The 108,616-nt window shown below is 46.6% G+C and carries 93 protein-coding genes, 4 tRNA genes, 1 other RNA gene and 1 pseudogene (1 of these 99 running past the window's edge); 44 read left to right on the top strand and 55 right to left on the bottom strand.

The genetic code is table 11. The features are described from left to right. Nucleotides 1–355, top strand: partial view of a membrane-bound lytic murein transglycosylase MltC gene (mltC, locus tag GZ78_RS17215; RefSeq protein ID WP_051786299.1) — the end only. Its footprint begins 821 nt before the window's first position; 355 of the gene's 1,176 nt are visible here — the last part of the coding sequence; the start codon falls outside the window, past its left edge; it ends in the stop codon at nt 353–355. Nucleotides 356–486: 131 nt separating this feature from the next. On the opposite strand, the gene GZ78_RS17220 is transcribed toward mltC, so the two are convergent. Next, nucleotides 487–1,032, bottom strand: a complete 546-nt coding sequence (locus GZ78_RS17220) for a dihydrofolate reductase family protein (RefSeq protein ID WP_034838788.1) — start codon at nt 1,030–1,032, stop codon at nt 487–489. Nucleotides 1,033–1,162: 130 nt separating this feature from the next. Here GZ78_RS17220 and GZ78_RS17225 point away from each other — a divergent pair, with 130 nt between their 5' ends. Next, nucleotides 1,163–1,744, top strand: a complete 582-nt coding sequence (locus GZ78_RS17225) for a TetR/AcrR family transcriptional regulator (RefSeq protein ID WP_034838791.1) — start codon at nt 1,163–1,165, stop codon at nt 1,742–1,744. Nucleotides 1,745–2,066: 322 nt separating this feature from the next. Next, nucleotides 2,067–2,447 (top strand): group II truncated hemoglobin, encoded by a 381-nt coding sequence (locus tag GZ78_RS17230; RefSeq protein WP_034838794.1) that lies wholly within the window; start codon nt 2,067–2,069, stop codon nt 2,445–2,447. A 228-nt stretch (nt 2,448–2,675) separates the two neighbouring features. Here GZ78_RS17230 and GZ78_RS17235 read toward each other — a convergent pair whose 3' ends face one another. From GZ78_RS17235 to GZ78_RS17245, 3 genes are all read right to left on the bottom strand, one after another. Further along, entirely contained in the window at nt 2,676–5,264 is a 2,589-nt protein-coding gene (locus tag GZ78_RS17235) for a hypothetical protein (RefSeq protein ID WP_034838796.1), read from the bottom strand. A gap of 532 nt (nt 5,265–5,796) precedes the next feature. After that, on the bottom strand, nt 5,797–8,355 hold the full coding sequence (locus GZ78_RS17240; protein WP_034838800.1) for a hypothetical protein: 2,559 nt from the start codon (nt 8,353–8,355) through the stop codon (nt 5,797–5,799). A gap of 449 nt (nt 8,356–8,804) precedes the next feature. Continuing rightward, nucleotides 8,805–10,019, bottom strand: a complete 1,215-nt coding sequence (locus tag GZ78_RS17245; RefSeq protein WP_034838803.1) for an argininosuccinate synthase — start codon at nt 10,017–10,019, stop codon at nt 8,805–8,807. Nucleotides 10,020–10,609: 590 nt separating this feature from the next. On the opposite strand from GZ78_RS17245, the gene pyrC reads away from it, so the two are divergent. From pyrC to GZ78_RS17265, 4 genes are all read left to right on the top strand, one after another. After that, nucleotides 10,610–11,662, top strand: coding sequence for a dihydroorotase (gene pyrC, locus GZ78_RS17250; protein WP_034838805.1), 1,053 nt, complete (start codon nt 10,610–10,612; stop codon nt 11,660–11,662). Between the two features lie 94 nt (nt 11,663–11,756). Next, nucleotides 11,757–12,356: a ribonuclease T gene (rnt, locus tag GZ78_RS17255; RefSeq protein WP_081869938.1), complete on the top strand. Its 600-nt coding sequence runs from the start codon at nt 11,757–11,759 to the stop codon at nt 12,354–12,356. A gap of 169 nt (nt 12,357–12,525) precedes the next feature. Further along, nucleotides 12,526–13,431 (top strand): hypothetical protein, encoded by a 906-nt coding sequence (locus GZ78_RS17260; protein ID WP_034838808.1) that lies wholly within the window; start codon nt 12,526–12,528, stop codon nt 13,429–13,431. A gap of 100 nt (nt 13,432–13,531) precedes the next feature. Continuing rightward, on the top strand, nt 13,532–14,722 hold the full coding sequence (locus GZ78_RS17265) for a hypothetical protein (protein ID WP_034838810.1): 1,191 nt from the start codon (nt 13,532–13,534) through the stop codon (nt 14,720–14,722). Between the two features lie 79 nt (nt 14,723–14,801). Here GZ78_RS17265 and GZ78_RS17270 read toward each other — a convergent pair whose 3' ends face one another. The 4 genes from GZ78_RS17270 to rluD form a co-directional block, all read right to left on the bottom strand. Continuing rightward, complete coding sequence (locus GZ78_RS17270; RefSeq protein WP_034838813.1) at nt 14,802–15,605, bottom strand: Cof-type HAD-IIB family hydrolase; 804 nt, start codon at nt 15,603–15,605, stop codon at nt 14,802–14,804. A gap of 323 nt (nt 15,606–15,928) precedes the next feature. Then, nucleotides 15,929–18,499 (bottom strand): ATP-dependent chaperone ClpB, encoded by a 2,571-nt coding sequence (gene clpB / locus GZ78_RS17275; protein WP_034839529.1) that lies wholly within the window; start codon nt 18,497–18,499, stop codon nt 15,929–15,931. A gap of 363 nt (nt 18,500–18,862) precedes the next feature. Further along, nucleotides 18,863–19,603, bottom strand: a complete 741-nt coding sequence (pgeF, locus tag GZ78_RS17280; protein ID WP_034838816.1) for a peptidoglycan editing factor PgeF — start codon at nt 19,601–19,603, stop codon at nt 18,863–18,865. Nucleotides 19,604–19,686: 83 nt separating this feature from the next. After that, nucleotides 19,687–20,643, bottom strand: coding sequence for a 23S rRNA pseudouridine(1911/1915/1917) synthase RluD (gene rluD / locus GZ78_RS17285; RefSeq protein ID WP_034838818.1), 957 nt, complete (start codon nt 20,641–20,643; stop codon nt 19,687–19,689). Nucleotides 20,644–21,002: 359 nt separating this feature from the next. On the opposite strand from rluD, the gene GZ78_RS17290 reads away from it, so the two are divergent. Together GZ78_RS17290 and yacG are read left to right on the top strand one after the other, a co-directional pair. Further along, complete coding sequence (locus GZ78_RS17290) at nt 21,003–21,926, top strand: outer membrane protein assembly factor BamD (RefSeq protein ID WP_051786301.1); 924 nt, start codon at nt 21,003–21,005, stop codon at nt 21,924–21,926. 56 nt (nt 21,927–21,982) lie between these two features. Beyond that, complete coding sequence (yacG, locus tag GZ78_RS17295) at nt 21,983–22,177, top strand: DNA gyrase inhibitor YacG (RefSeq protein ID WP_034839534.1); 195 nt, start codon at nt 21,983–21,985, stop codon at nt 22,175–22,177. On the opposite strand, the gene GZ78_RS17300 is transcribed toward yacG, so the two are convergent. The 23 genes from GZ78_RS17300 to rnpB all read right to left on the bottom strand — a co-directional run bounded on the left by GZ78_RS17300 (nt 22,166) and on the right by rnpB (nt 51,146). Then, on the bottom strand, nt 22,166–23,404 hold the full coding sequence (locus GZ78_RS17300; RefSeq protein ID WP_034838820.1) for a hypothetical protein: 1,239 nt from the start codon (nt 23,402–23,404) through the stop codon (nt 22,166–22,168). The genes yacG and GZ78_RS17300 overlap by 12 nt on opposite strands. A gap of 68 nt (nt 23,405–23,472) precedes the next feature. Then, nucleotides 23,473–24,453: a Nudix family hydrolase gene (locus GZ78_RS17305; protein ID WP_034838822.1), complete on the bottom strand. Its 981-nt coding sequence runs from the start codon at nt 24,451–24,453 to the stop codon at nt 23,473–23,475. Between the two features lie 335 nt (nt 24,454–24,788). Then, nucleotides 24,789–26,006: a bifunctional glutamate N-acetyltransferase/amino-acid acetyltransferase ArgJ gene (argJ, locus tag GZ78_RS17310; RefSeq protein WP_034838825.1), complete on the bottom strand. Its 1,218-nt coding sequence runs from the start codon at nt 26,004–26,006 to the stop codon at nt 24,789–24,791. Between the two features lie 202 nt (nt 26,007–26,208). Continuing rightward, a complete protein-coding gene (aroA, locus tag GZ78_RS17315) occupies nt 26,209–27,486 on the bottom strand; it encodes a 3-phosphoshikimate 1-carboxyvinyltransferase (protein ID WP_034838827.1) in 1,278 nt (425 codons plus the stop codon). Nucleotides 27,487–27,625: 139 nt separating this feature from the next. Then, nucleotides 27,626–30,355 carry a preprotein translocase subunit SecA gene (gene secA, locus GZ78_RS17320; RefSeq protein ID WP_034838830.1) on the bottom strand — a complete coding sequence of 910 codons (2,730 nt, stop codon included), beginning with the start codon at nt 30,353–30,355 and terminating at the stop codon, nt 27,626–27,628. A gap of 441 nt (nt 30,356–30,796) precedes the next feature. Continuing rightward, a complete protein-coding gene (locus tag GZ78_RS17325) occupies nt 30,797–31,732 on the bottom strand; it encodes a M23 family metallopeptidase (RefSeq protein WP_034838832.1) in 936 nt (311 codons plus the stop codon). Between the two features lie 407 nt (nt 31,733–32,139). Beyond that, on the bottom strand, nt 32,140–33,054 hold the full coding sequence (lpxC, locus tag GZ78_RS17330) for a UDP-3-O-acyl-N-acetylglucosamine deacetylase (RefSeq protein WP_034838834.1): 915 nt from the start codon (nt 33,052–33,054) through the stop codon (nt 32,140–32,142). A 93-nt stretch (nt 33,055–33,147) separates the two neighbouring features. Next, nucleotides 33,148–34,341 (bottom strand): cell division protein FtsZ, encoded by a 1,194-nt coding sequence (gene ftsZ / locus GZ78_RS17335; protein WP_034838836.1) that lies wholly within the window; start codon nt 34,339–34,341, stop codon nt 33,148–33,150. 186 nt (nt 34,342–34,527) lie between these two features. Continuing rightward, nucleotides 34,528–35,766 (bottom strand): cell division protein FtsA, encoded by a 1,239-nt coding sequence (ftsA, locus tag GZ78_RS17340; protein ID WP_034838839.1) that lies wholly within the window; start codon nt 35,764–35,766, stop codon nt 34,528–34,530. Nucleotides 35,767–35,858: 92 nt separating this feature from the next. After that, on the bottom strand, nt 35,859–36,644 hold the full coding sequence (locus tag GZ78_RS17345) for a cell division protein FtsQ/DivIB (protein ID WP_051786302.1): 786 nt from the start codon (nt 36,642–36,644) through the stop codon (nt 35,859–35,861). Further along, complete coding sequence (locus GZ78_RS17350; RefSeq protein ID WP_081869918.1) at nt 36,610–37,620, bottom strand: D-alanine--D-alanine ligase; 1,011 nt, start codon at nt 37,618–37,620, stop codon at nt 36,610–36,612. The genes GZ78_RS17345 and GZ78_RS17350 overlap by 35 nt, the downstream gene beginning before the upstream one ends. Then, a complete protein-coding gene (murC, locus tag GZ78_RS17355) occupies nt 37,620–39,092 on the bottom strand; it encodes a UDP-N-acetylmuramate--L-alanine ligase (protein ID WP_051786303.1) in 1,473 nt (490 codons plus the stop codon). Before murC ends, GZ78_RS17350 begins: the two co-directional genes overlap by 1 nt. Next, nucleotides 39,082–40,182, bottom strand: a complete 1,101-nt coding sequence (gene murG, locus GZ78_RS17360; RefSeq protein WP_034838842.1) for an undecaprenyldiphospho-muramoylpentapeptide beta-N-acetylglucosaminyltransferase — start codon at nt 40,180–40,182, stop codon at nt 39,082–39,084. The genes murC and murG overlap by 11 nt, the downstream gene beginning before the upstream one ends. Next, nucleotides 40,179–41,363, bottom strand: a complete 1,185-nt coding sequence (gene ftsW / locus GZ78_RS17365) for a putative lipid II flippase FtsW (RefSeq protein WP_051786304.1) — start codon at nt 41,361–41,363, stop codon at nt 40,179–40,181. The genes murG and ftsW overlap by 4 nt, the downstream gene beginning before the upstream one ends. Then, nucleotides 41,360–42,715 (bottom strand): UDP-N-acetylmuramoyl-L-alanine--D-glutamate ligase, encoded by a 1,356-nt coding sequence (gene murD, locus GZ78_RS17370; RefSeq protein ID WP_034838844.1) that lies wholly within the window; start codon nt 42,713–42,715, stop codon nt 41,360–41,362. Before murD ends, ftsW begins: the two co-directional genes overlap by 4 nt. Before the next feature lie 88 nt (nt 42,716–42,803). After that, a complete protein-coding gene (mraY, locus tag GZ78_RS17375) occupies nt 42,804–43,886 on the bottom strand; it encodes a phospho-N-acetylmuramoyl-pentapeptide-transferase (protein ID WP_034838847.1) in 1,083 nt (360 codons plus the stop codon). A gap of 2 nt (nt 43,887–43,888) precedes the next feature. After that, entirely contained in the window at nt 43,889–45,307 is a 1,419-nt protein-coding gene (locus GZ78_RS17380; RefSeq protein ID WP_034838848.1) for a UDP-N-acetylmuramoyl-tripeptide--D-alanyl-D-alanine ligase, read from the bottom strand. Next, on the bottom strand, nt 45,304–46,830 hold the full coding sequence (locus tag GZ78_RS17385; RefSeq protein WP_201772745.1) for a UDP-N-acetylmuramoyl-L-alanyl-D-glutamate--2,6-diaminopimelate ligase: 1,527 nt from the start codon (nt 46,828–46,830) through the stop codon (nt 45,304–45,306). The genes GZ78_RS17380 and GZ78_RS17385 overlap by 4 nt, the downstream gene beginning before the upstream one ends. Continuing rightward, complete coding sequence (locus GZ78_RS17390) at nt 46,827–48,605, bottom strand: peptidoglycan D,D-transpeptidase FtsI family protein (protein ID WP_236631610.1); 1,779 nt, start codon at nt 48,603–48,605, stop codon at nt 46,827–46,829. Before GZ78_RS17390 ends, GZ78_RS17385 begins: the two co-directional genes overlap by 4 nt. Next, entirely contained in the window at nt 48,602–48,898 is a 297-nt protein-coding gene (ftsL, locus tag GZ78_RS17395) for a cell division protein FtsL (RefSeq protein WP_051786305.1), read from the bottom strand. The genes GZ78_RS17390 and ftsL overlap by 4 nt, the downstream gene beginning before the upstream one ends. A gap of 13 nt (nt 48,899–48,911) precedes the next feature. Beyond that, complete coding sequence (gene rsmH / locus GZ78_RS17400) at nt 48,912–49,844, bottom strand: 16S rRNA (cytosine(1402)-N(4))-methyltransferase RsmH (protein WP_034838851.1); 933 nt, start codon at nt 49,842–49,844, stop codon at nt 48,912–48,914. A 24-nt stretch (nt 49,845–49,868) separates the two neighbouring features. Continuing rightward, nucleotides 49,869–50,324, bottom strand: a complete 456-nt coding sequence (gene mraZ, locus GZ78_RS17405; protein ID WP_034838853.1) for a division/cell wall cluster transcriptional repressor MraZ — start codon at nt 50,322–50,324, stop codon at nt 49,869–49,871. Between the two features lie 442 nt (nt 50,325–50,766). After that, an RNA gene (gene rnpB, locus GZ78_RS27695) (RNase P RNA component class A) lies at nt 50,767–51,146 on the bottom strand. Between the two features lie 1,072 nt (nt 51,147–52,218). Between rnpB and GZ78_RS17410 the strand changes: the two genes are divergently transcribed. From GZ78_RS17410 to GZ78_RS17430, 5 genes are all read left to right on the top strand, one after another. After that, nucleotides 52,219–54,141: a PrkA family serine protein kinase gene (locus tag GZ78_RS17410; protein WP_034838856.1), complete on the top strand. Its 1,923-nt coding sequence runs from the start codon at nt 52,219–52,221 to the stop codon at nt 54,139–54,141. A gap of 407 nt (nt 54,142–54,548) precedes the next feature. After that, nucleotides 54,549–55,826: a YeaH/YhbH family protein gene (locus GZ78_RS17415; protein WP_034838858.1), complete on the top strand. Its 1,278-nt coding sequence runs from the start codon at nt 54,549–54,551 to the stop codon at nt 55,824–55,826. Continuing rightward, on the top strand, nt 55,823–57,358 hold the full coding sequence (locus GZ78_RS17420; RefSeq protein WP_034838864.1) for a SpoVR family protein: 1,536 nt from the start codon (nt 55,823–55,825) through the stop codon (nt 57,356–57,358). The genes GZ78_RS17415 and GZ78_RS17420 overlap by 4 nt, the downstream gene beginning before the upstream one ends. 329 nt (nt 57,359–57,687) lie before the next feature. Beyond that, nucleotides 57,688–58,872, top strand: coding sequence for a DesA family fatty acid desaturase (locus GZ78_RS17425; RefSeq protein WP_034838866.1), 1,185 nt, complete (start codon nt 57,688–57,690; stop codon nt 58,870–58,872). Nucleotides 58,873–59,164: 292 nt separating this feature from the next. Continuing rightward, nucleotides 59,165–59,584, top strand: a complete 420-nt coding sequence (locus tag GZ78_RS17430; RefSeq protein ID WP_034838869.1) for an H-NS histone family protein — start codon at nt 59,165–59,167, stop codon at nt 59,582–59,584. A gap of 196 nt (nt 59,585–59,780) precedes the next feature. Here the strand turns inward: GZ78_RS17430 and phoR are convergent, their stop codons facing one another. The 4 genes from phoR to GZ78_RS17450 all read right to left on the bottom strand — a co-directional run bounded on the left by phoR (nt 59,781) and on the right by GZ78_RS17450 (nt 64,325). Further along, nucleotides 59,781–61,100, bottom strand: a complete 1,320-nt coding sequence (gene phoR, locus GZ78_RS17435) for a phosphate regulon sensor histidine kinase PhoR (protein WP_034838872.1) — start codon at nt 61,098–61,100, stop codon at nt 59,781–59,783. 244 nt (nt 61,101–61,344) lie between these two features. Next, nucleotides 61,345–62,034 carry a phosphate regulon transcriptional regulator PhoB gene (gene phoB, locus GZ78_RS17440; protein ID WP_034838874.1) on the bottom strand — a complete coding sequence of 230 codons (690 nt, stop codon included), beginning with the start codon at nt 62,032–62,034 and terminating at the stop codon, nt 61,345–61,347. Nucleotides 62,035–62,535: 501 nt separating this feature from the next. Beyond that, nucleotides 62,536–63,423: a 4-hydroxybenzoate octaprenyltransferase gene (ubiA, locus tag GZ78_RS17445; protein WP_051786337.1), complete on the bottom strand. Its 888-nt coding sequence runs from the start codon at nt 63,421–63,423 to the stop codon at nt 62,536–62,538. Nucleotides 63,424–63,671: 248 nt separating this feature from the next. Next, on the bottom strand, nt 63,672–64,325 hold the full coding sequence (locus GZ78_RS17450) for a chorismate--pyruvate lyase family protein (RefSeq protein ID WP_051786306.1): 654 nt from the start codon (nt 64,323–64,325) through the stop codon (nt 63,672–63,674). 324 nt (nt 64,326–64,649) lie between these two features. Here GZ78_RS17450 and GZ78_RS17455 point away from each other — a divergent pair, with 324 nt between their 5' ends. Then, nucleotides 64,650–65,288, top strand: coding sequence for a TetR/AcrR family transcriptional regulator (locus GZ78_RS17455; RefSeq protein ID WP_034838876.1), 639 nt, complete (start codon nt 64,650–64,652; stop codon nt 65,286–65,288). Nucleotides 65,289–65,382: 94 nt separating this feature from the next. Here GZ78_RS17455 and GZ78_RS17460 read toward each other — a convergent pair whose 3' ends face one another. Beyond that, nucleotides 65,383–66,729 carry an NCS2 family permease gene (locus GZ78_RS17460; protein ID WP_152558799.1) on the bottom strand — a complete coding sequence of 449 codons (1,347 nt, stop codon included), beginning with the start codon at nt 66,727–66,729 and terminating at the stop codon, nt 65,383–65,385. 474 nt (nt 66,730–67,203) lie between these two features. Here GZ78_RS17460 and xdhA point away from each other — a divergent pair, with 474 nt between their 5' ends. The 4 genes from xdhA (at nt 67,204) to GZ78_RS17485 (ending at nt 72,590) form a co-directional block, all read left to right on the top strand. Then, nucleotides 67,204–68,634 (top strand): xanthine dehydrogenase small subunit, encoded by a 1,431-nt coding sequence (xdhA, locus tag GZ78_RS17470; RefSeq protein ID WP_034838880.1) that lies wholly within the window; start codon nt 67,204–67,206, stop codon nt 68,632–68,634. Beyond that, on the top strand, nt 68,627–70,987 hold the full coding sequence (gene xdhB / locus GZ78_RS17475; RefSeq protein ID WP_051786307.1) for a xanthine dehydrogenase molybdopterin binding subunit: 2,361 nt from the start codon (nt 68,627–68,629) through the stop codon (nt 70,985–70,987). Before xdhA ends, xdhB begins: the two co-directional genes overlap by 8 nt. Beyond that, nucleotides 70,974–71,813 (top strand): xanthine dehydrogenase accessory protein XdhC, encoded by an 840-nt coding sequence (gene xdhC, locus GZ78_RS17480; protein ID WP_034838883.1) that lies wholly within the window; start codon nt 70,974–70,976, stop codon nt 71,811–71,813. The genes xdhB and xdhC overlap by 14 nt, the downstream gene beginning before the upstream one ends. 336 nt (nt 71,814–72,149) lie before the next feature. Continuing rightward, the gene (locus GZ78_RS17485) at nt 72,150–72,590 is read left to right on the top strand and encodes a hypothetical protein (protein WP_034838886.1); all 441 of its coding nucleotides are present in this window, start codon (nt 72,150–72,152) and stop codon (nt 72,588–72,590) included. 1 nt (nt 72,591) lies between these two features. On the opposite strand, the gene GZ78_RS17490 is transcribed toward GZ78_RS17485, so the two are convergent. After that, nucleotides 72,592–72,969 (bottom strand): winged helix-turn-helix transcriptional regulator, encoded by a 378-nt coding sequence (locus GZ78_RS17490; RefSeq protein ID WP_081869919.1) that lies wholly within the window; start codon nt 72,967–72,969, stop codon nt 72,592–72,594. A 156-nt stretch (nt 72,970–73,125) separates the two neighbouring features. Between GZ78_RS17490 and GZ78_RS17495 the strand changes: the two genes are divergently transcribed. Beyond that, nucleotides 73,126–73,797 carry an NAD(P)H-dependent oxidoreductase gene (locus GZ78_RS17495; protein ID WP_152558800.1) on the top strand — a complete coding sequence of 224 codons (672 nt, stop codon included), beginning with the start codon at nt 73,126–73,128 and terminating at the stop codon, nt 73,795–73,797. Between the two features lie 86 nt (nt 73,798–73,883). On the opposite strand, the gene puuE is transcribed toward GZ78_RS17495, so the two are convergent. Further along, on the bottom strand, nt 73,884–74,840 hold the full coding sequence (puuE, locus tag GZ78_RS17500; protein WP_034838891.1) for an allantoinase PuuE: 957 nt from the start codon (nt 74,838–74,840) through the stop codon (nt 73,884–73,886). A gap of 469 nt (nt 74,841–75,309) precedes the next feature. Between puuE and alc the strand changes: the two genes are divergently transcribed. From alc to GZ78_RS17530, 6 genes are all read left to right on the top strand, one after another. After that, the gene (gene alc / locus GZ78_RS17505) at nt 75,310–76,320 is read left to right on the top strand and encodes an allantoicase (RefSeq protein ID WP_034838892.1); all 1,011 of its coding nucleotides are present in this window, start codon (nt 75,310–75,312) and stop codon (nt 76,318–76,320) included. Next, nucleotides 76,317–76,853, top strand: a complete 537-nt coding sequence (gene uraD, locus GZ78_RS17510) for a 2-oxo-4-hydroxy-4-carboxy-5-ureidoimidazoline decarboxylase (protein ID WP_034838895.1) — start codon at nt 76,317–76,319, stop codon at nt 76,851–76,853. Before alc ends, uraD begins: the two co-directional genes overlap by 4 nt. Beyond that, the gene (gene uraH, locus GZ78_RS17515) at nt 76,850–77,188 is read left to right on the top strand and encodes a hydroxyisourate hydrolase (RefSeq protein ID WP_034838897.1); all 339 of its coding nucleotides are present in this window, start codon (nt 76,850–76,852) and stop codon (nt 77,186–77,188) included. The genes uraD and uraH overlap by 4 nt, the downstream gene beginning before the upstream one ends. Nucleotides 77,189–77,252: 64 nt before the next feature. Further along, nucleotides 77,253–77,771, top strand: a complete 519-nt coding sequence (locus tag GZ78_RS17520) for an ureidoglycolate lyase (protein WP_034838899.1) — start codon at nt 77,253–77,255, stop codon at nt 77,769–77,771. Further along, a complete protein-coding gene (gene guaD / locus GZ78_RS17525) occupies nt 77,768–79,054 on the top strand; it encodes a guanine deaminase (protein ID WP_034838901.1) in 1,287 nt (428 codons plus the stop codon). Before GZ78_RS17520 ends, guaD begins: the two co-directional genes overlap by 4 nt. A gap of 14 nt (nt 79,055–79,068) precedes the next feature. Further along, the gene (locus tag GZ78_RS17530) at nt 79,069–80,295 is read left to right on the top strand and encodes a urate hydroxylase PuuD (protein WP_034838904.1); all 1,227 of its coding nucleotides are present in this window, start codon (nt 79,069–79,071) and stop codon (nt 80,293–80,295) included. 60 nt (nt 80,296–80,355) lie between these two features. Here the strand turns inward: GZ78_RS17530 and GZ78_RS17535 are convergent, their stop codons facing one another. Next, on the bottom strand, nt 80,356–81,336 hold the full coding sequence (locus tag GZ78_RS17535; protein ID WP_236631612.1) for a hypothetical protein: 981 nt from the start codon (nt 81,334–81,336) through the stop codon (nt 80,356–80,358). Nucleotides 81,337–81,462: 126 nt separating this feature from the next. Here GZ78_RS17535 and GZ78_RS17540 point away from each other — a divergent pair, with 126 nt between their 5' ends. The 3 genes from GZ78_RS17540 to GZ78_RS17550 all read left to right on the top strand — a co-directional run bounded on the left by GZ78_RS17540 (nt 81,463) and on the right by GZ78_RS17550 (nt 82,354). Beyond that, on the top strand, nt 81,463–81,630 hold the full coding sequence (locus GZ78_RS17540; RefSeq protein ID WP_034838909.1) for a rubredoxin: 168 nt from the start codon (nt 81,463–81,465) through the stop codon (nt 81,628–81,630). A gap of 148 nt (nt 81,631–81,778) precedes the next feature. After that, nucleotides 81,779–81,946 carry a rubredoxin gene (locus tag GZ78_RS17545; RefSeq protein WP_034838912.1) on the top strand — a complete coding sequence of 56 codons (168 nt, stop codon included), beginning with the start codon at nt 81,779–81,781 and terminating at the stop codon, nt 81,944–81,946. A gap of 132 nt (nt 81,947–82,078) precedes the next feature. After that, the gene (locus GZ78_RS17550) at nt 82,079–82,354 is read left to right on the top strand and encodes an HU family DNA-binding protein (protein WP_034838914.1); all 276 of its coding nucleotides are present in this window, start codon (nt 82,079–82,081) and stop codon (nt 82,352–82,354) included. Nucleotides 82,355–82,412: 58 nt separating this feature from the next. On the opposite strand, the gene GZ78_RS17555 is transcribed toward GZ78_RS17550, so the two are convergent. Genes GZ78_RS17555 through GZ78_RS17565 form a run of 3 tightly spaced genes read right to left on the bottom strand, consistent with a single transcriptional unit; the run spans nt 82,413 to nt 84,622 of the window. Further along, complete coding sequence (locus GZ78_RS17555; RefSeq protein ID WP_034838917.1) at nt 82,413–83,459, bottom strand: hypothetical protein; 1,047 nt, start codon at nt 83,457–83,459, stop codon at nt 82,413–82,415. A 27-nt stretch (nt 83,460–83,486) separates the two neighbouring features. Next, the gene (locus GZ78_RS17560; protein ID WP_152558801.1) at nt 83,487–83,921 is read right to left on the bottom strand and encodes a hypothetical protein; all 435 of its coding nucleotides are present in this window, start codon (nt 83,919–83,921) and stop codon (nt 83,487–83,489) included. Between the two features lie 29 nt (nt 83,922–83,950). Further along, on the bottom strand, nt 83,951–84,622 hold the full coding sequence (locus tag GZ78_RS17565; protein ID WP_152558802.1) for a DUF3757 domain-containing protein: 672 nt from the start codon (nt 84,620–84,622) through the stop codon (nt 83,951–83,953). Between the two features lie 60 nt (nt 84,623–84,682). Here GZ78_RS17565 and GZ78_RS17570 point away from each other — a divergent pair. The 5 genes from GZ78_RS17570 to GZ78_RS17590 all read left to right on the top strand — a co-directional run bounded on the left by GZ78_RS17570 (nt 84,683) and on the right by GZ78_RS17590 (nt 86,502). Next, nucleotides 84,683–84,769, top strand: a tRNA-Leu gene (locus GZ78_RS17570). A 53-nt stretch (nt 84,770–84,822) separates the two neighbouring features. After that, a tRNA-Leu gene (locus GZ78_RS17575) sits at nt 84,823–84,909 on the top strand. Between the two features lie 53 nt (nt 84,910–84,962). Next, a tRNA-Leu gene (locus tag GZ78_RS17580) sits at nt 84,963–85,049 on the top strand. 189 nt (nt 85,050–85,238) lie between these two features. After that, on the top strand, nt 85,239–85,850 hold the full coding sequence (gene rhtB, locus GZ78_RS17585) for a homoserine/homoserine lactone efflux protein (RefSeq protein ID WP_034838924.1): 612 nt from the start codon (nt 85,239–85,241) through the stop codon (nt 85,848–85,850). Between the two features lie 576 nt (nt 85,851–86,426). Beyond that, nucleotides 86,427–86,502 (top strand) — tRNA-Thr (locus GZ78_RS17590). A 233-nt stretch (nt 86,503–86,735) separates the two neighbouring features. On the opposite strand, the gene GZ78_RS17595 is transcribed toward GZ78_RS17590, so the two are convergent. The 3 genes from GZ78_RS17595 to GZ78_RS17605 all read right to left on the bottom strand — a co-directional run bounded on the left by GZ78_RS17595 (nt 86,736) and on the right by GZ78_RS17605 (nt 87,957). Then, nucleotides 86,736–87,077, bottom strand: a complete 342-nt coding sequence (locus GZ78_RS17595; protein ID WP_034838927.1) for a hypothetical protein — start codon at nt 87,075–87,077, stop codon at nt 86,736–86,738. 54 nt (nt 87,078–87,131) lie between these two features. Then, nucleotides 87,132–87,521, bottom strand: coding sequence for a hypothetical protein (locus GZ78_RS17600; RefSeq protein ID WP_152558803.1), 390 nt, complete (start codon nt 87,519–87,521; stop codon nt 87,132–87,134). 121 nt (nt 87,522–87,642) lie between these two features. After that, nucleotides 87,643–87,957 (bottom strand): hypothetical protein, encoded by a 315-nt coding sequence (locus tag GZ78_RS17605; RefSeq protein WP_034838932.1) that lies wholly within the window; start codon nt 87,955–87,957, stop codon nt 87,643–87,645. A 529-nt stretch (nt 87,958–88,486) separates the two neighbouring features. Between GZ78_RS17605 and GZ78_RS31020 the strand changes: the two genes are divergently transcribed. Next, a complete protein-coding gene (locus tag GZ78_RS31020; protein ID WP_152558804.1) occupies nt 88,487–88,630 on the top strand; it encodes a competence protein CoiA family protein in 144 nt (47 codons plus the stop codon). A 57-nt stretch (nt 88,631–88,687) separates the two neighbouring features. On the opposite strand, the gene GZ78_RS17615 is transcribed toward GZ78_RS31020, so the two are convergent. Next, nucleotides 88,688–91,408 (bottom strand): ankyrin repeat domain-containing protein, encoded by a 2,721-nt coding sequence (locus tag GZ78_RS17615; protein ID WP_034838937.1) that lies wholly within the window; start codon nt 91,406–91,408, stop codon nt 88,688–88,690. Nucleotides 91,409–91,586: 178 nt separating this feature from the next. On the opposite strand from GZ78_RS17615, the gene GZ78_RS17620 reads away from it, so the two are divergent. Beyond that, nucleotides 91,587–92,471, top strand: a complete 885-nt coding sequence (locus GZ78_RS17620) for a viperin family antiviral radical SAM protein (RefSeq protein WP_051786308.1) — start codon at nt 91,587–91,589, stop codon at nt 92,469–92,471. A gap of 163 nt (nt 92,472–92,634) precedes the next feature. Here the strand turns inward: GZ78_RS17620 and GZ78_RS29860 are convergent, their stop codons facing one another. Beyond that, nucleotides 92,635–93,555, bottom strand: coding sequence for a hypothetical protein (locus GZ78_RS29860; protein WP_051786309.1), 921 nt, complete (start codon nt 93,553–93,555; stop codon nt 92,635–92,637). A gap of 122 nt (nt 93,556–93,677) precedes the next feature. Here GZ78_RS29860 and GZ78_RS17630 point away from each other — a divergent pair, with 122 nt between their 5' ends. Genes GZ78_RS17630 through GZ78_RS17640 form a run of 3 tightly spaced genes read left to right on the top strand, consistent with a single transcriptional unit; the run spans nt 93,678 to nt 96,976 of the window. Next, the gene (locus tag GZ78_RS17630; protein WP_034838940.1) at nt 93,678–95,312 is read left to right on the top strand and encodes an IS1634 family transposase; all 1,635 of its coding nucleotides are present in this window, start codon (nt 93,678–93,680) and stop codon (nt 95,310–95,312) included. A 6-nt stretch (nt 95,313–95,318) separates the two neighbouring features. After that, nucleotides 95,319–96,176 (top strand): HipA family kinase, encoded by an 858-nt coding sequence (locus tag GZ78_RS17635; RefSeq protein ID WP_051786310.1) that lies wholly within the window; start codon nt 95,319–95,321, stop codon nt 96,174–96,176. After that, nucleotides 96,173–96,976, top strand: a complete 804-nt coding sequence (locus tag GZ78_RS17640; RefSeq protein WP_034838942.1) for a DUF3037 domain-containing protein — start codon at nt 96,173–96,175, stop codon at nt 96,974–96,976. Before GZ78_RS17635 ends, GZ78_RS17640 begins: the two co-directional genes overlap by 4 nt. Before the next feature lie 3 nt (nt 96,977–96,979). Here GZ78_RS17640 and GZ78_RS31025 read toward each other — a convergent pair whose 3' ends face one another. From GZ78_RS31025 to fic, 3 genes and pseudogenes are all read right to left on the bottom strand, one after another. Then, nucleotides 96,980–97,273, bottom strand: a complete 294-nt coding sequence (locus tag GZ78_RS31025; RefSeq protein WP_051786311.1) for a tyrosine-type recombinase/integrase — start codon at nt 97,271–97,273, stop codon at nt 96,980–96,982. An 87-nt stretch (nt 97,274–97,360) separates the two neighbouring features. Beyond that, nucleotides 97,361–97,687, bottom strand: a pseudogene (locus tag GZ78_RS30380) (phage integrase); the annotation flags it as partial. Nucleotides 97,688–97,952: 265 nt separating this feature from the next. Further along, complete coding sequence (fic, locus tag GZ78_RS17650; protein WP_034838943.1) at nt 97,953–99,071, bottom strand: protein adenylyltransferase Fic; 1,119 nt, start codon at nt 99,069–99,071, stop codon at nt 97,953–97,955. A 236-nt stretch (nt 99,072–99,307) separates the two neighbouring features. On the opposite strand from fic, the gene GZ78_RS17655 reads away from it, so the two are divergent. Both GZ78_RS17655 and GZ78_RS17660 read left to right on the top strand, forming a co-directional pair. Continuing rightward, nucleotides 99,308–99,904, top strand: coding sequence for a TetR/AcrR family transcriptional regulator (locus tag GZ78_RS17655; protein WP_034838945.1), 597 nt, complete (start codon nt 99,308–99,310; stop codon nt 99,902–99,904). Between the two features lie 52 nt (nt 99,905–99,956). Next, the gene (locus GZ78_RS17660) at nt 99,957–101,831 is read left to right on the top strand and encodes an MFS transporter (protein WP_034838947.1); all 1,875 of its coding nucleotides are present in this window, start codon (nt 99,957–99,959) and stop codon (nt 101,829–101,831) included. Here the strand turns inward: GZ78_RS17660 and GZ78_RS17665 are convergent. After that, a complete protein-coding gene (locus GZ78_RS17665) occupies nt 101,828–102,310 on the bottom strand; it encodes a hypothetical protein (RefSeq protein WP_034838950.1) in 483 nt (160 codons plus the stop codon). The genes GZ78_RS17660 and GZ78_RS17665 overlap by 4 nt on opposite strands. Before the next feature lie 260 nt (nt 102,311–102,570). Between GZ78_RS17665 and GZ78_RS17670 the strand changes: the two genes are divergently transcribed. The 3 genes from GZ78_RS17670 (at nt 102,571) to GZ78_RS17680 (ending at nt 105,079) form a co-directional block, all read left to right on the top strand. Continuing rightward, entirely contained in the window at nt 102,571–102,969 is a 399-nt protein-coding gene (locus GZ78_RS17670; RefSeq protein WP_034838952.1) for a nitrilase-related carbon-nitrogen hydrolase, read from the top strand. A gap of 113 nt (nt 102,970–103,082) precedes the next feature. Next, the gene (locus GZ78_RS17675) at nt 103,083–103,301 is read left to right on the top strand and encodes a hypothetical protein (RefSeq protein ID WP_034838955.1); all 219 of its coding nucleotides are present in this window, start codon (nt 103,083–103,085) and stop codon (nt 103,299–103,301) included. Nucleotides 103,302–103,489: 188 nt separating this feature from the next. Further along, nucleotides 103,490–105,079 carry a pyridoxal-dependent decarboxylase gene (locus GZ78_RS17680; protein WP_034838958.1) on the top strand — a complete coding sequence of 530 codons (1,590 nt, stop codon included), beginning with the start codon at nt 103,490–103,492 and terminating at the stop codon, nt 105,077–105,079. Between the two features lie 15 nt (nt 105,080–105,094). Here the strand turns inward: GZ78_RS17680 and GZ78_RS17685 are convergent, their stop codons facing one another. The 4 genes from GZ78_RS17685 to GZ78_RS28420 form a co-directional block, all read right to left on the bottom strand. Then, nucleotides 105,095–105,907, bottom strand: a complete 813-nt coding sequence (locus GZ78_RS17685) for a hypothetical protein (protein WP_034838960.1) — start codon at nt 105,905–105,907, stop codon at nt 105,095–105,097. Nucleotides 105,908–105,998: 91 nt separating this feature from the next. Further along, a complete protein-coding gene (locus GZ78_RS17690; protein WP_034838963.1) occupies nt 105,999–107,024 on the bottom strand; it encodes a S66 family peptidase in 1,026 nt (341 codons plus the stop codon). A 265-nt stretch (nt 107,025–107,289) separates the two neighbouring features. Continuing rightward, nucleotides 107,290–108,021: a carbonic anhydrase gene (locus tag GZ78_RS17695; RefSeq protein WP_034838964.1), complete on the bottom strand. Its 732-nt coding sequence runs from the start codon at nt 108,019–108,021 to the stop codon at nt 107,290–107,292. A gap of 292 nt (nt 108,022–108,313) precedes the next feature. Continuing rightward, nucleotides 108,314–108,616 (bottom strand): RNA-guided endonuclease InsQ/TnpB family protein (locus GZ78_RS28420; RefSeq protein ID WP_236631449.1); only part of this gene is annotated, 303 nt, incomplete at its 5' end.

Raw genomic sequence — 108,616 nt, forward strand, 5'->3', positions numbered from 1 at the left:
TTTTAAATTGGTTAAGCGAAAAAGTGGGCAACCCAGCAGAAATTATCTTTTTAATCCCTCAAATAATATTGATGCCGGTACCGCTTATTTGCATATTCTTGAGACTCGCTACCTCAAACAGGTCAGAGACCCACTGGTCAGACATTACGCCATCATTTCTGCTTACAATGGCGGTGCGGGGAACGTCCTGAAAACTTTTCACTCCAACCGCACCCGGGCTATGGAAATCCTTAATCAGATGGAGCCCGAAGAAGCCTACTGGGCACTCACCCGCAAACACCCCCGACAAGAATCAAGAAACTACCTGAAAAAGGTCACCAAAGCGCAGAAAGACTTCTATAAGGGTGATGTCTGAAGACTCGTATTACAGGCTGAAAGCCGGGGTACGTGTCAAAGATGGGTTGATGTTAACTCTCAGTCCTGAAATTACCCTCTTGTTCAGAAACCGCATGTTGACATTGATCAGCTGACCGGTCGCTTGCCTATTTAACCGGTAGTTAAATTTTTCCGCTGATAGTGACTCTGCACCATGGCATCCAGCAGAACTTTTGTGCTCACATGCTCAAAGGTCATATGCTCAGGCAGGGAACCGAACAGAGGGATGCCATCGCCGAGCAGAATCGGAACCCGGGTAATAATCATCTCATCGATCATATCGGCCTGCAGAAAGCTCTGAACGGTTTTACCGCCATCAATATAGAGATTGTTAAAACCTTTTCGATGCAGGGTTTCCACAACTTCCTCCAGAGAACCTGATACCAACTCGGCCTTATCCTGGTATTCGACAGGGATACCCTTCAGTGTTGAACTGAGTACAAAAACCGGTTTTGAATATGGCCAGTCAACATCAAAACCGCATACGGCTTCAAACGTATTTCGTCCCATCACCAAGGCATCAATCCCGGCCATAAATTCGTCCATGCCAAGATCTTCGTTATGAGGGTTAGGCACCATCTGCAACCAGTCCAGGCCGCCATTGCTATCCGCAATATAACCATCCAGACTGGTGCCAATGTAAACGAAATTAGACATACTTTCTCCAGAATCAGACACTGCAAGCACAGCGAACCAAGGGCTTCAGGCTGACATAATTTGTTTCATCAGGGCTTTAACTACAATATTCTACACTGTAGAATTTGTCGGAATATTAGTCAGGCAATGTATGATGGTCAAGGAAAAAAAACGGGGGCGTCCGACACAGGTGCAGAGCAATCTGACCGGAGAAAAGATTGTGCAATGCGCCAGACGCCTGATGCTGGAAGAAGAGAAGGTGCCCAGTATACGTCGTGTGTCCGGCGAGCTGGGCGTCGATGCCATGGCCATTTATTACTACTTCAATAACAAGGCAGCATTGCTGGAAGCGGTGACGGTTTCATTGATTGAGGGTATTTATGAACCCACGGGAACAAATGACTGGCAGAAAGAATTAACGTTGCTGTGCCATAGCTATCTTGAGCTGCTAAAAAACCATGCTGGCCTGCTGGAAACAATGCTCTCAATGTCATCGCCGGGTCCGGCACAGGTTTTTACCGAGCGGTTTTACACCGCTCTGTCTCCTCTGCACCTTGACAAGAAAACGGAGAAAGACGCCCTGGATCTGCTGGCAGACTATCTGCACGGGTTTGCCCTGGCTATGCATTGCAACAATAGCAGTTCATCGCTATCCAGCGATCAACTGGAAGGACCACTGCAGTTTTGTATTCGAGCACTGTCGCGGGAAGCTACCCTTCCAATCAGTCAGTGAGCGGCTAAGTATATCCATTGTCCTGCTTACACCTACTAATACACCGATAAAAACAGAACTTACAAACAAGGTGAGTACGAACTTCGCTGGAAATAAATTCAGGCTTAAAGAGCTAGAGAGACACATACTATTTCAACTGGGCGGTGGCTTGATAATGCCTAAAGATCAAAAAACCTGCTGGACGACGACAAAAAGACTTCTATAAGGGGGATGTCTGAACATTTCTTTTGACTTATAAGAACGGGTTGATAGAGATCAATACCACTATTTAAATGAGTGGCATTATTTCAATAATAAAAAAGAACCGCAGGATTATGATTCAATGAGCAATAGCAGTCCTTACGAACTTCTTGGTGGGGAAGAAAAAATACGCGCTCTGGCCAAAGCATTTTATCAAGCTATGGATAAAACAACTGAAGCCGAAGAAATTCGCCAGATGCATGCCAAAAGTCTGGATCAGGTTGAGCAGCGATTGTTTGAGTACCTGTCAGGCTGGCTGGGTGGTCCCGGACTTTACCATGAGAAACACGGCACAGTCTGTTTAACATCACCACACAAACCCTACCAAATTAATGCTGACCATCGCGATCAATGGCTACTGTGTATGGATAAAGCATTGGAAGAGATTGGAGCATCAACACAAGTTAAAAGCATGCTGAAAGAGCCGATGTTCAGACTGGCTGATTTTATCAAAAATGTCTGACCTGCCCACTGGAGGGCATAAGCCCTCTTATAAACGAGTTATTGAAGGTTTGAGCACTTCCAACGCTGGTAACGCCTGCAGTAAACCAAAGAGGTAGAAATGCCACCTCTCAATCTGTCCGCTTCGTAGCCATTTTTCGGACTGCGAGAAAGTCGTCTTGAAACTAAAAAACCACCATCATATCTGACAGTGGTCTTTCAAAAGAAAAGCGGAGAAGTGAGAGTAGAATTATCTCAACTTATATTCCGGCTGTGTTGGAAATTCCGACTCAGGAAGCAACAAACTATCCCCATTCGTTGTCCCATAGTTTTTTATAGTAATCTCCGTTCCGTTGCTTTCAGCCATGGTCATTATTCCGTTCACAATGCTGTTATGAACAGAGGTATCATTGGGCAACAAATCCTTATCAATAATAGCCAGTGGCAATGGCACCCAGCTGGACATATGAGTACCATAACCGTAGCGAGCCGCACCCCGGATTGGGTTGTCTGCATCACCCGTTGTGGCACCACCCTGCAGAATATCCAGCTCTAACGCCCTGATCAGAGGGTCCGTCCCTCCCAGAGGCATTTCATCAGCTTGATTAATAATGACAAAATCCCCTGGATTCCACTCATTCCCGTCAGTCATAAGGGCCAGCCCCATATCCAACAGGCTCAGATCATTGGAACCATCACCCACAGCTTCATTAAGGAAAATCGGTTCATCTCTATACTTCGCCAGCACCTTGGCAAAATTAATAGGATCAGATGGATCGATAGTGGACTGATAAACTATTTCAGACGGCCTTTGATACTCGCTCCATACCTGCTCTTCAAACTCAGCGAATTCCGACGGTGCTTCATCAGCAGTAAAACCCATTGCTTTTGAAGTGGACAAAATTTTATTCGCCCTGGCTCGTACCATTTCATTCTCAATTAACTCTGGCTGACTGATATTCTCACCATCAAGAGATTCACGATACTCGTCTACTTCATCCAGTGCAGTCACCTTGTCGTCTTTAGAAAGGTTTACTCGAGGGTTATAGAACCCTAGTTTTTCTGCCATGAACAGACGGAACGAAGCTGCATCAAGAATGTCCTGTTTCATCTCTTCCAGCAATAATGGAGACTGCATCAGAATAGAAGCAACGCCACCACCGGGTACACTGACAGAAGTGGTTTTAAGATTCAGTTGATCTGAATAATCAGGGTTTTCTTCCTGACTGTCACGCATCAAAGAAGAGATAGATGTTCCGGTTATGCCACCCAGAGAACCACCCATCATATGAACGTTATCAGTACTCAATGTATCGCTACCGCCAGGGATAGAAACCCCTTTGGACAACGCCATTCGAATACCAACATAGTCTATTAATGTCTGCCACATGAAACCTCGGGTTGTCATCAGGTTTTCGGGACTCACATAATCCGTTCTACGCTCTTCTGCAGTCAGATCAACCGTTCCATCAAGATCAACATCCACCGCACGCTCTCCATGCATAGGATGATCCAGAGAAACCACCGCATAGCCCTTGGCTGTCAATGTCTTTGCAGACAATGTTGCATCTTCCTTGGTACCTCCATAACCATGACTGTTCATAAATACCGGATAGCTATTGCCATTTTCCGGAGGATCCATCGGTAAATAGATGACCAGGTTTAGCAGGTTATTTTCTGGCTCCTTGAATACATAGATGTCGCTGGCGTTCTCAGCTGTCACAGGAATACCAGACGGCTCACCCGCTGCAGCCCCTGTCTGCCAAAAACTGTATGCACCAGGACAGAATTCCTGAGGAGCTACTCTGTACTCATTAAAGTTAGCGGGTTCACTACCCGCCAACGAATCAACGTAGGGATTGTACGAGCAGTTGCTGTTTGGCCCTACCGAGCGTGGTGTATCCATGTAATTCGGCAAATTAATTTTTGCCGTAAATGTACGGAAAATAACCTCGTCAGCCGCTAGCTCAGGCATGACTACATCATTCTTAGCAAGCGCTGTCTCAACCTCTTGAAGAATAAAATTCTTTTTTTCATCTTTCATAGGTGAAGGTACTGGCACCTCCACTAAATCAGTAATCTTTGTATCTGATGAATACTCATCCAGATATTCAGTGACCACAGGTCTGATAATGCTGAGATTACCCCCCGTGGTAAAATCAGCCCCGTAAACAATACTGTCAGAAGAAAGACCGGCACTGTCCAGCTTATCAATCACTTCCTGAAGATGCAGGCCCATCTCATCATTACTGCTCAGCAGTTGACGATAAGCACTGGACGCCTGAAGTGTTTGACCATGAGAGTCTTTTAAACCATTGGTTAAAGCCAGAAAATAACGGGTATTTTCTTCGAATGGTTTTAGCGGCTCAATATTGATAGTGCCCGCTTTGGCAAGGATGGCCCGGTAATCTTTATTCCATTCCAGGCTTTCGAGTACCCCATCCACTTCCTTGAACATTTTTATGCTGTTTTGAAAGGAAGCTGGGTCAATTGTGGGAGAACCACCGGCTTCTTCTGGCGCTTTGGTAAACTCGAGAATCATGGGAACCGAAGTTCCCCAACCTTTCTGGGCACCATAGAAATTCCAATACACATTCGGGCTATCACCTTCAGTGTTCGCCCAATCGGTTTCCCCGGGCACTTTCAAAGTTCCGTCTTCATCAAACCCCACAATATCGTTCGGATAGGGAATAACTCCATTGGAAGGATCAAATTTAAGTGTTTGGGATTGCAGGGTGACTTCATCAACGTTGTCATCAAAAACCTCGTCACATCCTGCCAGCAGAATAAGGGGGAGAGTCAATGAAACCGCTTTAGCCAAGCGTGTGTACTGCATCATTTTATTTCCTTCTAATGACTTTGCATCATTTTCGGCGAGGGACTTTTTTAATAAGCCTTATCAGCAAAAATTGAACTTCGCTCGCGTACAGGTATTTACACCATTGGAAACACAAGGTGAAAACCGAGGAGTGCGGCAAAAGCTCAATTAATGACAGGGCATACTATTATTTAGATCCCATAATGAGACAAATGACTTAAACAACAAAAACATCAAAAAAACCAATTTATTGATTCAGGTCATCTTATTAAGGCTACATAGTTACTTTCTGTTACTCATTATTTCATCTCATTCACAGAGTACATTTATTAAGTAATAAGTTAAATATATTTCACTTATTGAGTCGCCTTTAGCGCATCAATTTGATGAATTATGAAAGAATAAAGATAAGTATTAATGGGGGTTGTACAAAGAAATATTTGATGACAAAAAAGAAGGGCAATATCTATTTAACAAGAAAAGTTGGGAAGCCCCCCCAAAAAAACAATGGGAGGAGCTTCATCATGAGAGACGTCTGTATTTCAAATTTATTTTATCTGAATTTGTACTCAGGCTGTTCAGGAAAATCTTCTGCAGGTACCAACAACTTATCACTGCCTTCACCAGGCCTGCCATTATTAACAGTCACGCTGCTGCCATTAGAGTTAAGGAATGAGAGCGTGGCATTGACAATGCTGTTATGCACCTGGTGATCATTAGGCAACAGATCTGGATCAAGCACAGCCAGAGGTAATTCCACAAAACTGGACAGATGGGTTCCATAGGCATATCGAGAAGCGCCACGAATGGTACCACTTCCTTCCTCTCCATTAACACCACCTGTTAGAAGGTCCAGCTCCATTGCTCTGATGACGGCATCTCCTCCACCTAAAGGCATTTCATCCGCCTGGTTCACGATGACAAAATCCCCCGGGTTCCACTCATGTCCCTCTGTTTTCAATGCCAATCCAGCGTCCAGAAGGCTCAGATCATTCGAACCATCCCCTACAGCTTCACTCATCAGTACCGGCTCATCTTTATAAGCAGACAGCACTTTGGCGTAACTCACCGGATCGGAAGGATCAATGATAGTCTGATAAGCGATTTCAGCAGGAATTTTATAGGCCTGCCAGACCTGTTCTTCAAACTCTGCAAAATCAGTGGCTGCTTTATTACCCAAAGCTTGACTGACTGATACCATTTTATTTGCCATCTGACGTATTACATTGTCGTCAATTAGCTCAGGTTGGCTGAGGTCGATACCCTCAGGGATATTGCGATATTCGTCCGCTTTATCCAGTGCTGCCACTTTCTCATTTCTTGACAGTTGTACTTCGGGGTTATAGATACCTAACTTCTCAGCCATATAGAGTCTGAAGGGACCTGACTCCAGAATATCTGCCTTCATTTCTGGCAACAGTACCGGAGATTGCATCAGAACCGCAGCTACATTACCGCCAGGAACGTTAGTCACCGTAGTTTTAATATCCAGATCATCAGCATAAGATGAAAAATGCTCCTGAGCATCCCGAATCATTCCTGAAATGATCGTGCTGTGAATCCCCCCCAGAGAACTCCCCATCATATGAACATTTTTATTGTCCAGCAGAACCTGGCCTTGATCATCTTCTACCCCATTAGCAATGGCCATTCTGATACCAATGTAATCCATAGATACCTGCCACATGAAACCACGAGTTGTTAAAAGATTTTCGGGGCTGGCATAATCAGTTCGACGTACCGAGGCGTCCAGATCGGCTACATCATCCCCATCTATATCCACGGTTCTTTCACCGTGCATAGGATGATCAATCGCTACCAGTGCATAACCAGCCCCAACCAATTGCTTGGCAAACAGTTCGGCTTCGTCTTTTGAGCTGCCAAAGCCATGGCTACTCATCACTACTTTAAATCCATTCTCAGGAACGGGACCGGCAGGCAAATAAATCTTCGCTTTGACAAGATTTTGATAAGGCTCTTTGAATACATGAATATCAGCAGCATTACTGGCATTAATTGGCGTGCCGTCGTCTGTCTGGAAGTAGCTGAAAGCGCCAGGACAAAATGCTTGGGGAGCTACTCTGTATTCATTAAAGTTTTCAGGGTGACTGTCATTGGCCCCACCTTCCTGCATACTGGAGACATATTCATTGTATTCACAGTTCACACCTATCTCGGGGGTGTCCAAATAAGCGGGCAAATTAATAGCGGCCGAAAAGACTCTGTATTCTGGCACCGCATCCGGCTCTGTCTCTGGAACCTCCAGGCCTTTTTTCTCAAACTGATCAGAAAGCTGTGTTAGCAGAGTATTCTCTTCACCAATGTTTGATGTTGAGCTAACCACCTCTTCCTCTAAATTAACCAAATGGGTATTAGAGGAGTACTCATCAAGGTACTTTCCTATAACCGGACGTATAACACTAATATTGCTTCCTGTTGTAAAATCCGCAGCATAAACAATATCATCAGGCGAGATACCCGCTCCACCAAGAGTATCAATCACCCCCTGAAGATGTAGACCCATATCACTCTTACTACTCAAAAGCTGTTGGTACGCAGATGACACTTTCAGTGTCTGGCCATGAGCATCTTTAACGCCAGACGTCATGACCACAAAGTATCTGGTTGCTTCATCCAAAGGCTTCAGCGGCTCAATATTAATAGTGCCTGATTTGGCTAGAATGGCCCGGTAGTCTTTATTCCACTCAAGACTTTTTAAAATACCTCCGTCTTCTTTATACATTTTAATACCGGCCTGCAATGTTTCTCCATCAATGGTAGGCGAACCACCGGCTTCTTCTGCAGCTTTTTTAAATTCAAGAACCATGGGCACAGAAGTTCCCCACCCTTTCTGTGCTCCATAATAATTCCAGTAAACATTAGGGCTGTCGCCCGCAGTGTTTGCCCAATCGGTTTCACCAGGTATATGGAGAGTTCCATCTTCATCAAACCCAACAATATCATTAGGGTATGGAATCACACCTTTAGCAGGATCAAACTGGAGTGTTTGAGAAGATAATGTCACTTCATCAACATTATTTTCATCGCAACCTGCCAAAAAGATAAAAGGAAGAGTCAGAGAAACGGCTCTGGCCAAGCGAGAATACTGCATTATTTTAATTCCTTGCAATGCCTGATCATCATTTCATAGATGATAATGAAAGCCTTTACAGCAATCAGTGATCTTCACTGCCATGAACGCTTTCACTCCGATTACAAAACAGGAGCCAAGCTTTAAGGGTATGACAATGGATCAATAAGGGACGAAGGACACTATTAAGAAGGACAACTTATTTGACAATATCTAAAGATTCGGAGGCTTTTCAAAAATAACTTTTTTTGATTCAGGTCATAGAATAACTCAAACTTTGTTTATTTTTGTTAAATAAAATTACGTTTAATTTACAGTACACACTTAATCATTTAATAGGTTAATCTCAATGCATTAGCATTAATAACAAATAATGATTACCCCACTTAATATAAAGTTTTATTAAAGCTAATATAAAATAGCCTGAGCAGTTAATGGCTCAGGCTATCAATATTAATCTGCTTTACTCATTAGCCAAGGTTACGACCCTTGTTAGCGGCAATTCTCAACCTTAACGCATTCAACTTAATAAAGCCTTCAGCATCAGCCTGATCGTAAGCGCCTTCATCATCTTCAAAAGTAGCAATATTTTCATCAAACAGTGAATCATCGGACTGACGACCAACCACTGAAACATTACCTTTATAAAGCTTCAGACGAACGACACCATTCACACACTCCTGGCTTTCATCAATCATCTTCTGAAGCATTTCACGCTCAGGAGACCACCAATAGCCGTTATAAATCAGTTTCGCATATTTTGGCATCAACTCATCTTTCAGGTGTGCAACTTCTCTGTCCAAGGTAATGGACTCGATCGCACGGTGAGCTTTCAGCATGATGGTTCCGCCTGGTGTTTCATAACAACCACGGGATTTCATGCCTACATAACGATTTTCAACAATATCAAGACGACCAACGCCGTTTTCTCCACCGACCTTATTCAGGTAAGTCAGAACTGTTGCAGGCGTCATTTCCTGACCATCAATGGCGACAATGTCTCCATTTTTATAAGTCAGCTCAAGATACAGTGCCTCGTCTGGTGCATTTTCCGGAGAAACACTCCAACGCCACATTTCTTCTTCTGCTTCTGCCCAGGGGTCTTCCAGAACACCCCCTTCATAGGAAATATGCAGCAGGTTGGCATCCATTGAATAAGGCGACTTGCCTTTTTTCTTCTCAACCTGAATGTCATGCTCATCGCAGTAGGCCAGCAGTTTTTCACGGGAATTCAGGTCCCACTCACGCCATGGGGCAATAACTTGTACACCCGGTTTAAGGGCATAAGCACCTAATTCAAAACGCACCTGATCATTACCTTTGCCGGTAGCACCATGAGAAATGGCATCTGCGCCAGTTTCATTGGCAATTTCGATCAGTCTTTTAGAAATCAGGGGGCGGGCAATAGAAGTACCCAGCAGGTACTCACCTTCATAAACAGTATTAGCCCTGAACATTGGGAACACAAAGTCTCGAACAAACTCTTCCCGCAGGTCTTCGATATAAATCTCTTTTATACCCAACGCTTCAGCTTTGGCTCTGGCTGGCTCGACCTCTTCTCCCTGACCCAGGTCAGCGGTGAATGTCACAACCTCGCACTCGTAGGTATCTTCCAGCCATTTGGCAATCACCGAGGTATCCAGTCCGCCAGAATAAGCCAGTACGACTTTTTTAATCTCTTTCACCGAGCACTCCCAATTCCCGATACGGTAAAACCTGATTTCCTGGAGAGTATTGATGATCGACACTCGAAAATCAATATTTATTCAAGGAATCAACATATTAATTCAACCCTGATTTATTAGGGTTGTTATTAGACACCACCCTCTTTTCCATGGCCTCAATGTGGAAAGAACCCATATAACTTCGGACAGCCGTAATTTGGCGCCCATTATTCGCGAATACAGGCTGGTTTTCTAGCCCGAAAGCCCTATAAATCTCTCAACTTATCCCCTGAATCATCCATAGGCAGAAATTCTGTTGCACAGACGGTCTTAACCTGCTGAACAACAAGCATTCGGTCCACCTGCCTCACTAGTCACAAGGGCTAACCGGATGAGGAAATATCACTACCCAGCCAGCGCAATTTTAGATACGATGCCACGCAGAAAAGAGAGTCCCCACAACTCTCTGCCGATTCCACCTTATTTGACGTATTTTTTTGATCAGCCTTTGCTGCATTTAACGGACTCGTGACAAAAACACGTTTACACTGTTGCTAATCAACAGTTTCTCTTTCTTCTCTGGAACAGGTACTCTTCAGAAGATGACGCAAATGCCTATAGCGAAAGAAAAGCTCACCCTGACACGCCCTGACGACTGGCATATTCACCTGAGAGATGACGCAGCCCTGGCTGAAACTGTCTGTTCTGCAGCCAGAAATTTCGCCCGTGCGATCATCATGCCCAATCTTCGCCCCCCAGTACTGAATGCGGATGATGCCGCTGCCTACAAAGCGAGGATTCTTGAGCATATCCCGGCAGGCAGTCAGTTTGAGCCCCTGATGACCCTGTACCTGACAGATAACACTACCCCGGAGATGATCCGTGAAGCCAAAGCCAGAGGGGATGTAAAAGCGCTGAAGCTTTACCCCGCAGGTGCAACCACCCACTCTGACTCCGGCGTAACCGATATCCGTCACATTGAAAAAAGCCTTGAGACTATGGCTGAAGTGGGACTGCCACTTCTAGTACACGCTGAAGTGACTGATTCAGACATTGATATCTTCGATCGGGAAAAAGTCTTTATTGATCGTTACCTGAAAGATATCACCCTCAGTCACCCCAATCTGAAAGTGGTCATGGAACATATTACGACGGCCGATGCCGTTGAGTTTGTAAAAAGCAGCCATGACAAGGTAGCAGCCACTATTACTGCACACCATCTGCTGTACAATCGAAACGATATGTTGGTAGGAGGCATTCGCCCTCATTATTATTGCCTGCCCATTCTTAAACGTAATATCCATCAGCAGGCATTACTGGAAGCAGCCACCAGCGGCAACCCGAAGTTTTTTCTGGGCACGGATTCTGCTCCTCATGGTGTAGACGCTAAAGAAACATCCTGCGGTTGTGCAGGCTGCTACACCGCACCTGCTGCTCTAGAGCTCTATGCAGAAGCTTTTGAAAGCATGAATGCCCTGGATAAACTGGAAGGTTTTGCCAGCCACTTTGGCCCAGATTTCTATGATTTACCAAGAAACCAGACATCTGTAACACTGATTAAGGAAGAGTGGCAATTGCCAGAGTCAATTCCTCTGGGAGACAATCAAGTTGTCCCTCTGCGTGCAGGTGAAACCCTGAACTGGCGCTTACAGCTTCAGGACTGACACTGATTCGGGAAAGTCTGATACAACAAAACTTCAGACTTCCCCTTTACTCTGAATGTATTAAGGAGATTCCGTGGTCGATGATAGCCACCTGATGGCCAACCGCTTTCGTGGTTTCTTACCCGTTGTGGTGGACGTGGAAACCGGAGGTTTCAATTCCGCCACCGATGCGCTGTTGGAAATTGCAGCCGTCGTCATTGAAATGGATGAAAGCGGCTACGTACACCCCGGCAAGCCACAGTCTTTCCACGTTAAGCCCTTTGAAGGTGCCAATATTGAACCCGCTGCTATTGAGTTCATCGGTGTTGACCCTTTTCACCCGTTGCGTATAGCCACTGAAGAAGAGCAGGCCCTGAATGGCATCTTCAAAACTGTGCGTAAGGAAGTCAAAAAGCAGGGCTGCAATCGCGCGGTTCTGGTGGGCCACAACGCATCATTTGACCTTGGCTTTGTTATGGCTGCAGCCGAACGCTGTGACATCAAACGTAATCCGTTCCACCCGTTCTCCTGCTTTGATACTGCAACACTGTCAGGACTAGCTTACGGTCAAACAGTTCTTGCCAGAGCCTGCGAAGCAGCCGACATTCATTTTGATAAAGGTGAAGCGCACTCCGCACGTTACGATACAGAGAAAACAGCCGAGCTGTTCTGCTCTATCATCAACCGCTGGAAAGATCTTGGCGGCTGGCTATAAGCACTCTTCTGTTTCATAGCAATGCCTGATAGCACTTTTGCGACTCAGGCAGCACCTCCCCCCCTTATATTCCAAAGCATTGCAACGCAAAACACTTTTCAATAAGATTCGTCCCAAGCATTACCGGTAATAATAATGGACAACTGCCGGCTATACAGGATGATTTCAGATGTTAAAACGTCTTTTCGCTTCAAGAAAACGCCCTTATCTTATCAATGGTCATATCCGTGAAAAAATCCGGATAGATCTCTCGGGCAATATTCTTACCATGGAATTGCCACCTCACCATAGCTACGGTGGCTTTGCTGGAGACACTTCGTCCGGAGAAAAAGCTCCGCCTGAATCTATCAACATTTATTCTCCGGATGGCTATTGGTCAGACCAGATAGAAGAAGAGGAAGGCATGGGCTGGCGCCGTGAAGGCTTCGCCATGCAAAGCATTCTAAAAAGGGAGTGGGACTTTATGGGCCCCGTTTGGCGAGGTCGCCCCCTGGGCTCTATTTCTATGGTCATGATGCTATGTCATGATGAAACCCTGCCAGAGACCATGAGCTACTTCAACCCTTCAGATTTTGGGAAAATCACTCTCAGAGCTGCTTATTTCAAAGCATTAAGAGCCATCAATCTGCATAAACCCAAAGTCCCGGTCAACTGGCAGGTAATACAGAAACAGCAAATCCCTTGGGTGCTCTATGAAATCCACGACACCCTTCAAGGTGATCCAGAACAGACTCGACTTCTTGCTAACAGCCTTGCCTCTTTGATGATACCCCTCGCCCGGGAATACTCCTTGAGACTCTACTTTACGTATACTGGCTACACTCCGGTAAGCTTCAGCCGGAAAAACATGAATAAAGTTCGTGATCAAATTATTGAGAGCATGCAACTAAGCTACACCCCAGAACACCTTCAGCAAATCAGACACCTTCGCGAAAGACACCCTGAAAGTACTATTACAGAAGAGCTAGAGCCAATGCCTTGGGTATTCCCAGAATGGCGTATTGGGGATGCTGATGCCGGTGAACCTGAATATATGATTACCAAAGCAGGGACCCCAGCTCCGACACTATCATAATGAAAATTTTACATCTCCACTTCTTATGATTTGAGCGTGGCAAAAGCCAGTTCGGTACTCACAATAATCAAATAACAACAGCAGCAAGGAAGTTAACTCAATGAATCGACATCAGATACCTGAAGGCTACAGCCCGCTTTCTCCCAATGAAACCCGAGGGAGGTTGATTCTCATCAAGGATGAACATCGCTCAAATTGGGAAGAAATCCAGCGAAATCATGCGGGAAATTTTTATTATACTTCTGTACTCAGAGCCATCTATAACCTTCAGGCTGTAGCTAAGGGCTCTGGTGAAGACAAGCACAAAGCTGGTCGCATAAACACTATGGACCTGAACGGCGCCAAACTTCGCTTTCGCATTTGGGAAAACAACAGTGTCCTAATTGAAAGTCTTGATATTCAGGAACAGGCAACAACACATTCACAATCGGGATTTTACGCAATAAGATATAACACACAGAATGAAAACTGGACCCCAGTCCAAAAAGAAGCTAAGCAACCTGAATTCAATAATAAAATTCTTCATGAGCCATATATAGCAATCTGTGGAAAGTATGATGATTTAGCACAAGCCAGCAACAAGATGGTGGAACATATACAGGGAGCGTTCGATCTGGAACCTGGCCGAGTATCTTCCAGAGGAAATGCCTATAACCTGTTTTATCAAGCAAAAGGCTTCGACAAAAAACCCAATATTGCATCACTGGCTTCTATTATCCAACAATCCCAAAAATACAAAGACGGTGTCCGGTGGCTGGTACACGGTGAAGGAGCTAAAACCTTTGTAGAAGCCCTAGAAAGCCTCTCAGAAAGTAATAGTGTAATCAAAAAGGCTGAGATTAATACTGAGGCCAGTTATAAATCAGCAATAAACACCCAATACCACCGTGTCTTTTTTTCAGCACCTCGTGGAAAAGGAACGGAGAAAGACAACCTTAAAAGGCTGACAAAGAATATCGGAATGTCCTTTTCTGGAATTCAATATAATGACTACGATCTAAAGAATCCTGACATCAATACAGGATTTAGAATCTCGGTTGAAAAACTGGCTGTACCCGCCATCACAACCGGCGTTGGCGCTACCGCTCTAAAAACGACCGGAATAAGTGGACTCGTTAAGCTTTATGAGCAAGCAGCCAATCTACCAGTTGCAGGGCAGATTGGTTTAATGGTTGCCGGGGCCTTTATGGTTAAAAACAATGTCTACCCAACACTCAGCAGCTATGGCCGAGCCTTTGCAAACTTTGGACCGAACACCCTTGGTAAAGGAAACCAATCTTGGCAGGGATGAAACAAGTTCAATTTAGAGCAGGACCAAAAAGGGGCTGGCTGAGCCCCTTTTTCTAATAACATCTCAAAGAAGTAATACATCAGTTAACGTATTGACTTTCCAGATACTGAGCCACAGCATCATCGCTGCACTCACCAATCACTTCGTGATCAGGCAGCTTTGCCTTCAATCGCTCTGTAGCATTCCCCATAACCAATCCTTTGCCTACAACCTGTAGCATTTCAACGTCGTTCATGCCGTCACCGAAAGCCACTGCATCTTTAGGCTTCAGCCCCTTGAGCTTCATGACCTCTTCCAGTGCAGCCCCTTTACTCACAGCGGGAGCCATGATTTCAAGGCAGGTATCCAGTGAAAAGGCCATGTTAACCGAGTCGCCAAAGGCTTCATGAATATCCTGTTCCAGCTCAAACAGCTCATCATGCTCCTTGGCTATGAAGAATACTTTGATAATCTTTTCTACAGGAATCGTATCCAGATCCTGCATGGTATAGCTGAAGCCTGTGTCCTTATGAAACTTAAGCAGGTCTTCATGGTGCTGCTCGACATACCACTTATCTTCACTGTAAACACTCAAAAACACGGTTTCGCTGTATTTTCGGCCGAGCGCAATTAAGGGCTGAATAAACTCAGGATTGAGATCATGACTGACAATCATTTCTCCCTGGGGATTATGTGCTCTGGCACCATTGGAAGTGATGGTGTACATGTCGATATCCAGCTGGGCTCTCATCTCTTCAACATCAATGTAATGCCTGCCTGTTGCGAAGACAAAACGGATGCCCTGACTACTTAAACGACGAATAACTTCTTTTGTGCGGGGAGCCAGCTCATGCTGGTCATTGAGAAGGGTACCATCAAGATCTGAGACAACAACGGGATACATGCATACCTCATAAAAGAGAGTGTTTTATCTGTATCCTGAGACTATTGACCATGATAATACTGCCTTCTAAGACTCTAATATCAATTTTCATACTTTAGAGTCCGCAGCATTCTCCGCTCATGGCTGTTACATTACACAGTGATGAACAGACAAAACAGGTGGGTTAGCCCCTGCAATTATGCACGTTGCTCTAACTTTCTGACAATAGGCGCATGTACGGAAGATAATGAGTTAAGTATTCTCAGGATGACTACGACACGTAACTTCGGTCCTTACGAAAGAAAAGAAAGAAGCCGCAAAACAGCGGCTTCGAAAAGAAGGGATTACTCAAACGTAATTTCATCACCTTTGAGTGTTGCCTTAATGACATCTCCGGGAGAGTAATGACCTGAGAGGATTGACTCAGCCAGTGGGTTCTCAATACTGCGTTGGATGGCTCGCTTCAATGGCCGTGCACCATACACTGGATCAAAGCCCACCTCAGCCAGTTTCCGCATAGCTTCTTCTGAGACTTCCAACGACAAACTGTTTTCACCAAGACGTTTGTTCAGTCGACTCAATTGAATGGCAGCAATGCCTTCTATCTGCTTTTCAGTCAAAGGATGGAAGACCACCAGCTCATCGACACGGTTCACAAATTCAGGTCTGAAGTGAGTTCCCACTACATCCATAAGGGTTGATTTCATTGCCTCGAAATCCTCTCCTTGCATCGTCTGAATAACATCAGAACCCAAGTTAGACGTCATGACTATCACAGTATTTTTGAAATCAACCGTTCTTCCCTGGCCGTCTGTTAAACGACCATCTTCCAGTACCTGAAGCAGAATATTGAAGACATCAGGATGTGCTTTTTCCACTTCATCCATCAATACAACAGAATAAGGTTTACGGCGAACCGCTTCTGTCAGATAACCACCTTCTTCATAACCCACGTAGCCCGGAGGCGCACCCAGCAAACGGGCAACTGAGTGCTTTTCCATAAATTCGGACATATCGATACGAACAATGGCATCTTCAGTATCAAAGAGGAAAACCGCCAGCGCTTTGCACAATTCGGTTTTACCCACCCCTGTTGGCCCAAGAAACATGAAAGAACCATTAGGTCGGTTGGGGTCCGCTAAACCTGCTCTCGAACGGCGCACTGCGTTAGAGACAGCCACGACCGCTTCATCCTGGCCTATGACACGAGCGTGAAGAGCGTCTTCCATCTTCAGCAGTTTTTCACGCTCTCCTTCCAGCATTTTGGCAACAGGAATACCTGTCCATCGGGAAACGACTTCAGCAATTTCTTCATCTGTCACCCGGTTACGAAGCAGCTTGGTTTCTCCACCCGACTCGGCTGCATCGGCCTCGACCAGCTTTTTCTCCAGCTCAGGTAGCTGCCCATATTGAATTTCTGACATTTTTGCCAGATCACCGGAACGCTGGGCGGCTTCCAGAGCTATCAGTAGTTTTTCACGCTCTTCTCTTAACTTTTGCGAACCCTGAAGCACTACTTTTTCAGCTTTCCAGATATCTTCAAGATCTGAATACTCTCTTTCCAGACTGTCAACTTCCTCTTCCAGAAGTGCCAGTCTTTCCTTTGACGCCTTGTCATCTTCTTTCTTCAGAGCTTCCCGTTCGATCTTAAGCTGAATTAGACGACGCTCAAGACGATCCATCTCTTCGGGCTTGGAGTCCATTTCCATGCGAATACGACTGGCCGATTCATCAATCAGATCAATAGCCTTATCTGGCAGCTGTCTATCCGTGATATAGCGCTGGGACAGTTTGACCGCAGCAACAATAGCCGGGTCAGTAATATCAACACCATGGTGGGCTTCATAACGTTCTTTCAAACCACGCAGGATAGCAATGGTGTCTTCTTCTGTAGGCTCATCCACCAACACTTTTTGAAAGCGTCGCTCCAGAGCAGCATCTTTTTCAATATACTGCCGGTATTCATCCAGCGTCGTAGCACCAACACAGTGGAGTTCGCCACGAGCCAATGCAGGCTTGAGCATATTGCCGGCATCCATGGCACCTTCCGCCTTACCTGCTCCAACCATGGTGTGCAGTTCATCGATAAACAGGATAACCTGGCCTTCCTGCTTGGACAGTTCATTGAGTACAGACTTCAACCGTTCCTCGAACTCGCCCCTGAATTTGGCTCCAGCAATCAGCGCCCCCATATCAAGCGACAAAAGTCTTTTGCCTTTTATGCCATCGGGCACTTCTCCATTGATAATTCTTTGAGCCAATCCTTCGACAATGGCGGTTTTACCAATGCCAGGCTCACCGATAATCACTGGATTATTTTTGGTTCTCCGTTGGAGCACCTGAACGATACGCCTGATCTCATCGTCCCGACCTATAACCGGATCGAGCTTACCTTCTTCAGCTCGTTCAGTAAGATCCACGGTATAGGTAGCCAGAGCATTTCGATTGTCTTCTGCATTAGGGTCATTGACCGCTTCGCCACCTCTTAGATGACTGATGGCATTTTCCAGCGCCTGCCTGCTAACCCCCTGGCTGTTCAGAACACGGGAAACAGCAGAATGACTCTCCATCATGACCAGCAAAACGGTTTCACTGGAAATGAACTGATCACCCTTTTTCTGGGCCTGCTTATCCGCCAGATTGAGCAACCGAATAGTTTCCTGGGAGGGTTGAATGTCACCGGTTGGATTGTTTATGACAGTCACCTGGTCAAGCTGCTTCTCGAGCTCATCTGCCAGTTGCTGCAAATTAAAACCCACCTGGCTCAGCAGTGGCTTGATAGAGCCACCTGGCTGGTTTAGAAGAGCCAGCAACAAGTGAATAGGTTCTATCTGATTGTGGTCTTTGCCCAGAGCCAGTGACTGAGCATCTGACAATGCGGATTGCAGCTTACTGGTGAGTCTGTCTGCTCGCATGAAGAGTTCTCCCGCGCTATGTTTCATGCCGACTTAGACGGCTTCTATAACTTATATTGCGGCAGAATCGATCTTTTCAAGACTCAGCTATTGAGGTTATTTGAAGAGTTCATTCAGTTGATCCAGAATATCCGGCTTCTCTCTTACTTGAGCAGGCTCTTACTGCTCACTCGACTCAGTAATACCCATTAATTTCACGACTGAATTTGCAATCCCGAGCCAGTCGTCCCCGGAAATTTCTTTTTTACTCGTGTTATTACAATGTTCCCTGGCGCATTGAATCGCTTCCTGAGCATTAGAAAAAATATGACAGTTGACAGCCAACAAGATGATGATGATCAGATATTTATCGGCTTATTCTGTTTATTCAATCCAGACCAGTGTGGCCAAACGACCCGATTGAGCTCCGTCTCGGCGATAGGAGAACCAACGGTCTTCTTCCTTATAGGTACAGAAATCACCGCCACTGATTTGAGTCACTCCCAATCTCTCCAGCCGGTGCTTTGCGAGCTGATAAAGATCCCCATACCACCGATCACCCTGACCAGGAATAAAAGCACCCTCTGCCCTTGGGTCAGAAGACAGAAAAGCATCCCTAACCTCTGGCCCCACCTCAAAATGAGACTGACTGATAGCTGGACCAAACCAGGCCAGTATCTGATCAGGCTGATCGCCCATCGCTTTGATTGTGGCTTCCAGCACTCCTGCCTGAAGTCCTTTCCAACCCGCATGTGAAGCGGCAACACGGGTGCCAGCTTCATTACAGAATATAACCGGAAGACAATCCGCCGTTAAAACAGCACAGGGCAACCCCTGTTTATCTGTCCAGACAGCATCGCCCTCCCTCTCAATGTTATCTGATTGTGCAGCGACCACTTCGATACCATGAACCTGTCTGAGCCACTGGGGTCTATATCGCCAGTGGCAGCAATCTCCCAGTAACGCTCTGTTTTTTTCCACGGTATCAGGGTCATCACCTGATCGCAGCCCCAGATTAAAGCTGCTGAAAACACCCTGGCTGCAGCCACCGGACCGAAGGGTTACAAAGGCCTTTATGCCTTTGGGCGCAGGCCATTCCGGGAACAGGTAACGATCGTCTGACATGTACAGTTCTCTCTACTTCAATGCCTAGGAGAGATAAGTAATCCCCTGAGCCTTGCCTCGTCCTGAATGGCCTGAGCGCCTGTTCAGGACGCTTTAACCTCTTCTTTTAATACGTTCAGAAGTTCTGAAAAGTCATCTGGCAAAGGGGCTTCCCACTCCATGTAATCATCCGTAACAGGGTGCATTAACCCCAGCTTTCGAGCATGAAGTGCCTGGTGTTTAAAGCCTCTCAGTGCTCCTTCCAGAGCTGGTGAGCAGCCTTTAGGAATCCTCAGACGGCCAGCATACAGATCATCGCCTACCAGAGGAAAGCGAATATGACTCATGTGCACCCTGATCTGATGAGTTCGTCCCGTTTCCAGCTTGCAACGCACATGGGTATGAGCATTAAACTTCTCCAGAACCCGATAATGAGTCACAGAAGGTTTACCACTGGCTACCACAGCCATACGCAGACGATGTGTCGGATGTCGGGCAATAGGTTCATTGACGGTGCCACCTGCCGTCATGACTCCCTGAGTAATCGCTTCATACTCCCGACTGACACTTCTGTCCTGGAGCTGAGAGACCAAATCGGTATGAGCGGCCAGTGTTTTAGCCACCACCATCAGTCCTGAAGTATCCTTATCCAGACGATGTACAATACCGGCTCTGGGAACTGAGGCTATTTCAGGAAAGTGGTATAAAAGACCATTAAGTAAAGTCCCTGAATAGTTACCTGCAGCAGGATGAACCACCAGGCCTACTGGTTTGTTGATCACCAGAATCGTGTCATCTTCATAGATAATATCTAATGGGATATTTTCAGGTTCCCAGCGCTCTTCATCTTCCACCACAACACTGAGAGTCAGCTGCTCACCGCCGACCAGCTTGTCTTTAGGCTTTTTCTTCTGCCCATCCACCAGCAGATCACCGTTCTTGATCCACTCCTGAAGACGTGCTCTGGAAAAGTCCGGAAAACAGCTGACAGCCACCTGATCCAAACGTTTACTCCCCAGCTCATCAGGTACAACGACCTGCTGATTGATCTGCTCACTCATTAACCACTTCTCAAGTTATAAGAGCCTGACGGGCGCTATTCCCAGTCAAACTCTTGTGTCACTAAACAAATAAATATTTTCAGCCGCCATCCCCAAATGCTGAATAGGATCGGGGTTATAAAAAGTCAGATCTTCCTGCAAGCAGCGGAATAATATTAAAAGACCCAGTTTCTTTTCGTTTTACAACGGACTGTGTTTAAATTAGTTTGGATAAAGGCAGGTAGTTTATCACACCAGTGGAATCAGGCTGAGCTATGCTCAAAACTTTATCGAACCTGCTTCCCAGCCATACGCTCAGGGGAGTTCTGTTGCATCAGCTCTCCTCATAATCATGCCGGAGTACGGAAACTGTAAACATCATGACAATACTCAAAACCACATATTCGCGCCTGTTATGTCTGTTCCTTGCTGCGGTGGTTCTGGCAGGATGCTCATCCACCCCCGAGAAAGAGAAGCTTCCGGAGTCCCTGACCGAAGCTGAACTCTACCAGATGGCCAACCAGTCACTGAATAACAAGAATTACTCACAGGCTGTAGAAAGACTGCGTACTCTGGAGTCACGCTATCCCTTTGGCTCTTTTGCTGAGCAGGCTCAGCTGGACCTTGTTTATGCTTACTTTATGAATGTTGAGCCTGAGGCCTCCCGGGCTGCAGCAGACCGCTTTTTGCGCCTGCACCCACAACACCCCAATGCTGATTATGCCTATTACATGAAAGGGCTGGCGTCGAATACTGCAGCCATGGGCTTGATTGAACGCTACCTGCCACTGGACAACACCAAGCGCGACCCTGGTCAGGCACGTCAATCCTTTAACGAATTTCGTGAACTGCTGAGCCGTTATCCGGACAGCAAGTACGCTCCAGACGCACGTCAACGAATGGTAGCCTTGAGAAATCGTCTGTCAGAATATGAGATTCACGCCGCCAACTACTACATGAAGCGAAAAGCTTATGTAGCGGCAGTTAATCGTGGAAAGTACGTCGTTGAGAATATGCAGAAAACACCTGCAGTAGAACCTGCACTGGGTGTTATGGTCGAAGGCTATCAACGTCTGGGTCTTATAGAACCAGCCAATGAAACTCTTGAAGTACTGAAGCTGAACTTCCCGAACTCCAAACTGCTCAATGAACAGGGCGAATTTGTCGGCTACCAGTCCTTTGGAGATGTGAACCCTTCATTGCTCTATACCGTTACATTTGGTCTGCTGGGTGACTCTGGCATCGAAAAGCAACAGATGCAGACCCCTGCTGTAGCGCCTCAGCCTCCTAAAAACGAACAGTAATGTCCCGTGGCTTCCATCAGGAAGCCACCTCTATCCTCTGCCGGTTTAGTAATTCAATGCCAACAACTGTTAAGTGCCCTAAATGTGGCAAAGATGTGGAATGGAAAAAAGAAAACAAGTTTCGACCGTTCTGCTCTGAGCGCTGCAAGTTAATCGACCTGGGTGCCTGGGCAAGCGAGGAACACGCCATTCCCGGAAACCCCACCTTCGACGATATGATGTCCAGTGATATTGACGACCTAAAGCACTGAGAAGCCTTTTCCTGCTCCTGGCTCTAAAGGCCAAGATTCCTGGTTCAGAAGAGCTCTGGCCTGAGCACGCTTAAACCGCAATATTTCAAACATACCTTCACGAATCGCTGGCTGATGCATATGCTCAGCCAACTCACCCAACTGCTGATCCGACAAGTTGGCAATTCTATTTAAGGCCACCTCTATAGACCGCTGCACCTGATCTCTTTCCATCTGACCAACCATTGTCAGCAGCGTTTTCTGACCTCGATATTGAACCCGGTGTAAGTTTGATGGCTGCAAAAGCTTATTGGTAAATTGCTCAAGGGTACAGCGTTTAGGCAGCGCAAACTGATTATAAAAAGACATACCAAAATCAATACTGATTAGTTTGCCTGTGAGCAACTCTTCCCCTTCCTGAACATGAGACAGCTCACCTCCCTCGGCCTGTTTGAAGAGATAATTATCAAGTTTCAGATAGTCCTGATCACCTAAAAGAAAGCGCCTCATCACAAGGTTAGTGGCAGGATTATGATCATCGGTAAACTGGCTGATCGAAGGGAACAGAGTCTGCTGGAAGAAAGTATCACCTGAGTAATAACCCTGTAGATCCTTTGAAGCGACACAATGATCCTGGCGCTCTTCATCCAGACTATAGCGATAAATATATTCTGAGCCATACCCCATTGCCTGCTTATAAGCTTCAGCAGCAAGGCATTCTCTCTGGGCAAGTACTTTTCGATTATCGTAGAAATGAGCTTTATAAGACTTTCCGGTGATGAAATAGATGACCTTTTGTAGCAGACGCTTGAATTTTTCAGCCCCCGTTTCACGCCCCGGTGTTTTGACATGCCAGACTTCTTTTTTCTTTTCAGCTTTGGGAGAAGACGATTCTTCCTCCTCTCTTGCCTCCTGTTTGACCTGCATCAACTTGTGATCAACCACCCCGCGATGCACTTTCCCCGGAACTTCTTCCCAATACTCGCTGAAAGGCCTGTCATTGATTGAAGGAAGAATATTTCTGCCAACCTGCCCAGTCTCTTTGTAATAAGCAACAGCACGGTCTTTTATCTGACGCTGACTATGAGTTAAAGGCTCGTTATGCAGTCCTTCAGTAGCGGGTGTCTCAGCTAAAGAACCTATGGACCTTCCCAGTGAATCCTGACCGGAGGATGGAGAAGTTGTGACAGTGCTTGTGGGCAGACCTGGTGCTGATTGATTACCAGACCCGATTCTGGGGTTAGACATTTGCGTCCCTGCAAATCGATCCTATTTAATAAGGTTAGGAGGCTGACTTAATTATAACAATGATCTATCTACTGAACTTGAGACCAAAAAGCACCAATGGCTGCGATCCCTTGAGCACCCGAATCAATCAACTTCGCTTCATTAGTCAGTTTCATCCCGCCTAACCAGAAGACGGGCAAAGGACAGCGCTCCGTCAACTCAGCAGCTTTCGCCTCACCCAATACTTCACAGCCTGGATGCGAATCAGTAGGTAGAACAGGAGAAAGTGTTATAAAGTCGACACCCATTGAAACGGCCCGATCAATTTGCTCCTGATTATGACAGGAAGCTGCCAGCCACTGATCTGGGCGAGAGCTACTTTGCCAATTGGTTTCCTCTTGTAACAACTGCTCTGAGGTGAGGTGTATACCATCACACCAGGTATTGACCAGTAGCTCTGACCCGCCTTTCAAAAGCAGGCTAGCTCCGGCTTCCTTACAAAGATGATGCAATTCTCTGGCTAAATGCTGATAAGTCACTTCATCCAGCCAGGGCGCTCGAAACTGGACTAGCTCTACTCCCTGCTCAATCTGATAACCGACCTTTTCCAACAGTTCAGCAGCTGCATTAAACCTCCCGGTAATCATATAACGGGTTGGTAAAAGCGCAGCGGTTACGATGGGTCCATTAGCAGGAGGGAAGTCCAATTCCGGCAACTCTTTCAGTTCCACCCACTTAATCTCCTGCCCCTCATTACCACGAGGCTCACCCTTAATATCTTCCGCCCACCAGGTATCGAGATAAACCGACTTATCCGAATAATCATGTCGAATAGAGATTAATTTCTGAAAATGCCCGGCTTCAATATTCAGTTCTTCCTTAAGCTCGCGGTTCAGAGCAGCCGTAATGAGCTCACCCTCTTCCACCTTACCACCGGGAAACTCCCAATATCCGCCCATGTGCTTATCATCGGGTCGCCTTGCAATAAGGATTCTTCCATCTTCTCCACGAATGACAGCCACCGCAACATGGACCACCTTTCTGGCACTGCCTCGATTTTCTGAAGACATAACCCATTGCCTTGTAATAAAGTTTGAACAACACCGAGAATAACAACACTCACGGCAGAGAGATAATGCTGCATTATCTTACCAAACAGCCTTTAGCAGTATCAGCAGCAGCGGAATGTTTCACCGAGAGAAAATTCGAATACCCAACCCCATACTCTCAACTAACCGCCGAATAGTTTCGCCTCGCTACAAACCAGCATCTGGTTAATAATTGAAACCTGAATGAGAGAAAGGTATTAATCTGTGGAAACTTGACAGCCTGCTTTCAGGTAGCAAACTGTCAAATCTGTTAGGGAAGGTGCGAACCAGTCCGTCATCCAAAACAGCCTATAAACCTAAGTTCTGTACTCGGCATTAATACGGACATATTCATGGGAGAGATCTGTCGTCCAGAGCGTTTCAGTGATATTTCCAGCACCCAGCTGGACACGAATCATAATCTCCTCCTGATTCATCACCTTCTCCCCCTGTGCTTCGGTATAGCTCCCTGCAACACCACCACCTTCAACAATGCAGACGTCATTCAACCAGATGCCAACCCTGTCAATATTCAGCTCACTGATTTCTACCCTTCCTACTGCCGCCAGAATTCTGCCCCAGTTTGGATCACTGGCAAACAAGGCTGTTTTCACCAAAGGTGAATGTGCGATGGTATAGGCAACCTCAAGAGCATCTGCGACGCTGCCAGCCTGCTCTACCTGAATGGTTACAAACTTGGTAGCACCTTCACCATCCTTCACAATGGCCTGAGCCAATGTAACAGCTACTTCTTCAATCGCTTTTCTTAGAGCCTGATACAATTCCCCTTCTGATTGCATCAGCAATTCATTCCCCGCTTTACCCGTAGCAACCAGCATGCAGCAATCGTTTGTAGAGGTATCACCCTCTACAGAAATTCTATTAAACGACTGATTAACAGCATCAGACAGCAGTTTCTGCAACACCGCCTGATCCACAGAAACATCAGTAGCAATAAATGCCAGCATAGTAGCCATGTTAGGCTTGATCATGCCTGACCCTTTACTGATACCCGTGACTGTATATACCCTGCCATCAACTTCAAACTGAAGACTGGCTCCTTTGGGCCGGGTATCGGTAGTCAGTATGCCTTCTCCTGCAGAATGCCAGCCATCTTCACTCAAGCTCGAGAATGCTGCTGGCAATCCTGACACGATTCGGTCAACAGGCAACGGCTCACCAATAACCCCCGTCGAAAAGGGCAACACCTTGTCTTCAGATACACAAGCAGCTTCAGCCAGAGCACGACACACGTCAGAAGCATTCTTCATGCCCTGTTCACCTGTGCCCGCATTGGCATTACCTGTATTGATAACAAAATACTCAGGCGAATGATTAATACGACTTTTGGCAAGGTGGACTGGAGCTGCACAAAAACGGTTCAAGGTAAACACACCGGCAACCGCTGCCCCCTGATCCCAGTTCATAACAACAAGATCCTTGCGATCAGGCTTCTTGATACCAGCCTCTGTCGTCCCCAGCCGAAAGCCACTGACGGGGTACATTTCAGGCCAGCTCTCTGGTCCTACTGCCATGATTTGTCCATCTCCTGTCTTTTAATTCGAAAATAACCTTGAGCCAATAGTTTCAGATCAACTTGAATCAAGAAAATGACTACTGAATCTGAACCGGCTGAGCTTTTCGTTAGAAAGGTTGATAATTCAAGCCAGAGAGCCTTCGCTCATCTGGCTTTTTGCGAAACACAGTTATAGTTAGTTATTCGCATTATGTAACTACTTATTCGAAAAGCTCTTCAAATATCTGAAAGTAAGTTGGGAAAGTCTTTGAGGTACAACCAGGATCATTAATGGTAATAGGACTGCCACCAAATGCTGCCAGAGAAAAGCACATAGCCATTCTGTGGTCATCATAAGTATCTATGGAGGCAGACAATACTCGCTCAGGTGGATTAATAACAATGTAGTCTTCACCTTCTTCCACTTCAGCCCCCACTTTACGCAGTTCTGTTGCCATAGCTGAAAGCCGGTCTGTTTCCTTTACCCGCCAGTTATAAATATTGCGAATCGCAGTCTGTCCTTCAGCAAACAGTGCGGTCGTAGCAATGGTCATGGCTGCATCAGGAATGTGGTTCAAATCAACATCAACACCTTTGAGCACACTTTTTTCTACTTCAATCCAGTTGTCACTCCAGGTGACTTTAGCCCCCATTTGCTCCAGGACTTCAGCAAAACGGGCATCCCCCTGAACACTGGCATTACCCGTGCCATGCACCCTGAGTTTGCCACCGATGGCTGCTGCTGCAAGAAAATAAGAAGCTGAGGAAGCATCCCCTTCAACCATTATCTCACCCGGAGCCTGGTAAGTTTGCCCCCCATCAATAACAAAACTCTGATAATCATTGTTCTGAACATCAACCCCAAAGCGTTTCATCACTGAAAGCGTAATATCTATGTAGGGCTTGGACACCAACTCACCATCAATAGTAATGAGGGTTCTGTCCTTCGCCAGAGGAGCAGCCATCAGCATGGCTGTCAGAAACTGACTGGAGATATCTCCCCTGATACGGACTTCACCGCCACTAAGACCAGAACCAGAGATTTTGAGTGGCGGGTAGTTTTTTTCTCCCAGATACTCAATGCTTGCACCGGCTTCTGTAAGACAGGAGACTAAATCACCAATAGGCCGCTCATACATTCTGGGCTCACCCGTCAGAGTGTATTCACCTTCACCAAGACACAACGCTGCGGTTAAAGGCCTCATAGCCGTACCCGCATTACCCAGGAACATCGTCAGAGTTTGACCAGAACCCAGAGGGCCAGCCAGTCCTGTCATTTTACAAACAGTATTGTTTTCAGACAGCTGATATTGAACACCCAACTCTTTGAGAGCCTTCAGCATATAGCGAACATCATCGCTATCCAGAAGGTTGGTAATGGTTGTCGTACCCTCGGCCAGCGCAGCCAGCAGCAAGATACGATTGGACAGGCTTTTTGAGCCAGGAATAGAGACCTCCCCTTGAACACGGGAGATGGGCTTTAATACGAGTTGCTCCATTGGACTTCTTATCTGGCTGAATGATGTGGAGCGTGGATTATACCGCAATACATCAATAAATCAGCTGATGTAAAGCAGACCAGAAAAGAAAACAGGCCGCAAAAGCGGCCTGTTTCTTGATTAATACAAGCGATCAGGGTCAGACAATTTTACCGTGACACTGCTTATACTTTTTGCCAGAGCCACAAGGACATGGTTCATTTCGACCTACTTTCCGGCTCTCGCGCACAAAAGGCTCACTCACACCTTCCAGAGACTCACCTTCTTCTTCTGGATCATCAGCCAAACCCTGAGCTTGTTCGTGCTGGAATTGCATGCGACGTATCAGCTCCTGACGACGCTGCTCTTCCATTTCCTCAGTACGGTCATCCTGTTGCACCTGAACATGAGAAAGAATACGAACGGTATCAGTCTTGATCTCTTCCAACATGGACTGGAACAGTTCAAAGGCTTCACGCTTATATTCCTGTTTAGGGTTCTTTTGAGCGTAGCCTCTCAAGTGGATCCCCTGACGAAGATGATCCATGGTAGCCAGATGCTCTTTCCATTTATCATCCAACACACGCATGAGGATATGCTTCTCAAAATTCCTCAATGGTTCTTCACCCGCAAGCTCTTCTTTTTGCTTGTAGCTGGTGATCACCTCATCAAGAATTTTTTGTCTCAGACCTTCCTCTTCAAGCTTGTCATCTTCATCCAGCCATTTCTGGATCGGCAGCTGTATTGCCAGTTCTGCCCCAAGCTTCTGCTCCAGTCCTTTTACATCCCACTGCTCTTCAAGACTTTCTGGTGGAATATGCTGGGAAATTACATCGCTCACCACTTCATCCCGCATACTGTCGATGCTGGATTGCACGTTTTCTGAGTTCAGCAATTCATCACGCTGCTTGTAGACAACTCTGCGCTGGTCATTGGCAACATCATCGTACTCAAGCAACTGCTTACGAATATCAAAGTTACGACCTTCGACCTTACGCTGGGCTTTTTCGATCGCATTGGTCACCATACGATGCTCAATAGCTTCGCCTTTCTCCATACCCAGGGCTTTCATGAAACTCTTCACCCGGTCAGAGGCAAAGATACGCATCAGATTGTCTTCCAGAGACAGGTAAAAGCGTGAAGAACCCGGATCACCCTGACGCCCAGATCGACCACGCAACTGGTTATCAATACGACGAGACTCATGGCGCTCAGTACCGATAATATGCAGGCCACCGGCCTCCAGAACAGCTTTGTGACGCTTTTGCCAATCAGACTTGATCTGATCTTCCTGCTCCTGATTCGGATCCTCAATCGCAGACAACTCGGCTTCCCAGCTCCCCCCCAGGATAATATCGGTACCACGGCCCGCCATGTTGGTAGCAATGGTGATAGCTCCCGGACGACCCGCCTGGGCAATGATCTCAGCTTCTTTCTCGTGGAATTTGGCATTCAGAACATTGTGTGGGATTTTTGCCTTATTCAAAGCATTGGACAACAACTCAGAAGAATCAATGGAGGCAGTACCCACCAGAACAGGGCGCTCCTGCTTCACTGTCTCCTTAATGTCGGCAATAATAGCTTCATATTTTTCTTCAATAGTGAGGTAGACCAGGTCATTACCATCCTGGCGCACCATGGGCTTGTGAGTCGGAATAACAATAACATCCAGACCATAAATCTGGCGAAGCTCAAAAGCTTCTGTATCTGCTGTACCGGTCATACCAGACAGCTTTTCATAGAGTCGGAAGTAGTTCTGGAAAGTAGTGGATGCCAGCGTCTGGCTTTCTGCCTGAATATTCAGTCCTTCCTTGGCTTCCAACGCCTGATGCAGGCCTTCGGAGAGACGACGACCCGGCATGGTTCGTCCGGTATGTTCATCAACAAGAAGCACCTCATCTTCTGCCACTATGTATTCAACATTCCGGGTGAACAGCACATGAGCTTTCAGGGCAGCATTGACATGATGCAGCATGTTGAGGTTATGAGCTGAATAGAGGCTTTCAGCTTCAGGAAGCAATCCTAGCTTCTGAAGCTGCTCTTCAATAAACAGATGACCCACTTCAGTCAGTTCAACCTGACGGGTCTTTTCATCTACCAGATAGTGACCGGTAGGCTCTTCACCTTCTTCCAGTTCACCTTCCTGCTTCTTCAGCTGAGGTGCCAGCTTGTTCATCTGCTTGTAAAGCTCAGATGAATCTTCAGCAGGACCAGAGATAATAAGCGGGGTTCTGGCTTCATCTATCAGGATAGAGTCCACTTCATCGACAACGGAGTAGTGCAATTCACGCTGAAACTTGTCTTCCTTGCGAAAAGCCATGTTGTCGCGAAGATAATCAAAACCGAATTCGTTATTTGTGCCGTAAGTAATGTCAGCCTGATAAGCTGCTCTTTTTTCTTCTGGAGACTGTTGTGGAACGACTACCCCTACAGTAAGACCGAGAAACTCATAGAGCGTACTCATCCACCGAGCATCACGACGTGCCAGGTAGTCATTGACAGTAACGACATGAACCCCTTTACCCGTGATGGCGTTCAGGTAAACAGGCAATGTAGCCATCAGCGTTTTACCTTCACCGGTCCTCATTTCTGCAATGCGACCTTCGTGAAGAGTAATACCACCGATCAACTGGACATCGAAATGCCTCATTCCCATGCTTCGCTTACTGCCCTCTCTAACAACAGCAAAAGCTTCGGGTAGCAGAGCATCAAGATTTTCACCCTGCTGATAGCGATCTTTCAACGACTGGGTCTTGCCCCGGAGTTCATCATCACTGAGACCTGAGAGTTGATCTTCCAGAGCATTGATCTGTTTGACCAGCTTGCTCATCCGTTTCAGCTGGCGATCATTCCGGCTGCCGATAATTTTTTTGACTAACGAAGCTAACATAGATTGGTTACAGTCTCACTCTGATTCCGGGGCTGCCTCTCTTGCCGACAATCCCGGGTGGGCGGACAAGCTAAAGAACAGCCGAATATTCTATGACAATCACACAAAAGTCTCATCCATATTAGCTATAAATCTGGCCCAGAATGCTTAATAAGCCATAAACATAAAGCTCAAGATGGCGTTGTATTGACTGACGTCAACGCTCGACGCTTGCAGCAAGCCTGAATAAAACGCAGAAAATCCTGCACTCATAGGCATTTATACTTGCCAACAATGGATATAGGGACTGGAAAGAAAAGTTTCAAGGGCAGGAAGGTTTTTTATTTCATCGTCAGTTCAGACGATCAGGTTTTTCATTTTCAGGCAGTACTCATGAAAAACCAAGAAAGCCTCTCAAACTATGGAATCTAGCGGACTCTCTAAACAGACTCGAATATAAAACTATTTACTGGCGCGATAAATATAACGTTGGGGATCGACATGCTTACCATGACGAATCACCTCAAAATGGACATGAGGACCTGTAGAGCGGCCCGAGCTACCCATTTCCGCAATAGCCTGACCACGAGTGACAATATCTCCCACTTTGACCTTACTGGCCTGATTGTGAGCATAGCGGGTCACATAGCCGTTGCCGTGGTTAATCTCAACCAGAAGACCGTAACCAAAGCGATCACCCGACCAGGTTACGACTCCGGCAGCCACTGCAATAATATCCGATCCTCGCTTCCCGGCCATATCGATACCTGAGTGCCAGGCTCTTTTACCGGTAAAGGGATCCGTTCTCTGCCCAAAACGAGATGAAAGCCAGCCTTTCTTTACAGGGAGACCTGCAATAAAGGCTTCATCACTGATCGCCCTGTTAGCCACCAGACTGATCAGAATATCAAACTGTTGCTCACGGCTATCGATTTGCTCAGAAAGCTGATCAATGGCGTCTATCAAAGAAGGTTTTGAATAAAGGGATTCAGTCGCAGGTAATTCTTCCGGACCACCAATAGCTGGCACATCATCGAAGGAAAACTCGCCATCATCCAGCTTGGCAGTCACCGTGAGCCGCTCTCCCAGAGCGTCAAGACGAGTAATTCGACCTTGCAATTCAGCCAGCCGAATGGTCAGCGCATCAATCTGCTGCTCAGCAGCAAGACGAACATTTTCAACTTCCTTTTTTTGATCACTGAGAGTTTCCTGCCACTGCTGTACACCCTCTTCAGTAAGAACCACACCAGGCTCAGCATTCAGGAAAAGATAGGTAAAGCCTCCACCCAGCACCATGCAGAGCGAAATCACCGAAATTGCAGCCAGCGTCAGCCGCCTGCCTGTTACCCTGAACGATTGCGTTCGAGAGTTATCTTGCTTTACAACAATGACTTTCATCTAAGGAAGCCCTGACCCCAATGGTTTTATAGTCTCCGGATCTACAGCATCGATCTTCAGATCACGGAACATTCAAATTATCGACTCAAACCAAAAAACTGTATTGACTCAATTATTATGGAAATCGCATCCTGCTGCCCGGGCTTCAATGCAAAAGGCGATAGAGCGTCGTATCCATAACCTGTCCTGAGGAAGGACAGCGCTTTCCAGCTATGAAGAATTGACACAAAAATACAAACTACAGGACCTTGGTCATAAAAGTCACTTTGCTGTCGTTCTCCAACATCCTTATATTTTTCGCCAAGATAAGTCCATTTAAGCTAAAAATCATACACAGCGGGAGAGCATCCCAAAAAAGGTCGCTTCAGCGACCTTTTTTGAAAGTGGATCAATGCACCCCATAAGGGTTAAGCAGAGACCGCCACCGGCTTGAGATAGGAAATCGGTGCCACTTCGGCATTCTCAAAGGTCACCACCTCCCAGGCGCTTTCATTCTCAAGCAGAGAACGAACCAGCTTATTGTTCAATTCATGTCCGGACTTATATCCAACGAACTGCCCAATCAGGCTATTACCAAGAAGATACAGGTCACCGATAGCATCCAGAATCTTGTGTTTAACCAGCTCATCGTGATAGCGCAGACCATCTTCGTTCAGAATACGATAGTCATCCACCACCACTACATTATCTACACTGCCACCCAGTGCCAGGTTTTGTGAGCGAAGGTACTCAACGTCACGCATAAACCCGAAAGTACGCGCGCGACTGACTTCTTTGACAAAAGAAGTACTGGAGAAATCAATCTCAGAGGTCTGCGAACGACCTTTAAAGACCGGGTGATCAAAATAAATAGTAAAACTGACCTTGAAGCCGTCATAAGGCTTGAAAGTAGCAGTCTTTTCACCGTCAGTAACGGTCACTTCTTTCTTGATACGAATAAACTTCTTGGCAGCCTCCTGCTCCTGAATACCCGCAGACTGAATCAGGAAAACAAAAGGACCAGCACTACCGTCCATAATCGGCACTTCATGGGCACTAACTTCGACATAGGCATTATCAATACCCAGTCCAGCCATTGCTGAAAGCAGATGCTCAACGGTATCTACCCGAATACCGTCTTTCTGCAAAGAGGTACACAGGGTCGTTTGTCCGACATACTCTGCGCGAGCAGGAATCTCCACCACAGGATCAAGATCTGTGCGGCAGAAAATAATGCCAGTATCGACGGGAGCCGGCTTCAGGGTCAGATAGACCTTTTCGCCGGAATGTAACCCCACTCCCGTAGCTCGAATAATATTTTTCAGGGTACGCTGTCTGATCATGATAACGCTATTCCGCGACCTCAAAGGCCCCTGTTATTTGAATGCAACAACCTATTGTAACAAAAGTTACATATGACACAACCGGTCATTCACTCAATCGGCCTGGCGACGCAAAAACGCCGGTATATCCAGGTAATCTACATTGTCAGTTGATGGTGCCTGCCTGCGGGGCTTTTCAACTTCCTCTACCTCAGACTGTTCTGCAGCTTTATTACGAACATGAGGAGGAATATCAAGCTCCTTGAGATTCAGGGTACCGTCTGGACGGGTCGCCTTGGACTTGGAACCATCAACCACCTTAAGTGACTGCTCTTGCTTATCTTCGCCTTCTCCAAGACCAGTAGCAACGACAGTCACTCTTAATTCATCCGTCATTTCCGGATCAATAACCGTGCCAACCACTGTGGTGGCATTATCTGAAGCAAACTCACGTACAGTATCACCCACTTCGTGGAACTCACCCACAGAAAGATCAAGACCTGCAGTAATATTAACCAGCACACCACGAGCTCCCTGGAGATTAACATCTTCCAGGAGAGGACTGCGAATAGCACGCTCAGCTGCTTCAATGGCCCTGTTACTTCCTGTCGCAGAGCCTGTACCCATCATAGCCATGCCCATTTCAGACATAACCGTACGCACGTCAGCAAAGTCTACGTTAATCAGACCATCACGGGTAATTAACTCCGAAATGCCCTGAACGGCACCCAGCAGCACATCATTGGCTGCACCAAATGCGTTCAGCAAACTGACATCACGCCCCAAAACGGGCAGAAGATTCTCATTGGGAATGCAGATAAGAGAGTCTACGCTCTCTTTAAGCTGATTCAAACCCTCTTCTGCCACAGACATTCTACGTCGCCCTTCAAATGAGAATGGCTTAGTGACTACCGCAACAGTCAGTGCTCCCATCTCTCTGGCAATTTCGGCGACTACCGGAGCCGCCCCGGTTCCTGTACCACCACCCATCCCGGCGGTAATAAAAACCATATCAGAGCCGGCTAACACTTCTGAAATCCGGTCTCTGTCTTCCATTGCTGCTTCACGCCCCACTTCCGGGTTCGCTCCAGCACCAAGCCCACGAGTAATGTTGGCTCCCAGCTGCAAATGAGTATGCGCCTGAAGGTGCTGCTTTTTCAGTGCCTGAGAATCAGTATTGGCACAGACAAACTCAACCCCTTCCAGCTGACTGTTCAGCATGTGACAAACCGCGTTACCGCCACCGCCACCTACGCCTACGACTTTTATCACCGCTTCCTGCGGTACATTATCCACCAGTTCAAACATGGCCCTCTCCTTTCTATCACCGTAAACAGGATATTTTCTGAATATTTATTGCCACAACAATTCGCTTACTTTCCCGAAAAACACACTGCAAAACGTTATTTTGCTGTGTGTTCCCTTTCACCGTCGACAAACCAATCATTGCCTATTTGTAAGCAAACACTTCTGCTGATGGCATCAGCCTCTCAATCAGAAGTTACCTTGAAACCATTTTTTAAGCCGATTGAGCAGGCCTTCTTCCTGTCTGCTGAAACCAGCACTTTCTCTACGCCCTTCCTGCTGAGCTTTCAGTCCATAATGAAGCAGGCCGACACCTGTTGCATAAATGGGGTTACAGACGACATCTGTCAACCCTTGAATAGCTTGAGGCATACCCAGCCTGACCGGCATGTGAAAAATCTCCTCCGCCAGGTCAACGGCACCCTCCATTTTGGAAGTACCTCCCGTCAGTACGATACCGGCGGGTATAAGATCCTCAAAACCGCTGCGCCTCAATTCTGCCTGAATCAAGGTAAACAATTCATCGTATCTGGGTTCAACCACCTCTGCCAGAGACTGTCGAGACAACTCTCGAGCTGGTCTGTCTCCAACACTGGGCACTTTGATCATATCTTCAGCACCCGCCAGCTGAGTCAGAGCACAGGCATATTTTATTTTGAGCTCTTCTGCATGCTGAGTGGGTGTTCTCAAAGCCATAGCGATATCATTCGTCACTTGATCACCCGCTATTGGAATGACCGCCGTATGTCGTATGGCTCCCTCAGTAAAGATAGCGATATCAGTAGTCCCACCACCAATATCTACCATACACACACCGAGTTCTTTTTCATCCTCTGAAAGCACTGCATAACTGGAAGCCAGCTGTTCTAGTATAATGTCGTCTACATCCAAACCACAGCGTTTGATACAGTTTTCAATATTTTGCGATGCATTCACCGCACAGGTCACCAGATGCACTTTAGCTTCCAGTCGCACACCTGACATCCCCAGAGGCTCTTTTACTCCCTCTTGAGTATCAATCACATACTCCTGAGGCAGTATATGGAGAATTTTCTGATCTGCCGGAATGGCTACGGCCTGCGCTGCATCGATCACCCTGTCAATATCAGCCCTGGTGACCTCTCGCTCCCTGATAGCAACAATCCCATGGGAGTTCAGACTGCGAATATGATTACCTGCAATGCCGGCATAGACGGAGTGGATCTGACAACCGGCCATCAACTCTGCCTCTTCCACCGCCCTCTTGATGGCATGGACTGTAGAATCAATATTGACTACGACACCGCGCTTCAGACCTCGCGAGGTATGTGAGCCGATCCCGATCACTTCCAGCTGCCCATCTGCGGTTATTTCACCCACGATGGCTACAACCTTGGAAGTACCAATGTCGAGTCCGACGATTAAATTTCCATTATCTGCCGTTGTCATGGCATCTATCTTCCCAAACCACTCAAACTGTAATAGTCAGTGCGCCGAACTCATTACTTCAGTGGTGCCATTGAAACCGAAAAGCACAGATTTCATGGTTGTTTCCAGGCCACCGAAGCCCCATTCAAGTAACGCAAATCAACGCGCCTTACATCCTGCCAGCGGTCATCAAGCCTTGCATGATACAACCTGATAAAACGCTGTAATCTTTCCATTCTTCGATCACGTCCCAGATTGACATCAACATGATCCACTTTCAGCCACCAGGAGTCCGTTGTACTGAGCCGTAGCTCACGAACGGCGACCCCTAAAGGCCTGATCACCTGACTGAATGCCAGGTATTGCTGCATTACATCCTGAGAGCGATCTTCTGGCCCTGACAGCTTTGGCAAATTACCGAACGTATCCAGCAATCCAGGCCTGAAGACCTCACCATCAACATCAATTAAGCCATCATCCTGCCAACGGGCAATCGGCTTACGCTCCTCCAGCCTGATGACGAGAGTATCAGGCCACTCTCGTCGCAAACTGGCTTCCCGAATCCATGGCATTCCCAGAACAACTTTTCGCATGGCTTCAAGATCAAGGTAAAAAAAACGGTTTACCAACCAGGGAGACAACTCTTTTTCAACCTCACCACGCTCCAAATAATTGAACGTAGAACGCACCTCCACTCGTGCTATCGGCTGATTAACCCACTTCATCAACGTTGGCCAGAACCAAAGCAATGCTCCAGCCAGGGCGCATACTGCAGTCAAGCCCAGCAACCACCCCCAGGGAATGGCGCGCGTCTTCTTTTTTTCATTCCCCCGACTCGCACCACGACTGCGCTTGCCTGAGTCGTCAGATTGTTTCTGATTCTGCTTGAACAAGCTCATTACTTCCCTTTATTCCGACCCCTTTCTGATGAGCCGGTAACAGGGACGACTTCAGAATTTCCAGAACCAGCGCTTCAAAACTCAAACCCATCGATTTTGCGGCCATAGGAACCAGGCTCGTTTCCGTCATACCAGGAACAGTATTGGCTTCCAGCAACCAGAAACGTCCTCTTTCATCCTGCATGAAGTCAACTCGCCCCCAGCCTGAGCAGCCCAGCGTTTCAAAAGCAGTCAATGCCAGAGCCTGAAGTTCCTGCTCCTTGCTGGCAGACAGCCCACAGGGCAAATGATACTGAGTATTCCCTGAGACATATTTGGCTTCATAGTCATAAAATGACTCTGCTGACTCTATTCGAATGGCTGGCAAAGGCTGACCATTCAGAATCGTTACCGTAAACTCAGGACCATCGATAAACTGCTCCACCAGAACCGAACTACCGTACTTCGACGCTTGTTCCCAAGCTGGCAGCAAGTCCTGTTCTCGATCCACTCTGGCAACGCCGACACTGGAACCCTCAAGACTCGGCTTCACAAAAGCCGGTAAGATCTCAGCACAGCACTCAAGATTATCTGCATGCTCAACCAGCATAAAATCCGGTGTTGGTAAGCCAACAGCCTGCCATAGCAACTTACTTCTGTACTTATCCATGGCCAGTGCCGATGACATAATGTCACTACCGGCATAAGGAATATCCATTTGGTCGAGTAAACCCTGGACAGTACCATCCTCACCACGTGGTCCGTGCAGAGCAATAAACACCCGATCAGGTTTCTGCTCTACCAGCTGACTCACCAGCCCTTCAACCGGATCAATAAGACAACTATCAACCCCACTACTTTGCAGTGCTTCAACAATCCTGCGACCTGATGCCAGACTCACTTCTCGTTCAGCCGAGTCTCCACCCAGTAATACAGCCACTTTTCCAAAGGCTTTTGGATCAATAACTTCAAGGCCCTGTTCCTGGCTAAACATCATCAACCTACCCTTCCATCCTGAGTTTTGTCTTCCAGCTTTTCACCCAGCTCTGTCGACAGCTTCACTGCCAACGCACCTATATCACCTGCGCCCTGAGTAAGAACCAGATCATTATCTTCAACAACACCCTGCAAAACCATTCCTACTTCATCAGGACTGGAAATAAAAATGGGTTCCAACTGGCCTCTCTGACGAATACTTCGACAGAGACTTCGACTGTCTGCGCCAGGAATTGGCTCTTCCCCAGCTGGGTAGACTTCCATCAACAGCAAGACATCAACCTGGGACAGTACTTCAACAAAATCTTCATACAGATCACGGGTTCTCGAATAGCGGTGAGGCTGATAGACCATAACCAGTCTTTTATCTGGCCACCCTGCCCGGATAGCTTTGATCGTCGCAGCCACTTCTGTGGGATGATGTCCGTAGTCATCAACGAGCATTACTTTTGCAGATTCAGTCTGAAAATCACCCTGAACCTGAAAACGCCTGCCAACACCCTGAAATTGCTTCAGTCCCTCACAAATCACTTCATCCGGCATTCCTTCATCAGATGCTACGATGAAAGTCGCCAGGGAGTTCAGAACATTGTGCTGACCCGGAATATTCAGCTCGACTTTTATCTTTCTATTGCCGTTTAATTTTCGTTCCAGTTCAAAGCAGGTTTTCATACCATTCTGCTGAATGTTTACAGCACGGAAGTCTGCCCCTTCACTCTCACCATAAGTAATTACTTGTCGTTTAATTAATGGTAACAGTTCTTGAACTACAGGACAGTCTATACACACCACTGCCAGACCATAAAATGGCAGATTGTGAAGAAAATCCACAAAGGTTTTCTTTAGCTTGCCAAAATCTCCCTCATATGTCGCCATATGATCTGCATCAATGTTGGTCACAATAGAAACCATAGGCTGCAAATGCAGGAAAGATGCATCCGACTCATCGGCTTCTGCTACCAGATAACGACTGCCTCCAAGCTTGGCATTGGTGCCCGCAGAATTCAGACGACCACCAATAACAAATGTCGGATCAAGCCCACCATAACCCAGTACCGAAGCCAGTAGGCTCGTAGTCGTGGTTTTGCCATGAGTCCCGGCCACAGCGATCCCATGACGGTAGCGCATGAGCTCAGCCAGCATTTCTGCTCTGGGCACCACGGGTACACGCTGCTCTCTTGCCGCCATCACTTCCGGATTTTCTGACGCCACTGCGGTAGAAGTAACAACTACATCAGCGCCTTCAACGTTCGCCGCCTCATGACCAATAAAGACAGTGATCCCCTGATCTTCCAGCCGCCTTGTTACTGGTGAGCGTCTGATATCTGAACCGGAGATCTGATACCCCTGATTCTTCAGCACCTCGGCAATACCACACATACCCGAACCACCTATACCCACAAAGTGGATGCGCTTTATACGACGCATTTCAGGTATAGGAGCGATAGGAAAAATAGGTTTATTAGCGGGCATGAGCCACCTCCAGACAATGATCAGCGACTTCCACAGCAGCCATAGGCTTGGCAACACTGCCCGCAGCCCTGGCCATGGTGACCAGCTGCTGGGGATTACCCACAATATTCTCTAACATGTCTACCAGACAGTTCTCATTCAGATTTTTCTGTTGCACCATCAGGGCTGCCCCCTGATTAACCAGATACTGCCCATTTACCGTTTGGTGATCATCAACGGCATAGGGATAGGGCACCAGAACCGCAGCTCTCTGAGCCATGGCCAGTTCCGACACGGTCAGCGCACCCGATCTGCATATTACCAGGTCCGCCCACTCATAAGCCCTTGCCATATCATCAATAAAAGGTTCAATGCAACCCTCTACATCTAACGCGTGATAAAGCTCCCGGGTGGCATCCAAATTGTTTTTGCCGGTTTGATGCCAGACTTCAATGCGACCTTTAAACTGCGTCAGAACCTTGGGAACCAACTCGTTGATAGCCACTGCACCTCTGCTACCACCCACCACCAGCAGTTTTAAAGCCCTGGTGGAAAGCCCTTCAGGAACATCAAGATCTGCAATATCCGTTCTGACCGGATTACCCGTCAGGATAAACTTACCTGAACGACTCACGGCACTTTTACTAGAATCAAACGCTCCGGGAAAAGCCAGCAGAACCTTCCGTGCAATTCTGGATAAAATCTTATTAGTGAACCCGGCAATGGCATTCTGCTCATGAATCACCAGGGGCACTCCCGCCAATCGAGCAGCTACACCACCAGGACCCGTTACAAAGCCACCCATACCCAAAACACAGACAGGTTTACATCGACGTATCACTTTCAAGGCTTTGCTCAGTGAAACCGCAAGCTTCCAGGGCGCCTTGAGCAAAAAGCTCAAACCTTTACCTCTGAGCCCAGTCACCGGGATAAAACTGATTTCAAATCCATGACGAGGAACCAGTTCAGCCTCCATACTGTTGGGTGTTCCCAACCAGTGAATAGCATACCCCCTTTTCTCAAGTTCTCTGGCAGTCGCCAGTGCAGGGAAAATATGTCCACCTGTACCGCCCGCCATAATCAAAACAGTAGGCTTATCATTAGAACTCATGACGCCCCCCTGCTTTTTTTCTCGGTTTCGACATTATACTGCCGTCGTTCATAATCAATTCGCAGCAACAATCCAAAGGCCAGGCAGTTAATCAAAAGACTACTACCTCCATAACTGATCAGAGGTAACGCCAACCCTTTCGTCGGCAACAATCCAGTATTCACACCAATATTGATCAACGCCTGACTGCCAAATAACAAGCCAATTCCGTAGGCTACATAGCCATGAAACAGAAGCTTTTTTGTTTCCGCCCTGAAGCCAATTTGCATGGCTCTCCAGGCAATAAACAGAATCAAAGTCAGGACAGAGACTGCCCCGAGCACACCAAACTCTTCAGCCAAAACAGCAAAAACAAAATCAGTATGAGCTTCCGGCAGATAGAACAGCTTTTGTAAGCTATTACCCAAGCCTTCTCCAAACCATTCTCCACGCCCAAAAGCGATCAGAGACTGGGTTAACTGATAACCACTACCAAACGCATTCGCCCAGGGATCCATATAAGAAGCAAGGCGAGCCATACGGTAAGGCTCAAAAACGATTAGAGCGACGATAAAACCCACCAGTAACATGATGAGAATTATGAATTGCCAGAGTCTGGCGCCCGCCAGAAAAATCATCCCCATTGAGGCGCCCATCAAAACAACCAGCGCACCAAAATCAGGTTCCATCAACAGCAATACCGAGGAGACTGACAGGATCGCCATTGGCTTAAGAAACCCCGTCCACCGGGTTCTGACTTCATCCAACCTGCGCACCAGATAAGCAGCCAGATAGATAACAATCATCAGCTTGGCAGCTTCTGAAGCCTGAAGGTTAAAAAAGCCCAGGGGAATCCAGCGAACACTACCATTAATCTCCCGCCCAACCACTAACACCACCAGCAGAAGGCCAAGCCCACCAAACAGAGAAACCCAGCTGTACTTCTCTACTGTCTTTACAGGAACCATCATCATGATCCCCATAAGCAGCAAACCGGCAAAGACAAACAACCCCTGCTTGATCAAAATGTAAAAGGGATTGGAGTACAAGCTACCCGCCACTTCCATGGAAGCAGAACTAACCATAACCAACCCAATCACCAAAAGCCCCAGCACAGCACCCAGAAGAGACAGATCAAGCGCACTGCTTCGACCTGTAAAGGGTGATGTTATTTCACTGAGAAGCTTCTGATGCAAAGTCATGCAAGCCGCTCCCTGACCAAACCTGCGAACACATCGCCACGGTGCTCAAAACTCTTGAACATATCAAAACTGGCGCAGGCGGGTGCCAGCAGAACTGCATCACCCTTTTCGCTGACTTCACAGGCTCGCTCTATAGCCGCTGCCAAATCTTCAGAGTGCTGAACAGGGATGACTTCATTGACTGCAGCTGCAATGTCAGCCGCATCACGTCCTACAAGTACAACTTCGCGACCATACTTCTTCAGAGGCTGCTTCAATTGATTAAAATCAGCCCCTTTACCGTCTCCGCCAGCAATAAGCACTACCTTTCCAGACAGAGTTTCACCCAAGCCTTCTATCGCGGCAACGGAAGCGCCCACATTGGTGGCTTTGGAATCATTAATCCATACCACGCCATTCTTCTCGGCAACCCACTGACAACGATGGGCAAGACCCTCAAATTGAGTTAAAGCACTCAGCATAGGTGCCATGGGTATACCCACCGTATCACCCAAAGCCAGAGCAGCCAGGGCATTCATCTGATTGTGACGACCCGGTAATTTCATGGCTGCAGTATTCAGAAGTCTTTCAACACCTTTGCAGAGCCATGTACCTTCATCATCATCAATCAGACCATAGTCGTGCAAGTCAGGTTTTCCAGAAGTGAACGCAGTAGCAGGGGTAGCCTGTGGCAGAAGAGGTACCGTCAAAGCATCCTGCTTGTTGTAGACCGCATGTTTGCAACCACGATAAATTCGTTGCTTGGCTTTATGGTAATCCATCATGGATGCATAACGATCCATATGATCAGGACTGACATTCAGAACAGTGGCTGCAGCCGCACGCAGTGAGTGAGTAGTTTCTAACTGAAAGCTGGACAGCTCGAGTATATAGAGGTCGACCCCTTCTCGCTCAAGAAGCTCCAGAGCCGGAGTCCCTATATTCCCACCCACTGCAACACTTAAACCGGCCTCTTCTGCCATTTCTCCCAACAGGGTCGTCACAGTACTTTTGCCATTTGATCCAGTGATAGCGACTACCGGCTTATCCACTTCACGGCAGAACAACTCGATATCACCCACTGCTTCTGCTCCTTTATTCACCGCCTCAGCTATCTCCGGAGTGGAAAGCGCAATACCGGGGCTAAGAATCAACTCATCGGCTTCTAACAGCCAGTCTGAGTTCAATCCGCCAAGATGTACTGGAATATCAGGAAATGAAGCTCTGAGTTCATCGATGCCAGGAGGATTCTCTCGAGTATCCATCACCTTGAACGAGCGCTGTCTTTCAGCCAGAAATCGCACACAGGACAATCCGGTCTTGCCGAGCCCTACGACTACTCTTGTACGATTTGAACTAATCAGTGCTGACACGCGTTATGTTCCCGACAAAGCTGTTTTAACTGTAAAATTCATTTAGAGCCCTAAGGACAACAAATGGTTTTCTTCACTCATGACTGAGTTATCGAATCTTCAATGATGCCAGGCCAATCAGAACCAGAATCAATGTAATAATCCAAAATCGAACAATGACCCGGGGCTCTGGCCAACCTTTGAGCTCAAAGTGATGATGCAGTGGCGCCATCCGGAATATTCTGCGACCCGTTAGCTTGAACGAAGCCACCTGCAAAATAACCGAAACAGTTTCCATCACAAAAACACCACCCATAATGATCAACACTATTTCCTGACGAACAATAACCGCCAGCACACCCAGTGCGGCTCCAAGTGCAAGCGCACCAACATCTCCCATAAAGACTTGTGCGGGATAGGTGTTAAACCACAGAAAGGACAGACCAGCGCCCCCTATGGCGGCACAAAAGACCACCAGTTCACCAGAGCCGGGCACAAAAGGAATCAACAGATACTGGGCAAAGTTCGCATGACCACTGGCGTATGCAAAGATGGCCAGGGCAGAGGCCACCAGCACAGTAGGCATGATTGCCAAACCATCAAGGCCATCCGTCAGATTCACCGCATTACTACAGCCGACAATGGTCAGATAAGCCAATACAATATAAAAAGGACCAAGATCTATAATGATACTCTTGAAGAAAGGTACAATCAGACTGGTCTCTACCGGTGTTTTAGCCGTAGCGTAGAGGAAGATAGCTGCTCCAAGCCCCCCCACTGACTGCCAGAAAAACTTCCAGCGTGCGGGCAACCCCCTTGAGTTTTTCTCGACCACCTTACGGTAATCATCCACCCAGCCAACAACCCCGAACACAGCCGTCACCAGCAAAACCACCCAGATATAGCGGTTACTCAGGTTTGCCCACAGAAGGGTACTGACTGCTATACAGATCAGTATCAGAGCCCCACCCATAGTCGGCGTACCCGCTTTACTCAGGTGCGATTGAGGACCGTCATCACGTACAGTCTGACCAATCTGGTGATAACTCAGCCGACGAATCATATGAGGCCCCAGCCAGAGTCCCATGGCCAGCGCAGTGAGCACACCCAGGATCGCCCTGAGCGTGAGGTATTTGAAAACGGCAAAGCCGTGATAGTATTGCGACAAAAAATCCGCAAGCCAGAGCAGCATTATCAGCGCTCTCCCTTATATTCTGATCCCACGAGGGATCTGACAACATCCAACATTTCCATTCCTCTCGATCCCTTGATGAGAACTGTAACAGGACAATCTGCCTGCTGTTCTCTGAACGCCTGAATCCGGGTTCTTACCCAGTTCGAGAGAGCCTCTTTTTCTTCAAAGTGCTGCCCACTGTCATTATTGAACGCTTTTACAGCGTCGATAGACGCATCACCATAGGCAGCAAAACAGTCAATACTTTTAGCAGCAGCATATTTGCCCACATCAACATGTCGAGCTTTAGCCACTTCACCGAGGTCAAGCATATCCCCCAGTACCATGATGGTTTTACCTTCACAATCAGCAAGCTGATCTATAGCGGCCAAAGTCGCTATCGGACTGGCGTTATAACTCTCGTCAATGACCAGAACATCACCAGACAGAGGATAACGAGTACCTCTTCGTTGATAGGGGCGGGCATTTTCCAGCCCCTTGGCAATAATGTCCAGCCCCAGACCGACCGCCGATGCTGCTGCAGCCGCACAACACGCATTCTGAACCTGATGTTTACCCCAGAAAGCCAGCTTAACCGCTGCCTGCTCTTCAACCCCATTCCGATTAAGATTCAATCGAAAACTCATACCTTCTGATGTTGAATTCACTTCAGAGGCAAACACATCAGCTTCTGGCTTAGACAAACTGAAGGACAACACTTTTCGGCCCGATTGCTTTAAAGCTCTGTCCTGCCAGCGCAGAAAACTGGGATCATCAAGATTGAGTACGGATGTACCATTATTTTTAAGACCTTCCAGAATAAAGCCTTTTTCATGAATAACACCTTCAAGGGTGTGCAGATCCTTCAGGTGGTTTTCAGCAGCATTTGTGATAATAGAAACATCGGGGGCAGTCAGCTGAGTAATGTACTCAATCTCACCGGGAGAGCTGGTTCCCAGCTCAACAACGGCATGCTGCTGATCTTCTTCCAGTCTGAACAATGTCAGTGGCACACCGTAGGCATTATTCAAATTGCCCTCGGTTGCCAGAACTTTTCCAGCCTGTTCAAACACCGATGCCAGCATCTCTTTAACCGAGGTTTTTCCACAAGTTCCGGTAACAGCCACAACAGGAGCATGGAAACACGCCCGATTAAACTGCCCCAGTCGCCCCAGCGCTTTTTCGGTATCACGGACCTGAATCTGAGCAATTCCCAGTCCTTCAATAATTTCCTGCACCACAACTGCTGAAGCGCCTGACGCCTCTGCCTGCTTAGCATAAGTATGACCATCAAAACGGGGACCTTTGATGGCGACAAAAAGATTGCCAGCCTCAATGGTTCTGGTATCGATGCTAATGCCAGATATCGATGTATCCTGACCTGTTAGAGTCCCATCCAGAACCTCAACCAGCTCAGAGAGAGTAAACGACCGAATCATAGGCCCTCCTCTGTGTACGAAGCAGTTGATGGTTTCCAAAGATCCAGAGCTTTGATCGCTTCTTCACAATCATCAAATGAATGTCGAATGCCATTAATTTCCTGATAATCTTCGTGACCCTTACCAGCAATAACAACAATATCTCCAGCACCCGCTTTGCAGATAGCCAATTGAATGGCCTCAGCACGATTAATAACAGAGGTCACCGGTGTATCTGACTGCTCAACACCCGCCAGAGCATCCCTGATAATCTCAGAGGGATCTTCACTTCGAGGATTATCACTGGTTACCACCACCTCATCCGCACCCTGAACGGCCGCACGAGCCATAAGAGGCCTTTTTCCCCGATCCCTGTCACCACCACAACCAAAGACGCAGATTAATTTTGAAGCCCCATGCTCACGTAAAGCTGTCAACACACTGACCAGAGCGTCCGATGTATGGGCATAGTCCACGACGACAACGGGCTTTTGCCCCCCTCCCAGTCTTTGCATTCTTCCAGGTACCGGAATCAACTGAGGCAACTGCTCAAGAACTTGCTCCAAGGAAAACCCCTGGCAACAAACAGCACCTATAACAGCCAAAAGGTTTTCGAGGCTGAAGCGACCAAATTGTGGCGTTTTTAACTGACCCTCTCCCCAAGGAGTGATCAAATCAGACTTAACACCTTCAGAATCCAAAGTAATGTTGTTGGCAAAGATATCTGCCTGAGCCGAAACCATCGAAAAGGTGAAAGTTTCCGTCTCTTCGGAGCAACGGGACAACATCAACCCACTGTATTCATCGTCCAGATTTATGACAGCCTTCTTGACCCTGCCCCCGACAAACAACAATGCCTTGGCTTCTGCATAGGCGTCCATCGTCTGATGGTAATCAAGGTGATCTCGACTGATATTCGTAAAAACGCCCACCTCAAACTGCAGCCCATCTGCTCTCCCCTGATGCAAGCCATGAGAGGAAACCTCCATCGCCATAGAATGCACCTGACTTCCCACCAGCTCTGCCATAAAGCTCTGCGTAGAAACGGAGTCCGATGTTGTATTCAGACAGGGCTCCAACTCAGGTGGAACGCCTTTACCCAATGTTCCCATGACGGCACAAGGCTCATCGAGCAAAGAAAGTAATTGTGCAGCAAACCAACAGGTAGAGGTTTTACCATTGGTTCCAGTGACCCCTGTCAGTTTGAGCTTTGAAGATGGCTGCCGATAGAATTGATCGGCAAGAAAGCTAATACGCGCCTTTAAATCTTTAATAAAAATAATGGGCTTGCCAGACAGTGTTTCTGTTTCAAAAGCCGAAGTTTCAACACTCTCAGCAAGTACTGCAGCCGCACCTGACGCCACTGCTGTTTTAATAAATTCTCGACCATCAGAACTAAAACCCGGCACAGCCAGAAACAGCTCACCCCCGATCAACCTGCGGCTGTCGAGGGTCAGTCCTGTCAGTTGTATGTCTTTATCCAGCGGAGGATGATTCAACGCCACCAGCACTTCATTTACAGACGTCATTTGACACGAGGTCATGTTCCATCCTGTTTTAATTTCATAACTCCAGCCCGATGACTGGATCTTTCCGCTGTCAGCACTTTGTCTTCACTGGGCTTGACACCCAGCATTCTCAATGCCTGACCATTTACTTTGGAAAAAACCGGACCCGCTATCACACCACCGTAATAATCTTTTCCTGCAGGATCATCAATAATCACGACTGTAGCAATGCGAGGATTTTCTACAGGAGCGACACCCGCAAAAAGTCCCACATAACGATCTTCAAGGTAGCCACTACTACCGACTTTTTTAACCGTTCCCGTTTTCCCCCCCACATTGTAGGACTTGACCGCACCTCGCCAGCCTGTCCCACCTTTACCGACCACCTTCCCCAGCATTTCCATGATGTCATGGGCTACATCTTCATCCATGACCCGAACACCGTCAGGTGCCACATCGCGCTTGATCAGGGAGGCAGGCCTGAGCAGCCCTCCAGAACCCAGTACTGAATAGGCTTGCGCGAGCTGCAATGGCGTCACCGTCAAACCATAACCAAAGGACAGAGTCGCCACTTCAATATCACTCCAGCGATCCCTGTAAGGAAGAAAACCGGCTCTTTCGCCAGGAAAGCCAGTTCCAGGACTCTGACCGAATCCGACACGACGTAACATATCGACGACCTTATCAACACCAATATCGAGGGCCATTTTAGTCACACCGATATTGCTGGACTTTTTCAGTACCGTCTCAACATCAATGGTTCCATAACCTATGACATCCCGAACAGCATTTCGGCCTACGCGTAGATAGCCCACACCGGTTTTGACCTGGGTATAGCGATTATACCTGCCCGTTTCCATGGCAGCAGCGACAGTAAAAGGCTTTAAAGTTGACCCGGGCTCTACCAGGTCAGTCATTACACGGTTTCTCATGCGGTAAGGCTGCAACCCGGTTCGATTATTAGGGTTATAAGATGGCTGATTGACCATGGCCAGAACCTCTCCGGTCTGAACATCCATCATTATCAGAGAACCCGCTGTAGCCTTGGCTTTTTCAACTGCACTTTTCAGTTCTCGATAAGCCATGTACTGAAGTCTGGAATCAATACTGAGCATCAATTCTTTTCCAGGCTGCGCACTTTCAACCAGCTCAGCCTCTTTGGCAAGACGACCTCTCCGATCTTTCAACAACCTTCTGGTCCCTTCCGTACCGGTCAGCCAGTGATCATAGCCCAGTTCAAGACCTTCCTGCCCTTTGTCATCAATACCCGTGATTCCAACCAGATGCGCTGTCACCTCACCCATAGGGTAGTAACGCCTCTGCTCATCAAGAATATGGACACCCGGTACTTTCAACGCTTTAACTTTTTCACCCCGCTCCGGTGTCATCTGCCGCTTGAGATAGATAAACTCTTTCTCAACGCTCTTTTTAACCCTGCCCGCCAACCAGCTCTTATCTACTTTGAGAGTAAATGCCAGCTCATCCCAGCGCTCTGGCACCTTGATCAGCTCTTGAGGATCAGCCCAGATAGTCATGACGGGAGCACTTACCGCAAGGATCTTGCCATTGCGGTCAAACACTACGCCACGGTGGGCGGGTATAGCCTCATGACGAACAGAACGCTTATCGCCTTCATTCTGAAGAAAATTCCGATTCAACACTTGAAGATCGACAAGGCGATAGCAGATCACCAGCCCCGCCGTAATGAACAACAGCTGCAGAAGTTTGACTCTCCAGCGAAATGGCATGGACTCTTTTTTGCCAACCTGGCTTTTTCTGTTGGCACTGGCCGTCCTTGCTGCAGATTTCACGGTACCACCATTTTTATACGTCCAGCATCAGGCACTTCCATGTCCAACTCTTCCCTTGCAATTTTTTCCACTCGCCCTGGATTAGTGAGGGAACTCTGTTCTAAAAGCAACTTACCCCACTCAACCTGGGCCTTATTCCTTCGCTCCAACTCCTGTTGAAGCTCATTATGCAGCCGTCTGTTTTCATGACCGACAAAGCTCACTGCCACTCCAGACACAAGCACACTGGTCAGCAGCAGAGCACTGACTAAATTGGATTTTTGAAACAACGCCTGCAGCGGTTTTCTATCCATTTTTTCAGCCTTGTCAGATCAGTTTCTCAGCAATACGCATGACGGCACTTCTCGCTCTTGGGTTAGCCTTAACTTCTTGCTCACCCGGTTTAATGGCTTTACCTATTGGCCTCAGTCGTTTGTTAAGCTGATCTTCCGTTACCGGCATCCAGCGCGGTAACTCATCGCCTTTGGCCTGTTTTCGAATAAATCGTTTGGCAATCCTGTCTTCCAGTGAGTGGAAACTGATAACCACCAGACGCCCACCCGGTTTGAGTACTTCAAGCGCTATATCCAGACAATCCACCAGATCATCCAGCTCTCGATTTATATGTATACGGATTGCCTGAAACGCTCTGGTAGCCGGATGCTTGCCCTTCTCTCTGGAAGAGCTGGCAGCGGCAATAATGTTCGCCAGACGTTTCGTCGTTGTAATAGGCCCTTCTTCTCTTTCCCTGATAACCGCTCTGGCAATTCTGCGGGAGAAACGATCTTCGCCGTATTCCCAGATCACCCTGCTAATCTCCTGCTCTTCGGCACGATTTATCCAATCTGCTGCACTTTCTCCCTGAGTGGTATTCATCCGCATGTCCAGCGGACCATCCTGCATAAAGCTAAAACCCCTCTCAGCGTTGTCTAACTGTGGAGAAGAGACTCCCAGATCCAGCAACACACCTTCTACCTTCTGCCCCTGAAGCGCTTCTTCCAGCTCTGCAAAGGATCCGTGATAGATAGAAAAGCGGCTATCTGCTTCAGCCAGCTGATCAGCAACGGCTATAGCTCTGGGATCTTTGTCGATACCGACCAGCCGCCCTTTGTCGGAAAGCTTTTCCAGGATGGCACGACTGTGACCACCGCGACCAAATGTTCCATCGACATAGATCCCATCCGGATCTGTAACCAGGGCTTCAACCGCTTCGTTTAACAGCACCGTAACGTGCTGATCTGATTGTTCTTGTAATGACATCGATCATGCCCGGGCTAATGCCCATTAAAGGGATAAAGACTGGAGTTCAGCTGGCACTTCGCCGGATTCACTGGCTTCCTGAAGATAATCGTCTCGCCGCTGATTCCAGCTGGCTTCATCCCACAGTTCAAACTTTTTGCCCTGACCCAGAAGAATGCAGCGCTTATCCAAGCCTGCATAATCCCTGAGCAAGGGAGGTACTAAAACTCGGCCACTGCCATCCATATCAATGTCGGTTGCATGTCCGATAAGAAGTCTCTGGATACGGCGTGTCATAGGATGAAAACTGGGCAAGGCTTCAATTTTCGCTTGAATGGCCTCCCACTCATCCTGTGGATAAATCAATAGACAGGGTTCATCGGTATCAATGGTCGCCACCAGGCTGCCTTCACAACGATCCCTCAACACCTGCCGATAACGGGTAGGTATTGCAAGACGCCCTTTAGCATCGAGGTTTATGGCATTGACCCCACGAAACAAATCGGTTCTCCCTGGTCAAGTCAGACAGGATGAAAGGCTAAAGCCCGGAGAGAAAAAAGTGCTCATTACTACCCCTCTTCCTCACATCATGCCCATTAAACTCCACATTTATCCACTTTACGCCACTGAAGCACACTATAGAAATCTCAAAAACCCACGTCAAGGTCAGAATCTGTCTGCTGCGTCAAAGAATTGACCTGGACAGAGAGCTCATAACCAGAACATTGCATTAAAAAAGTGCATGAAAATGAGCAGCTTGGGAGGAAGATCTATTTAAGCTCGTGAAGCCAGAAAGCTGTCTGAAAAAAATTGTAAAAATTTCAGACAATTACATAAATCGATGAACACAACGCTCAATCCATTGCAGATTGGCAAATCATACTCTCCGAATTACTTTCCGGAGTTACTCAGGTAAAGCTCTCACTTAGCGGAAGAAAAAGAAGTCTCGAGCTGGCCTGTAAGCCGGGTTCTGTCCAACCTGTAAAACAGGTCTGGGCAATCATTCATCTGGGATGCCTGTCACCAGACACCTCAAGCAACCTACCCGAATCCAGTGCGGGCCACACCTCTAGGATTCCTATTTGGTCTTGCTCCAGGCGGGGTTTACCATGCCGTGAACTGTTACCAGTCACGCGGTGCGCTCTTACCGCACCCTTTCACCCTTACCGGTCACCAGCTGGTGACTTAGGCGGTCTGCTCTCTGCTGCACTTTCCGTAGGCTTTCGCCTCCCAGGCGTTACCTGGCGCCACACCCTATGGAGCCCGGACTTTCCTCCACCAGATACTGAAACAGCATCCAACAGCGACTGCCCGGCCAACTCGAGGCGGCGAATACTACCGAATCATCCCGCTCACTGCAATTCATTCATTTCCGAAAGTTGTAAAAAATCTTTATCAGGTATCCGACCCACAGAAGATTTTCTCAGCATGACTAGGAGGCTGACCGAGAATAGCGTCCGAGCATAAAATTCAGTAGAACGAGTCAGCTTTTTCACTGGTTTTGTGCGAATAGTTGACCTATTTTTAAGCAAATCCAGTGGAAAAGATGGCCGTTCTTTCTGGATTTTAGGCCGGACTGTCTATTCTCGGTCAGCCTCCTAGGAGGCTGACCGAGAATAGCGTCCGAGCATAAAATTCAGTAGAACGAGTCAGCTTTTTCACTGGATTTGTGCGAATAGTTGACCTATTTAAGCAAATCCAGTGGAAAAGATGGCCGTTCTTTCTGGATTTTAGGCCGGACTGTCTATTCTCGGTCAGCCTCCTAGGAGGCTGACCGAGAATAGACTTGAAAAGAGTCGACTAAACATCCAAGTGGCGTAGCAAGCAGTTCAGATTGAGAATCACTGAACCTTGAAAGGAAGGTTATAGGTATCGCCATAATCATTCCTATCTGATGATTTCATTTTGTATAAGCGCTACTGTTACTCTCTTTCTTGATGACCCCGGACACAACCCGTTTTCTTGCATAATCAAGCAAGATTTATCGGTGAGACAAATAAAAGTCTAAAGACGTTTACTTGCAACTTTCAGGGTGATAACAGTACTGTCACAACCCCCAAGAACCTCACGCACTTTTCGGGTGCAGAAAAAAAAATCGCTATTTTCTGCATTAAACCCTACGACAACTATTGCAGATTGATCAAAAACTCCACATTATAAAATCTAAAGGGCTGGAAATTTCCTGCCATTCTGTTTGAGTCAACATCAATGTTTCAGTTGAGATTTCCATGATGTCAGCCAATGGACGGCTGCCAGCCCAGGCCACTGCTTATACTTGCTTTCTATAATTATAAGAGTGGCTAATGTACTGATCTTGCCGATAGTCGTAATTGAGGGGGCGGCCAAACCCCGGTACGGCTATCGAAACCGAACATCAGACAGGGCAGGGCACAATATGGATATATTTAACCACTATCAGGAGCGATTCCAATCCACGCAGCAGGAAGAGCTTAACATCCAGGAGTATCTGGATCTCTGCAAAGAAGACCCTGGTGCCTATGCCAATGCAGCAGAAAGAATGCTGTTGGCTATTGGCGAACCACAGATGACTGATACCTCCCGGGACTCACGCCTCAGCCGTATATTTTCCAATAAACTGATCAAGCGATACCCTGCCTTTGAAGAGTTTTATGGCATGGAAGAAGCGATTGAACAAATCGTATCCTACTTCAAACATGCTGCTCAGGGACTGGAAGAAAAGAAACAGATTCTCTATTTGCTGGGTCCGGTTGGTGGAGGTAAGTCATCTCTCGCAGAACGATTAAAAGCCCTGATGCAAAGACAACCTTTCTATGCCATTAAAGGTTCGCCGGTTTTCGAATCCCCTCTTAATCTGTTCAATGCCGAAGAAGACGGAGACATACTAACTCAGGAATACGGTATTCCCCAACGCTACCTTGGCGGCATCATGTCACCCTGGGCAGTAAAACGTCTGAACGAATTTGGCGGTGATATTACCAAGTTCAAAATTGTAAAACTTTATCCGAGTATTCTGAATCAAGTAGCCATCGCTAAGACCGAGCCAGGCGATGAAAACAATCAGGATATTTCCAGCCTGGTAGGTAAAGTCGATATTCGTCAGCTGGAAGAATACTCACAGGATGATCCAGACGCTTACAGTTTCTCCGGCGCACTCTGCCGTGCCAACCAGGGCCTGATGGAATTTGTAGAAATGTTCAAGGCTCCCATCAAAGTCCTTCACCCCCTGCTGACTGCAACTCAGGAAGGCAACTACAACAGTACGGAAGGTATGGGAGCCATTCCTTTTAATGGTGTATTACTTGCTCACTCCAATGAATCTGAGTGGCAGACCTTTAAAAACAATAAAACCAATGAAGCCTTTATTGACCGGGTCAATATCGTCAAGGTTCCTTATTGCACTCGAGTCAAAGAAGAGATCCTGATCTATGAGAAGCTATTAACCAACAGCTCTCTGAGAGACGCTCCCTGCGCACCTGATACATTGAAAATGCTGGCCCAGTTTTCAGTACTTTCCAGAGTAAAAGAACCTGATAACTCCAATGTATATTCCAAGATGAGAGTTTATGACGGTGAAAACCTGAAAGATACTGACCCCAACGCCAAGCCTTTACAAGAATATAAAGATGCCGCAGGTGTCGATGAAGGCATGGAAGGACTTTCTACCCGTTTTGCTTTCAAGATCCTATCCAAGGTTTTCAACTTTGATCCAACAGAAGTGGCCGCCAACCCTGTTCATATGCTTTATGTCCTGGAGCAACAGATTGAACAGCAACAGTTCCCGAAAGAAATACATGAACGTTATCTGCGTTATGTGAAGGAATTCCTGGCACCCAAATACATTGAATTCCTGGGCAAAGAGATTCAAACAGCTTACCTCGAGTCATACTCTGAATATGGCCAGAATATCTTTGATCGCTACATTACTTACGCAGACTTCTGGATTCAGGATCAGGAATACCGTGATCCTGAAACCGGAGATATTCTTGACCGGGTCGCCATTAACGAAGAGTTGGAGAAAATCGAGAAAGCAGCCAGTATCGCCAATCCGAAGGACTTCCGGAACGAAGTCGTTAACTTCGTACTCAGAGCACGGGCCAACAATCAGGGCAGCAACCCAAGCTGGTCCAGCTACGAGAAAATGCGCACCGTAATTGAGAAGAAAATGTTCTCTAACACTGAAGACCTGCTGCCGGTCATTTCATTTAATGCCAAGAGCAGCAATGAAGACCAGCGCAAGCATAACGAGTTCGTAAAACGTATGGTTGAAAGAGGTTATACCGAGAAACAGGTCAGACTACTGGCTGAATGGTATATCAGGGTCAGAAAGTCACAGTAACCGATATGGCCTGCGACCCGGTCGCAGGCCATACTTTATTATGAAAGTGCAGCTCTATCAGACCCTGTAGCCATTCTCATGTTTCGGGGTGAGCCGCATTTACCGCTCATGGCTGTTTATGGAATTATTTTTTGATCACATACTGGCCCACCCCATGTATGTGATCAAAAAATAATTTCGAGACGACTTCAGGAGTGACTGACGAATGTCAGAAAAATACTCCTGACGAGAAAATAAAAAAAACCGGTGGAAGGATGTCACCACATTTCGATAACCAATACAGTCATGAGCGAAAAAAAGTCATGAAATGAGGGAGTTGGAATGACAAGGTTTTGAACGGGCTGTTCAAAACTGGCGACATGGAAATCATGAAATGTTCTGTGTCATAACAGACAGGGAGCGTGTTAATGAGCATTATTATTGATCGACGTCTGAATGGGAAAAACAAGAGTACTGTCAACAGACAGCGCTTCCTGGACAGATACCGAAAGCACATTAAGAAAGCTGTTTCTGAAGCGGTTAACAAGCGCTCCATTACTGATGTGGAATCAGGCAGCCAGGTCACTATTCCAACCAAAGATCTCTCCGAGCCACGCTTTCAGCATGGCCAGGGGGGTCGATACAAGCAGGTTCACCCGGGGAATAAAGAGTTCATTTCTGGCGACAGAATCAAGCGTCCCTCAGGGGGTTCAGGCCAGGGGTCGGGTAAGGGTAAAGCCGGTAACTCTGGCGAAGGGATGGATGAATTCAGCTTCCAGATCAATCATGAAGAATTTTTGAATCACATGTTTGATAATCTGGAGCTGCCCAACCTGGTGCGCAAGCAACTCCAGGATGCTACTGAGTTTAAAATGAAGCATGCAGGTTACTCCAGCGAAGGTTCTCCTGACCGACTGAATATTGTGCGTTCTCTGAGATCAGCCCATGCTCGACGCATTGCTTTGGGAGGTGGAGCCAGAAAAGAAGTGAGAGCTTTGAGGCGTCAACTCCGCGAGCTGGAAGTCAGTCCTGAAGCGACTGACACACAGTTAGTAGAAGAGCTTCGCGAGAAAATCAGAGAACTCAATGGCAAGTTAAAAAAACTACCCTTTATTGATGACTTTGATCTCAAATACAACAACCTGATCAAGGTTCCCAGTCCCAGTAATAAAGCTGTGATGTTTTGCGTCATGGATGTCTCTGGCTCCATGACACAAGAAATCAAGGATATGGCCAAGCGCTTCTTCATTTTGCTTTATCTATTCCTTCAGCGTAATTACAAACAGATCGAAGTCGTCTTTATTCGTCACCATACTGCGGCGAAAGAAGTCGATGAGGATGATTTCTTTTATTCCAGAGAAACAGGCGGAACCATTGTATCCAGTGCGCTGGAAATGACCCGTGACATTATCAATAACCGCTACAACCCAGTGGATTGGAATATTTATGTTGCTCAAGCGTCTGATGGGGATAACTGGGAAGGTGACTCCAGCGTCTGCTCCAAGATTCTGACTGAGCAAATCATGTCAAAGGTTCAATATTTTTCATACGTCGAAATCACCGATCGCGCACACCAGAATCTGTGGCGTGAATACGAAAGCGTCGCAGAGTCATTCGCTGATCAGTTCGCCATGCAGCAGATCAAAACACCTAATGACATCTATCCGGTGTTCCGTCGCCTGTTTGAGAAAAAGGAAACCGTATGAGCGAGACATCAGTTACGAGTGAAAAAACGCCCATTTCTACCAGTTCAGAATGGACCTTTGAACTCATTCAAGAGTATGACAGTGAACTGGCTCGACTGGCCGACAAATTCAGGCTGGATACCTATCCCAACCAGATTGAAGTGATCAGTGCTGAACAAATGATGGACGCCTATTCGTCAACAGGTATGCCATTGATGTACAGCCACTGGAGCTTTGGCAAACAGTTTCTCCATACCCAGCAGAACTACCAACGTGGTCGTATGGGGCTTGCTTATGAAATTGTGATTAACTCCGACCCCTGCATTGCTTATCTCATGGAAGAAAACACCATGACCATGCAGGCACTGGTTCTGGCGCACGCCAGTTATGGTCACAACTCATTCTTCAAAGGTAACTATCTTTTCCAGACCTGGACCGATGCAGAGTCCATTATTGATTACCTGATGTTTGCTAAACGTTATGTGGCAGAATGCGAAGAAAAATATGGTGTTGAAGCGGTAGAAGATGTATTGGATGCAGCTCACGCCCTTATGAACCAGGGCGTCAACCGCTATAAGCGTCCCAGGCCTCTCTCTGCAGAACAGGAAAAAGAACGTCAGCAGGAACGTGCTGAATATATCCAGAGAACACTGAACGATATCTGGACAACGATTCCAAAAGCTGAAGAAAAAGAAGAAAGGAAAGTTCAGCGTTTCCCCAAAGATCCAGAAGAGAATATCCTGTATTTTCTGGAGAAGAACGCTCCTCTTCTTGAGACCTGGCAGCGTGAACTGATTCGTATCGTCCGAAAAGTAGCCCAGTACTATTACCCTCAGCGACAGACTCAGGTCATGAACGAAGGTTGGGCCTGCTTCTGGCACTACCACCTGCTGCATGAGCTATATCATGAAGGCAAAGTGACTGACGGCTTTATGCTGGAGTTCCTGCACTCGCATTCTAACGTGGTCTATCAACCGCCTTTTGACAGTCCAAATTACAGTGGAATCAACCCCTACACTCTTGGCTTCAGTATGTTTCAGGACATTCGTAGAATCTGTGAAGATCCAACGGATGAAGACAAGCACTGGTTCCCTGACTTTGCAGGCAGTGACTGGCTGGAAACGGTTCACTTTGCTATGAAGAACTTCAAAGATGAAAGTTTTATCCTGCAGTTCCTGTCCCCTAAAGTCATGAGGGATCTAAGGCTGTTTTCTGTTTTGGATGATGAAGGCAAGTCTTATCTGGAAGTCGATGCTATCCATAACAGTACCGGTTATCAGGAAGTAAGAGAGTCCCTTGCTGCCCAATATAATCTTGGCAATCGGGAACCTAATATCCAGATCTTTGACGTGGATGTCCGTGGCGATCGAACATTAACCGTAAGACATTACCAGCATCAGGGACGACCACTGGATAAAAATACCGAAGAGTTATTGAAACACGTACACAGACTCTGGCAGTTTGATGTCAAAATGGAGTCAGTCACTGCAGACAATAAAGTGAGTCAAAGTTATCACTGCCCGGATAAAAAAGATTCTGGGAAATCTCACTAAACAGCAATGACCGGAGAGTAATAGCTACCTTTGCAACACTTAATATAACGAGTTAGCATTTAACAAACACAATAAAAATAGCCTGCTTACTGGTATCCCCACTGTTACAGCAGTGGGGCATTACCTTTCACAAAACGATACAAAAAAATGTTTCTAACATGAAAAGCTGCTAGCTTACTTCAAGGATCCAATTTATCGGGACGATAAAATCAGCAGTCTTCGCCCATTCAATATCGCTGCTTCATGAAACAATCAGGTGACACCGGCACAAACAATAATTCGACTTATTAAAAGAGCTGTATTCTGTGAAAAGCTGATGAGGTATGAACATGTGGTATGAAGGATTCCTGTCTCCCTCTTTATGGGAGGCTGCACTGGCAACCCTGTTGCTGACACACATCACTATTCTATCAGTCACGATCTATCTGCACCGGTACAGCGCTCATAACGCTCTGGAACTTCACCCTGTTTTACAGCATATTTTCCGTTTCTGGCTTTGGCTGACAACAGGCATGCGAACTCTGGAGTGGACAGCCATTCACAGAAAACACCATGCCTTCTGTGAAACAGACCATGACCCTCATAGCCCGGTTCGCAAAGGACTCCGCAAAGTACTCTGGCAAGGTGCAGAGTTGTATCGACAAGAAGCAGAAAATCAGGAAACCCTTCAGCGCTTCGGACAAAGAACGCCTGATGACTGGATTGAAAGGAAATTATATACCCCCTACACCAAGGCAGGCATTGCGTTCATGCTGGTCATTGACCTGCTTCTTTTTGGCATCATAGGTATTACCATCTGGGCTGTTCAAATGCTCTGGATTCCATTTTTTGCCGCAGGTGTCATCAATGGTCTGGGCCACCACAGTGGGTATCGAAACTTTGAATGTAAGGATGCCGCCAGAAACTTATTCCCTATTGGCTTGCTGATTGGAGGAGAAGAACTGCATAACAATCATCACACGTTCCCCAACTCACCCAAACTGTCAGTGCGTAAATGGGAGTTCGATATTGGCTGGTTATGGATTCGCTTTTTCAGTTTTTTAAATCTGGCCCATGCCAGAACAGTCAATCCACTGGCTAAAATGGACTTTGAAAAAGACCATATAGATTACGATACTGTAATGGCCATAATTAATAATCGATTTCAAATTATGGCCCAATACAAAAAAATGGTCATCGCACCAATGGTCAGGGATGAAAAAAGCAGAGCCTGTGCTCAGACCAAACGACTATTTAATTCCGCCAGACAACTTCTAGCTCGTGAAAGCAGCCTGCTGATTCCCGGTCATAAGGAACGAGTCCAAAGCATTCTCGATACCAGCCAGGTTCTCAATACGATTTACAAGAAAAAAAATGACCTTCAAGCTATCTGGAATACGATAAAAGATAAAAATGAACGAATAGATGCATTAATTAAATGGTGCCAAGAGTCTGAGGAAAGCGGAATAAAACACCTTCAGGATTTTTCAAAATTATTGAAGAGCCATACACTTCCTAATGCATCGGCCATTTAATCTATATTGTATTTCTTGAAAGCCCCAATACCAAAGTATGTATTTATCCCTTTAAAGCAAACAATTAATTTCAGGACAATTCAAATCGTTAGCACTTAATGCCAAGCTCCAACTGTTTATCTATTGTACAATCGTTCCTATCAACTCATAAAACCTTCTTAAATCTATTTAAATACTTCGTAAAAGCACATTAAATGCTTCCATCAATTTAAAGCTTCCTGTATAAATAGGCACTTTCATAATTGAATACCATCAATACCCCATCGATTTGGTCTGAATTGGGAGTTCCTGAATGAACGTTTTTGAAGAAATTCATCATCGCCTGAGCAGTAAAACCCGTATCCGCTCACTGTTTAAAGATGTTCATGTTGAAGATCTTGAGCGTATTATCTCCAGAATGCAGGATGTTATGCAGGAGAAACTTGAAGCACGAAATAAAATTGACGAAGAGCGTCAAGCTAAACAGGAAAGCATTGAAGCCGTTAAGCAAATTATGGCTGAGCGCGGCATCTCAATGGAAGACCTGGATGATCTGGAAGTAGCGACTCCAAAGCGTCGCAGAAATGTTCAAAAATTTACTTTTGAATTCCAGACAGAAGCAGGCGACACAATACAATGGGACGGTTCTACCACTGGCCGTCTACCACGTGATTTCCAGGCCTACCTGGATCGCACTGGCAAAAAACGTCTGGACTGCGTGGTTGAGAACTAAGTTTACCTTTTTCAGAACTCCAGACTAATGTCTTATCCGCTGCTTCTGAAATACAGACGTCAGTGGGTCAGAATGAAAACATGATTCAATGCAGTTAAACCGGTTATTTGAATCATGTATGACCATGAAAAGATAAATCATTTTTTGATGGTATACCTAAAAGCAGAAAAGGAGCTACCGCTCCTTTTCTGCTTTTTCAGGAATGCTCCAGCTCAAGACATTTTTCAGGAAAATGACAAACAAATCGGCTGCCTTTCCCCGGGTGACTACGGATACTAAGCTTACCTCCATGTCTCAGCATTACGTGCTTGACGATAGCCAACCCAAGCCCTGTTCCCCCTGTATTCTGACTACGACTTTTATCAATACGGTAGAAGCGTTCAGTTAATCTGGGAATGTGCATGGGATCAATGCCAACCCCATTGTCTTCCACCATTAAATGCCCACCTTCCTTATCTTGCCACCAGCGCACATGAATCTTTCCACCCAGCGGTGTATAGCGAACAGCATTAAAGACCAGATTTGAGAAAGCACTGCGTAATTCACTGCTACTGCCAGCCAAAAAGACATCCTCATCGCAATCCAGAGAAATCTGATGCTGGTTTTCACCACTGAGCGCTCGTCCATCTTCAACAATGCTATTCAGCATGGTTTTAACATGTACACCATTCTCATCAGACTGGGCTTCAGCCGATTCCAGTTTGGACAACAATAAAAGGTCTGCCACCAGGTTCTGCATTCTCAGTGATTGCTCCTGCATTCTATTCAGAGCTTTCTCCCAAACAGGAGGCAAACCAGAATCAGGACCCAGACTATCCAGCATTGTTTCAAGATAGCCGGAAACAACAGTAAGCGGTGTTCTCAGCTCGTGGGATACATTGGCAACAAAATCCTTTCTCATGACTTCCAGCTGATTCAAACGCGTGACATCTCTGACTGTCATCAGCCGATTGCCTTTACCGTAAACTGTAATATTAAACTGCAATTGATGATCAGGATTGATAGGGGAGGGAATTTCAAGCGCTTTTTGATAACCACCTTGATCAAAATAGTCAGAAAACCGGGGATCTCGCAGCAGGTTCGTAATTAATTGCCCCTGGTCATCAGGCATCTTCAGGCCCATCAGGGTTTCAGCAGCCGGATTCCACCACTCCAGATTGCTCTGATTATCAATCATTACTACGCCGTCATTCAAAGCGGCTGTGGATTCCTGAATACGCTCGATGACGACAGCAAGCTTTTGCCGAGAACGGCTGTGCTGTTTTTGTAAGCGATAGATACCATCAAAAATCTCGCCCCAGAATCCTTTACTTTCGGGTGGCTCCTTACTCTTCGCCTTGGGGTCATTCAACCAATCCAACAGCTTAAAGAGTTGACGGAAACTCCATACAAAATAACCTCCCATCACCACACAGAGGCCCAAAAAAGGCTCTCCTACAAACCAGCCCAGAGAAAACCCAACTATCATGTAAGCCAGCATATGGCTCAACAAATAGGATTTTGAAATTGTTGTCATATTACTCCCGGCCAGATACCTGCTGACAGCCTACTGGACGAGAATAATGTTCCAGATGGCTATCTACAATAGTCTCAAAAGCAACGTCGATCACTGACATCACCCCAGACAGGCTATCACCCATCCATAGAAAAATGTTACCTCTGGTGAGCCAGCAGGTCGAGCTCACCAGACAGTTTCAAACAATCATGAGCGACGAGTGCTGCCAACCACCCCTCATCTTCAATAGTGATGGGTAACACAGCTAAACTCTTGTTGAGAAACGATAGCCTGTACCGCGAACCGTTTGAACAAAGCCTTCATAGTTATTGCCCAGGGCTTTTCGCAAACGTCGAATGTGCACATCGACTGTTCGTTCTTCTACGTAGACATTGCCGCCCCACACCTGATCCAGCAGCTGTCCACGGCTATATGCCCGCTCCTGATGAGTCAGGAAAAACTGCAGCAAACGATATTCAGTAGGCCCTATCTCAGCGGGAGATCCATCAATCGATACCCTGTGACTGACAGGGTCCAGCTCCAAGCCTTTTATGACAATAGGAGACTGATTATCAAATCCGCCTGCACGACGAAGTACTGCTTTCAAACGGGCAGCCAGTTCACGAGGAGAAAAAGGTTTGGTGATATAGTCATCCGCTCCGGTTTCAAGCCCCTGAATTTTATGATCCTCTTCACCTTTTGCTGTCAGCATCACGATGGGAATTTCTGAGGTCAGCTCATTACGCTTGAGGCGGCGGGCCAGTTCGATACCTGAGATATCCGGTAACATCCAGTCCAGCAATATCAGATCGGGCTTATTATCTACAATCAGAGAGTGCGCTTCCTTCGCATCAGCTGCCTCGAGGCAGTCATATCCTGCCATTTCCAGAGCAACGGTCACCATCTCGCGAATAGGTGCTTCGTCATCTACGATCAGAATGGTCTTTCCTGGCATTGATCTCTACCTGTTATCTGTCGATTCGATTTTGGCGGTGACGTTCTGGCTTCTATCAGGTACAGCTCCAAGCTTTACCGGGAGGGTAATATATTCGATCTACCATTGCTCCATCACTCAGGGCTGTTTCTCACTGCTTCGATCAACCGCACTATACATGGGTCATTACACCCTTGAAATGTTACAGACAGATGACACAGACAAAGCAGACATCACACTTCAAACACAAACACTTCGACTAAACCCCTTGGGAGACAATACTCAACGGCATTTCCACCCTATAAAACGCTAGTGATAATACCTATCAGATTATAAACAGCATTAAACAGAATAAAGATCTTTTACCTGAACTGGCAAAGAAGTGACAAGCAAAATATGCCCGGTATTAAGTAAAGATACGAATAAGTCATGTACTCACTCTACAAGCTATTAAGCCGGCAGAAGTAACAAAACTTATTCACACCTTACCCAGTACTCAGCAGGCCAAGCCCTATAAACAGATCAGAGATAGCTCACTACAAAGCCTGCAAACACAATGGCTCCGGCCCAATGGTTATTCAAAAATGCTTTAAAGCAGGCATCACGCTCACGGTTACTGGTTAACAGTTGCTGGTATACAAACAGGGCTGCTACCGCAATTAGAGAAAGATTATACAAAGCCCCCAACTCCAGTTGACGACCGAGCATGGCAAGCGTTACCAGAGTAAGTACCTGCAAACAGCCAACAATAAGGTTATCCATTTCTCCAAAAAGAATAGCGGTGGATTTGATGCCTACTTTAAGATCATCATCACGATCCACCATGGCATATTGAGTGTCATAGGCCACAGTCCAGAACAGGTTGGCCAGGAACATCAACCAGGCAATATTTCCCAGCGCCCCACTCTCAGCAGCAAAAGCCATAGGGATAGACCAGCCAAACGCAGCCCCCAGAACAACCTGTGGCAGATGGGTATGTCTTTTTGCAAAAGGATAAGCGGCTGCCAGTAATAATCCGGCAAATGACAGCTGAATGGTCAGAGTGTTTGTAAAGAGCACAAGAACAAAAGCCAGAAATACCATTCCGGCAAAATACATCAGTGCTTCTTTTTCCTGAATTCTTCCCGTTACCAGAGGCCGGTTGCGGGTGCGTTTAACATGGCCATCGACCTTCCTGTCAGCAAAGTCATTAATGACACAGCCTGCACTGCGCATCAACACCACACCCACTGCAAAAATGACCAGATTGGCCAGGCTCGGAATACCTTCCGCCGCTACCCAAAGCGCCCACATGGCAGGCCAAAGCAACAGATATATGCCAATAGGCCGGTCCAACCGGGCTAATTGTAAAAAGTCTTTTAGACGGGGTAGTCTCTGCAGAACCGCTTCAGTGCCTGCTGACACGCCCATCAATTTCCTGAATTGCATCATAGTTTTTGGCTGTTTATCTGAATCTTTTTTATCATCGCTTGAACAGGCCCATAGAGGATGAAAAGATTGGACCCTTGTCATTCATGACCTTGAACCGTGACTCATGTCGCCAGTTTATCAGGTTAGAGCCGCTTCTCAATCAGACCATGAACAGACTCACTAAGGACATCTCGATATTTCAGGAGGAGGTTACTTCAGCAAACAAACATCCTTATTGAGAATATCTATTAGAGCTCATGCTCCAGGCACCTTGATACCACTTCAGAAGTGCTTTCTGTTTGTGCAGGCAAATCTGGCAAAAAAATTTCACACACAGAAATAGGCTTTTCGTTCAGATAAAACAACGATCGTCTGCCCCAGGCAGTCTCATCTGAGTATTTATCCATCAGGTATGGATTAAACTGGCGGGCAGGCAGCTCTGCTACTTCAAACGGCCCTCGACGCATACCCGGATGATTGAATAAAAATTCTCCCAAAGGCTTACTGCCTAACTGCAGCAGCTCCCTGTTAGGACCAATAAGACTGCTGTGCGGCAATACACTGCGAGCAAATACTCTGGGCCTGCCATCACAAATCAGCAAAACTTCTCTGATAGTAGCCATTTTGCTGCAGCTATTGCTTCTGAAAAAACCTGTTTCTCCATGAGAGACAGAAGTCACCCTCCGTCGCTCCTGATTATTAAGGAATCTATGCTCCGAGTAAGTAGGCATAAATGTTCCATGACGAATAACCTGCACACTGAAGTTGTTGTTAAATGCCAACTTCAACCGTTGCGTCAGGGAACCGCTGTCCAGCAACCAATCGCGCCAGGGTTCTGGAATCTGCTGTTTCAGATAACGTCTGGGCTTCCAGGGCAGGCCTGCAAAATCAATAAAAGGCATCCATACTCCTGCTTCACAAACCTAATTCTCCAGAACTACCTTTAGTACAAAGCAGGTAGTTCATCCTAAACCATGAATCGCAATGACAAGATAGTCACTTCACGGTTATGCTCCGGCTGCTATTATTGGCCAATTTTTTGAAATTGAGAATGCCTTCAGGCTGAAAAAGATCCCGGCCTATTATCAGCTCACTATTTGCTTCACCTTCTCTCCCTGCTCAATGATTCACCATTTATGGACAGTGTCTGATTCTTTTCTATGCTTCCTGCCAGTGGTATAAATCATCCCAAAGGATGATCAAAAACAATAAATCAGGATCCGTACATGGCTGTAGTAAAACGTATGCCCCAGAAAACCGGTCGCATCAGAACGGAAAGAGTTCGTCTGATTCTGAAAGCGGCTGAACAGGAGTTCGCCCTGAATGGATACAAAGGAGCAACGGTTCAGCGAATCGCTGATCTGGCCAATTTGCCAAAACCCAACGTGCTTTATTACTTCAGTAATAAACAGGAAATTTACGATGAGGTACTGAATAACATTCTGAACCTCTGGAACGACAAATTGAATGAGTTCCACCCAGAGGACGATCCGGCAGAATCCCTGGAGCGATACATCCGCTCTAAAGTTGAGGTCTCCAGAAAATACCCCACTGCCAGCCGCATCTTTGCCAGCGAAATCATTCATGGCGGCCAACAGCTTTCCTCTTCCATGAAGACTTCTACTCAAGAATGGGTCAAGAACAAAGTTGATATTTTTCAGCACTGGATGGATGAAGGTAAGATGGCTCACATTGAGCCAATGCATCTGATTTTCCTGATCTGGGGATCTACTCAGCACTACGCCGATTATGAAAAGCAAATCTGCTGGGTGATGAAAAAGAAAAAGTTACCCGCCTCCGAATACGAAAAAGCCGCAGATACCATCTGCAATATTGTGCTTCGTGGCTGCGGTTTAAAAGCTTAAAATAGAACTCTCACTATTGTTGAGAACAAGCAGACTGTTCAGGGAATAAGCTGGCTTACTCATCACCATGAGCAAGCCAGAAAGGCAGGATGAGTTATACGCCAAAGAACACAAACTTAAGCGCAAATAGAATAGCCAGCACCCAAACACTGATACTGACATCACTGTAACGTCCAGCCAGAACTTTAATCACAGGGTAGGCAATAAAGCCCAATGCAATACCATTGGCAATAGAGAAACTCAGCGGCATCATAATAGTAGTGATCAATACCGGCCCAGCTTCAGTCAGGTCATTCCAGTCAATATTGGCCAGACTTCCTACCATCAGCACCGCTACATAAATGAGTGCTCCTGCTGTTGCATAAGCCGGCACCATACCCGCCAGGGGTGAGAAAAAAGTACAGAGTAAAAACAGTACACCAATAGTGACGGCGGTCAGTCCGGTACGACCTCCGGCGGCAACGCCTGACGCACTTTCTACATAGGAAGTCACAGTAGGTGTGCCCATCAGTGCACCCGCCCAGGAAGCGGTACCATCGGTCACCATGGCTCTGTTCATGTTGTGCATTTTGCCATTTTTATCAGCCAGGCCAGCTTTGTCGCCCACGGCAATCAGTGTACCTGTCGTATCGAAGAGATTAACGAACATGAAAGCAATAATGACACCCAGCATTTCAGGGTTTAGAGCGCCCATAATGTCCAGCTCACCCACAATAGGTGCCACACTGGGTGGTGCCGAAGCCACTCCACTAAAAACGACATCTCCCGTCAGTAATGCAATAGATGTCACAACAGCAATAGCAATCAGCACCGCAGCTTTCAGTCCACGAAAGGCAAGACCCAGAATAAGAAAAAGACTGAGGCTGGCCATCATAGGGCCAAACTGAGTGATATCGCCAAGCGTTACAATAGTGCCTGGGCTGGCCACCACAATACCGGCATTCTTAAGACCGATTAACGCAAGGAAGAGGCCAATGCCGCTGGTGATCCCGACTCTGAGTCCAACAGGAATACTGTCTACAATCCATTCTCTGACTTTAAACAGGCTCAACAGCATGAAACCTACGCCGCCCCAGAATACAGCCCCCATCGCCTCCTGCCAGGAGTAACCCATTCCCAGCACCACTGCATAGGCAAAGAAAGCATTCAGCCCCATACCAGGAGCCAGCCCCACTGGCCAGTTAGCGAAAAGGCCGATCGCTATAGTGCTTAAGCCTGCGACCAGACAGGTAGCTGTGAACAGTGCACCTTTATCCATCCCGGCATCACCGAGCATCCCTGGTATCACAAAAACCACATAACACATGGTGACAAAGGTAGTTAGACCTGCCACCAACTCAGTTTTTACGGTCGTATTTTTGGCGCTCAGTTTAAAAATTCGGTCGAGCAGTGACCCACTCTTACCCCCATCTGCAGAGGAGGACATTTCAGCGTTATCCATTCTAAGCTCCCTATATTGTTGTTGTTGTTCTTATTATTGGTGTCCTGACTGTATTTGCATGGTGAGGTTGAAAAATAATTTCAACCGATTTGCCTCAACAAACCTTCGCACCTGATCACCCTATCATTTTCTGAGCGCACAAATACAGTGCACACCTTCCACCTGTACACCAGAAAGATTCAGCATTGGCAGATTAAACCGATCCATCGTTTATTGAATGCAACTATCTGACCAACTGGTCAATTCAGATAATAGGCATACCTACTCTGAATGAACACTCAGGCTCATATGAAAATGATTCAATGGCATATACGTTTTTTTTCATAGCATTAAACGTTTCAAGACAGCGAAACCAGCCGCCTATCTTTTTAATGACTGTGACAATGCCTTTCCCGGGACTGTTTGTACTTGCTATTTTTCTGACCAAATAGTCAAATTGTCAGAAAATAATTAGAATAAAGGAGTCAGGTCGACGTGATTCGATTTTTGCTCAACGAGACTCTGGTTGAACTCGAGAATACTCCCTCAGATACCACAATACTCGACTACCTCAGAGGTAATCACAGCCACAAACCGGACAGAAAAACCGGTACCAAGGAGGGCTGCTGCTCAGGAGACTGCGGAGCCTGTACCGTAGTGATAGTCGAACCGAAGAATGACCGCTTGAATTATCAGACAATTAACGCCTGTATCGCTCTGCTGCCCGCTCTTAACGGCAAACAACTGATCACTGTTGAAGATCTTGCTGAAGGTAAAACATTACATCCCGTACAACAGGCCATGGTAGACCACCATGGTTCTCAATGTGGTTTCTGTACCCCCGGGATCATCATGTCCTTGTTTGCCTTTCACCATGAACTCCCTGAAAGCCGACCAGAAATGACCGAAGCTCTCGGTGGTAACCTCTGCCGCTGTACCGGTTATCAACCCATCGTTGATGCCGCCAATGAAATCGCAAAGCTCACACCATCAGACAGATTCAAGCATCAGGAACAGGAAACCCTTCAGAAACTAAGCGCCTTGAAAAGCCAGCTAGATAACTCCGCAGCCGGGGTTTTCATGCCCAATTCTGAGCAAGAACTTGCGGACTATCTGCTGAAACGCCCTCAAGCCAGACTGCTTGCCGGAGGTACAGACCTTGGACTGGAAGTCACTCAACAGCTAAGAGAACTACCTGCGCTGGTGACACTGACCTCGGTTACAGAATTGAAAGAAGTCACTTGTTCCCATCAGGTATTAACGATTGGCTCTGCTGCTACCTATCGTGAGCTAGAGCCCCTGTTAGCGAGCTATTTTCCAGATTTTGCCCGCATGCTCTCGCGGCTGGGCTCCCAACAGATTCGAAATTCCGGAACGATTGGTGGCAATATCGGGAATGCTTCTCCTATTGGAGACACGCCTCCCGTGCTATTGGCTCTGGACGCTCAGATCGAACTGCGTAAAGGCAACAATATTCGATCTCTTCCTCTGGAAGATTTTTATCTGGGCTACAAAAAGACCATTCTTGAAGAAAGCGAATTTATTGCCCGTATACACATCCCATTGCAGAGCCATCAATTGAAAGTTTACAAGCTCAGTAAACGTTATGGGGATGATATATCCGCTGTTCTGGCCGCCATAAACCTGGAGCTAAACGACAAAGGTTTAGTCACTAAAGCAAGGGTCGCATTGGGTGGTATGGCAGAAATACCCAAACGGGCTATGGCTTGTGAAGCAGCACTGATGGGAAGCCCAGCCAACCCTGAAACTTTGCGACAGGCTCAGGAAGCCATTCGTTCTGAATTCCAGCCACTGTCTGACGTCAGGGGCAGCAGTGACTATCGTTTACAGGCAGCCTGCAACCTGCTGGAGAGATACTTCCTGGAAATGTCCGGACACACTGCAAGGATTATTGCTCATGCGTAAGTTACCGGACATTGCTACTACCAGAATTTCATCCAAAACTGCTAAACACGACAGTGCTCATATGCATGTCAGTGGCACAGCTACTTACATTGATGATCGGCCTGATATGGCGGGCCAGCTTCATGCCGGGTTTGGTCTATCGAGCCAAGCTCATGCTCAAATCATCAGCATGGATCTGGAGGCTGTCAGAAACAGTCCCGGAGTCGTTATGGTTGTCACTGCGGACGACATTCCCGGACACAAAGATATTGGTCCGGTTTATCCGGGCGATATGCTGCTGGCTGATGGCAAGGTCGACTATGTAGGACAGCCTGTTTTTGCTGTAGCCGCCACTTCGCATCTGGCCGCCAAGAAAGCAGCTCAAAAAGCCACAATAAAATACCAACCGCTAACCCCTGTGCTGGGCATCAATCAGGCTATGCAGGAAGAGTCCTTCCTGAGACCAGAGCATGTAATGCATAAAGGTGATGCCAACCGAGCTATTGCTGAGGCGCCAAGACGGCTGGAAGGGACCATGAGCAATGGAGCTCAGGAACATTTTTATCTCGAAGGTCAGGTCGCCAGCGTCGTCCCGCTGGAAGATAATCAGTTCCATGTTTACACCTCCAGTCAGCATCCTTCCGAAGTACAAAAACTGGTGGCTGAAGTTCTGGGCATTCCACTGAATAAAGTCGTTGCCGATGTTCGACGTATGGGGGGCGGCTTTGGCGGCAAGGAAACCCAGGCCGCAGGCCCAGCATGCACCGCAGCATTACTGGCTTATAAAACAGGTCGCCCCGTTAAATTCCGAATCGATCGCCTGCAGGACATGATGTCTACAGGCAAGCGCCATCCCTTTCGACAAAGCTATAGGGCCGGTTTTGACAACCAGGGCATTCTTAAAGGAATAGAAATAGAAGTCGCAGGGGATGGAGGCTATTCACCTGACCTGACGGACGCTATCGTCGACCGGGCCATGTTTCACTCCGACAATGCCTACTATCTCGATAATGCCATAGTCACAGGCCATCGTTGTAGAACGAACACGGCCTCCAACACCGCCTTCAGAGGCTTTGGTGGCCCTCAGGGTATGTTGGTAATAGAGCGGGCGATGGACGACATTGCCCGGGCAACCGGTCTGGACCCTTTGGATGTACGCCTGAATAATTTATACGGTATTGGCGAAAGAAATGTCACTCATTATCATCAAACGGTTGAACATAATGTACTGCCAGAATTGATGGCAAGGTTGGAGAAGCGTTCAGAATACAGAAAACGCAGACAACAGATTACCGCTTTTAACCGGGGCAGCCCTGTACTAAAAAAAGGTCTTTCAATGACCCCGGTGAAGTTTGGTATTTCCTTTACCGCCAAGCATCTCAACCAGGCGGGTGCATTGGTTCATATCTATACCGATGGCAGTATTCAGGTCAATCACGGTGGCACAGAGATGGGGCAGGGTCTTTACGTTAAAATTGCTCAAGTCGTTGCCCATGAGTTCGGAGTCGGTCTGGAACAGGTACAGGTCACCTCCACCCGAACTGACAAAGTGCCCAACACGTCACCGACGGCTGCTTCCAGTGGCAGTGATCTGAATGGAAAAGCGGCCCAGGATGCCTGTCAGAAGATACGTGATCGACTGATTAAGTTTGCTGCAGAACACTATCAGGAAGAGCCTGAGAATATTGTGTTCTCCGACGCTCATGTTCACATGAAAGAGCGATCCATTCCTTTTGTTGAACTGATTCAGGCCGCCTATTTCAACCGGGTTTCACTCTCCAGCTCAGGCTTTTACAGTACTCCCGAAATTCACTATGACCGAGAAAAAGCCCAAGGCCGCCCTTTCTATTACTTTTCCTGTGGTGCCTCGGTTTCAGAAGTACTGGTCGATACTCTGACTGGCGAATATCGAGTTGAACGAGCGGATATACTGCACGACGTTGGACGATCGTTAAATCCAGCTATTGATCGTGGACAGATTGAAGGTGGTTTTATTCAGGGAATGGGGTGGATGACCACGGAAGAAGTGGTTTGGGATAAAGAGGGAAAACTACTGAGCAACAGTCCGGCCACTTATAAGATTCCCACAATTGAAGACCTCCCGACCGTGTTTAATGTTGAACTGTTTGAGCAAGATAATCCGGAGCATACTATTTACCATTCGAAAGCGACCGGGGAACCTCCCCTGATGCTGAGTATCTCGGTATGGTCTGCTATTCGTGATGCTGTATCGAGCCTGTCAGACTACAGAGTCAGCCCGGATATTGACGTGCCAGCTACTCCTGAAAAAGTTCTGAGAGCTATCACAAAAATAAAAGCAAGTGATCAGACGCGAGCCCTGAACAAAATGGAGACAGTCCATGGAGTGGATTGATGCACTCTCTGAACTCAAACACTCAGGTCGGTCCGGTGTTCTGGTAACAATCCTCGGCTCAGCAGGTTCCGCCCCCAGAAAGTCAGGCAGCAAAATGCTGGTGACAAAAGAACACAGCTTTGACACTGTGGGTGGGGGTCACCTTGAGTTTTTGCTCATTAATAAAGCCAGGGAGCTGATGTCTTCAGGTCAGACTGAGCCTGTTATGGAACATTTCCCTCTCGGTCCAAAACTGGGCCAATGTTGCGGAGGCAGTGTCAGCGTTATTCTGGAACCTATTGCAGGCTGTCGCTTCAACATTGCGGTGTTTGGTGCCGGGCACATAGGCAAAGCCATGATTCATGTACTTTCGCCACTGGATTGCCAAATCATATGGATTGATAACCGACCAGAGCTTTTCCCACAAACACTGCCCATTAATGTGAACCGGGTCATCAGTGAAAAACCTGAAGAAGAGGTCGCTTTGCTGCCTGAAGAAACGTTTGTGCTGGTCGTTACTCACAATCATCAACTGGATTATGCGATTGCAGAGCAAACATTAAAACGCTCCGACAATCCCTGGCTGGGAGTCATAGGCTCAGAAACGAAAGCCAACAGGTTCCGCCAACGGCTTGAACACAAAGGCTTTAAACAGAATCAGATAGAACACATGAGATGTCCTGTTGGACTGAGTAATGTCGGGGGCAGACAACCTGCCGAGATTGCCATTGCCATTGCCGGAGAAATACTGTCAGTCAAAAATGGCGCTCGTAACAGCCTTTCCGGGAAGCGAGAGGGTATCCCCTGGCAAGCACTCAAAACATTACTGGACACCACTCCCGCCTGACGTTCTCTTAGACCATGCAGTCTCATTCAAGTGAGGCTGCACACTTCTCCAGCCTAGGAGGCTGACCGAGAATAGCGTCCGAGCATAAAATTCAGTAGAACGAGTCAGCTTTTTCACTGGATTTGTGCGAATAGTTGACCTATTTAAGCAAATCCAGTGGAAAAGATGGCCGTTCTTTCTGGATTTTAGGCCGGACTGTCTATTCTCGGTCAGCCTCCTAGTAGCCTATATTTTTATATAGGCTCACTTTATAGAAAAGCACTCTGGACAAACGGACTGTCCCTGGCGGATCACTCTGAGATCAAACTGAATCGTATTTTTTCAAGGAAGAAAATAATGACTGCAAAGTATCTCCTATCGGTGTTAGCTGGATTACTGTTGCTTAACATTGCTTTTGCCGAACTCCCCCCAGACGTCTACGAAGAGTGGCAGGAAATTTCTCCGGAAGAACTGATTATCACGGTCAAAAAAGTCAGTGTTCATGTTGATGAAAACAACAGCCGACTCTTACATTGCTCAGTCACTGTGGTCATTGATGATGCACTGCGTTCAGAAAACGAACTGAGTGAAGGGAGCACCCTTAAAATCAAATATTTTCATCGTATTCCAGAGCCTTATTTCATCGGACCCAGCTCTATTCCTGTTCTTGATGCGGGTCAGTCCTATCTGGCTTATCTCAGAAAAACTGATAGTCAGTACTACACCCCATCGGCTGGAGGTTTGAGCTTTATCTCCCAGGACAGCTTCCAGCTGTTTACGCCACAAGTAGATGACTGAGCTATTCGCTCACTCCCTGAGCCTGCTGATAATGGACTCCCCAGACCATTAACTGGTCAATGACCGGAGACAGGCTCTGACCTAGCTCAGTCAGGTTGTATTCCACTCTCGGAGGGACTTCAGGATAGATTGTCCTTTCAACAAGCCCATCTTCTTCAAGACTTCTCAACTGAAGCGTTAGCATTCTCTGAGTCACTCTGGGCATTCGACGTTTGAGTTCACTGAAACGCAGAGTTCCCACTCTCAGCTTGTAGAGAATAACCCCTTTCCATTTCCCGCCAATGATATTGAGCGCCACCTCTACCGGGCAAGCAACAAGCCCTTTTTCATAGTTGTTTTCCAGCGCCTGTAAGCGGTTTGATTCAAAAGAATCCGGCATATCACTTCCCCCAAGTATTCATTTCCTCCTATAGTATCAAAATTATCCTTAAGATAAAAAATGCATACTACCTAACAAAAATGTGCTTTCTTCCTTTTTTATACTATTCAGAATACAGTCTGTTTCGCTCCCTGTTTTTCACGATTGGAACCCCTCATGAAAGAAACAACCAAAGAACAGATACTGCAAGCATTTCAGTTCCGCCACGCCTGCAAAAGCTTTGATACTGACAAAAAGATACCCGATGAAGATTTTAGTTTTATTCTGGATGCAGGAATCCTGTCGCCTAGTTCATTTGGGTTCGAACCCTGGAAATTTCTGGTAATTGATAACATGGAAGTAAGAAAGAAAATGCTTCCAGTTTGCTGGGGGGCCGAAGGCCAGTTGCCAACAGCCAGTCATTTCATGGTGATTCTGGCTCGCAAGGAACCCGGCGTGATTTACAGTTCCTCTTACATTGAACAGCACATGCGAGAAATAGAACAACTCCCTGATGAGATTGTTGACCTGAAAAGTGGCTTCTACAAAACATTCCAGACAGATCACTTTAAGCTGACTGAATCCCCCAGAGCCATGTTTGACTGGTCCTGTAAGCAGACTTACATCGCACTGGGTAACATGATGAGTGTTGCTGCCCAGATCGGAATTGATTCCTGCCCGGTGGAAGGGTTTGACCGTGACCCTCTGGAAGATATCTTTGAGCAGGAAGGTTTGCTGGATCGTCACCACTTTGGTATCAGTTGCCTGGTAGCTTTTGGTTACCGTCAGGAAGAACCCAGGGCCAAGACACGTACTCCAAAAGACCGACTGGTTCAGTGGGTCAAATAAAGAGTGAATGTTAAGCTGGAGCCACTGAAGCTCCAGCTTAACAAGGGAAGGTGTGAACACACTCTTTCCCTTTTGAGTTTCAATATTCAAGCGGGTTCAGCAACACTGGCTACTTTTGCTTCGGGCGCTTCGCAAGGATGCTGCTCATGCCAATGTCGGGCAATCTGCTCTCGAGTACATAGCCAGACACTATCTTTCGATTGCACATAATCCAGAAAACGTATGAGCGCAGCCGCTCGACCCGGTCTGCCAACCAAACGACAATGCAAACCTACTGACATCATCTTTGGTTGTTCTGCTCCCTCCTCATAGAGCACATCAAACGTATCTTTCAAATAGTGAAAAAACTGATCTCCAGAGTTAAACCCCTGAGCTGTAGCAAAACGCATATCGTTACAGTCCAGTGTATAGGGCACCACTAACTGTGGCTTAGCAAATCGGGTATCCCAATAGGGCAGATCATCTGCATAACTGTCAGCGTGATAGAGAAAATCACCCTCTTCAGCCACCAGCTGTTCTGTCTGCGGACTGCAACGACCTGTATACCAGCCTGAAGGTTTCTGGCCTGTCATTTCTGTATGGATCTGAAGGGCTTTTTGCATATGCTCACGCTCTTCATTGAGATCATGAAACTGGTAATCAATCCAACGATAGCCGTGGCTGGCTATCTCCCAATCAGCATCGAGCATAGCCTGAATGACTTGAGGATTACGCTGCATGGCCATCGCCACAGCATAAACGGTCACCGGAATATTTCTCTGGGTAAAGATACGATGCAGCCTCCAGAAACCCGCTCTGGCACCATAATCGTAGATGGATTCCATACTGATATGGCGCATCCCTTCATACGACTGAGCACCAATAATTTCTGAAAGGAAAGCTTCTGAACCTTTGTCACCATGGAGCACAGAGTTCTCACCGCCCTCTTCATAATTAATGACAAACTGAACTGCAATGCGTGACTGCTCAGGCCATTTTGGAAGAGGAGGGGTGTTTCCATAGCCTATTAAGTCCCTTGGGTAGTGGTTATCCCTGTGATCCATTCTGAACTCCGGCTTATTTTTCTTATGTTTTTAAAAATATTTTGAAAACAGTTTGTCGCGAGTGAGTCATTCGAAAATATTTTTATTGCACTTTTTATTGCACTTTTTATTGCACTTTTTATTGCACTTTTTATTGCACTTTTTATTGCACTTTTTATTGCACTTTTTATTGCACTATTGTCATTGTTCCAAATCAATATATTGATTGATCCGTAGTATCTATGGCATAAACTCCCAAAGTCTGACTAATTGGTCAACATTAAGTTTATAAGTTCACCAACTGTCATAAGCCGGTAATGAAGATCATTGCATCAACGGAAACGGGAAGAGGACTTGGGAATTTTGCAGTTCCACAATAAAAAGCCACCCCCTCAGTGGTGTCAGACCATAAAGAAGAAATCCCCCTCAATCACCCTGCACAGGTGACAGAAAATTTCTCGATAACACTAACAACAATTCAGGATCTTTAATGGAAAAATTGGCTGAAGACCCTCAAGAAGCCACGCTATGGCGACAGACGAAAGTCGACCTTGCCGCCCGGGCTCTGGGCGGCGATGTACTGTCTGCAAGCGATGACTTCTTTGCAGAAAAGGATAACCTTCTACTGGACTCTGAACCCGTATTTCTCCCGGAGAAATACACGGCTTACGGCAAATGGATGGACGGCTGGGAGTCTCGTCGTCGCCGCAGTGGCGACCATGACTGGGTCATCGTCAGACTTGTAACCCTGGGAATGGTTGAAGGAATAGAAGTCGATACTCGTCACTTCAAAGGCAATGCACCAGGTGCCGTTCAGCTGGAATATATCGCCAGTGAATCAGACCCCAACGAGCACAGTAGCTGGCAGAACATGACGGCCAGAATTGCGATCAATGCCGACCATCGTAACCTGATCAGTCTGGATAAACCGGTTGAAGCCACTCATATTCGCCTGAGAATTTTCCCCGATGGTGGTGTTGCCCGCCTTAGAGTCTACGGAAAAATCCTGTTCAATACTCAGCACCGGCTCCCCCATGAACCTGTTGACCTGTCTGCCCTTATGAATGGCGCCCGCCCCGTCAGCTGCTCAGATGCCTTCTTCAGTCCGATGCACAACCTGCTTCGCCCGGGACGGGGTGCAGATATGCACGATGGCTGGGAAACACGCAGAAGACGCAAGGGTGGACATGACTGGATGATCATCAGACTCTCCACACCCGGAACAGTGGGTCGGGTTGAAATCGATACCCTGCATTTCAAAGGGAACTATCCCGACAGGGGAAGTCTGGAAGGCTGTTATTTTGAAGGAGAAGTGCCTGACGACAGCACGCAGTGGCACAGTCTTCTGCCCGAACAGAAGCTTCATGCACACCGTAATCACTCTTTTGTAGAAAGCCTGGAAAATTCAGAAGCAATCTACACCCATGTCCGCCTGAATATTTTCCCGGATGGTGGTGTATCCAGATTAAGAGTCGTAGGCCAGCCGGAGAAAAACCAATGACATTGAATGAACTGAACACCCTGGGTGAAGCGCAGGCAGCAGAGCTCTTCCGCCAATGCTGCGCTAGCAGCCACTGGGTAGATTGCATGGTCGCAGCAAGACCTTTTGCCAATATTGAAAGCCTGCTTATAGCCTCTGATGCAGTATGGTCTCATTGCCAGAAACCCGATTACCTTGAAGCGTTTGATGCTCATCCGAAAATCGGTGATATCAACAGTTTGAAAGCAAGATACGCGAATACTCAAACCATGGCAGGACATGAACAGTCTGGTGTTGATGAAGCGGACGAAAAAATCCTGCAGGCACTGGCTGAAGGTAACAAACAGTATGAAAACCAGTTCGGCTATATTTTCATTGTCTTCGCAACCGGTAAAAGTGCTGGTGAGATGCTGACACTTCTTGAAGAACGTTTGAAGAATGAACCGGCAGAGGAAATATCAATCGCTGCTTCTGAGCAACTTAAAATCACTCGCATTCGCCTGTGCAGAATGTTGAAAAACACCTCTCTGCCAAAAGAAGGCATGATGTTATGACCGGAATAAGCACCCACATCCTCGACACAGCTTGCGGCCATCCTGCCAATCAGGTGTCTGTCATTCTGTATAGGCAAGTAGAAAACAGCTGGGTAGAGGCAGGACAGGGCATCACAAACGACGACGGAAGAATAAATAGTCTGACAACGGATGAGGTCAACCTTCCAAAAGGTGTTTATAAACTGGACTTTGCGATTCAGAACTATTTCAGACGCCAACAACAAAAATGCTTTTATCCAGCCGTTTCAGTCATTTTTGAAGTCAGTGATGATCGCCACCACCATATTCCATTACTGATATCGCCCTTTGGGTATTCAACTTACAGAGGAAGCTGATTCTCACTCTTTTTCGGGCACAACCCTGAGCAAACCAGCAATAAGAACAAAGAGACACCCGCCCATGCCAAGAACGTTAACCCGTCGGGCTCTTCCCATAGAGCCCTTATCTGCCGACAGTTTCAAACCGTTCGGTGATGTGATCGAGGCCTGTGGTAACGCCATGACTATTAACCAGGGCCGCTGTCACAAATTCAACGATCTCACCCACATACAAACCGATGCCGAGGGTGAAGTGGCTATTCATATTTACCATACGCAAGCCATTCAAAAACCTTACTGCATCGACTTGCTGGAACGCCACCCCATGGGCAGTCAGGCCTTTATGCCTCTGGAAAAACAACCCTTTTTGATTGTTGTCGCCCCAGATAATAACCAGGAGCCGGACTTTAACAATATTCGCTGTTTTGCCACTGATGGCTCTCAGGGCATCAACTATTATCCTGGTACCTGGCACCACCCTCTGCTTTCTATGGGTAGCGGTATTTCCTATTTGGTGATTGACCGCAAGGGTCCCGGACAAAACTGTGATGAGGTTTTAATACCTGAACATTTGTCTCTGACTGTAGGAGCTCAGTTATGAACACCTCTACTTTCTGGCGAGCTCCAGTACTTCATTTTCTGGGTGACCCCGAGCAAGGGGAACAAAACTGGGAGTACTTTGACGACGGTGGATTACTGGTTGAATCAGGGTTTATCAAAGCCTGTGGTCCTGCTGAAACAGTATTGAAACAACTGCCAGAAGACTGTGAAGTCAGAGAACTCCCTGGCAAGCTGATCGTACCCGGGTTTATAGACACTCATGTCCATTACCCCCAACTGGAAGTGATGGCGGGCTGTGGAGTACAACTGCTGGACTGGCTGGAACAATATACATTTCCTGCCGAAGCTAAGTTCTCAGACGCTGAATACGCAAAAGAAATAGCAGAACTGTTTCTGGATCAGTGTCTTTCCCATGGAACCACCACAGCACTGGTTTTCGGTACAGTAGCCCCCCAATCCGTTGATGCTTTTTTCGAAGCCGCTAAAAAGCGCAACATGCGGATGATTGCTGGCAAAGTCATGATGGACCGAAATGCTCCAGACTATCTGCTCGACACACCTGAAAGCAGTTATGAAGACTCTGAACAACTGATCGATCGCTGGCATAACAAAGGCCGGTTGTCCTATGCCGTTACCCCACGCTTTGCTCCAACGTCTTCATCCAGACAACTCTACATGGCTGGTCGACTTCTTAAAGAATATAAAGATCTCTACTTCCATACCCACCTTTCAGAAAACCCCAGAGAAATAGAGTGGGTTCAGGCACTGTTTCCTGACAGTCAGCACTATCTGGATGTCTATGACCAGCACGGCCTGCTGGGGCCAAGATCTGTCTTTGCTCACTCCATCCACCTCTGCGATCAAAGCTGGGATCGAATGGCTGAAACTGACTCATCCATTGCCTGCTGCCCAGGCTCGAACCTTTTTCTGGGCAGCGGGTTATTCAATTTTTCCAAAGCTAAAAAAAAGAATATCCGTGTTGGGTTGGGTACAGACGTGGGTGGTGGCACCAGTCTTTGTCTACTCAGCACCATGAAAGACGCTTATCAGGTATCTCAGTTGAGTGAGAATACAATTTCTCCTCTTCAAGCTTTCTACCTGGCCACGCTGGGGGGAGCCAGAACACTGCATCTCGACGACCGTATCGGCAATTTCCAGGTCGGGAACGAGGCCGACTTTCTGGTACTTAACCCTGAAGCTACGCCACTACTGAAATTCAGAACCGAAAAAACAAAAACACTGGAAGAGTTACTGGGTGTCCTGATGGTCATGGGTGATGACAGAGTCATTGAGAAAGCCATTGTCATGGGTCAGGAAACTTGAGGAAGAGACTGAGTATGGAATCTTATCTACAGGACTGGTTGAACCTGATCTTTCGATGGTTGCACGTCACAGCGGGGATTGCCTGGATCGGTGCCTCCTTTTACTTCAACTGGCTGGAAGGCCGACTGGAAAAAGCTCCTCAAGCCAAACAGAAAAAAGGCATTAAAGGTGAGTTATGGGCTGTTCACGGGGGTGGCTTCTATGAAGTCAACAAATACCACCTGGCACCAGAAAAAATGCCCGAAACCCTTCACTGGTTCAAGTGGGAAGCCTATATCACCTGGCTCAGTGGTTTCGGCTTACTGGCCATCATCTATTACTGGGGAGCAGACCGTTATCTGTTAACACCCGACTCACCCCTTTCCTCAGCTTCAGCCATTGCAGTCAGTGCATTCAGCTTACTGGTGAGCTGGCTTATTTACGATTTTCTTTGCCGTACCCCGTTGTTTAAAAGTGAAAAACTGTTCAGCGCAGTATTATTTGGGCTGATAGTATTCGCTGCCTGGGGATATGCTCAGCTATTCAGCGACAGAGCCGCTTATATTCATGTAGGCGCCCTGATCGGCACGCTGATGGTAGGAAATGTCTTCCAAATTATCATTCCATCCCAGAGAAAGCTGGTTGACGCGGCCGAGAGAGGTGACAGCAGTTTTGACCCAGCTATAGCCCAGCACGCACTGCTGCGCTCAAGACATAACAACTACTTCACTCTGCCTCTGTTGTTTATCATGATCAGTGGGCATTATCCGATGACTTATGGTCATGACTTGAATTGGGCGATTCTTGCAGCCTTGTCGCTGGCTGCGATTCTGATCCGGCATTTCTTTAACCGTCGTAACCAGGGGGCTGTATTAACCTGGCTCTGGCCTGCTGCTGCCGTGGTGATGATGAGTCTGGCATTGGTCATCCGACCACAAATAGCGCCTTTACCCGAGATCGCCGAACAACCGGCCTTTGACGAAAATGAAATTGTTGAGATTGTTACCAGCCGCTGCTCTACCTGCCATGCTGCCCAGCCAACAGATCCTCTTTTTCAGACTGCGCCAGGTGGATTGATTTTTGATGATTATGAATCCATCGCCAGCAAAGCGGATAAGATCTTCAGTCAGACCGTTCAGACACAGATCATGCCGCTGGCAAACCGAACAGCAATGACGGAAGAAGAACGTCAACAGCTGGCCCAATGGTATCAGCAGCTGCAATCTGACAAAGACAACATGATCAAAGTATCCATGAACTGATGGAAATAGGGCTCTGATATCAACAGAGCCCACAGCTTTTTATTGCTAACTTATAACGGATTAAAGTTCTTCGTGATCTTCATGGTTATGAGGTGTGTAATCGCAGCCCGAGAAAGGAAGGCTGTATAAATCACAACTGAGCTTACTGGTCGCTTTATGATCATCGACCCCTTGATAGATATCCAACGTTAAATGGGTGTGAGTCCTCCGTCCTTCCTGAATATTTTGTTCGGTACAGTCACAGACCTCAACTTTATCGAATTTAAAACTGCAGTAAGGCCTCGTTTTTGTCTGGAAACCAGCGGCTCGTAGAAAACTGAACATTTCCATTTCCCTGCCTAGATAGTTCAACAGAAGCCGGGTTACACCCGACCTTTGGAATACGGCTTCTGACTCCATTCTGTAATGCCGCCCAGGCGTGGCTGGAAATGTCATGTTTTTCGGTCTGTTATCTCTATCAAACAACCCCATGAGTGTAATTCCGGCGTCTTTATCTCCCAGCTCAACGCCGGATATGAGTTCATACCGGATAGACACTTCGGGTACAAAAAAACCACACCTTCCACGGATCCTGCAGGTTCCGTCTTTGCTTTTATTCCATTCACCGCCAAAAGTTCTAACCAGTAATGGCAGATTCGATCCTGGAATTTTGACATCACTGAATGTCAGCTTAATTTTGAACTGAGCGTTATTCTTATCGGCATAAATACAACCATATCGGAAAGGTTCATCGCCATTGTAATAAGCCTTGAGAAACTGCAATTCAGAATTGGGGTCAGGATGTGTAACGTCATCATGGTGATCTCTGGAACCCATCTCTTCCACAAGCGACTCTGCGGTATAACGCAGTGCCTTGAAAAAGTATGGGGCATTATCTGGTGCCTGCTGCACAGGTGCTGCCCAAAGCCTTTTTGATGCTTGCTGATCCAGAGTAATTTTCTCCCCCGGGGGGCAATAAAAGACATGTCCATATACCGATGTCAGAGGCACTAAAAAAGCAACTGAAAGCCCAACTAATACTTGTCTGAAAATAATATTCATTACTACACCAGCAAGGTTGTAAAAAAGCTCATTGAGAGTGGCACAGATTCCTTTTTTTTCATCCATGATTGGCTTGTGTTGTATAAAATAGCGACAGTTGTTACTGACTTTTGAAGGGCTATAGACATGAAGAAGTGGCAGTGTACTGTTTGTGGTTTTATCTATGACGAAGAGCAAGGTTGGCCTGAAGAGGGAATTGAACCGGGCACAGCCTGGAGCAACGTACCTGACAGCTGGGTGTGCCCAGACTGCGGCGCAGCCAAGCAGGATTTCGAAATGATTGAACTGGATTAGCCTGATCCAACTATGATCAAGTGTCTCAATAAAGAGACTGACCGGACAAAAAGATAAGTCAGATTATCCCTTTTATGGGCAAGCTTGTTAAACTCCCCGTCAACACCCATAAGAATCAGCTAGAGAGAATGGTGTTTGGAGGTCAATAATGAAGAAATGGCAGTGTGTTGTTTGCGGCCTGATATACGATGAAGCTGAAGGCTGGCCAGATGAAGGGATTGAACCGGGAACTCGCTGGGAAGACGTGCCTGAAGACTGGCTCTGCCCTGACTGCGGTGTCGGTAAAGACGACTTTGAAATGGCTGAAGTAGGCTGATTTGCTCGAATTAGCGTAATTCCCGCCTATTTCGGGCGAAAGGCTATTGCTCTAACCTCTACAGTGTTTTAGTCTGTTGATGGTTGCTTGCCCAACGGAAGATAAAAAAAACAAGAAGGAGTGCATGACACCATGCGTAAACCAGAACTTGTCAATGCTATTGCCGACCAGGCAGATCTGACAAAAGAACAGGCTAATCAGGCACTCAATGCCCTGATTGAAACCATAACCTCCGCTCTGAAAGAAGAAGACACTGTTAGTCTTGTAGGATTTGGTACTTTCCTGCAACGTAGCAGAGCCGCACGTACAGGTAAAAATCCACAAACCGGTGAACCCATTCAGATTGCTGCCAGCAATACAGTAGCTTTCAAACCAGGTAAAGCCCTGAAAGACGCCGTTAACGGCTGACGCAGGCAGAGCTATAGAATTTCCGAGGTTGCTCTGCTTTCAGATCAACCTCTTTTATTCAACCCTTCGTTTTTCCTGTCAGTTCCAACCATAACCTTTCAGCGTACCGTCCCAACAACCAGAAACTCAGTGCTAACAAAGCGTAGAACAGCGCTTTATGCATTTCGTCCCAGCCATACTCAAAGAACCGGGTATACAGATTCACCAATAGAAAACAGACGCCGCTGACTCTCAGTATTGAGTCATCTCTGCGAAACCCCATAACCAGAGCTATACCGGACGCCACAACCATAGCTAGACGCCATAACCAAAGCTCTGCTTGCGAAGCCTCATAGGGTTCCAGTCCATAATTATCATTGCCTGCCACGGACAAAACCCACAAACATACAAACAGCATCATCAACGAGACAAACTGCGTCGAATCAAAATAGGCTCTGGTTCTTGCGAAGCATGTCAGTCCATAGCTAATCAGTAACATCACCAGACTGAAGCAAAAGAATCTCAGTGGATAGCTCATGCCGTAGAATGGTTGGTCTTCACCTCCAGCCCAATACGCTGTTTCAGCAAAAAACCAGACAGCCAATACCAGTAGCCCCAGCACCCATAGCAACAAAGACTCCAGGCATATCGAAACAACCAGATAGATTATGGCAGCAAGGAGTAATAACAACGCATAATGCCCACTCCCCGTATCAATGGCCTGACCAAGGTAATAAATGGAAGCCGCTGAGGAAACAGCTCCCAAAAAGAAAATTAATTCCTGACTAAAAACATGGCGACTCTGACGAGACTTAAACCACCCGCCAAACAGGAAAATGCCCATGGACAACACGGCAAAAATCAGGCTTCGAGTACTGTCCTGAAGCGTAAAAAGGTGCTCCAGCCATTCCATCAGCGCTTCATCCATAATGACGGCTAACAGTGATAGGGCCATGGAAGAAAGTGCAGCCCAAAAAGCATATTGGGCCACCATGCGCCATTGAAAAGAACGCACCTGCAAAGCACTCAGTAAAGTGGCTTTCTTCCCTTCTTCTAAAAGCCCCTCTTTAGACCAGCTTTCCAGGCTTTCTTCCAGAAAGCGGTACTGTTTTCCATTCACTTTCATAATATGTCTCTGGGATGACCTATCTTGCTATGGCTCGTCTTCTGATAAACCGGAGTGCTGGACTTCTATCGAAATAAGTTTGCATGAATAACCCGTTAAGTTGCCATTATTGTTAAAATGCTCAAACACGTTGATCAAAGTAAATGCGTCTTTTTTAATATTTTTTTGCAAGTCGATATCTGTACAACCACACAAATTAAACCCTTCTTTATCTATGCAGGGTTTAAACTGTTCAATATCGCCCAAAGATGGATCATATAGCCTCTTAATAATATCGAACGTATCTTCCATGCTCTCTTGCTCACCTCTTAACAGCTCGGTGCGGTCAGTTCTGCTAACAAAATCTTCCTTTGAATAAACGTACTCCTCTTTTCCCTGAACAATAAAACTTTTCTCTCCTGTGCTCCAGGTGAGAGGCCCCAATACCAATCGGCCAGGATGGACATTCCAATCTGAGTCCACAGGCTCACCGGGGATACTCTGCCGCCGAATCAACAACTGTGGAATTCTGAATTCACACTTTTCAAAATAGGTTCGACAATCAAACCGATGTTGTTTTTTGTTGCCTCTCCCTCCCATATTCCAGCTGCCGTAATAATCGGTAAGCTCAGCGTTCCATTCAGCAGAACAGATCGTTCAACTTCCAAAATTATTTTATAACTGCTCTCTCTTGCAAGATCAGCCACCTGATAGTGACAAGTAAGATAATAAAGCCCTTCTTCCTTAATAAGGCTGGCTTGTTCAAAAATGATTGTCATCTTAGTTTCAGGTGCTTGATGAGGCGAGTCAGAGCGCATCCTTACCCAGGATGATGGCATTCCCGGCGTCAAAGGGGCTTGCCAGTAACCATTCGCGTGGTTAAAAACAATATCTGCCGGCGAAGGACAATGACTTGTATTAATCAAGGAAGGAGGCTCTGAAAGCTTTTTAGTGGCCACTTCGGGTATTGTGCCACTACCGACTGCGAGAAAAGAAAACAAAGCACTTGTCAAAAATAGCGCAATACCAAGCCTTAACTGCATAACAAAGCCATGAGTTAGTGAATGAACCCAGAAAGCGTGGCAAACATCTGCCATTATGCAAGAAAGTGGTTTAAGCCATTCATTTGCAAGCTCTTTGCGCGTACTTTCCACACCTCTATTTTTGGGAAAGGGTGTTGACACTTTAAGCTTATATCCCTAATATTCGCCGCACTTGTCGAGCAGCAAATCGCTGGTCACAGGGCCCAGGTGGCGGAATTGGTAGACGCGCTAGCTTCAGGTGCTAGTGTCCGAAAGGGCGTGGAAGTTCGAGTCTTCTCCTGGGCACCAATCATTTAACAATGATTGGGCCGGACGCAAAGTCCATACAATTTGAGTGATATGCCCAGGTGGCGGAATTGGTAGACGCGCTAGCTTCAGGTGCTAGTGTCCGAAAGGGCGTGGAAGTTCGAGTCTTCTCCTGGGCACCAATCATTTAACAATGATTGGGCCGGACGCAAAGTCCATACAATTTGAGTGATATGCCCAGGTGGCGGAATTGGTAGACGCGCTAGCTTCAGGTGCTAGTGTCCGAAAGGGCGTGGAAGTTCGAGTCTTCTCCTGGGCACCATATCACACACTTCAAAAAGCTGATCATTGATCGGCTTTTTTAGTATTTAAACTTCGTAAACCCTCACTTCTTTCTTATCTCTTTGTATCCAACTATCTACTCTTGCTGACACACATCAACTTCGTAGATTCAAAACCATCATATTGGCAAAAATAAAGAGTTGGCTAACTTTCAGCTCTGGAATCATTAATGGAACTCAATACCTGGCTGGCTTTTCTGGCCGCCACTCTCATCATCAGTCTTACGCCCGGAGCCGGTGCAGTCAACACCATGGCCACTGCAATTCGTTCAGGACTGATCAGAACCCTGCCATCTATTATGGGGCTTCAGGTCGCTCTGATTCTATTTCTGGTAGTTGTTGCTGCCGGGCTCGGCGCCGTACTCACAGCTTCAGAAACATTATTTACCCTGATCAAGTGGGTAGGAGCCATTTACCTGGTTTTTCTGGGTATCGTAAAGTGGCGTGAAGCCACTCTGGAAATGACGAACGAAAGCCCAGTCCCCATCAGTCAAAGAAAATCATTTGCCAGCGCAATTATGGTTAACCTGACCAACCCCAAAGCCATTGTGTTTCAGGCTGCATTTCTTCCGCAGTTCATTGACCCAACTCTAGTACTCTGGCCCCAGTACTTGATTATGGGCGTCACCATGGTGATCGTCGACAGCCTTGTCATGATTGGCTACGCCAGCTTTGCTCTGAAGCTGATGCCCGTATTGAAAAAGTATGGACGTCTGCAAAACAGACTGTTTGGCTCAATGTTTATAGCCTGTGGAGGGCTTTTGGCTGCCAGCCAGCGGTAACCTTCCTAATAGTACTATGGTCAATGTCTCACAAGCGGAAAGGAAAACCTCCGGTTTCGGAAAATACCTAGTCATGGATAATAGGAATCGTCAGCTCGGGACAGGAAGTCCAGAAAGTCAGGAAGACTACAGCTGACAGGGAAGAGATTCAGGCAGGATGCCTCAGGACAGTCAGGAAGACTTTCCGAATCGCAGGAAGCATAAGGGCCAGGATGCCCAGAGTCAGGAAGACTCGAATACTGCAGGAAGCTTTGAAGTCAGGACGACAGATTTCTGAAAGCGAATTGAGGCAGGATGCCCGAAGGACGAAAGGATTAGCTGCAGGACGCAGCTTGGCAGGACGCCAGAAGGTCAGGAAGACAGGAAAGTTCAGCAGGATGCAAACCAGGCAGGACGCCTGAAGTGGTCAGGAAAGACCAGTACAGCAGGATGCTATTTCAGATAAGGAAGATCTGAAACACAGAACAGTAAAAGGGGTCACAGGGATTGTACGGAAAGCAGACCACAGGGTCTGTTTTTTGTGTCTGGAGATGTTGACAAAGAACCCGCTCATACATATCATGCATCTCGTTCCTCGCCGGTATAGCTCAGTTGGTAGAGCAACTGACTTGTAATCAGTGGGTCCCGAGTTCGACTCTTGGTGCCGGCACCATATACAGCAAAGCCCGTAGCGTTAGTAAGCACTACGGGCTTTTTGCTATCTGGCGTTTGGTCTTGGCAGTGGTCTTGGCAAAGTGCATTCACCGTTTTTCCTCTCTGCATCCTTCTTACGAATTCCTACAGCATAACGCATATTTCTGTTAAGTCAGTTAGTCGTACAACTCAGCTGAAAAACATCTATGCTACTTCGTCGCTTACCCACCAGCTAAAAACTCCTCAAAACTTCTATACCCAGAAAGAAAGTAACCAGCCGATAAACAGGGTAAGTAAAGGTTTAGTGGCTACCCTCATCGCGACTTCAAACCATACTTCAAAAAAACTCAATCGGATTCCACTTTTGTCACTATCAGCAACACCCATCTTATCTTCTGCATCCCAACGGATTGACTGTGTGAAATGACTGAGCCCAAGAGCGGTGCCAACGGCTACAACAAAGGGTAGTTCGATCACACCTGCACTGAGTGGAGTTATAAACCACCCCCAAAATTGAAATATGACCAGCCCCGATAACAACGCATTCAAAATAATCAGACTACTTGTCATCAGGTAAAATAGTATCGATTGCATACAACCTCCTTGTCTGTATATTTTTTACTAATATTGCATGACGTGACGCCAAGGTCACAGAGAAGCTTGCACTACTCGCCTTCTTTTCTTCACCACTGAAACCTTCTTTATACCGCCTGCTTTGTACTTCGCGGCATAAGCCTTACGCTTTGATTGAGTAACTGTTTTAGCCGCTGTGTTAACTCTTTGCTCCTCAGGTAAATCCGGTCTTACAAAATTCTCTTTAGGAGTGATTTCAGAAATAGATGACATTGGAAACATCTGGCCTACTTTCTTACCAGATACAGATTTTGTGATGATATTAGAACCATCATACCCTTGGATAAGCACATCATATCGATGAGGTCTTTGTGTAAGGAGCTTGATAACCACAGGTATTTCATTATCAATCAAATTGTCTAAGTAGCGATTCTGAATATTATTGTGACGCTTTTTTTGGTGCATTTTGAACATCCCTTTATTGCTCTGAACGCAGATCATAGATCCATCAAAAATAGTGTTTCTGGTTAAGTGGCAACTCCAGGCAAAGATTCATTTCTGAGCTTTGAGCCACCACCATATAGCCTCAGCCCATTTCGTTCTCACTGAACGCCTCTGAGCCATAATAGTTTTCAAGCTGCTTTCTCACTTCTCTGTAGGCAGAGCTGACATCCGAAACTTGGTTTGCACAAACCCAAAAGTAGATCGCTTTCTCGTTACTGACTCTGTCATAACCAAGTGCATGACAAAACAAGACTCCAGGTTTAACTCTCAGTTTGCCGAGAACAGCTTTTGTAATTGCTTTCCATCTCTGCTTTTTTCTCTGCCCCTGAGGGTCGAGCACCAACAGCCCTCTCTGATTCTTTATCAGCCCACGAATTTTGATTTGTTTATCGCTCATGTTTCTCTCTCTATTTTGTTCATTACTAAAGGAGTTTAAGGCGATTTTTTTATTTCATAACTTTGGTGCTCTTTCTCTCGTATTGAGGCTTAGAGCAGGCTCGATAGATGTCATTTTTATTGAAGAAAACCTTGCCCTGCCTGAAACTTAAGCGAGTAAGCATATGGGTTTATTTTTGTGACAGAAGACCGAAACTGACTTACCTCTAATCAATGGGACGAAGGGGGCTTCTCCACTCAAAATGAATGTTACCTATTAGTCAAAGCTCCCCTTGTATCACTTTGATGACTTTAAAAGAGCAAGATTTTTTTTGAGCTGCATTCCTGTTCGCTCCCTCTTTAAAAGGCAACTTTCTTACTGGAAGCGAGCCACACATAGATAACACCAAAGGACCTTTACATCTGACAGCCTGAACTCTACTCAAAATTTTTTCTGTTTTTTTTTCGTACTTCCGGCCTTTGAAAAGTCTTTTTATACAGGGAGGTATGAAAGTCATGCCTGAACTAGACAGACATAACGGGTGGATCCAATGTCCATAATTTCAGATTGCACTATCTGCAATAACTGTAAACGGCCTCTGATTCTGCGAGTAGGGAAGAAAAATATGCCCCACTATGCACATAGAAAAAATGAGGCATGTGGAAAAATTGAGCCAGTAGTTAGGGAGGACTGATCGAATAGAAAGGCTTGGCCATACTTTGGCTAAGCCTTTCTGTTAGCAATAGATTAGTCAGTGACAGCTATTCCTCACATCCTTCAAATATTGAAGTATTTTCACATAGTCCTGCATACTACCTGTTGTCCGCTTGTGTCGGCGCATATCCGATAACACCATATCCGCATACTTCGAATCAGACGCTGCTTGAGCAAGCTCCAGTGGAGTAAAACCATTTTTATCAGGAACGCTGACTAAAGCCATATCTTGCTGCGCAATGACCTTTACTATTTTGACGTGACCAGACAGTACGGCTGCATGCAAACAGTTCTGTTTGTTTGGTTTCGTTTGAACATCTGCCTTTGCACCCGCGCTTACAAGAAGCTCGGTGCACTTGAGAGATCGCGAGAGCACCGATGCGTGCAAAGCAGTTCGTCCATGATAATCCTGTGAACCTGTAGTTGCCCCCGCATTCAGCAAGATCGTAAGTAAAGCTTCATCCCCTTGGTTTGCAGCCATCATCAGGGGTGTTTGCGCCTTGTAGTCTGCAATATCCACCAGCTTGGGGCACTCTTCTATAACTATTTTTATAATTTGCTCGATAGACGAGAGAACTTGCCTAGCCGCCTTCAGTTCATTCACAGGCATCTTGTTTAGAAAAGCTCGTTGCTGGTCTCGCATTGAGTAAAACATTTTCATCCACAGCATCAGGATTGTGTCACCCTGAGCATATTGCAGGCGCTTGGTTTTCAAAGGTGACTCTTGATAAATCCTGCGGACAGTGTGCCAGTCGTCAAGTTTCAAACTCTGAAGCACTTTATCCATATGCGCTTTAACTGCTGCCTCAGGAAAGCGAGATGGTTTATTAAAACCGTGATAGGGGCGATACAACTCATCCCAAAAGAATTCAGCTACCCCACTGACAACATCTTCAATGTCAGGGATATCTATAGGGTTAGCTCCCTGAAATATGTCTCCATCAAGCATTCTACGGAAGTACACTTCATGGTTATTGATATTCAGACTGGAAGTAGAAAGCTCTACTGCAAATGCGTCTCGTGCTATCTCACCAGAGAGAGAGCCATGATTATGGGTTTTACAGGCATCCAGAGCCTGCTTAAACAACTTCAGAGCCCCATCAAAATCATTCTGTGCCACCAAGTGCTTCGCTTTGTATTGAAGAAAAGGTGCCTTCCACTGTTCGTTGTCACCTACCAAGCCTTCCAGTTCAAACAGTAATGTCTCTACTTTTACCTGTGAATCCTTTGTAAAATGTCTTCGATCATTATTTAAGTGCGTGCTTAGCTGTATCAGCAGAATCCCTATACGCTCTGCGGGAGATGAAGCGATTTCGTCTGCCCTCTTTAAACACAGATCTTGTAATTTGGTCGTGTTCTTTCTATCCATAGCCGCTGCAAAAACTTTTTCGAAGTCATTTTCTTTTTGCAGATGCTTCCAGGCTCCACCTTTATTGATCTTTTTTCTGAACTCGGAAGCTGCTGTTAACTCATCACTCTCAGCTTTCAGCTCACTAACCATACCTTCAATCAGTGCTGGTAAGTCTTCAGGCTTTGAGGCACTAATATCAGCCAGACCTTCATTAGGGTCAAGCTTCTGGAATTTTCTCGATAGAGCCTGACCAACATCTTTTCCGGTAAAACCGTAGGACTTTATGATGGACTGGTACAGCCCCATTTTGAGATAGTCCGGAATCTTACTCTCAAAATACTGGTTCTCTCTGGCCTCATCTATACCGCGACCACACTCTTCATTCGCTTCAACGGTCAAGTTGTAAATTTGCTGGAAGTGGATAGCGAGCTGTAGCAATTTATTTTCTGATGAGTCTGCACAGCGAATATCCACACCAGGACACAGAAATTTCAGCAACCTTTTGTATCCATCCTGCATCATGCGAGCAACAGAAAGCCTCTGCCTGATAGTAACCAATGATGGTTCTGCATAGCGTTCACTCAAACATTCGATCAGATAGAGCTGTTCATTCTTTGAGTGTTTGCCTTCTAGCAACTCAGAAATTAATTCAGCAGGGGCAGGGATTTCTCTAGCCAACTTCTCACTGGTCAGTTTTTTCCTATCAATAAACGCACAGGCTTCTTCCCATCGTTTTTCAAGAGGCAGATTACTATCATCTGTAAAACGCCCATGAAACTCGAATTTAGAGCCCTCTCTAAAGTAATCGTTAATTGTCTCAACTGAAGGGGTTTGACCTTTTTTCCACCAGTTGTACAAGTTTCGCTCTATCGATTCCGCTTTATATTGAGCTTTAAAACCATTAGCGGCTGAATCCATAGGGCAGCCCAACAAGTCCATCAGCCACTCAATTACCATTATCACAGGAAGAGCCACTTCCAACTCACCATTTTCGGCTTCTCTGAGATGAGGCAAGTACCAGAAACTTCCACCTGGCATGCCTTTATCCGTAGTGGTGTCCAGTTGCCAAAACGCAAGATGTCTCGCCAGAGCTGGCACATAGGAGTAGCCCAGCAAGTGCCAGAGAACCTGCTCCTGACTTGCAGTTCCTGTCCATAGGTTCAGTTCCAACTCTTTGTTGAAGGGAAGCCAGGACTCAAAAAGATTTCTCCAGATATCAGTGAACTGATCTTCAGCCAACCCAAGCGTATTACTTATGTCCCAGACCCGTTCAGCCATAATTTCATTTTGAAGCTTTAAGGGTTTCTCAAGCCGGGAGATTTTATGCTTGTCCTGAGTCTTCACACCAGAACCAAAGCTTTGTGCTACTTCGATTAAAATCCGCTCAAAAGATGGTGCTACAGCCATGTCTACGCTCCGTTTAGTTATTATTGGTCCATTTTAAGAAGACGCACATTCACTCCAATGAAAATTAGCTTTACCCCCCATAAATGGAGATGTTTCAGGGGGGGGGGTAGAGGTACCTTTCATTTTTTTATTGTTGTCATTAACGGAAATTCTCCTCACTGGATCAGAGGAGATAACAATGAAAAACCAAACTGTGAGTGAACTGGTTATCAACTGGCACATAACTGAAGCGTGCAATTATGACTGCAAATTCTGTTACGCAAAATGGGGCAGGCCAGACGAAATACACAGAGAGCCAAAGCTGATTAATGACACTCTTAACTCTCTGGCAAACTTCTTTCTTCACAGTGGTAACAAGCTCAAAGAACAAATGGGATATGAAAATGTCAGGCTCAACTTTGCCGGAGGTGAACCTTTTCTCCTGAAGAAAAAATTCACCGATGTCCTTTCAGCTGCTCACAAAGCAGGATTCAAACTATCCATCATTACAAACGGGCATTACCTCACTCCATCATTTATTCAGGAGAATGCAGGCATACTCGATATGGTTGGGATTAGCTTTGATGCACAGTCTCAAATGGATAGAGAGATTATTGGCCGAGTAGACAGACACGGTAGATCATTTGAAACCCAGAACCTTGTTGAAACCGTCAACCTGTTCAGATGTATAAACGACAATATAAAAATAAAGGTCAACACAGTAGTGAACTCGGTTAACTGGGAGGAAGACTTCTCAGAACTTATCCACCAGCTAAAACCTGAGAAGTGGAAAGTACTACAAGTGCTGCCAGTACTCGACTCTGTCAGCCTTGAGGTGACAGACCATCAGTTCAACGACTTTGCCAGAAGACACCAACTGAATGGGTTAAACCCTCTGGTAGAAAGCAATGAAGTCATGGCAGGGTCATACCTGATGATCGATCCTAAAGGACGTTTCTATCAAAACAGCTATGGAAACAAGGGCTATCAGTACAGCAGTTCTATTGCCCAAGTGGGAGCAGAGACTGCACTAACACAAATAGATTTCTCTCCAGACCACTTCTCCGCTCGCTATCGAAACTGAATTGAATGTCCTTTGTAACGGAGCTTCGACTGCATGCTGGGGAGATCAAACCCCACTACTACGCTCATCGTAAAAATGAAGCCTGTGGGGTTGCGCATTCACAGCTGAGTAAGCTCAGGAAGTATCGAGCCAATGTAGGGTATTCAGCAGTCACCCTACACCTTCACAGGTCAGTGTCCACTTCCTTTTGAGTGCAGGTAAACATATCCAGAATTTCTTGTGTAGCTACTCCAACTCCCTCAATCGCCTGAACCTGCTCTTCACGATATGGGTTCCGGTTGAATAGCCTCAATATCTTCTGCTTAAGCACGCTCAACACCCCCATTGGGTAAACAGTATTGAGCTTCTCATCAATATTGGAATTATATGCTTCACAGATTTCTCGCATCTGCTGTGTATATTCTTCTACAGCCTGAAGCTGTTTTCTGAAACCCGGCATTTTCTCTGAGAGAGACTGAAGTTCTGAATCCACCTTTATTTTCTCAGCTTCGACCTTTTCAGCCTTTTTATGGGTGCCCCAGGCTGAAAATATAATAATGGGTGCAGCGACAATTCCACCTAACACCATCATGCCTCCACTCATACCAGCTCCACCAGCAGCCAAAGCGCCTCCACCAAACCAGGCCAGTGTCGCATTTGTAGCAGCAACTCCAGATAAACCGGCAATGGCCGTCCCTGTTGATGCACTGCCCAAAATTGAGACCAGTGCCCAGGCACCAACAGCTGCAGAACCTCCTAAAACCGAACCAAAGCCAACACCTGCTGCGGTACTAAATGAAGAACCAAACGATTCAAGCCTTTCTAATGATTCAGACGGAGATATCTCTGTTTGAAGTGAGGTATTAACTGCAGCTTTAAGAAGCTTCTCTACTCGATCGAGTCGATACTTAACTCTCTCGACAGAGTTGCCTAGCTGCTCAAGGTTACTATTGACCGACTTATCTATAGCCGAGGCTTCGTCATGAACCTCTTTATAAGCATTATATGAGGCCTGATATTGTTCCTGAGCCTCTTCCAGTCGACCATATCCGCCAAGCGTGACGATTTCATTGAGGACACGAAAGCAGTCCTTTACAACACCCATTTAACTTTCCTTGGTCGAAATTATTCAGACATGATTTTGCTGAATCCGACATTCACCACCTAACCTGACATTTTCCTGAAGTCTGCTATTTATCAGTTAAGCAAATATCAGGAAACCGTCTTATGCCTCCTGTTCAGTACCGCACTCAGGTCATGGATCACCTCGGCTTAGTCGCAGGAATGTGCAAAGAGCTTGGGATCGTCGAACACATTGACCAGCGTGCCCCAAAGCAGTCCGACGAGTGGAAGGTTTCTCATGGTGAGTGCATTCTCGCCATGATTCTCAATGGCTTGGGGTTCGTTGGGCAATCTCTCCATATGTTTCCGCAGTTTTTCGACAACAAACCCCTCGACAAGCTGATCAGGGAGGGAGTCGAACCTGAGCACTTAAACGACAAAGTGCTCGGAAGAGCACTGGATGAGATGTTCAACCTGGATGTCAGTAAAGTCTATTTCGAGCTGGCTATCAAGGTAGCAAAGCACCTCAAGCTGCCATGCGAGGCGTTAAACCTTGACGGTACAAGCCTACACGTCGATGGTCGTTATAATAGCGACAGCGAGGAGAGCGACGAAGACCTTAATTGCATCAGGATTTGCAAAGGCTACAGCCGTGACCATCGGCCAGACCTGAACCAGGCCATTTTGCTTCTGATGACCGAAAACAAAGCGGGCATTCCCATGTTTATGGCCGCTGCCAGCGGCAATGTGACCGACAAGACGAGTTTTCAGTGGGTCGTATCCCAGCACCTGAAGAGTTTCAAGGCCGCACTGGAAGCCCGTTACTTCGTTGCTGATGCTGCGTTGTATGTAGCAGAAACGCTTCAAAAACTGGATCAACAAGGGCAGTGGTTCATTTCCCGTGTTCCCCTCAATATCGCCGCCGCCAAAGAGCTGGTGCAGAGTGCGCCAACACGCACTATGAAGGCTGTGGAAGGTTTTGAGCATTACGAAGCCATAAAGGTGTCGTCTGATTATGCTGGCGTAGAACAACGCTGGGTTTTATTCCGCAACAAGCAAAGCCGGAAAACTGAACAGAAGACACTGACAAGACGTATGCAGAAAAAATCTCTGGCAGAGTGCAAGAAACTGGAAAAACTGGGCAAAAAAGCGTTCCGGTGCGAGAAGGACGCCCTTGAAGCCTTCAAGCAGTGGCAAAAGCAATCTGAACTCTGTCAGGCTGAGCCACAGATTATTTCAAAGCCCTGTTACAAGACCAAAGGTCGTCCCGCTCACGGGGCAGAGCCGGATCATCTGGAGTACTTCGTGACAGGGTGTTGCTCGGTCACTGTGCAAACCCGACGGGATGCTGAGGCATCGCTGGGTTGCTTTGTTCTCGCTACGAACGACACTGATACAGGCAGACTGACCACCGCAGAACTGCTCAGGACTTACAAATCTCAGCAACAGGTTGAAAGGGGCTTCCGTTTTCTGAAAAGCCCGGACTTTCTGGTGTCGTCTTTGTATCTGAAGAAGCCGGAACGCATTGAGGCTTTATTAATGGTGATGACGCTTTGCCTGATGGTCTATGCTGCTATCCAGCACCGGATTCGTCATGAGCTGAAAAGGCAAAGTCGGACGTTTCCTGACATGAAGAAAAAGCCAGCCCAGAACCCTACAGGCAGGTGGGTTTTCTTCTGTTTTTCGGGTGTCCATGTGTTAACGGTCAACGGGACGGAGAAACATGTAATCGGTCTCTCGGAGAGTATGACGACAATAGCCCTTGTCTTGGGGTCAACGTACCAAGAAATTTATTCCTAATTCGGGGTGGTGAATGTCGGTTGGAAGCTTGATAAATTATTGCTCATCTCTTTAGATGTTGACATTAAGAACAAAAACAACAAGCCTACGGTATCACTTTATTCAGGTATCACAGATAAGGGAGCCATACTGTTGAACCAACTTGTTCAAATAGAAGAAGTCCTTGAAGAACTTGAACAAGGATACAGCGGCGTATTTCGCTGTGTTGGCCAAGATGGTCTGCAGTATTATGTAAAAGGACATAATGTTGGCAGAGAAGATCAAGCAAAAGAGTGGATTGCAGCTCAGTTAGCAAAAGAATTTGGTTTACCAATAGCGAACTTTGCTCTGGCAGAAGTTGATGAGTACATGCATGAGTACTTATCTCCAAGTTTAAAGAAAATAGGGCACGGCCTTTGCTTTGCATCACAAGAAGTCAAAATGGCCCAGTGGCCAGAACCTCATGTCATTGCTCAGCGTGTAAATCCTGAGCTGCAAAACGACGTATTATTCTTTGACTACTGGATACGAAATCAAGACAGAACTAAAGGAAACCCTAATCTACTCTGGGTTCCTCATGATGAGGAACTGTTCGTCATAGACCATAATTTGGCCTTTGACCCTAAATTCAACAAAGATGACTTTTTGAACTATCACATTTTTTCTGAAGCCAGAAATCGTCTTTTTGGAGATATGTTCATACAGGAGCAGTATCAAAGCAGGTTAGACAAGGCTTTAGAGTCATTTCAACCAGCAATTAAAACCATATCAGAAGCATGGCAGTGGCATGACCTTGAGGAGACACGCCCTTTTAAGCTAGACTCTGATGCCCTATTGTCCATACTTGAAGAGTATAAGAAACCTGAATTTTGGAGCATGAAATGAATAAGTACGCTTGCCGTTATGCCATAGTGCAATTCATGCCCTACCCAGAAACCGGTGAGTTCGCAAATGTAGGAGTGATATTAGCAGTCCCTCAAAAGAACATATTTACGTTTAGGCTTGAGACAGCTAAAACTGCTCGCTTAACTCACTTTTTCAATCATCTAGACCGAAAAATATACCTCAGTGCTGTGAAAGGTCTAGTGGAAGAGCTGAAATACTATCAAACAGCTGTTCGAAACAACCAACTCAAGGCTGACACTGCCTTTGACAATCTCGTTCGTCCTCTAGAAACCATCCTCCGGTTCAGCAAAGAGCGTTTAAAGTTGGTTAATGGTATAGAAAAGGTTGAAGACGACTTATTTGAGCGTTTTGTTATGCACGACTTTGCAAAAGCCCCTAACTATGAGGGACAGCTTCAGCAAAAGATCGCTCAAATGGTTAGGGCAATTGATCTTGAACATAAATTCAAGAGAAAAACCCTTGGCCCTGATACATACAAAATTACCATGCCATTGGTTCAAGAAAAGGATGAAAATACTCGCATAATTCAACCTCTTTACTTTAATCAGGATACTCCACAAGCAGTAATTGAACATGGTAACAAGTGGGCAGGAAAACTCGATACTCTGAGGGATTTTGGAGCATTACCTGATGAAATTCTTATTCCAGCGAAACAGCCAGTAAAAAGAAATAAAGAATTTACACTGGCTTGGGATCTAGTTAGAAAGAAATTGGATCACTTTGGTGAAATCATCAAAGCAGCTGATACAGGCTCTATCAGAGGCTTTGCAAAGAACTAGTATCTACTCAATTTTATCGAGTGGGTTAAACTTTGCCGCCTCTCCAAGGTGCTCTGGTGCTAGATGTGCATACCTCATTGTCATCATAAGCGATTGATGACCAAGAATTTTCTGCAAAGTCAGAATATTCCCACCATTCATGACAAAGTGACTTGCGAATGTATGACGTAGAACATGGGGAAGCTGCCCCTTGGGCAATTCAATCTTAACTTTACGACATACCCTCTTGAATGCCTCATAACATGGCGAAAAAACATTCTGCTGATGACCCGCCCCTGTGCTGGATGACTTGCTCATACAGCTCAGGAGAAATCGGGATTGTCCGAGTCTTACCGTTCTTGGTTCTGGCAAAGGTGATCCGGTGTGGTGCAAGCTGTGACCTTCTCAAACCCTCAGCCTCACTCCACTCGCACCAGTGGCAAGACATATCCGAGTCACCAGAGCTGTATCCTGATTAACCAAATAACTATCGAGAACTCGTAAGAGGTTTTTGATTTGCTCGATGGTGAGATATGACAACTCCCTTTCATCAACCTTTACTCTCTTAACATTCTTGAGTGGGTTTTCATGCTTCCTCTCTCCCAGTCTCTCAAGCTCGTTGAACATGGATCGGAAGTAGGCAAGGTAGTGGTTGGTCGTATCAGGGCTGACACCGGCCAACATCTTTTTCGCCCTGAATGACAGAAAGGCTTTGGAGTCGAAATGTGCAGCTTTTGGGTCACCGGTTTATTCTGACTCCCACGCCCAGTGGCTGCCGATCACCCACTAAGCATTAACTTTCCTCTGCGCTTTTATCCGTGCCAACAGCTGTGTGGTCAGTTCGTCGCTAGGGTTTCTGGGGCTCCAGCTCACTCAGGAAGGCTTTGGCCAAAATACTCAGGAGCAAGCCTGAACGAAAAGTAAAAGAATTGTCCAACATCTATAAGAAAATCAAAATATTTTGTCCATAGACTATGGACAAATCAACTACTGATAATCAATTTGAGCGACTTACCAGGTAAGGAGTAATGTCATTACTATCTCTGGTCATCAGATCAAGTAACTTCCGGTGCACAAACAATTTCTCCTTGCCGGACTGAATTTCGTCGAGAACCCCAATAGAACAGAGTTGTTTGAGATAAAGAGAAGCTGTCTGTCGCTTGGCTATGTTTCTTTCAGTCAAATTACTGATTCTGCAGTAAGGCTGTTCAAAAATAACCTGGACCAGCTCATGGCTGTATATTTTAGGCGCTTGTTGTTGAACCCATCGGGATGTCAGTTCCATCAACTTCCTAATACCCGCTATTTTTTCCCGGGTCCAACAGGAAGTGTTTTCTACTGCCTGCAGCATATATAAAACCCATGGCTCCCAGACTTGCTCATGAGTTACCTGATTGAGCAACTGATAGTATTGAGCTTTATTTCGGACAATGTAATGACTCAAATAGAGAATGGGTAATGTCAGTAAATCCTGCTCCAGCATGTAGAGAATATTCAATATCCGACCGGTTCGGCCATTGCCATCGGTAAAGGGATGAATAGCTTCAAACTGATAATGAGTTACGGCCATTTTCACCAGCGGGTCGGTGTCGTCTTCAGCGTGAACATATTGCTCCCAGTTTGCCAGCAAGTCACGAATAACGATTTCTCCAACAGGAGGGGTATAAATTATCTTGCCCGTCAGATCATTGGCCAGTGTCGTACCTGGCACTTTGCGAACATTCATCTCACAGCCTTTTATAGTACTGCAGACTGCGACCGCCATATTGGTAGATATAGGCCTTTGGGCCAACTGCTGAACACCCGAGAAAAGTGCTGTTCGGTATCTAAGAGCCTCTTTGGTTGCAGGGTCTGCTTGGCTGTCCTCTTCTGCATACTGGAATAACTTATCGGTGGTTGTGACAATATTCTCTATTTCGGAACTGTCTTTCGCTTCCAGAAGTGGCAGCATATTGATCAACAGCTCCTGATTCGGGAGTAATTCTCCAGCCTGTTTAAGCTCTGCCAGAGCAGATCGAGCCCTGATACATGCTTTGAGAACAGGTACTGTTTCCAGATTCTGAGTAGGAGGCAGAGGCGGGAGCTGGTTGTAAGGCTGATCGGGCTGCCACTTCATGTTTATAAACCGGTAAAAAATCGACACGTAATCAGCTTATGTCGATAGTATCGACATGTAAAGAAAACGTGTTCAAAAAAATCAATTTTATCGACACGTTCTACAGTTATGTCGATTTCATAAACATGAGATAACAGCCCTATCCCTTCTCTATTCTGACCTTCACTGACCCGTAAGTTGACATATCACCCATAGGTCTTTATTTTAATTAAACACTGTTTAATTAAAATAACATTATGGCCAGAAGATACGATCACTCCAGGGAAGAAATACAACAGCTGACGCTGGAGAAGGTCAGTGAGATTCTGAAAACAGAGTCGGTTCACTCGCTTTCCCTGAGAAAGATCGCCAAAGTAGTGGGTTATACGCCAGCCACCCTGATTAATATTTTTGGTAATTACTCGGGATTATTGCTGGCCGTTAACGCTGAAAGCCTTGATGAGCTTCATGAGCTTTCAATAACGGCTTTGGCCTCTGAAGCCAACGCTTTGAAAAAGTTGCATGCTCTTGCCAACGTCTACCTTTCCTATGCCTGTGAGCACACACACCGGTGGCAGTTGATCTTTGATCATCGCATGCCTGAGGGTGAAGAAGTTCCTCACTGGCACCAACAGCGGATTGATTTGATGTTCAGCTTGCTGGATGGCTGTCTTCAAATTATTGCCCCGGAAAAAAGCAGCTCCGAACGAGAAACGGCTACCCGAGTGCTGTGGGCTGGCGTACACGGCATTTGCCTGCTCGCGACTGAAGACAAACTCTTTTCTAAAGCCCATGCGTCTGGAGAAATGTTGATCCAGTCACTGATCGATAACTACTTGAATAGCTGGTGTTAGGATCATCATCAGCTCTGAATGAATAAAAATAATAATGTCAGGGAGTGTCACCATGTCGGATACCCACCAATTCAGTCTTTTAGGAAAAAGACGATTTCTGCCGTTTTTTGGCACCCAGTTTCTGGGCGCTTTCAACGATAACGTTTATAAAAACTGTCTTATGCTGATGGTGGTTTTTGCAGGTGCTTCTGCCTTGCCAGCCAGTGTCGACACCATGGTCAATCTGGCTGCCGGGTTGTTCATCCTGCCTTTCTTCCTGTTTTCAGGGATGGCAGGGCAGCTTGCAGACAAATATGAAAAGTCAGAAATTATTCGTAAGATCAAACTCGTTGAAATATGTATTATGGCTGTAGCTGCCTACGCCATTATTTCTGAAAGCTTCACTGCCATGCTGGTTCTGTTATTTCTGATGGGCACTCAAAGTGCCTTCTTTGGGCCAGTGAAATACGCTTTGCTTCCCCAGACTCTGAAAGATGAGGAACTGGTGGGCGGTAATGCCTTGGTGGAAATGGGCACTTTTGTTGCTATTCTGGCAGGTACTATTGGTGCAGGCTTTCTGATCGAGTTTCCCAACGCCAATCAATGGATTGCTGGTTCGATTGTTGTGTTCGCCATACTGGGTTATTTCTGCAGTCGTGGTATTCCAACTATGCCGTCTACTGCCCCTGACCTGAAACTGGACTGGAACCCTGTCACTCAAACCCTGAGAACTCTTCGTTACGCTAAAGCAGACAAGGCTACCTTTCAATCAATTCTGGCTATTTCGTGGTTCTGGGCATTGGGAGCCGCTTATCTGACCCAACTTCCTAATTTTGCCAGTGACGTACTTTCCGGTGGGCCTCAGGTTGTCACTCTGATGCTGGCTGTATTTACGATGGGTATTGCTCTTGGGTCAATGATTTGTGAGCGCCTGTCCGGCAACATTATTGAGATTGGTATCGTCCCTCTGGGCTCCCTCGGACTCAGCATTTTCGGTATTGATCTATTTTTTGCCATCAACCCCGTCACCACTCCTCTTATGGGGGCGGGAGAATTTCTTAGTCATTCTTCAAACATCCGTGTACTGTTTGACCTGGCCATGATTGGCTTTTCCGGAGGGGTATTTATTGTTCCTCTGTATGCTCTGATTCAACAAAGAGCAAAACCAGAACAGAGAGCACAGATCATAGCCGCCAATAACGTTCTTAACTCACTGTTCATGGTAGGCAGTGCTGCGGCTGGTATTGTCATGCTGGGCGTCATGGATTTATCGATTCCTGTGTTCTTCCTTACGTTGGCTGTCGTCAATCTGGCTATTGTTGCCTATGTCTATTCACAGGTACCTGAGTTTGTTCTTCGCTTTGTGATCTGGATGCTCTCACACACAATGTACCGTGTTACCCACAAACAGCTGGACAATATTCCCCGGGAAGGAGCCGCTGTACTGGTTTGCAATCATGTCTCCTATGTCGATGCACTTTTGATTGGTGGAGCAGTGAAACGCCCGGTGCGCTTTGTTATGGACAGAAATATTTACAACCTTCCTGTCCTGAATCGACTCTTCAAACTCAGCAAAACCATTCCGATCTGTCCGGAGCACAAAGACCCTGAAACCTTCCACAAAGCCTTTGAAAAAATCAGTGAAGAGCTAAAAGAAGGAAACCTGGTCTGCATTTTCCCGGAAGGCCGACTGACTCAAGACGGCAGCCTGGGCCAGTTTAAAAAAGGCATAGAGAAAATCCTGAAAAGCGACCCGGTACCGGTTGTTCCTATGGCTTTAAAAGGCTTATGGGGCAGTGTTTTCAGTCATAAAGGTGGGCAGGCTTTAACCACTCGCCCGAGACGGTTCTGGTCAAGAGTCGAGTTTATTGCAGAACCTCCCATTCCCGCACAGGACAGCAATGCTCACCTGCTGGAAAAGAAAGTCGCAGATATGTTGGCTTACTAAAGCTGGATCAGAAGAATTAAACAGGTGGCCTGTTTCTTTTCCTTAACCAGAATGGAGTCAGAAACAAGCTGCCTGTTAGCAGCGCCGTCAAGGTGAGAAACAAACCAAAAAAAGGCTGCAGGAAATAAATAATAGCAGTGGTTGAAGAAACATGATCGCCTGAGTAGAAGGGAGCCAGAGCCATATAATAACAGTGAATCATGGTGCCCACTGCCGCCAGAAATCCCCATAAAACCAGCCAGCAGAATGCCGCACAGACAGAAGTAAGGGATTAAATTCAACAGCCCCAGGATCACCAAACCGGGAGCATCCGACCATTCCACCTGCACAAACGATCCTACTCTCTCCATAGCTGATTGCTGCCCCAAAATCAGATCAATAATGAAATGTGCAACAGGAGCGGCCAGAAAGCCCACCAGCAAAACCGCTATCAGCAAGCATCTGCGAAAGTTGTCAAACTCGTGAAATTTAATCGTCATATTGTCTGGCTTCACAATGCAGAAAAGCTTTCTTTTTATTATTAATATCTGAATTTTTCACCGGGGTATGGTAAACCATTATCAGAGCTAAGCTGACTGTCTTTAAGAAATGTGTCATGAATGGAATCAAATCTTATAGCCCTGTCGTACAAACCTACATTTAAGATTGCCAACCCGACGCTACTAAACTTCCAGACGCTATTGCCCATCCTCCACTGTCAGGAGAGGACGTTCGCTATGTCATTGCCCAGGGTCCCAGCATGGTTCCCCATAAAGCGGATAAGAACACTATAGAACAAGCACTGCAATTCAACTTTTCGACACTGAAAACGGCCTGTTCAATGGCTTCACAATACAACTCTCAGCTCATCACTTTTCCGGAACTGTTTCTCACTGGCTATGAATTTGCCAACGGCGATCAGATTAATAAAGAAATACCGGCCAAAGCTGCTGAGCTGATAGAAAAACTGGGATACCACGAAAAAATCAATCAGTTGGCCACCGCTCTCAAGATGACCATCGTCTGCCCTATGCCCTTCAAGGGGAAAGATCCCAAAGGCAACGCAGGGATTTATGATACAGCCATTATTTTCCAGCCAGAAGGCAGCCGGCAGATACAGTTCAAGAATCACCTCTGGGGCCTGGATGAACGACCATGATTTCGTTATCCCGAATACCCTGAGCTGTCACCCGAGAATAACTATCAGAATGACTCCAATGCGTTCAGAGTGCATTTAATCAATGGTTTTTTTGTAACCCTTATGGCAAAACTATGGTGGCAGCTGTCAGCAACGAAGACTGCCTGCTGATTGCCGACTGCCTCCGCAAAGACATCAAGAACACCCAACCTGCCGACACAGACTATCTGATCAATCGCAGACCTGAGATCTACACGGCCCTGACCAAAAAAGCAGCCCCTTTCCCTTACGGAAAGCAATACACCTATGACCAACAACAACACAAAGATCCAAAACAGCCTGACAAACCCTGAGCAACAACCCTTTTAACTCCAGAAGGAACTCCAACATACCAAGGAACGGAAAAACCACCGCTCTGACACCTGAACATCTTTTTGAACCACTGACACCGGTCTATGGTCGTGAAGATTTTGCCGGCGGTCTCAACCTCTCAGCCGCAGAACTGCCTGACTACCCGACACCAGCAGACTCGGTCTACCAGATGATCAAGAACGAACTGCTGATGGATGCCAAGCCTGGTCTGAACCTGGCAACGTTCTGTAATGAAGCCTACACCGATCCCTGGGGTGAGAAGGTGGTCAAAGACAGCATCATGAAAAACTTCATTGATCACACGGAATACCCCGGCACCAATCTGGCAGAAAAACGCTCAACCCGCATGTTGGCCAAAGAGCTGGGCACTCAGTTTGATGAAAAAGCACCTGCTCACAAGCAAGAAGAAGCGGCTCAGGCACTTTATGGAACTGCCACCATTGGTTCCTCTGAAGCCGTAATGCTCGGGCTGATTGCCCATAAATTCATCTGGAACCTCAAACAGAGAGTATTGCTGGATAACAGTGACACACTGGGCATAAAAGTCGATGCCAGAGACAGACCTGTTGTTTTGATGAGCTCACAAGTGCACGGTTGCTGGGACAAGTTCTGCCGTTACTACGATGCGACGTCTCTTTATATAGAAGTCGATGGATCGCCTTATGCCATTCACGATGGCGATATCGTTAAGAAGGTTCTGGAAACAGAAATAGAAGATCCTGTGTCTCCGTATGCAAAACAAATAAGAACAGCCATGGGCTATAAGCCAGGCACCCAGAAAGGCCGCTGTATTGTAGAACTGGTGATGGCGGTTGGCACTTGTGTTGGAACAACCTTTACTGGAAACAGCGACAATGTTCCTGCAATAGACGACGCTGTGGATAACTTCTGTCTGGAACAGAATAAACAGTACAGTGATGAACAACAACAGCAGTTCAACGAACTCTATCAGCAGGAATACGCCAGACTTTATCCACAGCAGCCAGCCCCCAAGCGCATCCCGGAAATTATGGATATCCCTGTTCATATTGATGCGGCCAGTGCAGGCTTTGTTCTGATGTTTTCCTCATCAGGTTCAGCCATTCCTTTCAATTTCAAAGACTGTCCCAAACGGGTTCTGTCTATCAACGTGTCTAACCACAAATTCGGTATGACCTTTACCGGCATGGGCAGTGCCATCTTCAAAGACAGCTCTGTCGTAGATCCTTCCCTTGTCTATAACATCGCTTATCTCGGTGGCAGCTTTGACGACTACACTGTCAACTTCTCTCGGGGATCCGCAATGATCGTTATGCAGTACTACAACTTTCTGCGCTTTGGCCGGAGAGGCTATCGAGACATTATGGATAACTGCGTTGAAAACAGTCGCTGGTTTGTCAAACAGCTGGAGTTAAACCCCAAACTCAGCCAGCACTTTACCAACGTCAGTAATATCGATATCAGTGGGGAAAATGAGCGTATGGAGCTGCCCATCATAGCTCTGACCTGGACGGATCCAGATAACAAACCCAGCTGGGACCTGGTGGATATGCCAGACAAGCTGGCACAGAGCGGCTGGGTTGTACCTGCTTACAACATCCGCGTGCATACTCCGGAAGATACAGATGGTATCCAGTTTCTGAGAATTGTCGTACAACAGGTAGTCACCCGGGACAAACTGAACACACTGCTTCAAAGTATGGAAGTAGCTCTATCTCAGCTGGATGATTCTGGCACCAGGCAGACGAAAAGATTGATTAAGGCGCTTCTTGCGCCTTGAATACCCATGCTTGGACTATTCGTTAGAAGGACAGATCAACCCCTCGTGATTGAGATAGAACTTTTCAGCACTGGTTTCAGGCTTCAGACCCAGAAGCTTCACCATAAATTCAGGCAGCTCCAGTGGACTGATCGCTCTTGTGGCCGGGACAAGTCCTGCCAGCACTTTAATCTTTCCTACCAGTTCGGATGCTTTTTCAGGCTCCATGCCCTGAACGGATCGGATTAAATCTTTAGTACATAAGTTATCCATCTTCTTGTTACAGAGCATTCGATTAAGAAACTTGAGATCACCATAAGCTATGGCAGGCTTTTCAGACTCAGAATATGTACTCAGTTCTGAGGTCAGATACACATCCGCAGGAGTACTTTCAGGGAGATACTCAGGTTCCAGCTGCGCCAGTGGAGTCATACTATTTGTGCAGGTTTTCGCTTCGTCAATAAATTCATCATCCACCTGAAGGTCAGTGAGTATTGAGTAATCACTCGCTGTCTGGTTGGTATGTGAGCCATTGTCACGCAGTGTTTCAAACTCAACCAATTCCACAATGACAAAAGTCACCATGCCTAATATCATAAAAGTGGCGAAAGGTAACACAACATAGATAGGGCAATCGTAGAAGGGCTTATTCCACCCCCACCATTCGACGCAGGGGCTTGACTCCTGGTCTATAAGCTCATAACTGCTGCGGCCTCGAGAGGAATAGCAACGTTGATCCCCTGAATCAAAACAGCTTTGAGCAACAGGTGAAAGCAACAAAAGAGCTGCAAATGGAAGAATCCGACTGTATTTGCGAATAACGAATGAGCTCGAACCTGATACCACCACTTTTCTCTCCTGCTTTCACCCCGATGAACTAGATAAAGTTAGCCGATAAACGTTCAGTTGCAGGGTAAAAGAAGAAAAAAGTACTTCTTCTTCAGGTTAGATTTTGCAGAATACTGCCTTCATCGCCCCTCAGGCGGACATTCGCCAATGCACCATTTATCAGTGTCAGGTTAGGTGGCAGATGTCCGATATCAGCATCATAGATAACCGGTACTTCCAGACCGTTCAGTGCATAACTTAATGCCTGTTGATAAGTAAGAGATTGACCATGATGCTCATCAGACGGATTTCTACCAATCAACAGACCGTTCACATGGTTAAAAATACCTCTGTATTTCAGCCCTAGTAGAGCCCTTATCAAAGCTGTGGGTGAGAGCTCAGCATTTTCCAAAAAAAGTATGATGCCATCCTGACTGTATCTTTCCTGAAAAGCTTTCAGGTCGAGATAGTCTGACCCCAGCAGATGACACAGGGTATCAAGACAGCCTCCCAACAAACGGCCGGAAAATTCAGTGTTCTCCTGATCCCGGCCCAGAGACTTCCAATGTGTAGACTCAGTGAGATTCAACCCTGCATCTGGATTTTCAGCATAAGACTCCCCCCTGACCTGATACTTTTCTGAGGAATACTGAGTAAATGTTTCACGACTCCCCAGATAAGCCAAAGTATTTGCCGTTAAAGAGTCCTGCTGCAAGCTGTGGAGCTGCATCAGGTTGGCACAATGTGCTGTTGCCCAGTTACATTGACTGGTTATTACTGACGTCAATGTACTGATATCAGAGAAGCCTGTCAGCCACTTGGGTTTTGCTTTGGCTATTTGAGTAAAATCCAGCACTGAAAGCAGATCCATGGCAATCTCTCCTCCCCAGGGAGGCATAATTGCATCGATGGAATCGTCCACTAGAAAAGAGGTTAGCTCACTGGCTCTTTGCTCCAGTGGTGCACTCACATAATTTTTATCTGACCTGAGACATTTCCCCTCAACCACTTCTAAGCCCTGAGAGCGAAGATCCTCAAGGCATTGATCAAGACGTGCATGGTAAGGTTCAGAGACGCCCGAAGAAAACGCTGTGATCGCAACTCGACTGCCAGATTTTAAAGGAGCAGGGTACTTCATTAACGGACTCCATCCATTGATAGCTCAGGCCATGAGCCTAATAAAATTATCCATGGGTAGAAAGGGAAACACCTGTAATCAGGCTATTTCCCTCTAGGAGGCTGACCGAGAATAGCGTCCGAGCATAAAATTCAGTAGAACGAGTCAGCTTTTTCACTGAATTTGTGCGAATAGTTGACCTATTTAAGCAAATTCAGTGGAAAAGATGGCCGTTCTTTCTGGATTTTAGGCCGGGCTGTCTATTCTCGGTCAGCCTCCTAGGAGCCTACTGTAAGACAGGACGAGCATTAAGAGGCTGAACTGGGCGGTTGGTATGCGTCCCCATCACCTTGGTGAACTGCTCAATCTGCTCTTTGGACACGGTCACCGGGTCTTTCATTAGCAACCAGGTGACACCTTCAGAACAGGGAGGTGTGGTTAGAGAGCCATTAAACCGGTAATACGCTTTGTTGGTAGGCAGCATATCTTCCGCATTGATAACCTGGCTCAGAGCCTCCTTGGCATTTTTCTTTTCAGGCATCTGCTTCCAGGCCTGTACAAGCGCCTTATTCTCAGCCCCTTCCTTGAACATGATACCCACTACCGCCAGGTTGCCCTCTTTATCGGCGTGCACCAGGTGCACTTCCAGTGGGAATGACTCGCCCTTGATCTGATTTTCACTGGGAGCATGGAAGTGGAACTGCTTCAGCTCATAGCTATGACCATCCAAAGACATGGTGCTGCCAGGCTGAAAGTTAACCTGAATAGTATGACCATTATTCAGAATTTCATTACCTGCCGCTGAATAATTGATTTCCAGTGGCTTAAGATCTGCTTCGATAAAGTGATCCAGGTTGATTGGAGATTGGTTCTTACCTGTCGTACACAGTTCATACTTCTCGCTGAGTTCACCCCAGAATTCAGGGCCTTCCGATCCACCATAAGACCAAGAGGAAGCTGCAGCAAGGACCGTTGTTGAGGAGGCACAGAGAGCCGCCGCGAAAATGAAACGTTTCATCGCTTTCCCATTATTATATTGTTGTTGAAAACTATAGACGCAAGTGCAGGCAGTAAGGGTGCCAAACTTGTTAATGGATTGTCCTTAAAATTAAGGCAATTGTCATTTTTTCAAAGCATCGAAAAGAATATCGGTATCTTTAGCACTGCTTTTTGCAAAATAACGGCAGTTGACGTTAATTTTGCATTTACTTTCTCCAGAACGTCGCCTTACCGCTACTAAAAACCTACGACAATCACTGATTATCTGGGTTTATTTACACCGTCAACACGGCTGCATACCCAAGTATGTCTTACGCCACTCTTGTGTAGGGTTTAAGGTCGAGCTGTAACGTGTCTCGACCATATCTATCTAAATTAACTGAGGCGTTGAAGTCTCGGTTATGGTGGGCTTTACAGCTTGGGCAGTCCCACCACTGGACACCAAGAACCACAGCATCATTTTTATGGCCACAGCCACTGCATGTCTTGCTGGACGGGAAGAACCTGTCAGCAATGACCACTTCGCGCTGCCGTAATTCGGCCTTGTATTCAATGAACTGGCGCAACATTCCGAAACCTGCGTCGTTCACAGCCCGGGCCAGTTTGTGATTCTT

Source organism: Endozoicomonas numazuensis, assembly GCF_000722635.1.
Classification (GTDB): Bacteria; Pseudomonadota; Gammaproteobacteria; order Pseudomonadales; family Endozoicomonadaceae; genus Endozoicomonas_A; species Endozoicomonas_A numazuensis.

Coding starts and splice junctions, on each gene's coding strand:
- GZ78_RS17220 (WP_034838788.1), bottom strand. CDS start 1,032: ATGTCTAATTTCGTTTACATTGGCACCAGTCTGGATGGTTATATTGCG.
- GZ78_RS17225 (WP_034838791.1), top strand. CDS start 1,163: ATGATGGTCAAGGAAAAAAAACGGGGGCGTCCGACACAGGTGCAGAGC.
- GZ78_RS17230 (WP_034838794.1), top strand. CDS start 2,067: ATGAGCAATAGCAGTCCTTACGAACTTCTTGGTGGGGAAGAAAAAATA.
- GZ78_RS17235 (WP_034838796.1), bottom strand. CDS start 5,264: ATGATGCAGTACACACGCTTGGCTAAAGCGGTTTCATTGACTCTCCCC.
- GZ78_RS17240 (WP_034838800.1), bottom strand. CDS start 8,355: ATGCAGTATTCTCGCTTGGCCAGAGCCGTTTCTCTGACTCTTCCTTTT.
- pyrC (WP_034838805.1), top strand. CDS start 10,610: ATGCCTATAGCGAAAGAAAAGCTCACCCTGACACGCCCTGACGACTGG.
- rnt (WP_081869938.1), top strand. CDS start 11,757: ATGGCCAACCGCTTTCGTGGTTTCTTACCCGTTGTGGTGGACGTGGAA.
- GZ78_RS17260 (WP_034838808.1), top strand. CDS start 12,526: ATGTTAAAACGTCTTTTCGCTTCAAGAAAACGCCCTTATCTTATCAAT.
- GZ78_RS17265 (WP_034838810.1), top strand. CDS start 13,532: ATGAATCGACATCAGATACCTGAAGGCTACAGCCCGCTTTCTCCCAAT.
- GZ78_RS17270 (WP_034838813.1), bottom strand. CDS start 15,605: ATGTATCCCGTTGTTGTCTCAGATCTTGATGGTACCCTTCTCAATGAC.
- clpB (WP_034839529.1), bottom strand. CDS start 18,499: ATGCGAGCAGACAGACTCACCAGTAAGCTGCAATCCGCATTGTCAGAT.
- pgeF (WP_034838816.1), bottom strand. CDS start 19,603: ATGTCAGACGATCGTTACCTGTTCCCGGAATGGCCTGCGCCCAAAGGC.
- rluD (WP_034838818.1), bottom strand. CDS start 20,643: ATGAGTGAGCAGATCAATCAGCAGGTCGTTGTACCTGATGAGCTGGGG.
- GZ78_RS17290 (WP_051786301.1), top strand. CDS start 21,003: ATGACAATACTCAAAACCACATATTCGCGCCTGTTATGTCTGTTCCTT.
- yacG (WP_034839534.1), top strand. CDS start 21,983: ATGCCAACAACTGTTAAGTGCCCTAAATGTGGCAAAGATGTGGAATGG.
- GZ78_RS17300 (WP_034838820.1), bottom strand. CDS start 23,404: ATGTCTAACCCCAGAATCGGGTCTGGTAATCAATCAGCACCAGGTCTG.
- GZ78_RS17305 (WP_034838822.1), bottom strand. CDS start 24,453: ATGTCTTCAGAAAATCGAGGCAGTGCCAGAAAGGTGGTCCATGTTGCG.
- argJ (WP_034838825.1), bottom strand. CDS start 26,006: ATGGCAGTAGGACCAGAGAGCTGGCCTGAAATGTACCCCGTCAGTGGC.
- aroA (WP_034838827.1), bottom strand. CDS start 27,486: ATGGAGCAACTCGTATTAAAGCCCATCTCCCGTGTTCAAGGGGAGGTC.
- secA (WP_034838830.1), bottom strand. CDS start 30,355: ATGTTAGCTTCGTTAGTCAAAAAAATTATCGGCAGCCGGAATGATCGC.
- GZ78_RS17325 (WP_034838832.1), bottom strand. CDS start 31,732: ATGAAAGTCATTGTTGTAAAGCAAGATAACTCTCGAACGCAATCGTTC.
- lpxC (WP_034838834.1), bottom strand. CDS start 33,054: ATGATCAGACAGCGTACCCTGAAAAATATTATTCGAGCTACGGGAGTG.
- ftsZ (WP_034838836.1), bottom strand. CDS start 34,341: ATGTTTGAACTGGTGGATAATGTACCGCAGGAAGCGGTGATAAAAGTC.
- ftsA (WP_034838839.1), bottom strand. CDS start 35,766: ATGACAACGGCAGATAATGGAAATTTAATCGTCGGACTCGACATTGGT.
- GZ78_RS17345 (WP_051786302.1), bottom strand. CDS start 36,644: ATGAGCTTGTTCAAGCAGAATCAGAAACAATCTGACGACTCAGGCAAG.
- GZ78_RS17350 (WP_081869918.1), bottom strand. CDS start 37,620: ATGATGTTTAGCCAGGAACAGGGCCTTGAAGTTATTGATCCAAAAGCC.
- murC (WP_051786303.1), bottom strand. CDS start 39,092: ATGCCCGCTAATAAACCTATTTTTCCTATCGCTCCTATACCTGAAATG.
- murG (WP_034838842.1), bottom strand. CDS start 40,182: ATGAGTTCTAATGATAAGCCTACTGTTTTGATTATGGCGGGCGGTACA.
- ftsW (WP_051786304.1), bottom strand. CDS start 41,363: ATGACTTTGCATCAGAAGCTTCTCAGTGAAATAACATCACCCTTTACA.
- mraY (WP_034838847.1), bottom strand. CDS start 43,886: ATGCTGCTCTGGCTTGCGGATTTTTTGTCGCAATACTATCACGGCTTT.
- GZ78_RS17380 (WP_034838848.1), bottom strand. CDS start 45,307: ATGATTCGGTCGTTTACTCTCTCTGAGCTGGTTGAGGTTCTGGATGGG.
- GZ78_RS17385 (WP_201772745.1), bottom strand. CDS start 46,830: ATGACCTCGTGTCAAATGACGTCTGTAAATGAAGTGCTGGTGGCGTTG.
- ftsL (WP_051786305.1), bottom strand. CDS start 48,898: ATGGATAGAAAACCGCTGCAGGCGTTGTTTCAAAAATCCAATTTAGTC.
- rsmH (WP_034838851.1), bottom strand. CDS start 49,844: ATGTCATTACAAGAACAATCAGATCAGCACGTTACGGTGCTGTTAAAC.
- GZ78_RS17410 (WP_034838856.1), top strand. CDS start 52,219: ATGGATATATTTAACCACTATCAGGAGCGATTCCAATCCACGCAGCAG.
- GZ78_RS17415 (WP_034838858.1), top strand. CDS start 54,549: ATGAGCATTATTATTGATCGACGTCTGAATGGGAAAAACAAGAGTACT.
- GZ78_RS17420 (WP_034838864.1), top strand. CDS start 55,823: ATGAGCGAGACATCAGTTACGAGTGAAAAAACGCCCATTTCTACCAGT.
- GZ78_RS17425 (WP_034838866.1), top strand. CDS start 57,688: ATGTGGTATGAAGGATTCCTGTCTCCCTCTTTATGGGAGGCTGCACTG.
- GZ78_RS17430 (WP_034838869.1), top strand. CDS start 59,165: ATGAACGTTTTTGAAGAAATTCATCATCGCCTGAGCAGTAAAACCCGT.
- phoR (WP_034838872.1), bottom strand. CDS start 61,100: ATGACAACAATTTCAAAATCCTATTTGTTGAGCCATATGCTGGCTTAC.
- phoB (WP_034838874.1), bottom strand. CDS start 62,034: ATGCCAGGAAAGACCATTCTGATCGTAGATGACGAAGCACCTATTCGC.
- ubiA (WP_051786337.1), bottom strand. CDS start 63,423: ATGGGCGTGTCAGCAGGCACTGAAGCGGTTCTGCAGAGACTACCCCGT.
- GZ78_RS17450 (WP_051786306.1), bottom strand. CDS start 64,325: ATGCCTTTTATTGATTTTGCAGGCCTGCCCTGGAAGCCCAGACGTTAT.
- GZ78_RS17455 (WP_034838876.1), top strand. CDS start 64,650: ATGGCTGTAGTAAAACGTATGCCCCAGAAAACCGGTCGCATCAGAACG.
- GZ78_RS17460 (WP_152558799.1), bottom strand. CDS start 66,729: ATGGATAACGCTGAAATGTCCTCCTCTGCAGATGGGGGTAAGAGTGGG.
- xdhB (WP_051786307.1), top strand. CDS start 68,627: ATGCGTAAGTTACCGGACATTGCTACTACCAGAATTTCATCCAAAACT.
- xdhC (WP_034838883.1), top strand. CDS start 70,974: ATGGAGTGGATTGATGCACTCTCTGAACTCAAACACTCAGGTCGGTCC.
- GZ78_RS17485 (WP_034838886.1), top strand. CDS start 72,150: ATGACTGCAAAGTATCTCCTATCGGTGTTAGCTGGATTACTGTTGCTT.
- GZ78_RS17490 (WP_081869919.1), bottom strand. CDS start 72,969: ATGCCGGATTCTTTTGAATCAAACCGCTTACAGGCGCTGGAAAACAAC.
- GZ78_RS17495 (WP_152558800.1), top strand. CDS start 73,126: ATGAAAGAAACAACCAAAGAACAGATACTGCAAGCATTTCAGTTCCGC.
- puuE (WP_034838891.1), bottom strand. CDS start 74,840: ATGGATCACAGGGATAACCACTACCCAAGGGACTTAATAGGCTATGGA.
- alc (WP_034838892.1), top strand. CDS start 75,310: ATGGAAAAATTGGCTGAAGACCCTCAAGAAGCCACGCTATGGCGACAG.
- uraD (WP_034838895.1), top strand. CDS start 76,317: ATGACATTGAATGAACTGAACACCCTGGGTGAAGCGCAGGCAGCAGAG.
- uraH (WP_034838897.1), top strand. CDS start 76,850: ATGACCGGAATAAGCACCCACATCCTCGACACAGCTTGCGGCCATCCT.
- GZ78_RS17520 (WP_034838899.1), top strand. CDS start 77,253: ATGCCAAGAACGTTAACCCGTCGGGCTCTTCCCATAGAGCCCTTATCT.
- guaD (WP_034838901.1), top strand. CDS start 77,768: ATGAACACCTCTACTTTCTGGCGAGCTCCAGTACTTCATTTTCTGGGT.
- GZ78_RS17530 (WP_034838904.1), top strand. CDS start 79,069: ATGGAATCTTATCTACAGGACTGGTTGAACCTGATCTTTCGATGGTTG.
- GZ78_RS17535 (WP_236631612.1), bottom strand. CDS start 81,336: ATGAATATTATTTTCAGACAAGTATTAGTTGGGCTTTCAGTTGCTTTT.
- GZ78_RS17540 (WP_034838909.1), top strand. CDS start 81,463: ATGAAGAAGTGGCAGTGTACTGTTTGTGGTTTTATCTATGACGAAGAG.
- GZ78_RS17545 (WP_034838912.1), top strand. CDS start 81,779: ATGAAGAAATGGCAGTGTGTTGTTTGCGGCCTGATATACGATGAAGCT.
- GZ78_RS17550 (WP_034838914.1), top strand. CDS start 82,079: ATGCGTAAACCAGAACTTGTCAATGCTATTGCCGACCAGGCAGATCTG.
- GZ78_RS17555 (WP_034838917.1), bottom strand. CDS start 83,459: ATGAAAGTGAATGGAAAACAGTACCGCTTTCTGGAAGAAAGCCTGGAA.
- rhtB (WP_034838924.1), top strand. CDS start 85,239: ATGGAACTCAATACCTGGCTGGCTTTTCTGGCCGCCACTCTCATCATC.
- GZ78_RS17595 (WP_034838927.1), bottom strand. CDS start 87,077: ATGCAATCGATACTATTTTACCTGATGACAAGTAGTCTGATTATTTTG.
- GZ78_RS17600 (WP_152558803.1), bottom strand. CDS start 87,521: ATGCACCAAAAAAAGCGTCACAATAATATTCAGAATCGCTACTTAGAC.
- GZ78_RS17605 (WP_034838932.1), bottom strand. CDS start 87,957: ATGAGCGATAAACAAATCAAAATTCGTGGGCTGATAAAGAATCAGAGA.
- GZ78_RS31020 (WP_152558804.1), top strand. CDS start 88,487: ATGTCCATAATTTCAGATTGCACTATCTGCAATAACTGTAAACGGCCT.
- GZ78_RS17615 (WP_034838937.1), bottom strand. CDS start 91,408: ATGGCTGTAGCACCATCTTTTGAGCGGATTTTAATCGAAGTAGCACAA.
- GZ78_RS17620 (WP_051786308.1), top strand. CDS start 91,587: ATGAAAAACCAAACTGTGAGTGAACTGGTTATCAACTGGCACATAACT.
- GZ78_RS29860 (WP_051786309.1), bottom strand. CDS start 93,555: ATGGGTGTTGTAAAGGACTGCTTTCGTGTCCTCAATGAAATCGTCACG.
- GZ78_RS17630 (WP_034838940.1), top strand. CDS start 93,678: ATGCCTCCTGTTCAGTACCGCACTCAGGTCATGGATCACCTCGGCTTA.
- GZ78_RS17640 (WP_034838942.1), top strand. CDS start 96,173: ATGAATAAGTACGCTTGCCGTTATGCCATAGTGCAATTCATGCCCTAC.
- GZ78_RS31025 (WP_051786311.1), bottom strand. CDS start 97,273: ATGAGCAAGTCATCCAGCACAGGGGCGGGTCATCAGCAGAATGTTTTT.
- fic (WP_034838943.1), bottom strand. CDS start 99,071: ATGAAGTGGCAGCCCGATCAGCCTTACAACCAGCTCCCGCCTCTGCCT.
- GZ78_RS17655 (WP_034838945.1), top strand. CDS start 99,308: ATGGCCAGAAGATACGATCACTCCAGGGAAGAAATACAACAGCTGACG.
- GZ78_RS17660 (WP_034838947.1), top strand. CDS start 99,957: ATGTCGGATACCCACCAATTCAGTCTTTTAGGAAAAAGACGATTTCTG.
- GZ78_RS17665 (WP_034838950.1), bottom strand. CDS start 102,310: ATGACGATTAAATTTCACGAGTTTGACAACTTTCGCAGATGCTTGCTG.
- GZ78_RS17670 (WP_034838952.1), top strand. CDS start 102,571: ATGGTTCCCCATAAAGCGGATAAGAACACTATAGAACAAGCACTGCAA.
- GZ78_RS17675 (WP_034838955.1), top strand. CDS start 103,083: ATGGTGGCAGCTGTCAGCAACGAAGACTGCCTGCTGATTGCCGACTGC.
- GZ78_RS17680 (WP_034838958.1), top strand. CDS start 103,490: ATGATCAAGAACGAACTGCTGATGGATGCCAAGCCTGGTCTGAACCTG.
- GZ78_RS17690 (WP_034838963.1), bottom strand. CDS start 107,024: ATGAAGTACCCTGCTCCTTTAAAATCTGGCAGTCGAGTTGCGATCACA.
- GZ78_RS17695 (WP_034838964.1), bottom strand. CDS start 108,021: ATGAAACGTTTCATTTTCGCGGCGGCTCTCTGTGCCTCCTCAACAACG.